The sequence below is a fragment of the Anabaena azotica SJ-1 genome, assembly GCF_047275885.1.
In the GTDB taxonomy this organism is placed as follows: Bacteria; Cyanobacteriota; Cyanobacteriia; order Cyanobacteriales; family Nostocaceae; genus Trichormus_B; species Trichormus_B azotica_A.
This window is the reverse complement of sequence record NZ_CP178454.1, coordinates 5,938,473-6,053,815: the sequence shown is the minus strand read 5'-3', so window position 1 is coordinate 6,053,815 and position 115,343 is coordinate 5,938,473. Positions and strand designations below refer to the sequence as shown.

105 protein-coding genes, 3 tRNA genes, 2 pseudogenes and 1 riboswitch (2 of these 111 cut by a window edge) are annotated in these 115,343 nt (G+C 36.1%); of the genes and pseudogenes, 47 read left to right on the top strand and 63 right to left on the bottom strand.

The window, feature by feature from the left end; translation table 11 throughout:
• Positions 1-1,984, top strand: partial view of a glycosyltransferase 61 family protein gene (locus ACLLO5_RS26215; RefSeq protein WP_413173397.1) — the 3' portion only. It extends 599 nt beyond the left edge of the window; 1,984 of the gene's 2,583 nt are visible here — the last part of the coding sequence; its start codon lies beyond the left edge, outside the window; its stop codon occupies positions 1,982-1,984.
• Positions 1,985-2,102: 118 nt separating this feature from the next.
• Here the strand turns inward: ACLLO5_RS26215 and ACLLO5_RS26210 are convergent, their stop codons facing one another.
• From ACLLO5_RS26210 to trxB, 5 genes are all read right to left on the bottom strand, one after another.
• Complete coding sequence (locus ACLLO5_RS26210) at positions 2,103-2,264, bottom strand: hypothetical protein (protein ID WP_413173396.1); 162 nt, start codon at positions 2,262-2,264, stop codon at positions 2,103-2,105.
• A 196-nt stretch (positions 2,265-2,460) separates the two neighbouring features.
• Positions 2,461-3,348: an ABC transporter permease gene (locus ACLLO5_RS26205; protein WP_413173395.1), complete on the bottom strand. Its 888-nt coding sequence runs from the start codon at positions 3,346-3,348 to the stop codon at positions 2,461-2,463.
• 76 nt (positions 3,349-3,424) lie between these two features.
• Positions 3,425-3,826: a type II toxin-antitoxin system VapC family toxin gene (locus ACLLO5_RS26200; protein ID WP_413173394.1), complete on the bottom strand. Its 402-nt coding sequence runs from the start codon at positions 3,824-3,826 to the stop codon at positions 3,425-3,427.
• 4 nt (positions 3,827-3,830) lie between these two features.
• Entirely contained in the window at positions 3,831-4,127 is a 297-nt protein-coding gene (locus ACLLO5_RS26195; RefSeq protein ID WP_413173393.1) for a hypothetical protein, read from the bottom strand.
• Positions 4,128-4,402: 275 nt separating this feature from the next.
• Positions 4,403-5,764 carry a thioredoxin-disulfide reductase gene (trxB, locus tag ACLLO5_RS26190; protein WP_413173392.1) on the bottom strand — a complete coding sequence of 454 codons (1,362 nt, stop codon included), beginning with the start codon at positions 5,762-5,764 and terminating at the stop codon, positions 4,403-4,405.
• A gap of 291 nt (positions 5,765-6,055) precedes the next feature.
• Between trxB and ACLLO5_RS26185 the strand changes: the two genes are divergently transcribed.
• Together ACLLO5_RS26185 and ACLLO5_RS26180 are read left to right on the top strand one after the other, a co-directional pair.
• Positions 6,056-6,583: a type IV pilin-like G/H family protein gene (locus ACLLO5_RS26185; protein ID WP_413173391.1), complete on the top strand. Its 528-nt coding sequence runs from the start codon at positions 6,056-6,058 to the stop codon at positions 6,581-6,583.
• A gap of 67 nt (positions 6,584-6,650) precedes the next feature.
• Positions 6,651-7,979: a class I SAM-dependent methyltransferase gene (locus tag ACLLO5_RS26180; RefSeq protein ID WP_413173390.1), complete on the top strand. Its 1,329-nt coding sequence runs from the start codon at positions 6,651-6,653 to the stop codon at positions 7,977-7,979.
• Positions 7,980-8,066: 87 nt separating this feature from the next.
• Here the strand turns inward: ACLLO5_RS26180 and ACLLO5_RS26175 are convergent, their stop codons facing one another.
• The gene (locus ACLLO5_RS26175) at positions 8,067-9,035 is read right to left on the bottom strand and encodes an FkbM family methyltransferase (RefSeq protein WP_413173389.1); all 969 of its coding nucleotides are present in this window, start codon (positions 9,033-9,035) and stop codon (positions 8,067-8,069) included.
• A gap of 610 nt (positions 9,036-9,645) precedes the next feature.
• On the opposite strand from ACLLO5_RS26175, the gene ACLLO5_RS26170 reads away from it, so the two are divergent.
• The 3 genes from ACLLO5_RS26170 (at position 9,646) to ACLLO5_RS26160 (ending at position 13,310) form a co-directional block, all read left to right on the top strand.
• Positions 9,646-10,188, top strand: coding sequence for a type IV pilin-like G/H family protein (locus ACLLO5_RS26170; protein ID WP_413173388.1), 543 nt, complete (start codon positions 9,646-9,648; stop codon positions 10,186-10,188).
• A 213-nt stretch (positions 10,189-10,401) separates the two neighbouring features.
• On the top strand, positions 10,402-12,624 hold the full coding sequence (locus ACLLO5_RS26165; RefSeq protein WP_413173387.1) for a tetratricopeptide repeat protein: 2,223 nt from the start codon (positions 10,402-10,404) through the stop codon (positions 12,622-12,624).
• 224 nt (positions 12,625-12,848) lie between these two features.
• A complete protein-coding gene (locus ACLLO5_RS26160) occupies positions 12,849-13,310 on the top strand; it encodes a DUF29 domain-containing protein (protein ID WP_413173386.1) in 462 nt (153 codons plus the stop codon).
• 25 nt (positions 13,311-13,335) lie between these two features.
• On the opposite strand, the gene ACLLO5_RS26155 is transcribed toward ACLLO5_RS26160, so the two are convergent.
• The 5 genes from ACLLO5_RS26155 to ACLLO5_RS26135 all read right to left on the bottom strand — a co-directional run bounded on the left by ACLLO5_RS26155 (position 13,336) and on the right by ACLLO5_RS26135 (position 23,428).
• On the bottom strand, positions 13,336-16,281 hold the full coding sequence (locus tag ACLLO5_RS26155) for a tetratricopeptide repeat protein (RefSeq protein ID WP_413173385.1): 2,946 nt from the start codon (positions 16,279-16,281) through the stop codon (positions 13,336-13,338).
• 92 nt (positions 16,282-16,373) lie between these two features.
• Positions 16,374-17,045 carry a hypothetical protein gene (locus ACLLO5_RS26150; RefSeq protein WP_413173384.1) on the bottom strand — a complete coding sequence of 224 codons (672 nt, stop codon included), beginning with the start codon at positions 17,043-17,045 and terminating at the stop codon, positions 16,374-16,376.
• 167 nt (positions 17,046-17,212) lie between these two features.
• Positions 17,213-17,578 (bottom strand): hypothetical protein, encoded by a 366-nt coding sequence (locus ACLLO5_RS26145; RefSeq protein ID WP_413173383.1) that lies wholly within the window; start codon positions 17,576-17,578, stop codon positions 17,213-17,215.
• A gap of 189 nt (positions 17,579-17,767) precedes the next feature.
• Positions 17,768-19,366: an FkbM family methyltransferase gene (locus ACLLO5_RS26140; protein ID WP_413173382.1), complete on the bottom strand. Its 1,599-nt coding sequence runs from the start codon at positions 19,364-19,366 to the stop codon at positions 17,768-17,770.
• A 27-nt stretch (positions 19,367-19,393) separates the two neighbouring features.
• Positions 19,394-23,428 (bottom strand): glycosyltransferase, encoded by a 4,035-nt coding sequence (locus ACLLO5_RS26135; protein ID WP_413173381.1) that lies wholly within the window; start codon positions 23,426-23,428, stop codon positions 19,394-19,396.
• 620 nt (positions 23,429-24,048) lie between these two features.
• On the opposite strand from ACLLO5_RS26135, the gene ACLLO5_RS26130 reads away from it, so the two are divergent.
• The gene (locus ACLLO5_RS26130; RefSeq protein ID WP_413173380.1) at positions 24,049-24,936 is read left to right on the top strand and encodes a class I SAM-dependent methyltransferase; all 888 of its coding nucleotides are present in this window, start codon (positions 24,049-24,051) and stop codon (positions 24,934-24,936) included.
• Here the strand turns inward: ACLLO5_RS26130 and pseI are convergent.
• From pseI to ACLLO5_RS26055, 15 genes and pseudogenes are all read right to left on the bottom strand, one after another.
• The gene (gene pseI, locus ACLLO5_RS26125; protein WP_413173379.1) at positions 24,933-25,976 is read right to left on the bottom strand and encodes a pseudaminic acid synthase; all 1,044 of its coding nucleotides are present in this window, start codon (positions 25,974-25,976) and stop codon (positions 24,933-24,935) included. The genes ACLLO5_RS26130 and pseI overlap by 4 nt on opposite strands.
• A gap of 41 nt (positions 25,977-26,017) precedes the next feature.
• Positions 26,018-27,310, bottom strand: a complete 1,293-nt coding sequence (locus ACLLO5_RS26120) for an MBL fold metallo-hydrolase (RefSeq protein ID WP_413173378.1) — start codon at positions 27,308-27,310, stop codon at positions 26,018-26,020.
• Between the two features lie 2 nt (positions 27,311-27,312).
• Positions 27,313-28,200, bottom strand: a complete 888-nt coding sequence (locus ACLLO5_RS26115; RefSeq protein ID WP_413173377.1) for a class I SAM-dependent methyltransferase — start codon at positions 28,198-28,200, stop codon at positions 27,313-27,315.
• A gap of 53 nt (positions 28,201-28,253) precedes the next feature.
• Positions 28,254-29,046 (bottom strand): annotated as a pseudogene (locus tag ACLLO5_RS26110) (IS5 family transposase).
• A gap of 109 nt (positions 29,047-29,155) precedes the next feature.
• A complete protein-coding gene (locus ACLLO5_RS26105; protein WP_413173376.1) occupies positions 29,156-29,833 on the bottom strand; it encodes a WbqC family protein in 678 nt (225 codons plus the stop codon).
• A 46-nt stretch (positions 29,834-29,879) separates the two neighbouring features.
• Positions 29,880-30,419: a GNAT family N-acetyltransferase gene (locus ACLLO5_RS26100; RefSeq protein ID WP_413173375.1), complete on the bottom strand. Its 540-nt coding sequence runs from the start codon at positions 30,417-30,419 to the stop codon at positions 29,880-29,882.
• A 1-nt stretch (position 30,420) separates the two neighbouring features.
• Positions 30,421-31,500, bottom strand: a complete 1,080-nt coding sequence (gene pseG, locus ACLLO5_RS26095; RefSeq protein ID WP_413173374.1) for a UDP-2,4-diacetamido-2,4,6-trideoxy-beta-L-altropyranose hydrolase — start codon at positions 31,498-31,500, stop codon at positions 30,421-30,423.
• A gap of 7 nt (positions 31,501-31,507) precedes the next feature.
• Positions 31,508-32,797, bottom strand: coding sequence for an aminotransferase class III-fold pyridoxal phosphate-dependent enzyme (locus ACLLO5_RS26090; protein ID WP_413173373.1), 1,290 nt, complete (start codon positions 32,795-32,797; stop codon positions 31,508-31,510).
• A gap of 36 nt (positions 32,798-32,833) precedes the next feature.
• Positions 32,834-33,595: a cytidylyltransferase domain-containing protein gene (locus ACLLO5_RS26085; RefSeq protein ID WP_413173372.1), complete on the bottom strand. Its 762-nt coding sequence runs from the start codon at positions 33,593-33,595 to the stop codon at positions 32,834-32,836.
• On the bottom strand, positions 33,592-34,278 hold the full coding sequence (locus tag ACLLO5_RS26080; RefSeq protein ID WP_413173371.1) for a class I SAM-dependent methyltransferase: 687 nt from the start codon (positions 34,276-34,278) through the stop codon (positions 33,592-33,594). The genes ACLLO5_RS26085 and ACLLO5_RS26080 overlap by 4 nt, the downstream gene beginning before the upstream one ends.
• Positions 34,279-34,280: 2 nt before the next feature.
• Positions 34,281-35,168, bottom strand: coding sequence for an aldo/keto reductase (locus ACLLO5_RS26075; RefSeq protein ID WP_413173370.1), 888 nt, complete (start codon positions 35,166-35,168; stop codon positions 34,281-34,283).
• A complete protein-coding gene (gene pseC, locus ACLLO5_RS26070; protein WP_413173369.1) occupies positions 35,165-36,331 on the bottom strand; it encodes a UDP-4-amino-4,6-dideoxy-N-acetyl-beta-L-altrosamine transaminase in 1,167 nt (388 codons plus the stop codon). Before pseC ends, ACLLO5_RS26075 begins: the two co-directional genes overlap by 4 nt.
• Positions 36,328-37,317, bottom strand: coding sequence for a UDP-N-acetylglucosamine 4,6-dehydratase (inverting) (gene pseB / locus ACLLO5_RS26065; protein WP_413173368.1), 990 nt, complete (start codon positions 37,315-37,317; stop codon positions 36,328-36,330). The genes pseC and pseB overlap by 4 nt, the downstream gene beginning before the upstream one ends.
• A gap of 358 nt (positions 37,318-37,675) precedes the next feature.
• Positions 37,676-38,434: pseudogene (locus ACLLO5_RS26060) on the bottom strand (Uma2 family endonuclease).
• 106 nt (positions 38,435-38,540) lie between these two features.
• Positions 38,541-38,933, bottom strand: coding sequence for a tetratricopeptide repeat protein (locus ACLLO5_RS26055; protein ID WP_413173367.1), 393 nt, complete (start codon positions 38,931-38,933; stop codon positions 38,541-38,543).
• 465 nt (positions 38,934-39,398) lie between these two features.
• On the opposite strand from ACLLO5_RS26055, the gene ACLLO5_RS26050 reads away from it, so the two are divergent.
• A complete protein-coding gene (locus tag ACLLO5_RS26050; protein ID WP_413173366.1) occupies positions 39,399-39,617 on the top strand; it encodes a DUF4327 family protein in 219 nt (72 codons plus the stop codon).
• 345 nt (positions 39,618-39,962) lie between these two features.
• On the opposite strand, the gene ACLLO5_RS26045 is transcribed toward ACLLO5_RS26050, so the two are convergent.
• The 3 genes from ACLLO5_RS26045 to ACLLO5_RS26035 form a co-directional block, all read right to left on the bottom strand.
• Entirely contained in the window at positions 39,963-41,207 is a 1,245-nt protein-coding gene (locus ACLLO5_RS26045) for a protein kinase domain-containing protein (protein ID WP_413173365.1), read from the bottom strand.
• 32 nt (positions 41,208-41,239) lie between these two features.
• A complete protein-coding gene (locus tag ACLLO5_RS26040) occupies positions 41,240-43,162 on the bottom strand; it encodes a serine/threonine phosphatase (protein ID WP_413173364.1) in 1,923 nt (640 codons plus the stop codon).
• A 520-nt stretch (positions 43,163-43,682) separates the two neighbouring features.
• Positions 43,683-44,270 carry an rRNA large subunit pseudouridine synthase E gene (locus tag ACLLO5_RS26035; RefSeq protein WP_413173363.1) on the bottom strand — a complete coding sequence of 196 codons (588 nt, stop codon included), beginning with the start codon at positions 44,268-44,270 and terminating at the stop codon, positions 43,683-43,685.
• A 268-nt stretch (positions 44,271-44,538) separates the two neighbouring features.
• On the opposite strand from ACLLO5_RS26035, the gene ACLLO5_RS26030 reads away from it, so the two are divergent.
• The 5 genes from ACLLO5_RS26030 (at position 44,539) to ACLLO5_RS26010 (ending at position 50,235) form a co-directional block, all read left to right on the top strand.
• Positions 44,539-46,176, top strand: coding sequence for an alpha/beta hydrolase (locus ACLLO5_RS26030; RefSeq protein ID WP_413173362.1), 1,638 nt, complete (start codon positions 44,539-44,541; stop codon positions 46,174-46,176).
• A gap of 202 nt (positions 46,177-46,378) precedes the next feature.
• Positions 46,379-46,475: riboswitch (TPP riboswitch) on the top strand.
• 6 nt (positions 46,476-46,481) lie between these two features.
• Positions 46,482-47,855 carry a phosphomethylpyrimidine synthase gene (gene thiC / locus ACLLO5_RS26025; protein ID WP_413173361.1) on the top strand — a complete coding sequence of 458 codons (1,374 nt, stop codon included), beginning with the start codon at positions 46,482-46,484 and terminating at the stop codon, positions 47,853-47,855.
• A gap of 181 nt (positions 47,856-48,036) precedes the next feature.
• Positions 48,037-48,477 carry a hypothetical protein gene (locus ACLLO5_RS26020; RefSeq protein ID WP_413173360.1) on the top strand — a complete coding sequence of 147 codons (441 nt, stop codon included), beginning with the start codon at positions 48,037-48,039 and terminating at the stop codon, positions 48,475-48,477.
• A gap of 187 nt (positions 48,478-48,664) precedes the next feature.
• A complete protein-coding gene (locus ACLLO5_RS26015) occupies positions 48,665-49,570 on the top strand; it encodes a hypothetical protein (RefSeq protein WP_413173359.1) in 906 nt (301 codons plus the stop codon).
• Positions 49,571-49,788: 218 nt separating this feature from the next.
• Positions 49,789-50,235 (top strand): hypothetical protein, encoded by a 447-nt coding sequence (locus ACLLO5_RS26010; RefSeq protein WP_413173358.1) that lies wholly within the window; start codon positions 49,789-49,791, stop codon positions 50,233-50,235.
• 73 nt (positions 50,236-50,308) lie between these two features.
• On the opposite strand, the gene ACLLO5_RS26005 is transcribed toward ACLLO5_RS26010, so the two are convergent.
• From ACLLO5_RS26005 to ACLLO5_RS25995, 3 genes are read right to left on the bottom strand one after another with little or no spacing between them, the layout of a single operon-like run.
• Positions 50,309-50,473 carry a hypothetical protein gene (locus ACLLO5_RS26005; RefSeq protein WP_413173357.1) on the bottom strand — a complete coding sequence of 55 codons (165 nt, stop codon included), beginning with the start codon at positions 50,471-50,473 and terminating at the stop codon, positions 50,309-50,311.
• Positions 50,474-50,504: 31 nt separating this feature from the next.
• Positions 50,505-50,846 (bottom strand): DUF5615 family PIN-like protein, encoded by a 342-nt coding sequence (locus tag ACLLO5_RS26000; RefSeq protein ID WP_413173356.1) that lies wholly within the window; start codon positions 50,844-50,846, stop codon positions 50,505-50,507.
• Positions 50,843-51,076 (bottom strand): DUF433 domain-containing protein, encoded by a 234-nt coding sequence (locus ACLLO5_RS25995; protein ID WP_271798201.1) that lies wholly within the window; start codon positions 51,074-51,076, stop codon positions 50,843-50,845. The genes ACLLO5_RS26000 and ACLLO5_RS25995 overlap by 4 nt, the downstream gene beginning before the upstream one ends.
• A gap of 71 nt (positions 51,077-51,147) precedes the next feature.
• Between ACLLO5_RS25995 and ACLLO5_RS25990 the strand changes: the two genes are divergently transcribed.
• The 3 genes from ACLLO5_RS25990 (at position 51,148) to ACLLO5_RS25980 (ending at position 52,094) form a co-directional block, all read left to right on the top strand.
• Positions 51,148-51,252 carry a hypothetical protein gene (locus tag ACLLO5_RS25990; RefSeq protein ID WP_413176197.1) on the top strand — a complete coding sequence of 35 codons (105 nt, stop codon included), beginning with the start codon at positions 51,148-51,150 and terminating at the stop codon, positions 51,250-51,252.
• A gap of 222 nt (positions 51,253-51,474) precedes the next feature.
• Positions 51,475-51,687 carry a hypothetical protein gene (locus ACLLO5_RS25985; protein ID WP_413173355.1) on the top strand — a complete coding sequence of 71 codons (213 nt, stop codon included), beginning with the start codon at positions 51,475-51,477 and terminating at the stop codon, positions 51,685-51,687.
• Between the two features lie 5 nt (positions 51,688-51,692).
• Positions 51,693-52,094, top strand: a complete 402-nt coding sequence (locus ACLLO5_RS25980) for a hypothetical protein (RefSeq protein WP_413173354.1) — start codon at positions 51,693-51,695, stop codon at positions 52,092-52,094.
• Between the two features lie 115 nt (positions 52,095-52,209).
• Here the strand turns inward: ACLLO5_RS25980 and ACLLO5_RS25975 are convergent, their stop codons facing one another.
• Positions 52,210-55,194, bottom strand: coding sequence for an Eco57I restriction-modification methylase domain-containing protein (locus tag ACLLO5_RS25975; protein WP_413173353.1), 2,985 nt, complete (start codon positions 55,192-55,194; stop codon positions 52,210-52,212).
• Between the two features lie 163 nt (positions 55,195-55,357).
• On the opposite strand from ACLLO5_RS25975, the gene ACLLO5_RS25970 reads away from it, so the two are divergent.
• Positions 55,358-55,765, top strand: coding sequence for a hypothetical protein (locus ACLLO5_RS25970; protein WP_413173352.1), 408 nt, complete (start codon positions 55,358-55,360; stop codon positions 55,763-55,765).
• A 346-nt stretch (positions 55,766-56,111) separates the two neighbouring features.
• Here the strand turns inward: ACLLO5_RS25970 and ACLLO5_RS25965 are convergent, their stop codons facing one another.
• Positions 56,112-57,290 (bottom strand): glycosyltransferase, encoded by a 1,179-nt coding sequence (locus tag ACLLO5_RS25965; RefSeq protein ID WP_413173351.1) that lies wholly within the window; start codon positions 57,288-57,290, stop codon positions 56,112-56,114.
• A 118-nt stretch (positions 57,291-57,408) separates the two neighbouring features.
• On the opposite strand from ACLLO5_RS25965, the gene shc reads away from it, so the two are divergent.
• Positions 57,409-59,355: a squalene--hopene cyclase gene (gene shc, locus ACLLO5_RS25960; protein ID WP_413173350.1), complete on the top strand. Its 1,947-nt coding sequence runs from the start codon at positions 57,409-57,411 to the stop codon at positions 59,353-59,355.
• Positions 59,356-59,630: 275 nt separating this feature from the next.
• Here the strand turns inward: shc and ACLLO5_RS25955 are convergent, their stop codons facing one another.
• Positions 59,631-59,897, bottom strand: a complete 267-nt coding sequence (locus ACLLO5_RS25955; RefSeq protein WP_413173349.1) for a hypothetical protein — start codon at positions 59,895-59,897, stop codon at positions 59,631-59,633.
• Positions 59,898-61,021: 1,124 nt separating this feature from the next.
• On the opposite strand from ACLLO5_RS25955, the gene gvpA (ACLLO5_RS25950) reads away from it, so the two are divergent.
• The 13 genes from gvpA (ACLLO5_RS25950) (at position 61,022) to ACLLO5_RS25890 (ending at position 67,785) form a co-directional block, all read left to right on the top strand.
• A complete protein-coding gene (gene gvpA / locus ACLLO5_RS25950; RefSeq protein WP_413173348.1) occupies positions 61,022-61,249 on the top strand; it encodes a gas vesicle structural protein GvpA in 228 nt (75 codons plus the stop codon).
• 101 nt (positions 61,250-61,350) lie between these two features.
• A complete protein-coding gene (gene gvpA / locus ACLLO5_RS25945) occupies positions 61,351-61,572 on the top strand; it encodes a gas vesicle structural protein GvpA (RefSeq protein WP_413173346.1) in 222 nt (73 codons plus the stop codon).
• A 110-nt stretch (positions 61,573-61,682) separates the two neighbouring features.
• Entirely contained in the window at positions 61,683-61,907 is a 225-nt protein-coding gene (gene gvpA / locus ACLLO5_RS25940) for a gas vesicle structural protein GvpA (protein WP_413173347.1), read from the top strand.
• Positions 61,908-62,012: 105 nt separating this feature from the next.
• On the top strand, positions 62,013-62,234 hold the full coding sequence (gene gvpA / locus ACLLO5_RS25935; protein ID WP_413173346.1) for a gas vesicle structural protein GvpA: 222 nt from the start codon (positions 62,013-62,015) through the stop codon (positions 62,232-62,234).
• 109 nt (positions 62,235-62,343) lie between these two features.
• A complete protein-coding gene (gene gvpA / locus ACLLO5_RS25930; RefSeq protein WP_413173345.1) occupies positions 62,344-62,571 on the top strand; it encodes a gas vesicle structural protein GvpA in 228 nt (75 codons plus the stop codon).
• A 105-nt stretch (positions 62,572-62,676) separates the two neighbouring features.
• Positions 62,677-62,907: a gas vesicle structural protein GvpA gene (gvpA, locus tag ACLLO5_RS25925; protein WP_413173344.1), complete on the top strand. Its 231-nt coding sequence runs from the start codon at positions 62,677-62,679 to the stop codon at positions 62,905-62,907.
• 105 nt (positions 62,908-63,012) lie between these two features.
• Entirely contained in the window at positions 63,013-63,228 is a 216-nt protein-coding gene (gvpA, locus tag ACLLO5_RS25920; protein ID WP_045871251.1) for a gas vesicle structural protein GvpA, read from the top strand.
• 64 nt (positions 63,229-63,292) lie between these two features.
• The gene (gvpC, locus tag ACLLO5_RS25915; protein ID WP_413173343.1) at positions 63,293-63,994 is read left to right on the top strand and encodes a gas vesicle protein GvpC; all 702 of its coding nucleotides are present in this window, start codon (positions 63,293-63,295) and stop codon (positions 63,992-63,994) included.
• A gap of 329 nt (positions 63,995-64,323) precedes the next feature.
• A complete protein-coding gene (gvpN, locus tag ACLLO5_RS25910) occupies positions 64,324-65,526 on the top strand; it encodes a gas vesicle protein GvpN (RefSeq protein WP_413173342.1) in 1,203 nt (400 codons plus the stop codon).
• A gap of 6 nt (positions 65,527-65,532) precedes the next feature.
• The gene (gvpJ, locus tag ACLLO5_RS25905) at positions 65,533-65,979 is read left to right on the top strand and encodes a gas vesicle protein GvpJ (RefSeq protein WP_413173341.1); all 447 of its coding nucleotides are present in this window, start codon (positions 65,533-65,535) and stop codon (positions 65,977-65,979) included.
• Between the two features lie 103 nt (positions 65,980-66,082).
• A complete protein-coding gene (locus ACLLO5_RS25900) occupies positions 66,083-66,556 on the top strand; it encodes a gas vesicle protein K (RefSeq protein ID WP_413173340.1) in 474 nt (157 codons plus the stop codon).
• A gap of 60 nt (positions 66,557-66,616) precedes the next feature.
• Positions 66,617-67,357 carry a GvpL/GvpF family gas vesicle protein gene (locus ACLLO5_RS25895; protein ID WP_413173339.1) on the top strand — a complete coding sequence of 247 codons (741 nt, stop codon included), beginning with the start codon at positions 66,617-66,619 and terminating at the stop codon, positions 67,355-67,357.
• A gap of 98 nt (positions 67,358-67,455) precedes the next feature.
• Entirely contained in the window at positions 67,456-67,785 is a 330-nt protein-coding gene (locus tag ACLLO5_RS25890; protein ID WP_413173338.1) for a gas vesicle protein GvpG, read from the top strand.
• A 159-nt stretch (positions 67,786-67,944) separates the two neighbouring features.
• On the opposite strand, the gene ACLLO5_RS25885 is transcribed toward ACLLO5_RS25890, so the two are convergent.
• Entirely contained in the window at positions 67,945-68,271 is a 327-nt protein-coding gene (locus ACLLO5_RS25885; RefSeq protein WP_413173337.1) for a gas vesicle protein, read from the bottom strand.
• 159 nt (positions 68,272-68,430) lie between these two features.
• On the opposite strand from ACLLO5_RS25885, the gene ACLLO5_RS25880 reads away from it, so the two are divergent.
• From ACLLO5_RS25880 to ACLLO5_RS25870, 3 genes are all read left to right on the top strand, one after another.
• Positions 68,431-69,117 carry a GvpL/GvpF family gas vesicle protein gene (locus tag ACLLO5_RS25880; protein WP_413173336.1) on the top strand — a complete coding sequence of 229 codons (687 nt, stop codon included), beginning with the start codon at positions 68,431-68,433 and terminating at the stop codon, positions 69,115-69,117.
• 76 nt (positions 69,118-69,193) lie between these two features.
• Complete coding sequence (locus ACLLO5_RS25875) at positions 69,194-71,068, top strand: ArsA family ATPase (RefSeq protein ID WP_413176195.1); 1,875 nt, start codon at positions 69,194-69,196, stop codon at positions 71,066-71,068.
• Positions 71,069-71,115: 47 nt separating this feature from the next.
• Positions 71,116-72,957 (top strand): AAA family ATPase, encoded by a 1,842-nt coding sequence (locus tag ACLLO5_RS25870; RefSeq protein ID WP_413173335.1) that lies wholly within the window; start codon positions 71,116-71,118, stop codon positions 72,955-72,957.
• Positions 72,958-73,217: 260 nt separating this feature from the next.
• Here the strand turns inward: ACLLO5_RS25870 and ACLLO5_RS25865 are convergent, their stop codons facing one another.
• Complete coding sequence (locus ACLLO5_RS25865) at positions 73,218-74,708, bottom strand: CAP domain-containing protein (RefSeq protein ID WP_413173334.1); 1,491 nt, start codon at positions 74,706-74,708, stop codon at positions 73,218-73,220.
• An 881-nt stretch (positions 74,709-75,589) separates the two neighbouring features.
• On the opposite strand from ACLLO5_RS25865, the gene ACLLO5_RS25860 reads away from it, so the two are divergent.
• Both ACLLO5_RS25860 and ACLLO5_RS25855 read left to right on the top strand, forming a co-directional pair.
• Entirely contained in the window at positions 75,590-77,824 is a 2,235-nt protein-coding gene (locus ACLLO5_RS25860; protein WP_413173333.1) for a GumC family protein, read from the top strand.
• Positions 77,825-77,929: 105 nt separating this feature from the next.
• A complete protein-coding gene (locus tag ACLLO5_RS25855) occupies positions 77,930-79,075 on the top strand; it encodes a SpoIID/LytB domain-containing protein (RefSeq protein ID WP_413173332.1) in 1,146 nt (381 codons plus the stop codon).
• 207 nt (positions 79,076-79,282) lie between these two features.
• On the opposite strand, the gene ACLLO5_RS25850 is transcribed toward ACLLO5_RS25855, so the two are convergent.
• Positions 79,283-80,554, bottom strand: a complete 1,272-nt coding sequence (locus ACLLO5_RS25850) for a hypothetical protein (protein ID WP_413173331.1) — start codon at positions 80,552-80,554, stop codon at positions 79,283-79,285.
• 167 nt (positions 80,555-80,721) lie between these two features.
• On the opposite strand from ACLLO5_RS25850, the gene ACLLO5_RS25845 reads away from it, so the two are divergent.
• Positions 80,722-81,201: a hypothetical protein gene (locus ACLLO5_RS25845; protein WP_413173330.1), complete on the top strand. Its 480-nt coding sequence runs from the start codon at positions 80,722-80,724 to the stop codon at positions 81,199-81,201.
• A gap of 84 nt (positions 81,202-81,285) precedes the next feature.
• On the opposite strand, the gene ACLLO5_RS25840 is transcribed toward ACLLO5_RS25845, so the two are convergent.
• The 4 genes from ACLLO5_RS25840 to ACLLO5_RS25825 all read right to left on the bottom strand — a co-directional run bounded on the left by ACLLO5_RS25840 (position 81,286) and on the right by ACLLO5_RS25825 (position 83,693).
• Positions 81,286-81,357 (bottom strand) — tRNA-Gln (locus tag ACLLO5_RS25840).
• Positions 81,358-81,824: 467 nt separating this feature from the next.
• Positions 81,825-82,754 (bottom strand): 5'-nucleotidase, lipoprotein e(P4) family, encoded by a 930-nt coding sequence (locus ACLLO5_RS25835; RefSeq protein ID WP_413173329.1) that lies wholly within the window; start codon positions 82,752-82,754, stop codon positions 81,825-81,827.
• A 174-nt stretch (positions 82,755-82,928) separates the two neighbouring features.
• Complete coding sequence (locus tag ACLLO5_RS25830; protein WP_413173328.1) at positions 82,929-83,390, bottom strand: DUF6636 domain-containing protein; 462 nt, start codon at positions 83,388-83,390, stop codon at positions 82,929-82,931.
• Positions 83,391-83,501: 111 nt separating this feature from the next.
• A complete protein-coding gene (locus ACLLO5_RS25825) occupies positions 83,502-83,693 on the bottom strand; it encodes a hypothetical protein (RefSeq protein WP_413173327.1) in 192 nt (63 codons plus the stop codon).
• Positions 83,694-83,851: 158 nt separating this feature from the next.
• Between ACLLO5_RS25825 and ACLLO5_RS25820 the strand changes: the two genes are divergently transcribed.
• Positions 83,852-84,571 carry a class I SAM-dependent methyltransferase gene (locus ACLLO5_RS25820; protein WP_413173326.1) on the top strand — a complete coding sequence of 240 codons (720 nt, stop codon included), beginning with the start codon at positions 83,852-83,854 and terminating at the stop codon, positions 84,569-84,571.
• 753 nt (positions 84,572-85,324) lie between these two features.
• Here the strand turns inward: ACLLO5_RS25820 and ACLLO5_RS25815 are convergent.
• The 4 genes from ACLLO5_RS25815 to ACLLO5_RS25800 form a co-directional block, all read right to left on the bottom strand.
• Positions 85,325-85,406: transfer RNA gene (locus ACLLO5_RS25815), tRNA-Leu, on the bottom strand.
• Positions 85,407-85,487: 81 nt separating this feature from the next.
• Complete coding sequence (locus ACLLO5_RS25810; protein WP_413173325.1) at positions 85,488-86,579, bottom strand: alpha-hydroxy acid oxidase; 1,092 nt, start codon at positions 86,577-86,579, stop codon at positions 85,488-85,490.
• Positions 86,580-86,640: 61 nt separating this feature from the next.
• Positions 86,641-87,516 carry a M48 family metallopeptidase gene (locus ACLLO5_RS25805; RefSeq protein ID WP_413173324.1) on the bottom strand — a complete coding sequence of 292 codons (876 nt, stop codon included), beginning with the start codon at positions 87,514-87,516 and terminating at the stop codon, positions 86,641-86,643.
• 74 nt (positions 87,517-87,590) lie between these two features.
• Complete coding sequence (locus ACLLO5_RS25800; RefSeq protein ID WP_413173323.1) at positions 87,591-88,787, bottom strand: leucine-rich repeat domain-containing protein; 1,197 nt, start codon at positions 88,785-88,787, stop codon at positions 87,591-87,593.
• Between the two features lie 119 nt (positions 88,788-88,906).
• On the opposite strand from ACLLO5_RS25800, the gene ACLLO5_RS25795 reads away from it, so the two are divergent.
• The gene (locus tag ACLLO5_RS25795; RefSeq protein ID WP_413173322.1) at positions 88,907-91,792 is read left to right on the top strand and encodes a CHAT domain-containing protein; all 2,886 of its coding nucleotides are present in this window, start codon (positions 88,907-88,909) and stop codon (positions 91,790-91,792) included.
• An 88-nt stretch (positions 91,793-91,880) separates the two neighbouring features.
• Here ACLLO5_RS25795 and ACLLO5_RS25790 read toward each other — a convergent pair whose 3' ends face one another.
• From ACLLO5_RS25790 to murA, 3 genes are all read right to left on the bottom strand, one after another.
• A complete protein-coding gene (locus tag ACLLO5_RS25790) occupies positions 91,881-92,366 on the bottom strand; it encodes a hypothetical protein (RefSeq protein WP_413173321.1) in 486 nt (161 codons plus the stop codon).
• Positions 92,363-93,529, bottom strand: coding sequence for an AAA family ATPase (locus ACLLO5_RS25785; protein WP_413173320.1), 1,167 nt, complete (start codon positions 93,527-93,529; stop codon positions 92,363-92,365). Before ACLLO5_RS25785 ends, ACLLO5_RS25790 begins: the two co-directional genes overlap by 4 nt.
• A gap of 240 nt (positions 93,530-93,769) precedes the next feature.
• Positions 93,770-95,116: a UDP-N-acetylglucosamine 1-carboxyvinyltransferase gene (gene murA / locus ACLLO5_RS25780; RefSeq protein ID WP_413173319.1), complete on the bottom strand. Its 1,347-nt coding sequence runs from the start codon at positions 95,114-95,116 to the stop codon at positions 93,770-93,772.
• A gap of 348 nt (positions 95,117-95,464) precedes the next feature.
• Between murA and ACLLO5_RS25775 the strand changes: the two genes are divergently transcribed.
• Positions 95,465-95,546 (top strand) — tRNA-Leu (locus ACLLO5_RS25775).
• Between the two features lie 208 nt (positions 95,547-95,754).
• Positions 95,755-96,558, top strand: a complete 804-nt coding sequence (locus ACLLO5_RS25770; protein ID WP_413173318.1) for a TrmH family RNA methyltransferase — start codon at positions 95,755-95,757, stop codon at positions 96,556-96,558.
• Here ACLLO5_RS25770 and ACLLO5_RS25765 read toward each other — a convergent pair.
• Positions 96,549-96,797, bottom strand: a complete 249-nt coding sequence (locus ACLLO5_RS25765; RefSeq protein WP_413173317.1) for a hypothetical protein — start codon at positions 96,795-96,797, stop codon at positions 96,549-96,551. The two genes, ACLLO5_RS25770 and ACLLO5_RS25765, sit on opposite strands and share 10 nt — an antisense overlap.
• 432 nt (positions 96,798-97,229) lie before the next feature.
• Here ACLLO5_RS25765 and ACLLO5_RS25760 point away from each other — a divergent pair, with 432 nt between their 5' ends.
• Positions 97,230-97,793 carry a thermonuclease family protein gene (locus ACLLO5_RS25760; protein WP_413173316.1) on the top strand — a complete coding sequence of 188 codons (564 nt, stop codon included), beginning with the start codon at positions 97,230-97,232 and terminating at the stop codon, positions 97,791-97,793.
• Positions 97,794-97,876: 83 nt separating this feature from the next.
• Complete coding sequence (locus ACLLO5_RS25755) at positions 97,877-98,827, top strand: class I SAM-dependent methyltransferase (protein WP_413173315.1); 951 nt, start codon at positions 97,877-97,879, stop codon at positions 98,825-98,827.
• Between the two features lie 139 nt (positions 98,828-98,966).
• On the opposite strand, the gene ACLLO5_RS25750 is transcribed toward ACLLO5_RS25755, so the two are convergent.
• The 13 genes from ACLLO5_RS25750 to cobU form a co-directional block, all read right to left on the bottom strand.
• Positions 98,967-99,695 carry a metallophosphatase gene (locus ACLLO5_RS25750; protein WP_413173314.1) on the bottom strand — a complete coding sequence of 243 codons (729 nt, stop codon included), beginning with the start codon at positions 99,693-99,695 and terminating at the stop codon, positions 98,967-98,969.
• A gap of 23 nt (positions 99,696-99,718) precedes the next feature.
• Positions 99,719-100,528, bottom strand: coding sequence for a metallophosphoesterase family protein (locus tag ACLLO5_RS25745; protein WP_413173313.1), 810 nt, complete (start codon positions 100,526-100,528; stop codon positions 99,719-99,721).
• Positions 100,525-101,298, bottom strand: a complete 774-nt coding sequence (locus ACLLO5_RS25740) for a GTP-binding protein (RefSeq protein WP_413173312.1) — start codon at positions 101,296-101,298, stop codon at positions 100,525-100,527. Before ACLLO5_RS25740 ends, ACLLO5_RS25745 begins: the two co-directional genes overlap by 4 nt.
• A 455-nt stretch (positions 101,299-101,753) precedes the next feature.
• Positions 101,754-102,698, bottom strand: coding sequence for a ribonuclease Z (locus ACLLO5_RS25735; RefSeq protein ID WP_413173311.1), 945 nt, complete (start codon positions 102,696-102,698; stop codon positions 101,754-101,756).
• A 125-nt stretch (positions 102,699-102,823) separates the two neighbouring features.
• Positions 102,824-103,735: a sensor histidine kinase gene (locus ACLLO5_RS25730; RefSeq protein WP_413173310.1), complete on the bottom strand. Its 912-nt coding sequence runs from the start codon at positions 103,733-103,735 to the stop codon at positions 102,824-102,826.
• A 45-nt stretch (positions 103,736-103,780) separates the two neighbouring features.
• The gene (locus ACLLO5_RS25725; RefSeq protein WP_413173309.1) at positions 103,781-104,458 is read right to left on the bottom strand and encodes a response regulator; all 678 of its coding nucleotides are present in this window, start codon (positions 104,456-104,458) and stop codon (positions 103,781-103,783) included.
• A gap of 193 nt (positions 104,459-104,651) precedes the next feature.
• Positions 104,652-105,293 carry a hypothetical protein gene (locus tag ACLLO5_RS25720; protein WP_413173308.1) on the bottom strand — a complete coding sequence of 214 codons (642 nt, stop codon included), beginning with the start codon at positions 105,291-105,293 and terminating at the stop codon, positions 104,652-104,654.
• Between the two features lie 260 nt (positions 105,294-105,553).
• Entirely contained in the window at positions 105,554-106,945 is a 1,392-nt protein-coding gene (locus ACLLO5_RS25715) for an HlyD family secretion protein (RefSeq protein WP_413173307.1), read from the bottom strand.
• A 23-nt stretch (positions 106,946-106,968) separates the two neighbouring features.
• Positions 106,969-109,119, bottom strand: a complete 2,151-nt coding sequence (locus ACLLO5_RS25710) for a peptidase domain-containing ABC transporter (protein ID WP_413173306.1) — start codon at positions 109,117-109,119, stop codon at positions 106,969-106,971.
• Between the two features lie 143 nt (positions 109,120-109,262).
• Positions 109,263-109,574, bottom strand: coding sequence for a CTB family bacteriocin (locus ACLLO5_RS25705; RefSeq protein ID WP_413173305.1), 312 nt, complete (start codon positions 109,572-109,574; stop codon positions 109,263-109,265).
• Positions 109,575-109,854: 280 nt separating this feature from the next.
• Entirely contained in the window at positions 109,855-110,109 is a 255-nt protein-coding gene (locus tag ACLLO5_RS25700; protein ID WP_413173304.1) for a hypothetical protein, read from the bottom strand.
• Positions 110,110-110,529: 420 nt separating this feature from the next.
• A complete protein-coding gene (locus tag ACLLO5_RS25695; RefSeq protein WP_413173303.1) occupies positions 110,530-110,979 on the bottom strand; it encodes a hypothetical protein in 450 nt (149 codons plus the stop codon).
• 56 nt (positions 110,980-111,035) lie between these two features.
• Positions 111,036-111,584: a bifunctional adenosylcobinamide kinase/adenosylcobinamide-phosphate guanylyltransferase gene (gene cobU, locus ACLLO5_RS25690; RefSeq protein WP_413173302.1), complete on the bottom strand. Its 549-nt coding sequence runs from the start codon at positions 111,582-111,584 to the stop codon at positions 111,036-111,038.
• 160 nt (positions 111,585-111,744) lie between these two features.
• Here cobU and ACLLO5_RS25685 point away from each other — a divergent pair, with 160 nt between their 5' ends.
• From ACLLO5_RS25685 to hpsU, 4 genes are all read left to right on the top strand, one after another.
• A complete protein-coding gene (locus tag ACLLO5_RS25685) occupies positions 111,745-112,551 on the top strand; it encodes a hypothetical protein (protein ID WP_413173301.1) in 807 nt (268 codons plus the stop codon).
• Positions 112,552-112,818: 267 nt separating this feature from the next.
• The gene (locus ACLLO5_RS25680) at positions 112,819-113,751 is read left to right on the top strand and encodes a glycosyltransferase (protein WP_413173300.1); all 933 of its coding nucleotides are present in this window, start codon (positions 112,819-112,821) and stop codon (positions 113,749-113,751) included.
• Between the two features lie 19 nt (positions 113,752-113,770).
• A complete protein-coding gene (locus ACLLO5_RS25675; RefSeq protein ID WP_413173299.1) occupies positions 113,771-114,712 on the top strand; it encodes a glycosyltransferase family 2 protein in 942 nt (313 codons plus the stop codon).
• A 97-nt stretch (positions 114,713-114,809) separates the two neighbouring features.
• Positions 114,810-115,343 carry the 5' portion of a hormogonium polysaccharide biosynthesis acetyltransferase HpsU gene (gene hpsU / locus ACLLO5_RS25670; protein WP_413173298.1) on the top strand. 36 nt of this gene lie beyond the right edge of the window, so only the first 534 of its 570 coding nucleotides appear in the window; the start codon lies at positions 114,810-114,812; its stop codon lies beyond the right edge, outside the window.

Genomic DNA, 115,343 nt, shown 5'->3' with positions numbered 1-115,343 from the left:
CAAAGATAGTTTTTTAAATACGATTCAAATACGATCTGATTATGCACCTGCTTATAGTGATTTAGCTTTTGTTCTTTTTCAGCAAGGTGATTTTGAGCAAGGTATTAGTTATTTACAAAAAGCTATTGAAATTAAGCCGGAATTATCGCAAGCTGTAATAAATATGTCTCAAGCGTTAATTTCATCTTCAAAAAATACTATGAATGATGGAATTAAATTTCTAAAATCTCTGAATGCTCTTAAATATGAACCTAGTAAATTATATTTATTTCTGCATAAAATTCTTTTTAATTCCTATCCTGAAATATCTTTAAATTTACTTCAAAAAATATTAGAAAGCGAACCTCAAAATATACAGGCTTATTTGGAATTAAGCACTTTATTTATAAAACAAAATCAATACCTAGAAGCAATTGCTATTTTAGAAAAAATAGTTGATATTTATAATCATGAACAAGTTTATTTTAATCTTGGTAAATGCTGGCTAAAGTTTGAAGATTATCAACAAGCAATTGTTTATTTACGAAGGTCTATTGATATTAATCCCGATTTAACAGAAGCATATTATTTATTAGGGATTGCATTATTTAAAATTGGTAATCTTAATGAAGCAATCGTGTTGTTTAAACAACTACTGAACCTAAAATTTAATTCTCCTTTTACTTCTGCTTATTTGGGGTTTACCTTAGCAAATAATTATCAATTTGAAGATGCTATTTTTTATTTTAAAAAAGCTATGGAAAGTAACTCTTATGTTACGCCATTTGTAGATGAACTATTATTTAATATTGTGCAAAAAGAAAAATTAAATCAAAAATTTGATTTTTCACAAATTCAACTTGTATCTCCTCCCAGAGATTTTTATGAATCTAGTCAAGAATGGGCAGAAAATAATTTATTATATACAGATAATTATGTACAGATTTATCCAGATAATGATGTTAAATTAACTTGTCCTAAATCTCTCCATAACGATTTACACTTTAGTTTTAGATTTGGTAATTTAGTTAAGTTACCAGCTTCTTATGTAGTCAAAATTCCCCAAGGTAGATTTTGGTTGAGTTCTGATCAAACTCAGTCTGCAATTCTGACAGATGAATCATGTTTTTTAGCTGATATTTCTCCACACTTTCCTATCTTAAGTCCTAATCATCCTGATAAACATCCTAGCCAACATCCTATTTTATCAATTAAAAAATTACCTCCTATTAACTTTGTTGAAGGAAAAGTTGCAGTTTTAGCGGGATTAACAAATCATATATATTTTCATTGGATGTTGGATGTTTTACCAAGATGGGAATTATTGAGAATCATAAATTATGATTTTTCTGAAATTGATTACTTTGTGGTAGATAATCGATTAGCATTTCAACAAGAAACTTTAAGAAAACTAGAAATACCAGCAAATAAACAAATTAATATTTGCCAAATTCAGCATTTACAAGCTACTGAGTTAATAGTTCCTTCTTTTCCTGGTTGTGTAGCATGGATGCCTGTTTGGACTTGCGAATTCTTAAAGCGAAAGTTTTTAAATAGAGAATATCTAAAAATTACTTCTTCTAAGAAAAGGATTTATATTACTCGTAGATTAGCTAAAAGTCGCAGACTTTTAAATGAAGAGGAAATATTAAATTTTCTTCAGCTTTATGGTTTTGAATCAGTAATTTTAGAATCAATGTCAGTAGAAGAACAAGCGGTATTATTTTCTCAAGCTGAAATGATTATTTCTCCTCATGGAAGTGGGTTAACAAATTTAGTTTTTTGTCAACCTGGGACTAAAGTTATTGAGTTATTTTCCCCCAATTATGTTTATCATTGCTATTGGTGGATTAGTAATTTAGTTGGTTTAGATTATTATTATTTAATTGGTGAAACTCTTCCTGGTTGGTATTTGCATCATCTGATTTATCCTCAAGAGTTTTCTGAAGATATTTTGATTAATATCAATGATATTTCTAAAATTATGCAATTAGCAAATATATAAATCCACGGTTTTCCCAGAATGTTGGGAATCAAATGATTATAAGTTACAGTGTTTTCGATGGAATTTTAGCCACTGAAAACACTATAAATATTAGGTTTTAGTGATAAATAGTTTTAGTTCATTTGTTGTTGCTAATAATTCGTACATTAGCCACAGGGTAGGAACTCATACGTGCTTGTTCCCAAGTTGTTACTGGTGTACCTTTGAGAATACCAGATAAAGCAACGGAAAGCATTAATCCACCAGTAGCAGCTGCAATTAAAGTAAATTTATCGTTCACAAGATTCTCTCAGTTTTGTTATTAGTTATTAATCATTAGTCATTAGTTATAGCATTTATCAAGCTAGTGAGGTACAGAGTTTTTTAGTCTTAGGGAACTCTTAACAGGGAACAGGGAACACTAAATAAATTAGGGTGTACCTCATGAGACTGAGAAAAGCTATATTAGTCATTAATTACCAACTATCAACTATCAACTATTGCCTATTTTCTCTTCTCAGACGGGGATTGACAAATTCATTTAGCCCTTCACCAAGTAGTGATAACCCTACTACCAAGGTTGTCATTGCTAAACCGGGGAAAAGAGTAGTCCACCAAATGCCTGTAGGTAGTGCTTCTAATGCCTGTTTTAAATCATAGCCCCATTCGGGTACGTCTTCTGGTAATCCTAGACCCAAAAAGCCTAAACCGCCTAAAACTAATATGGCATCTGCGGCGTTAAGGGTAAAGAGGACGGGGACACTTTGAATCACGTTGAAAAATAGATAGCGCGAAAGTACAATCCAGGTAGAAGCGCCCATTGCTTGTGCGGCTTCGATGTAGACTTCTGTTTTGACGCTGACGGTGTGGTTGCGAACTACGCGATAATATTGGGGGATGTAGGCTATACTAATGGCGATCGCAGCATTTAAGATTCCTCTCCCTACCACAAAAGCCAGTGTGACGGAAAGCAGTAACCCTGGTAAAGTATAAATACTATCCATGAGAAACAGCAATACTTTATCTAATTTTCCTCCCAAATAGCCACTCACCATCCCTAAAGGCACACCCACTATCATACTCAGTGCGGTAGCTAAAATCACTACTTGCAGTGCGGCTTGTGCGCCAAATATAGTCCGGGAGAAGACATCATAACCCAAGCGACTTGTACCAAACCAATGTTTAGCCGAAGGTGCATCATGAATAGGGTTAGAGAGAAATTCTTTGGGGTTTTGTAACCATCCCCAACTTTGAAAAACTGGTGCAAAAAAGGCTATAAAGATAAAAAATAGCGTCATACATAACCCTATCAGCATCAAACGCTGAGAGAGGGTAGATTTAGCAAAGTTTAAAAATCTGGGTATGCGGCTTTTTGTAATAGTCATAGTAATATAATTATGATGGTAATTTTTTTCTAACCCTTTGCATCTTGGCGTAAGACTTAAAGATATAAATTATATATTACAATAACCAATTTTCTAGTTTAAGTCCTTCAACTCTGGATAAATCGGAATCATTAGAAACAAGAATTAAATCTAAGATAATTGCTGTCGCTGCTATTAAAACATCTGCATCTTGAATAGGTGTACCTTTGTTTTTTAACTTAGCGTGAATTTCACAGGATTTTTCAATGATTTCTAAATCCTCTAAAAATAATGTTTGATATTTTTGAAAGAATATATGAAACTCACCTAATTGTTTGACAGCATTAATCGATAAAAGCCCTCTTTTTACTTCATAGTAAGTAATGCAACTAATAAATATCTTTCCTCCTTGACTATTGATTTGTCGGAGTTTATTATTTACAGTTGCATTCTTTTTTAAAATGTAACTAACGATATTTGAATCTAGTAAATAATTCACTGGTTTATTTTCCTTCTACTGCTGCATCAAAAATCGCTATTTCTTCGGGGGATAAGTCGTTCAATGTCCCTGCAACAGCTTCTAATACAAGGATTTTATCAATTCTTCTGGTTAAGTCATGTTCTTTAATTGCTCTCATTTCCTCCGGTGTAAATCTACCAAATAATTCTATCAGCATTTCGGTCATTTCATATTGGTCTAATTTGACTTTGTAGAAACTACTTCCTTGAAATAATTTATCTATCAAAGTAGAAATACGTTCGGTTAGTTCTTGTTGATATTCGGTTATTTTTTCTTGCATAGTTTTGACTCCTGATGACGGCTAAATGCTTACATTAAAATTATAATCTATCCTCTACAAACTTGCTTGAAAAATTTGATTGGCAGTTAAATTTAAGTCTGGGAAAGTTGCTAAAATGATTAAATCATTAGTGAATAATTTAGTTTGAGGTAAAGCTTGAAGCATAATTTAGATTATTTGGTTTGAATAGTTATCATATCTATAAGGACAGGCAAAAGGCAAAAGTTGATTGATTTTCTTACTGTCACCTGTCACCTGTCACCTGTCACCTGTTTTTACAGATTACTTTCAATTAACTGCCGATATTCACTTTTCTGTTTTACACCTCTAACTTCTTTTACTAGTTCCTTATCTTTAAAGAACTGTACCGTAGGTGTTCCAATCACTCCAGCGTTTTCGGCAATGTCTCTATCTTTGTCAATGTCGATTTCGACAAAGTGGATTGTACCATCGAATTCATCCACTACTTTATTTAATATGGGTTTCAAGGTATGACAAGGACCACAACCAGGGGAAACATATTTGACTAAGATCAAGCGATCGCTCTCATGGAATAATTTTCTTAAAGCATAACCACCTTCATGGCGTGTTGCTTGCAAACTAAACTCTGTTTCTGTTGTCTGTGCTACTGGTTGCGCTGCTAATTCATTATCAGCTGTTTGTGGTTGATGATGGAACTCATGAATCAAATTCTTTGATGATAACCATCTTTCCGCTAACATTGCTGCCATACAACCAGTACCCGCAGCAGTAATAGCTTGTCTAAATTCATGATCCTGCACATCACCGGCTGCAAATACACCATCTAAACTGGTTTCTACACCACCGTGTTTGGTGATAATGTATCCCACCTCATCCAGTTCTAATTGTCCCTGAAATAAACCTGTATTGGGTGTATGACCAACGGCGTAAAATAAACCTTTGGCATTAATTGTGTTTTCTTCACCAGTTTTATTATTACGGACTTGTACACCCGTCATATTACCCTTACCAACCACATCCACCGCTTCTGTGTGCCAATGTACTTTAATTTTCGGGTTACTCAAAACCCGATCTTGCATGGCTTTAGAAGCCCGCATTTTATCAGAACGCACCAGCAAATGTACCTGAGAACCATATTTAGTTAAATAAATTGCTTCCTCTGCGGCTGAGTCTCCCGCACCAATCACAGCTAACTCTGCACCGCGAAACAGGGGAGTAGCACCATCACAAATCGCACAAGCGGAAATTCCCCGACTCCAAAATTCATGTTCGCTGGGTAAACCTAAACGTTTGGCTGTTGCACCAGTAGCGATAATTAAACTATGTGTCTTCACTTCCCTGTCTTGGGAACGAATAGTAAAAGGACGTTGACTTAAATCAACTGATATCACATCTTCAGTATATAACTCAGCCCCCCACCGTTCTGCTTGCGCCTTCATGTTATCCATTAGTTCAGGGCCAGTTATCCCTTGGGGAAACCCTGGAAAGTTTTCAACTTCCGTGGTTGTCATTAGTTGTCCACCAGGTAAACCTCCTGCTTGGAATCCTTCAAAGACCACAGGCTTTAAATTAGCACGTCCTGCATAGATAGCTGCTGTATATCCAGCCGGACCAGAACCGATAATTACCAAGTTTTCTACTGTAGGATTAGTCATAATTTTATCCAAACTCATAACGACTACGTTTTATTTACTATAGCATAACAGAGGGGTAGTGATATAGAGTGTTCCCATAAAAGCAAAAAGCTGTTATTTGCTTCTGTGTAAAGACTTTCCATAGCAAGTTTATACATAATTTACAAAAGACAGCAAATTTACGATGCTCCTTAGTGATATAAATTTGAGTGTTATGGGGAATACTGATATCAGGGTGTATTTCTGGGTATTTTTTACATTTATGTTAAAGCTCATTTTTAAATATCTGCTAAGTTAACCCCTAAAAACACCATGAATACCAATCATCGAGCGCGATTTTTACGGCATTTTCTCGCCAAAAAGCCAGATAACACAGGGTTTACATTGACAGAATTAATTATAGTGACAGTAATGATTGGTATACTGTCTGCGATCGCTTTACCATCTTTATTGAGTCGGGCTAATAAAAGTAAGCAGACCGAGGCTAAACTATATACTGGCTCAATGAACCGCGCCCAACAAGCGTATTACCTAGAAAATACCGCTTTTACAAGTTCTATTGACGAATTAGGAGTTGGTATTCAACAACAAACAGATAATTACGACTACAACATTCAGATAAATAACTCAGTAGCTACAAATAACGGTGTCTCCAGGGAAGCTGCTTTAAAATCTTATGTGGGAGTTGCTTATGTGAATACATTTACAACACCAGCAGGGACTATTGAATCAGTGACGCTAACTATTTTATGTGAAAGTCCTGCTGCTGGAATAGGTACTACTCAGACCGCTTCATCAGGTGTTTGTCCCACTGGTGATTGGTTACTGTTGCCTAATTAAGTAATAATGTATAATTTAAGTTCAGCGCCATTAATTATCACAACTCTGAATTTCAATATTAATTACCATGAATAATTCCAATTCTGAACTCTGGGATAAAATCCGTCAACAATTTGATAGCGCACCTTATCCTAATCATCCCTTTGATAAATCTCCCAAAGATTCTCATAATCTGCTGTACATTCATAACTTAGTCACTGCTTACTATTTAAGAAATCAAAAAGTCATAGATAGCAAGGATAAAGTCATTTTAGATGCAGGTTGTGGTTCTGGATATAAATCATTAGTTTTAGCAGAAGCTAATCCTGGAGCAAAAATTGTCGGTGTTGATATTTCAGAAGAATCTGTTAAACTGGCGAAACAAAGATTAGAATATCATGGGTTTGATAACGCCGAATTTCATGCCATTTCCCTTGATGATATACCAAGTTTAGATTTACAATTTGACTATATAAATTGTGATGAACTATTGTATCTTTTTCCAGATATTGCCCTAGCATTAGCAGCCATGAAATCAGTTTTAAAAACTGATGGTATTATTCGTAGTAATTTACATAGTTATATCCAGAGATTTAATCTTTTTCGCGCCCAAAAAGTATTCAAAATTATGGGTTTGATGGATGGAAACCCAGAAGAATTAGAAGTAGAAATTGCTATTGATACAATAAAATCTTTTAAAGATAATGTATTACTTAAAACTCAAACTTGGAATTCTGGGTATGAGGGAGAAGATAAAAAAGAGCGAATTTTAATGAACTATTTATTTCAAGGAGATAAAGGTTACACTATTACTGATTTATTCACAGCATTAAGATCGGCTGATTTAGAATTTATCAGTATGGTAAATTGGCGAGAATGGGACGTGATGAGTTTATTTAGAGAACCAGATAATTTACCTGCTTTTCTATCCATGACTTTACCAGAAGCATCCCAAGAAGAAAAATTACAATTATTTGAACTTATACACCCTATTCATAGACTTTTAGATTTTTGGTGTGGACAACCCCAGCAAGGACAAAGATTTGTTAAACCTGAAGAATGGAATGATGCAGAATGGGAAAATGCTACTGTACATCTGCATCCACAATTAAAAACTTCTCAGTTTCAATCAGATATAATTGATTGTGTAAAAGATTGCAAAGTCTTACATATTGGTAAACACTTATGGCCTGTGAAAGAGTTTCAGGGTTTATCTGTAGATAGTGCTGTAGCCATTTCTTTACTACCTTTATTAGATGCACCTCAACCGATGATGTCCATTGTAGGACGTTGGCAAAAAGCCAGACCGATTAACCCTGTCACCCTTGAAGCTACAGAACAAAGCCACGCTTTTAATATGGTGAAAGAATTGCTATTAACCCTGGAAAATTGTGGTTATGTGATGTTGGAAGCTTAAAAAAAGTATTTAAACATGCGGACAAGATGCCCGCACTAAAAAATTGCAAAAGGGTATAGTCCCTGTCAATATTGAATTGTTTAATTATTAATGCAGATAAGGACGCATTTTAGCTACCAAAGGTAAAGAATCTAAGGCCGACTTATCTAATTCAAGAACTTTTGATAAAGTTTCTATAATAGTCTGGGCAAAGTTGTATTGGGGATTTTCTCCATAATTTACAGTTAAATACTCTAATAACTCTACTGTATAGTCAGTAAATCCTAAAACATCAGCTATACAAGCCAATTTCAGAATTTTACCTGGTTCTTTAATCTTAACATTAGCATTCTCCAGAAGTGGATCTTGGAGATAGTAAGCCTCTCCCCAAAGTAATTGTCCTCGGCGATCTTGTGATACTATTGGCGAACAGGCGCGAGTATGGTGGGCAACTCCTAAGTCAAACAGGGTAAAACCAAGATTTCTCAAATGGGTATCCACATCAGCAAACAGAGGTTGATTTGAGTACAAAGGTGAAAACTCAACTTCAATTTCTACCCCCAGCACACCACGGTTTAAAATCTTAGATGCTCCTTGTAAAACGTCTAAGTCTGCACCTTGAACATCAATTTGCAAGAAATCTATCGTCTCAATTCCTTCCTCATCGCAAACATTATCTAATGTAGTTGTCTCAATTTCTATCGTAAAATCTAAGCTGGCTGATTCTGGTAGATTAGCAAATCTTGATAGAAATGCTTCATTAGGTTCATACAATGAGCTACACATGGGATGTTTTGTTACAAACAGCGTAGCTTCACCTATAGACTTACCCAGTCCTAAAGGAATATGCTTTTCAGTCCAATTTATGCCCCGTGCTTCTAATTCCGTTTCAGATGCTTCACAAGCATCCGCATCCGCATCAAAGCCATAAATAGTTAAATTAGGCGCAAAAACATTCCAAGCGCCCGCACCATATTCATCTGCTGATGTTACTTTGCGAGAACCTACATTACATACTGTGATATGCACTTGGTCAAGATGACTTTGCTCTTTTAGGGTTTTGACAAAAATAGACATAGTAATTATCTGATGTGATAAATAGAATGAATTAAGTATAAACAGATAATTTTCTGGGCTCTTGAGTACATAATATGCAAAATCTGAACAAAGAAATCTCATAAAGCTTGCTGTGTAAAAGAAATAAGTCATATTTTCAAAAATTATGGCAAAATTTTTTCTCTTTGCCCTGTTCCCTGTTAAGAGTTCCCTATTACCGACTGGTAATTTAGCATAACAAGTACCGAAGAGCCATTTTCTGGAACTTAACCATAGTGTATTATGGATAGCAAAAAATTGCAGGTTGGGTGCAGCGGTCGGTTTTAAAATAAAAAGCTCTTCACTAACATACAGTTTATACTTACGTCAACCAAATAGACATAAATGTTAACTTTTAGCTCTGAACACAGGATAGCAGCTAGGAGAGAAAAGAATTTTACTGTTTTTGATGACAGTGGGAGGTTGCTAGAAAGTTTATATATAAAGGTTTGAGGTTATTTGGTGAGTCCTTTTTATGACTTCATATAGATGGTAAAAAAATTTTTTTCCCAGAGGTGATATGAAACTGATCAGAAGTGGGTAAGTTCTTCTCATAAGGAAACAAACAACACCTCAACCAAGAAAAACTACTATGAAAACCGAACTCAAAGCAAAATTCTTACAACACCTTCTCGGTAAAAAGAAAGATGATCAAGGTTTCACCCTGATTGAACTATTAGTTGTAATCATCATCATCGGTATTTTGTCTGCGATCGCTCTACCTTCCTTCTTGAACCAAGCTAAGAAAGCTAAACAATCTGAATCTAAAACCTATGTTGGTTCTATCAACCGTGGTCAACAAGCTTTCTACACAGAAAATGATGCTTTTGGTAGTAATGTAACTGTATTAGGTATTGGTATTGCTACTGCAACCACTAACTATGAGTATTATACTGATGAAAAATCCGCTGGTTCCTCCTCTACCTATGCTATGGGATATTCTAAAGTAGTAAGCAGTTCCAGTGGTTTGAAAAACTATGGTGGTAAAGTATATCTAGCCACAGTAAACACCAACAATGAATTGACAAGTTTAGCTTATCTCTGTGAATCTAACACTGTAGGAGTTGCTGCTGCTGCCGCTACTGATTTCGGCACTGCTACTAGTTGTCCAAGTGGCTGGAAAGCAATTAAATAATCAAAACAGAAGGAATATAATCTGTTGATATTTATTAATTAACCTCCCGAAACTTAGTTATTTGGGAGGCTTAATTATTTATATTCAAGTATTCACAACTTTACTTAGTAACCTAAAAATAAACTATAATCTCGAACAAGATATATTCAGGTTAGTATATAAAATACCCACAGAAATAACTTCAGACTTAATATGACTAGCAGCACAAATTTTATGAATAGTAATACTTGCGAAAAACAAGCTAAAGAATATTTAATATTAGGAAATTACAGTGATGCGGCTAAATTGTATGAACAAGCAATTGAAAGAGAACCAGAAACCAGGTCTAACTATTGGCTTTTAGGATTAATTTTGCTTTTGCAAGGACAGGAAACCGAGGCACAAATGACTTGGTTTATGGCCTTGGAAGAAACTGAAGAAACCGAACTATATACAGCAGAACTTGTAGAGGTTTTGCAAAACGAAGCAGAACGTCGAATTACTATTGAAGATGAAGATGTTGCGTGGGCTATTCGTCAGCATATACGAGAAATAGCTCCTGAGAACATAGATAATTTGCTACATCTGATACAACTATCCATCAAATTAGATTTTTTTGCTAAAGATGATGATTTATTGTTGGCGGTCATTGATTTATTGCCAAAATCAGAATCAGCTTATAACCTAGATTTATTGTTAGAAACATTGCCTTTAGTGTTGCCTTATGCGGTAGACAAAGACATCATATTTGATTTTCTCAGGACTTGTTTGGCTAATTTCCCCAACAAGACGAAAATTGTGAATATTTTAATGATAGAGAGTATCAAATTTTCTGCTTTTAGAAAAAGACCAGATTTAGCAGCTAGTTTTGCTGAACTTTGCTTAGAAATTCTCCCGGACTATCAAGAATTACTCATACATATATCACTGTTTTATCAAAATTCTGAGCAATACTCAAAAGGAATTGCATCTGCAAAACGTTGTTTTCAGGTAGCAGAACGTACTTTTGAAAAAGTTTATGCTAATTCTTTAATTACCAGAGGTTTGATGACTGCTGGTAGTTATTGGGAAGAATCTTGTGCAAGTATCAAAGATCAAGAATATATTTCCTATCAACTTATTGAAGAAAATCCTACAAATCTTGATAGACTTAGGAGTAGTCGTTTATTTCTTTCCACCTACTTTTTTCCATATTTTCATGATAATCCCACAAAAAATCGTTACATTCACAATCAATTAGCTCGTATTGCCCATGATAATATTAATGCGTCTAATCCACATTTAGTAGAACGTTATGCCCAGAATTTGTTAGAACGTAAGCAAAAGCATAAAATTCAGAATAATAAGCAAAAAGTTCTGAATATTGGTTATTTATCCCATTGTTTCAAAAAGCATTCTGTAGGATGGTTATGTAGATGGTTATTTCAACATCACAATCCAGACAAGTTTAGAATTCATACTTATTCTTTGTACAATACAGATCAAATAGAACCTTTTGCAAAGAGATATTTTGCTGATCCAGTATATAAATTTCAGCAAATTTCCTTAACTGAAACGGAAAAATGTTGGGAGCAAATTCAATCAGATGAAATTGATATTTTGGTAGATTTAGATAGTATTACTCTTGATTATGCCTGTGAATTAATGTCAGTTAAATCTGCTTCGATTCAAGTGACTTGGTTAGGTTGGGATGCTATTGGTTTACCTTCTATTGATTATTTTATTGCAGATCCTTATGTATTACCAGAGTCAGCACAGGAGTATTATCAAGAAACGATTTGGAGATTACCCCAAACCTATATTGCAGTTGATGGTTTTGAAGTAGATGTACCCAACTTACGACGAGATCAATTAGATATTCCCGATAATGCAGTAGTGTATTTGATGACACAGAAGGGATATAAAAGACATTTAGATCACCTGCGATTACAGATGAAAATTATTAAAGAAGTTCCCAATAGCTATCTACTGGTTAAAGGTGAAGCAGATCCAGAATCAACTCTGGACTTTTTTAAACGTATTGCGGAAGAAGAGGGTATAGATTTTTCTCAGTTAAGATTTTTACCGGCGGCACCTTCGGAAGCTATTCACCGTGCTATTTTAGGTCTTGCTGATGTGGTGTTAGATACTTTTCCCTACAATGGTGCAACCACAACCTTAGAAACTCTCTGGAGAGAAATTCCTTTAGTGACGAAGGTAGGACAACAATTTGCTGCTCGTAATAGTTATGGCATGATGGTTAATGCAGGAATTACAGAAGGTATCGCTTGGACTGATGAGGAATATGTGGAATGGGGTGTGAGGTTGGGTAAGGATGAAAATTTAAGAAAAGAGGTATCTTGGAAGTTACGACAAGGTAAAAAGAATGCTCCTTTATGGAATGCTGAAAAATTTACGAGGGAAATGGAAAAAGCCTATCAACAGATGTGGGAGAAATATCTTGATAGTCAAGAGTAGCTAATTTTTTTGAGAGCATCCACTTTTGGAAGAAACATAATTCTCGTACTGCAAAAACCCTACTATATGGTTCATCTAAAAAAGGCGATCCGCCAAAAGTGGATGCTCCCGTTTTTTTATGTTGGGTTGACGTAAGGAAACCCAACCTCATGTTAATAAATTATGTTAATATTTAAGTAAATGGCTGAATTTATCAGCGTAGATATTGTTCTAGGATTTTGATTATGATAAATATTACACAAAATCAACTACGACAACTGTATGAAATTGATGATTATCTATGGTTAGAAGAAACCATAAAACTGTTGAAAACAAAAGATTTAGATAATTTAGACTTAGATAATTTAATTGAGGAGTTAGAAAGTTTGGGGAGAAATGAGTTAAACAAAGTTAGAAGTCTTTTAAAACAGATTATCATTCATATTTTATTGTTAGAATACTGGCAAGACGAATATGATCGTAATTGTTCCCATTGGGAGGGAGAAATCATTGCTTTTAGATATGATTTAAACCATAGTTTAACTACAAGTTTAAAAAATAAATTAATTTTAGAGTTAGAAGAAATTTATCAACTTTCTCGAAAGTTAGTTAGCAAAAAGGCAAGGTTATCATCAAATCTATTTCCTGAGAACTGCCCCTATTCCTTAGAACAATTATTAGATGATAATTGGTACCCTGAAAAATAATTGAAAATGCCAGATATTTGAGTTATTAAATTAAATTTGATTTTTCGCTATTTTTACCTGCAACTTGTTTATAAAATGCTTCTAAACCCTCTACAGAGGTTTTATCATCAAAGACACGATGCTGGTTTTCTTTGGTTCTTTCAATAATGCTATTTCTCCAATCAATATCTAATCCTAATCTTACCGCTATTTCTATATATTCTGCTTCTGATTGAGCAATAGTATCAGTAATACCTAATATTTTCAGGAAAGCATAGGAATGACGACCTCTCATAAATTCACCTGGACAAGTTACAATAGGTAAATTACAGGATATGGCATTTAATGTGGTAAATCCTCCACTCCAAATAAAGGTATCTAAATAAATATCAGAAATTTGATTTAATTGCAAAAACTCATAAGAGATTTGTCTGGGCAAGATAATACAATAATCTTCACTATTTAATCCTAATTTAGCAAATGCTTTTTGCAAACGCTGTCTAAATATATTAGTTATGTGTTGACCTTCAATTGCAGCAATAAATACAAATTTAGCATTACTTATTTCTTTTGCAATTTCGGCAAAAATATAATCATGCTGTGGTAAATACTTAAAAGTAGATTGACAGGACAAATAAAGAACACAATCTTCAGGAATACCAAACTCAGAACGAGTTTTTTTCACTCCAGGTAAAACAGGTTTAACATAACATAGGCTGGTATTTGGTAAACGAATTAGTTTCTCTGAATAATGTTCTTGTGCATTTTCTGGTTCCATTAATTCACTGGATAAAAAATAATCAATTGTAGGTAAACCAGATGTTACAGGATGTCCCCAAGCCATACACTGAATAGGTGCTAATCTTAAAGCAGCAATGAGTCCATTCAGAGCAGTCATACCAATAGCTGGAAATACTAAAATGTGTATTTTATCAGCAGTAATTTGGGTACAAATTGCTTCTATATCGTTGGAAATATGCACAAAACTATAACTGTATGATTTATATTGTTCTGTGATTTCATCTCTTTTAACTCCAATATGATAACAGTAAATTTGGAAATCCTGACGATTGTGATTTTTTACCCATCCTAAACAACCATTTGCACCACTGTGATTATGTAAATGAGTGGAAATATAACCTACTCTAATTTTTTCTCCTGGACTTATTTGGGGAGATGGTAAATTTTGACACCATTGGGGATAGTTGGCCTTCATAACTTTATGGACTATTTCCCCATATTGTTTTTGAAAATCTACATCATTTTTACCTTGATATGCTAAATAAAAATTGGTTCTTACATTGATTGCTTGAACAACATTTTGAGATTTGATAGTCGTATTTAACGTATCTGAGGAGAAATATCTTGTTAATATATTTAATCTTCTATGAAAATATTCTCGATAAAATTCTATTTCTTCTATATCTTGATATATAACAGGTAAAACAAACAAATTAGCTATCTGAAGTGGTAAACTATCTCCTGATACTTCTAATGCTAATTTGAATTCCTCAATAGCTTCTTGAGTCTTTCCTAGTGCCTGTAAACTTTCCAATAGATGTATGTAGATGTTAATTGATTCAGAATGAATCCTAATTACTTGTTGATATAATTTTGCTGCTTTTTGATATTCTTTTTGTTGAAAATAATAACGTCCTTCGTAATATAAATGTTCTAATTGATTATCTTTAAGTTTATAGGCAAAGCTCAAATTTTTTAAAATTTCAGCATATTGTGGGTTAAGACTAAATGCTGTGTGATAATAATTAATAGCCTCATCAATTTTTTGATAAAAATTTAACAGTAGATTACCTATATTAAAATAACCACTAAAATGTAAGGGATTATTAGCTATAAGGGTTTTTAAAATTTCTTCTGCTTGATTTATTTCATTATATATTAAATATATATTTGCTAAATTGCTATAAGCATCAACCAATTCAGGATTCAGTGCAATTGCTTTTTTATAAGCTTCAATAGCTGCATTTGTATCTATTCTTTCTAAAATTAGACCTGCCGTATAATGATTTATAGCTTCACTAGGAGCAATTATTAATGATCGCTTTACACAATCTAATGCTTTGAAATATTCTCGTTGTTCATAATATATAGTCCCTAAATTTTGCCACAAATTATTGTTATTTTTATCTAATTTTATAAGATGTAAATATATTTTTTCTGCTTCTGAATATTTCTTGTTTTTAAATAACAAAGTAGCTTTAGATTCCATCAATGATAAATATCTATTTATTTCTCCTTGTGTAATATTATTAATAGATTCCTGAAATTGTACATCTACTGTTATATTTTTTTCTAAATATTTATCAGCTAATCGCTGAATATCCCAGGTTAATATTTGTATCCCATTCCATAATAAATAATCTGCATTGGCAAAGTCTATCATTAACCTAGCTTCAGGACTAATTTTTAAAAAATCTTTGATTGCTTGTTGGCATGATGTCCATTGACAATTAGTAATGATAATTAATGCTTGAGTACTAATAATTAGTTTTAAAGCTAGTAATCCTAATAAATATGAACGATAGTTTTGACTGCTATTATAAAAATATACTCCGATTTTCTCCGTTAGTTCTTGATTTTTAATTTCTGTGAAAAATTCTTCTGCATCTTGATAACAGAAAAGTACCTGGTCAGCAATATTAAATTCTTCTATATTATTTGATAATTTCTCAAAATGATCCTCCTTTGGATCTAATTCTGAAAAATCATCTACTGCATAGGCTATTTTATCGGGATTATTTACTAAAGCAGAGATTAAAGTTGCTCCTGGATATGTGCCAATTTCACAGTAAATTTCGTTTTCTTCTAAACAAGATACTGCCAAGTTTAATAGTTGCAAGACATTAGGGGATATTATGCTATTAACTTGTTTATTTATAGCTTGAAAAATATCTGATTTAGGATGACAAGATAGTTCTCCCCAGTTATTAAATAGGTTTGATAGTTGTTTTTTAAATTTATGATATTCCATAATTATTTACCTGAAATTTAAATTTTGTTCATCAAGTTTCTTGATCAAGTAATTGATGCTAATTGAAAGATAGTTTCTCTTGTGCTAGCTGTTTATATAAAGAATTCTACACCTCTAACACAAACTTGATCATCAAATAGACGATTTTTGCGGATTTTTTCCTGGTGTTGAAGTTTTTGCATAGATAAAGGTGCAAACCATTGCGGAAAATTGGCCGCCATAATTTGATGTAATAGTTGGCCATATTGACTTTGTAAATCTACATCATTGTTAGCTTGATAAGAGAGGTAAAAGTTAGTTAATCTACTGGTGGCAGCTAAGGTATTCTGACATTCTTTAGGAGTACTTAAAGATGTTTCTTTTATTAACTTTTCTAGTCCTTGAATATATCTTTGCCGATAGGGTAAAATTTCTGATTCATCTTCATAAATAGTAGGAACAGTTAAATATTTTAATATTTTAAAAGTGTAGTCATTCGGTATTAATTGACAAGCTTTTTCTGCACTAGCTATAGCTTCTTGATTACATCCACTATAACATAAGTTGATAATTAAATCAAAATGTAGTTGAGCATTAGTTGGATGATTTTTGATTCCTGTTTGCATAATTTGAAAACTCTTTTCTGAATTATTAATATTTCTATAACATTGACTTAACTGATAATAGATTATTGCACTTGCTAATTCAGTATGTATGATTTTCTCATACTGGTAAATAGCTTGTTGCCACTTATTTTCTAGAAATAATTTGTTTCCCAAATTCAAATTTAATGGTTCTTCGGTACTTGTTATGCTAAATTACCAGTCGGTAATAGGGAACTCTTAACAGGGAACAGGGCAAAGAGAAAAAATTTTGCCATAATTTTCAAAAATATGGCTTATTTCTTTTACACAGCAAGCTTTATGAGATTTCTTTGTTCATATTTTGCATATTATGTACTCAAGAGCCAATTTAATCGGGTTAGTTGTATATTAATAACATTTTCTATTTGATAACTTGGAATACTATTTGCATTCATAAATTCCAGTATTTTTATATTTTCATATTCTAATTCCCAAATTACAGAATCTTCTGTTTGTGACCAATCAGGAAAGATAATTATATGGATATTCCTTGGTTGAATAGCCAAAAACCCCATAATATATTCTTCTATTTCGTTAATTATTTTGTTTGTTGTCATACTCACAAATTTTTGTTGCAATTTTCGTGACCAATATTTAGGGTTTGCTGAAAAAGTCTTTCCGTGGAGGCAGGCAAAAGGCAAGAGGCAAGAGTTTGGGCTATCTTTAACAACCAATTTTTTCCTTTTATCAGACCCAAAATGCACGCTTTTGATGGTACATCCTTCAAAATCCTTGCACCTATTTTTCTGTTTATCAGCCTCAAACCTTTGATTTTTCTAGATTTCACATTTATTCAGCAAGCCCTATTTACATTATTTACATCTCATCCAGAACCTAACTACTGCTTTCATGACAGGTAAGATTTAGAAATTAAACATTGATATTTTTTCTGGAGGTAAAGCAATGAAATTTAACTGCTGATAATTTTCAGGAGAATTAACAGGTATTAATTTTTGTAGAAATGACTGATAGTAGAATAGTTGATAACCAATACTTTCTATATACTGTGCTACTGGGGTATTACTTCCTTGAAGACCTGCTATATTTTCATAAAGAATTATGGGTTTAAATTGATTGATTAATTGTTTACTCCCAGCTAAAACCGCCATTTCATGGCCTTCTGCATCCATTTTTATAAAATCAACTTGCTGAATGTTTTCCTGTTCTATTAAACTATCTAAAGTAAAACAGGAAACTTCTTCAAAATTCCCAGTAGGTACATCTACAGTATCATCGGTAATTACTTCGTTAAGTTCGTTAGAAGCGTGTAATAATAATTTGATGGTGCTGTTTTTATCACTTGCTGCACCTGCACAAACTTTTACCCAGGATAAATTATTTATTCTACAGGTTTCTTGTAAACAACGCACACAACCAGAAAATGGTTCAACTGCTAAAACTCGTCCTGTGTTTCCTACTTTCAAAGCTGCGCTAAAAGTATAAACACCCACATTTGCACCGACATCAATAACTGTCATTCCTGGTTTGATATAACTGCGCCAAAATTCCATTTCTTTTTCAAACCAATCTTGTTCAGTTAGGAGTACACTGGTGACAATACTTTTTAAACTGGGTTCAACTGCTATAATAAAGTCTTTTTCAAAAGGTACATAAGTAAATAAACTATCTAATGATAATTTTGTCCATTGCCATGCTGAAGAGGAAGAATGAGACTGATAAAACTCGCTTGCCACTTTTAGCCATTTATCTGCTAATTGAATATGGTTAAAATCTCGATATGTTAAGTATAAAGATTGCAGTGTGGGTGCGTAATTTGGTTGTAATTTTCTGGCTTGTTGTAAATATACAAGACCTTCTGCTTGTTTAGCCATTAAATTAGCTATTCCTATTTTGAGCTTTAAGTTCAGAGAATCACTAATTTGATGAGATAAATATAAAAATCTCTGAATTGCAGGATTATAAAAAACTATTTGTGAGCAAGAGATAATTTCACTTAATAAAAACATTGCTTGCTGATAGCAATTTTTTGTCTGTAATACGTTTTCTAGGATTTGTTGATCATATTCAGAAATTTGAGGGTTTTTGATAAATACATATACTAAATAAGGGTTATAATCCTCTGGGATAGTATCAGCAAAGTTATTACAGTTAAGCAGGGTAGAAAATGCCAATTGTAAGGCTTGTTCTTTTTCACCTAACCAGTTATGTATTAAGGCTAAATGGGCTGAACAAATTTGACTTTTATCTATTTTAAAACCGTTATTCAATGCTTCAATGGCCATTTCCAGATAGACAGAACGCATGGCTATGTCAGTACAATGTTGTGCGTCCATTAATGTTACTACTGCTATGTTATTCCAATCTGCGGAAGTTGTAGGATCATCCCAAGAGGTATTATCAAGGGTGAAAGATAGCTTTTCTAAAGTTTCGTGGTTAACGGATGGTAGTAGTTCTTTGATATCTTCTAAATAAGAATTATTATTAATTTCCATAGGATTCATAATTTAAACATCTCCCCTTACTCAGATTTAATTAACTAAACTATCTAGTTGATAACTATTTAACGCTCTGATTTGTGTTTGTACTATAGCTATTTTCTCCTCATGACCCAAAATTATTCTACCATTAAGGCGAGGTAATAGAGATTGCCATTGCATATTCCCTAGTGTATCTACTAAAGAAATCTCTATAGTATCACTAATATCTAAATCTTCCATTAAGAGATTCATAGCCACACTAGATAAAAATATTTCTGCATCTTCACTAGCGATATTAGCAGTGTAAATTATTAAGGTAATTTTTTCATTTTCTGGATGAGTTGCTAGTGTTTGAATTACTTGTTGTAACTCAAATCCTAATTCATCCTCTGGTTGTGTCCAATCTGGGAAGATTATGAAGTTAATATCTCTTAAACGTAGATTTTGCTCTAGTGTTTCTGCTAGATTATTTCTAAATAATTCCTTGAATACACTTTCCATTTTAGCTGAGTATGCACTACTATGCAGGAAGCTAGGATGATTATTCATAGCTGCTTGAATTTCATCTATTTTTTGTTGTCGCAGTTGTGGGTTATTACCAAGCGCAACTGCTAATTCTATATAAGATTCTTCACTATCTGCTACCAAACCAGGAATATTCAAAGTTTGAATCATTGCTGCTCCCATTGCAGAACGGAAATAATTTCCTTGTTTGGTGATAACTGGTAAGTTAACTTGCAGTGGTTCTACTAAAGAAGTTGTGCCAGCAAAGGGAAATGAATCTAAATAGACATCCGCTATTTTATAGTATTCTTTCATATCTTCCCGGTCTGGTACTGGTTGAGGATCTAAAACTATTAATCTTGCAGTGGCTAAGTTATTTTTTGTAAATGTTGTTTGCAGGTAGTTGATAAATTTTTGTTTGGGATAATTAGGAGACCAGTTAGGACCAAAGGGAAACAGCACTAATACAGAATTTGGTACTTGATCAATAATTTTTACCCAGGTTTCAATTAGTTCAGGAATAATTTTGAAATAGTTAGCACCAGAAATAAACACAACTGCATCTTCAGGAATACCTAAATTATCGCGCTCGACGGGGGTAGTGATTTTTCCTTCTTCAGAACCGTAACTAAAACAGTGTGCAGAACCTTCTAATTTAATCAGCTTTTCTTGATAATGCTCTTGTGCATTGGGAGATGGATCAGTTAATGTCCCGGAAATAAAATAATCCATATTTCTCATTCCGGTTGTCACTACAGAACCACCACTGGTAATGTGTATTCTTGCTAGTCTATGGGTGGCTAGGATAAAAATGTCATTGGTAACTGCGGTGACGTTACTGGCTATAAATAATATATCTAAGTCATCTTCACGAATTGTTTCAATTTGTGCTGATAGGTCTTCTGGTAAGAATTTAAAGGAATTTGCACAGAGTTGACAATATTGTTCAAGTCTGTGGCCTGTTGGTTTGGTGGAGTACAATATTACTTCAAAATCTCTACTGAGGTGTTCATAAACTGGAAGATAAGCATAGGTTTCCGAAACTGGTTTAAAATGTTGTGCCAGAATACCAACGCGAATTTTTTTTCTGTCTACTGGTCTATCTGTAAATTCATAATCAATTTTATAGCCTTTAGCTGTGAGGAGTAATTCTAGCAGTTCTGCACGTTTGATGTAAAAGTCTTTGAGGTTGTTTTCATGAAAATAAAGGGGAATACATTTAGTTTGTTTTAAAAATTCTTCAGTAATTTGTATTCCTAATGGTGAGTTAATAATTTGCAGTCTTTGTTGATAAAAGTTATTGATGATATTGTTGATATATTGATAGTATTTTTCTGCTTCTCCGGGGTTTTGGAAATATTCTTGAGAAGACAGTAAAACTTTAATGTAATCTGATAACAACCATTGGGGTATTTGAGTGAAATTAATGGGTACAAATTGCTGAAAGTTACGATACAGCATTGATATTAGTAAATGATTGATCGTTTTTGGTGGCTGTGGGTTTTGAGAATTGTTGTCTAATATTTCGTTAATAAAAGTCTGTTCTTCCAGGGTTAATTGTTGATTTTGAATCCCACTATGGAGTAATGTTTTGTAGATGTTACCTAATAAAGTTGCATATATTTCTGATATCTGGTGATCAGGAATTTCTAGTAGTTGGATGGTGATGGTTGTTCTGAGTTGTTGTAATTGTGGATAGTTGGCGGTTAAAATTGCATATCTACAAGCTGCTTTTTGTCTTGTCAATTGGGGATAATTGCTGTTATTAGCTATGCTATAGAAAAATTTATGATAGTCTAATAAAATTGCATCTTTTAAAGCAGTGTTACGGCGAGTTTGTTGTTGGGGATGAATGCGGAAGCGTGACAGAGATTGATTAACATATCCGATTTTATATTGACTCATGATTCTGAGCCACATTTCTAAATCTACAAGTTGACAAAGATCGGAATTAAATAAACCTACTTTGTCAAAAACTTCTTTCTTGATTAAAACTATACTTGGTTCACCGATTTTGTTGATAGGATTATCCAGTATATTTGCATCTTGTAATAGTTCTTGTCCTGATTGTATTGGTTGTAGTTTTGACCAATATTTATGAATGTCTTTAGCTTCATGATTTTCTAATAAGTTTGGACTAGATTTAGCATCTTCAGGATTTGTAAATAGTTGTCGTGGGGAGAAAACTAAACCTATTTCTTCATCCTGTTCAGCTAAATAGACCATTTCTTCTATACAGTTTGGTGCTAAGATATCATCTTGGAATAGAAATTTAATGTATTTACCTTTGGCTTGAGAAATACAGAAGTTCCAGTTTTGGGATAAACCGTATTGTTCATGTGTAATGATTCTAAAATTTATTTGATTCTTTTCTAAAATCAGTTTAGCTAGTTCTATGGTTCTATCTTGGGAATTATCATCAGAAATAATAATTTCTAAAGCTGGATAACTTTGGGCGAGGATACTACCAAGTGCTTCGATAATAAACTTTTCTCCATTAAATGTAGGGACACAAATACTCACTAATGGGTATTGCTGAGTATTGGTGGATGTTAATTCATTTCCTGTAAGAATGTTGTTAGGCTGATGTCTATTGATTCGTTTAATAATAGATTGTTGAACAGGATAAATATTGCTGGTTTTGCTGGAAATTGTATATCTAATTTCAGCTTCTAATAACTCTTGTTGGAGTTCTGACTTAGTTTTGAGATTTTTAGTACCTAAATAGTAATCAACCATCGCCATCTGTGCTGGTGTAGTCTCAGGTTGAGGTACACTGAAAAGTAATTTTAGAGCTAGTTCTCTATCGGGTGGTACATCTGCTACATCATGCTTTAAGAGAGCTTCATTAGGAGCAGTGTAAGTGGTCCTAACAGATGAATCCAGATGAAAATAAGAACAACCAGATTTTACAGAGTAAAATATGTGTGTTCCTATGTCATTACCAGCAGCATAGCGATGAGTAGAACAAAGGTGATAGAAACGGAATAAAAAATAAGGGTCAAAAACATGACCAGCAGAAACTACTTTTAATCCTCTTTTTTGAAATGGAAGATATCTACCCAAGTTAAAATCTTTCCAGTACAGACATACTGTCACAGGTTGGAATTGAGAATCAAGTTGCAGTAATTCTTCTGCTAATTTCTCAAAATCCATTTCAGCTGTCACGTAACCGCTAGAGTGGGTGGGAAAAAAAATTGTACCACTTCTCTTTGGTTTTGGTTCTTTTTTTAAAATTTCTAATGCGTATAAAAAAGGTGATGCTGCTGGGATAATTAATTTTTCGTATTTATTATTGCCGTGATTAATATATATATGTTCACGATGACTTGGATAACAATATATAGTGGGTAAATGGCTTTCTACTTCTACCTGCCAAATATAATTGTTACTTAAAATTGGTCCATGTACTAACAGGGCTTTTAGTGGATATTTTTCAGGGAAATCTACATATTTTTTTAATATAAAGTCCATGCCATAAAAAGTGTTACCAAAAAATATTTCATGGGTTTTTAATTGTCTCTCAGCACATAAATCTGGGAGGTTTTTTTGGCTACTCAGAACATTTTCTACCTTTAACATAATTAATCTCCTTAAAGTAAATAGTGCTTACATCTTCTGCTAAATAAACGGAAGATAGTTGGTTATTGGTTAGCCTAAACTTATAATTACGAGCAAGTAAGACAGGATATATTGTTTATTTCTTCATAAATTTGCGACTAAGGCTGATTGTATATACTCCCTAAGCAATATTATATTAAGTTAGTAACCTAATATACGGTTTTGAATAAATTTGTCACATTTGTCACAAGATATCCCGTATTAACAGGGTGAGATTCTAGAGATAATCTTTTAGCCCACATTCCGCACCCCCTAGTGTCACAATCGGTAATTTCGGATTTTTTAACCACTTTGAGGAGAACTTTGATACAAAATGGTCGAAATCTTAGGTGGCAGTCGCCAATCTCAAATCCCCAAACGACCAATTTTCGTTGTGTGACAGTTTAGGGTGCGGAAGGTGGGTTTTAGCCATTTGTATAACTACTAATTTACCTAAGTTCTATTCTAGTATAAACAGTCATCTGTCATTTTTGCTAATTATGTATATACTGAATTTATTATGATGTACTATTTCATTTAAAGTATTGATCATGGACAGTCAACACAACAAATATACCAATAGTTTGCCCCCAATTGAGGATATGGCATCAAAGTTTGCTTATGAAATGGGATGGGGAGACTTTACCCAGTCTAAGCAAGGGCAAAATATATTTGAATTTTTATATAGTTCTGCTCAACAATGCGCTCCAGAGTCCATTATTCTGGATGTATCTGCTGGTGAGTGTAGATACAAACCTTTTTTTCAGCATGGGCAGTATGTAGCTATTGATTCTATGATTGGAGATGTTAATTGGGATTTTACGAAACTTGACTTAATTGGTGATGCCATGAATCTACCAATTAAAACTGCTAGTATTGATGTGTGTTTAAATTTTACAAGTTTGGAGCATTATCCTGAACCTGGGAAAGCATTCCAAGAATTTGCTAGGGTTTTAAAGCCAGGAGGTAGATTATTTCTATATGTTCCATTTGTGCAACCAGAGCATCAAATACCTTATGATTTTTTCCGCTACACACGCTATGGTTTAGCGCATTTGTGTAATCAGAATGGTTTGGAAATTGAATTGCTTAAACCTTCAAATAGTATCCTGGAAACAGTATTGGACTTGCTAAAAATGACAATTGGATTTATATCTGAACAGGAAATTAAAGACCATTTAAAAGAAGTAGTTGATATAGAAATTAACCCTATTTTTCAGGCTCTCGATGATTTAAATGAAGGTTGTGTTGACTTTCCTGATCATCCTTTAATTCCACAAATGCCAATGGCATACTGCCTTTCTGCTATTAAACCAGGTGCTTCAGATAAGTCCAATATTTACAATTCTAAACCAGAGTTATTACAAGCAATAACAGCTTGTCCTAATTGCCATAATGAGAATGATTTAGACTGGAACTCTAGCAATATTCATTGTTCTCAATGTCATACTACCTATAGTTTTACAAAGGAAATTCCTAACTTTTGTTAAGTTACTAAATCCCAATTGATAGGAGTTCCTGTTTTTACGTCTTGTTTAACTGATTTACCTAGTAAAATATCATAGTATTTGGGTGGTAAACCTAATCCGGGACGTACTGCTTTTAAGTTTTCTGGTGTTAGTATATCTCCTGCTTTCATGTCTTGGAAAATATAGAGCGATCGCCTAAAATTCACAGATTCTTTTTCGGCTTCAGTTGCTCCATATTTTATACTACCCATTGCTTGCCATGCTCTTTTACTTTCAATCACTAATTGTTGCATTTCTTCAACTTCCATTGAAAAAGCCGAATCAACTCCACCATCAGCCCGACGTAGGGTAAAATGTTTTTCAATAAATGTCGCTCCTAAAGCTACACTGGCCACAGCTACACCAATACCCATCGTATGATCTGATAAACCTACCTCCACATTAAAAAGATCCCGCAGATGGGGAATTGTTAATAAGTTACTATTTTCTGGTGTGGCTGGGTAGGTACTGGTACATTTAAGTAATATTAAATCATTACAACCTTCTTCTCTTGCTGTTCTCACTGTTTCATCTAATTCTGCTACTGTAGCCATACCAGTAGAAATAATCATTGGTTTACCTGTGCGGGCAACTTTGCGAATTAGCGGTAAATCAATATTTTCAAAGGAAGCGATTTTATAACAAGGTACTTCTAAAGATTCTAAAAAATCTACAGCAGTAGCATCAAAAGGAGTGCTAAAACCAATTATTCCTAATTCCTTGCATTTATCAAATATGGGTTTGTGCCATTCCCAAGGGGTGTAAGCTAATTGATATAGTTGATATAGTGAATTTCCATGCCATAAACTATCAGGATTATTGATATAAAATTCTCCCTCATTGATATTTAAAGTCATGGTTTCTGCTGTGTAGGTTTGGATTTTCACAGCATTTACTCCAGCTTTAGCAGCCGCTTCTACAATTTCTAAAGCTCGCTCTAAAGAGTGGTTATGATTACCAGACATTTCCGCAACAATAAAAGGAGGATAGTTGTGACCAATTATTTGTTGATTGATTCTCATTGGATTTTGAATACTGCTCATTGTTAATCCTATGTAAATTTTTATAAAATTAAGTAATTAATAAAGGCTTGAATTTTAGGATCATAAACATTAGGGATTCTTTCATAGTCTAAAAATAATGCCGCATCAGCAATATTCCAAGAAATATGACCTATTAAAAGCATGATTAACAAAGTACGGGATAGAGTAATTCGCAAATATGGTTCACATAGTGATTTTTCCCAATCCACTTCTTCTATTGTTTCTAACAATAGTGAAATACAGAATCTACGTTTTATATCGAGAATATCAAGATAATAATAAAAATTGGGAAAATAGTTTTGTTTTTTCTGTATTTCCCAAAGTCTTGATCGAGCCTGTGTCAGTATACGTTCTAGAGGTACATTGAAATTCATGGTTAAAACTTCATGATCATATAATTTATTTTGCAGGTATTTTTTGATGTATTCATTTCTATCTATTTCTGAATGAGCTAAGTATGAATCATTAGGAATTTTCGTTTTTATCTCAAAATCAAAGAGTTGTCCAGAATTTAATAATAATAGTTTATCTTCTAAACCTACTTTTTTCAGCCCCTCCACAACTACAGAACCATCGGGTGGATGAGGCAAATACTGATTTAAACCAGAACGTGAACCAGCAATTATATACTGATCTGCAAAAGGCATAGCATAATTGGGTTGTAATATTTTCACTGTATTTACAAATAAATCTAAGCCTTGTTGAAAAATCCGTTCTTTCTCTTTGATTTTTTCTATATGAGAAAGGTTTGTATAGCAAGCAGGATAACCAGAACCACCAGCATAAGGAAGTAATGCTAGATCAACTTGAGCATATTTTTCTTGAATGTATTTTAAACCTTCATTATATGGTGGACAGTCATTAGCATTGTAAATAATAAAATTATCCCACTTAATAATTATTGCTGAATCAATTAGATAATTAAGTTCATGATTAGGATCAGCTTCTATCATATCTACCCATAAATTAGAAGCGATTTGAGTTGGTGTGTGTGGTTTAATCAGGTGAATTTTATTAAATTTAAAGCCGTGTGTATCCAAGAATTTAGCAACAAAATTTGGTTGTCTATCCATCAGGATAATTTCAGCATCCCTATTTAAATATTGGATAGTTCCTGCCGCACAATGATCTTCATGTATGTGTGATATATAAAGATAGTCAATTCTACCAATATCCTTCATGCTAACTTGCAGGGGAGGATAATGATACCAAGCTCCATGAAAGATACCATCATTCAGCCAAGGATCAAACATTATGCGTTTATTATTGTGTTCAATAATTGCAGTTGCACCACCTATATTTAACAGTTTCATGTTTACCCCCTTACTGCATAAGCTGTTATTTGACGACCCAAGTTAATATCTGCTAAAGATTGGTATAATTTATCTAAGGTTTCTTTGTGGCCAGTTTTTCTAAGATTCATTTCAAAAGCCATACGACGTTCATGGCATTTTCGCCCTAATTGGCTATCTTTAACATAATTATCACCAAATAATAAAAACATCTCTATTGGAAAAGAAGATTTAGTTAACTTAACTTCATATCCTAATCCCACAAGCAGTCTACATAGTGTATCCTTACTAAAATAATTTAAATGCCCTGGTGGTGCTATCCACCAATCTTCTAATTTATGTGTATTTCTACCTGCTAATTGAAAAGCGTTAAATTCATTAGGAACATCAATAATCAGCACACCTTTGGTTTTTAATAGCTTATCTCTTATTTCACGTAAAGTCGCCACTGGATCTGCTAAGTGTTCCAAAACATTTAAGAGAGTAACTACATCAAATTTATGTCCTTCAAAAACATCCATTTTTTCCATACCGGCGGTAATCACATTTAGTCCATTTTTACTGGCATAAGCTACAGCTTCTGGGGCTGGATCGAATCCATAACATAACATTCCCTGTTGTTGAAAATAAAACAGTGCTTGTCCCCATCCACAACCAATATCTAAGATTTTTTTACCAGTTAAACTTTCTCCTGTAATTTCAGTAAGAGTGATACACATATCATTTCTATTTGCATCTAACCACTCTTTATCTAAAAGTTGTACTTCCAAAGCCGAGTCATTAAATTTAGGGTAAGCATTATAAAATTCAGCAGCATAAAATTGAGTAATTTCTTCTGCACTAGGAGTTGGTTTGATTTGCAAAAATCCATATTCAGGATTAGGCTCAAGTTTGTATTTTGTATGATCCATTGTTGTTATTATGCTTATAAGAGGGTGTTTGAAAAGTTTTGAGGGGTAAAATTTTATGCTAATCGCCTCACCATGATCCGGATCATGGCAAGGTAAATAAAAGTCTCTGATGTTTCCGGTAATAATTCATAATCTCTGACCAATCGACGACACCCCATCAGCCAGCCGAAAGTGCGTTCTACGACGAGAGAGCTTTTTGAGTAAGACAAACCCCTTAGTTTGCTCTGGTCGCAGCACCACCTGCACAATCCAACGACAAATGTCCATGACCCACATCATGAAAGCTGGACCATCAAACCCACCATCAGTCCAAATAGTCGTCAAGCGAGAAACCTGAGATCCCATCCCTTTGACGCGCTTGATTACTTGTTTGCCGCCAGATCGCTCTGGCACATTGGCGGCGGTGACTAACACCCGCAGAATCAATCCCAATGTATCAACGGTCATAAACCGCTTCCGCCCTTTGATTTGTTTGCCCGCGTCATATCCTACTTCCTGACTCACCATCGCCGCACTTTTTACACTTTGACTATCGATTATGGCGAATGATGGACTGGGATAGCGTTCCGCTTCGATTCTCGTACATTCTCGCAAACTGTCATGAATTTTCACCCAAGTTCCGTCTCTGCGCCAGTTGCGAAAATAAGTATATACAGTTTGCCAGGCTGGAAAGTCCCCAGGCAACGCCCGCCATTGCACCCCTTCTAGCAAGACATAAAAAATCGCGTTCATGACTTTCCACATATCGACTTCACGCTTGCGACCACCTTTTTTGGCTTCTGGAATCATGTCACTCAACAATTCATATTGGGCGTGAGTCAAATTACTGGGGTATGCTTTACTCATGTTACTCTCTCAGTGCTGTGTTCTTTCTATTCACAGCTTACACTGGGAGAGCTTTTTTACTCACTCACCGACTTTTCAAACACCCTCTAAAACATTGAATTGCATGATATCAATTAGAATTTTGGATATATTGTAATGTTTTTTCCCAGCCTAAGTTAGCAATTATATCAATAATTGATAAATGACTAACAAACTCCTGTTGTTTAAGTTGTGGATAAGGTATGGGTTCAAACTTTTGAAATAAAAGACGTACTGAAGAATTATTAAAATTACCATCTTGTAATAAGTATTCAGATGCTCCTAACGGACTCAAATACTCATCACAACCAAAATGGTTACAAATTTTGATCAAGCGTTCAGAACGTTGTCCATGAATATTTAATTCACTTGAGAAAAAAATATGTGCTGATAATTCTAGTTTATTTACAACAGCTTGAATAATTTTTGTATTCAAACTTAACAAAGATTTGATTTTTGTATCTAAAATTATTTCTACTAATTTTAAAATTTCATTTCTATATATATGTTTATTGTAAGCGTGTCTAATTAATTCAAATTGTTTGTTTCTCCAATTTCGTTGATCGTTGATTTGAATATTGTTAATATATTCACCAAGATATAGTCTTTGTGTTGGTACTGTTATCCAATGAACTTGTCCATTAAGCAAAATTCTGTTACGATTTTGCCAAGAGCTTTTTTCAAACTGGACATCATCTAAAAAAACAAACACATCAGATTGAGAAATCAAGTTAAAATAACCAGCCCAAGGCATATATGTTGGTTGCATAATTACGCATTTCAATTTTTTATTTCCTCAATTTCAAAAATAAACATTACTGATACTCGCTGTTTAATATTCCCATTAGTATAACATTTTCATATTTACCATTGCACCAATATTGCTGTCTCAATATGCCTTCTTGAATAAATCCAATAGACTGATAACATCTAATAGCATTAACATTAGACTCTAAAACTTTTAAACATATTTTATGCAAATTTATCCCCATAAATCCATAATTTAAAATTAGTTTAATAACCTCTTTGCCAAAACCTTGACCTCTATATTCACTATCTCCAATATATATTCCTAAATCAGCAGTAGCACTGATCCAATCAATAAACATTAATCTAACGATGCCAATACAATCATCTGTATTTAGTATAAAAATTCCAAATAAAATTTGATTTTTATCACTTTGATTGTTTTTTAACCAATTTTCAACTTGAGTTTTATTTACAGGTAATGGATGAGCCATAACCAAGTTTCCTAATTGAAAATCGTTCTTCCAAATATATATTTTATCTAAATTTTCCAATTCTAAGTTTTTTAGATAAATTCGCGTGCCATTGATATTAGTTAGTTTATTCATTTTACACATTTTCCATATTGACAATTTCATTTTTTATTGATTCAAAAATTAGGTGAGAACTAGATGAGATATTAAGCATTTTACAGTTTGAACTCATTTGAGTAAGAAGATTTGGGTTGTTCAATAATTTGATAATTTCATCACTTAATTCTTGAATATTAACATTTTCGTGCCAACCTAAATTAATAATAACACCTTTTTTACCTAAATCTTGCAGTGATTCTATTTGATTAGTAGCAATTTCTATGGTTACTGTTGGCAATTCTAAAAAACAACGTTCCCATGTATTTGTACCACCTGAAGCTAATGCTAAGTCAGCTTTTGCGATTAAATCAGCCATATTATTAACTTGGCAATAAAAATTTGTATTCGGCATCTGATTGCAAAATGTTCTCACCAATTCTTTATGTTGATTAGACTCTCCAACTACAACATTAACAGTGATATTTGGTCTATTGATTAGCTGAATAGCCTTTAATGCTTTTAATGTTTGATTGTTTGGATCACTACCACCAAAAAATACTAAAATTTGCTGAATATTGCCATCGCGTGTACGCAATGTTTTTTTTACTTCTCTAAATTCCTCCCGTAATAAAACATACTTTAACCCCAGCATTTTTTTACAATTATTTTTTACTAAATTATCGTAACGTATTTCATAATTGTTATAAAAATTTTGGTCTAACAATAAATCACAATCATGATGACGATTGGCTAAATCATCTATGACCATCAAGTTTTGAATATATGGTCTAATTTTCAATTCCCACTGATAATCTAGTCCATAATGATCAACAATCAACCAAGATATTTCTTTTGGTTTTGCTTTCAGAAAAGCTGTGGTTTCCTCTGCATCAATTTTCCAATCTACATCTAAATTAATACTTGAAATATCATTATGAAGCTGATAGACATCAAAACCTTTTTGTTGAATTAAATTTTCTAAACTTCCAGGTAAACTACGGACAATGAAAGTAATATCATGGCTGATTTTGTGTAATTGTTCAGCCAACACTAGACACCGCATTAGATGTCCTGTCCCTATTTGACTAGATGAGTCCACGCGGAAAACAAAAGACATAATATGTTCACCTAACTTTAAATAATGGTTCTAAAGTCTGACATTGAAGATATTTTTCTAGAAGGCAATTATCTACAGCATCTTTTAAAATTGGAAATACTTCTCCATATACAGCTAATAATCTCTCCACTTCTACATCATTGTGAGCATAACTGATATTGTGGCTACCAAGAGTCAAAATACCACGTTTAAATACCTCTTGTAAAAACAGGGTTTTGATCTGTAATTGTGTGTAAACTTCGAGATTATTAATTAAGATAAATGACCAAGTTGGATGACCAGATATAGAGAAAATATGATCAACATCATAATAATTAATTAAGTTTTTCAAGCCAGTTACAACTTTATCTCCTTGTTCTTTAATTTTTTCTAAAACGGGCAATTTTTGTAATTTATTCATTGTTGCTAAAGCAGCCGCTAAAGAAAGTGTTTCACCTCCAAAAGTAAAAGAGAAAAAGATTTCTTCCATTAATTTCATAATATCTGCTTTACCAGCTACGGCAGAAATAGGATAACCATTGGCTAAACCTTTGCCAAAAGTAGCCAAATCAGGTATTACGCCAAAATATTCTTGCGCTCCCCCTTTAGCAACACGAAATCCAGTTACAGTTTCATCAAAAATTAAAATAGCATTATGTTGATGTGTTAAATCCTGAACTTTTTCTAAAAAATTATCTTTTGGAGGAAATACATTCATGGGTTCTAAAATCACAGCCGCTATCTGATCAGGATATTGTTGAAATATTTGATGTAATGACTCTATATCGTTATAAATAAAGGTGTGAGTTAATTTTTGAACTTCCACTGGTACACCTAAATTTCTGGCTGTTGAACCAATATACCAATCATGCCAACCATGATAACCACATACTGCTACATGATCTTTTTTTGTATAAGCTCTAGCTAAACGTATTGCTCCTGTTGTGGCATCTGATCCATTTTTACCAAATCGCACCATTTCCGCGCAGGGAACTATCTCAATTAATTTTTCTGCTACCTGCATTTCAATGGGATGAGGTAAAGAAAAAATTACGCCATCTTCTATTTGTTCTCTGACTGCTGCTGTTACATCTGGGTCATTATATCCTAATGTAATGGCTGCTAATCCATTAATAAAATCAATATATTCGTTATTATCTACATCCCAAACATGACTTCCCAATCCTTTTGTAATAAAATAGGGAGAAACACCAAAGGGATATTGAGTTTTACTTTTACTAAAAGTTTGGCTACCTAGAGGAATAGTCTCCAGCGCCCTAGCTAATAAATTTTCCGAATTTTGATAACGATGGTTCATATTTTTACCTATTTTTTATTACTATTTATTACTAAGTTACTTGGAAAATAATTGATCTTTAAGTAAAGATTTGGCAAATCCTTCATTACGTTGATAACAGGTATTATAACTTTTGAGTTCAGGATATTTACCGTATAAATCTAAAATATCTTGAGTGGTAAAGTTAGGATTTGTGGGATATAAATATTCATAAATTTGATTAACTAATTCAAAATCTAGGGGTTCATCCACTGTCCAACGTAATTCTGATATGTCAATATTATTTTTATAACTACCCAGTTTAAACTGTTCTGGTTGTTGATGAATAAATGATGTAACGTGTTCTCTTTGAGATGGTAAATATGCTTGTTTCCAGGCTAATTGTAAACATGGAAAACGGCATATTTCCACATCTAAACCATCGGGATAGGTAGGTTCAATGGCATTACTGGTATAGTCAAAATATCCTGCTAAATGAAATTTAATGACTTTATCTATTAAATAGGGATCAGTCAGAGGACAATCACCTGTTAATCTTACAATATGTTCTGGTTGTTTGGGTTTAGCACTTTGATAAAATCTATCTAAGACATCATCCAGATTTCCTCTGAAAATTTCTATGTTGATTTGTTGACATAATTCAACTAGGGGATTATCAGTTATATGATCACTGGTAGCTAGGATTAAATGATCAATTAATTTAGCTTTTTGTAATCTTTCAATTTGTCTGATAATCATTGGTAAACCCAGGATGGGTTTGAGAACTTTTCCCGGAAGTCTGGAGGAAGAAACACGAGCTTGTAAAATAGCTAATATCATGGAACTTCTGGATAAAAGTTTTGTAAGGACTTTTGTAAGACAGTAAATACCCATTGTGAAGATGAATCGAGTAAATTTATGGATATATCCTTCTGACCATAATTACAGGCGATTCTTGCAACTTCTCTATATATTCCCATTGATTTAAATATTTGGCTGTAGTCTTGTTTATAAGTGTAAATGTTTTCTTCCGGTAAGTGATGATATTTGCGACACTGTTGAAAGTCAGGCAAAAAATCTCCAATAATTAAAGTACCTCCATCACTCGTTACTCGGTCAATTTCCGCTATTGATTTTGCTAAAGATTGCCGATCTATACAACATAAGACACCGCATACAAGAACTAAATCAAAATTGTCTTGAATGGGAATATCTGCTAATAAACTATGATATAAACTCAGGTGTGGATAGCGATTTTTGCCATCTTGAATGGCATCTTTGCTTGCATCTACACCTACTAAATTTGTAATTTCTAACTTTTTACCGACTTTATTTAAGCGCCAACCATTTGCACATCCCAAATCAAGGATATTTTTGATGTCTTTTTTGATCCTGATTAAATCTATTAAATCAGATACCCAATCAGCATCAGTTGGATTATTATCATAATTTTCTAAAGCCTTGGTATTGCGATTAAACCAATTATCGCCTTCTCCCATAAAAAATATAGAATCTTGATTCATGATTAAACTCCTTTGTACCAATTAGTGGGATTTAATATCAATTCATTATCAAAAAAATATTTATCAAAATCTTTGAATTGAATTTGATTTATATTTGTACCATCAAGTATTTCTTGAAGATGATGGCAATTATTAACACCAACTATTGCATAATCTACCTCCTTTAATCCTAAAACAAATGCCAAAGATACTTGAAGAGATGAAAGACCTAAATTTGCTATATCATGATGATAATAACTCAAGTGGTCTTTGATTGGTTCAAAGAAGACTGATAATGTATTAAAATTCATCAATAATAAACCTTGTAAAAATATAGAACGTGCATGAATTTCTACACCTAAATGTTTAAGTTTTGATAAATGACCACTTTTTATTAACCGTTGGTCTAATACATTAAGCGGTAGTTGGATGATATCTATTGCATAATTAGCAATGATTTTATCTATTTGTTGACTATTATAAACAGAAACTCCAATCTTTTTGATTAATCCTTGTTTTTTCAAAGATTGCATTTTCTCTATCAATAAATGACCATTTGTAGTTAAAACATCATCAGCGCGATGAATTAATAAAGCATAAATTGATGATTTTTGTAGTTTTTCTAAAGATTGATGTAAGGTATTTTCTAGTAAATCAGTATCATTAATAGTAATATTTTCTTGAGAAAATTGAGGAGTTTTGCTAACAATAGTAAAATTATGTTTATGGTTAATTGTTTGCCCTAAAACTTCTTCACTTGTACTATAAAGATGGGCAGTATCTATCAGACTAACTCCGTTTTTATGTGCTAATTCTAATATTTTAGCTACTTCTTCTGGTGAGGTTTTTCCCTGTTGATTAGATATGCCATAATCTAAGCCAAATTGTGCTGTTCCTATTCCTAGTTTCATATTAAAATCTCTAGAATTTTTTTGGCTATCATATTTTGATTTGCTTCAGTTAAACCATAATATAAAGGTAGAGAAATTGCCTCCTGATAATACTTTTCTGAATTGATAAAATCTCCTTGTTTAAATCCTAATTGTTGATAATAAGGTTGAGTATGTACAGGAATATAATGTAAATTTACCCCTATTCCACTTTGACGTAACTCCTCAAAAATCTGTCTATGACTTTTATTAATTTTATCGACTTTTAACCGAATAACATATAGATGCCAACTAGAATTTGTATCTGGATGTTGCCAAGGTAATATTAAAGGTAAATCTTTTAATAATTCATGATATCTATTTGCTAAAAAACGACGATGTTTAACAAACTCATCTAAACGATTCATTTGACTAACACCTAACGCTGCTTGAATATCAGTTATCCGGTAGTTAAAGCCTAATTCCAATTGTTGATAATACCAAGCGCCGTGAGATTCACTTGGCATTAAATCAGGATTTCTGGTAATTCCATGACTTCGCAATCTAATTAACTTTTGATATAATTCTTCCTGATTTGTTAACACCATTCCACCTTCACCAGTGGTAATAATCTTCACGGGATGAAAGCTAAAAACTGTCAGATCAGAAAATTCACAACAACCAACAGGTTTTCCTTGATATTTTCCCCCAATAGCATGAGAAGCATCTTCAATAATTTTAAAATTATACTGTTTTGATAAAGTATAAATTTTATCCATCTCACAAGATTGTCCTGCAAAATGCACAGGTATAACTACTTTAGGTAAATAACCTTTTGTATCAGCCAAAACTAATTTATTTTCTAATTCTTCTATACTTAAATTATATGTGTTTGCATCAATATCCACAAAATCAACTTTTGCACCACAATATAACCCACAATTAGCGGAAGCAACAAAGGTATTTGGTGAAGTCCAAAGTATATCTCCTGTACCTAAATTAGCAACTAAACAAGCAATATGTAATGCTGCTGTTGCACTAGAAACAGCTACTGCATATTTTGTTCCACAATAATTAGCAACTGACTTCTCAAACCTTTCTATACTTGGTCCTTGGGTAATCCAATCTGAACGCAAAACTTCTACTACAGCGTCAATATCTGCTTGATTTATATCTTGTCTTCCATAGGGAATATAGTTACTCATAGTTTCAGAATATCTAACAATTGAAAGGGTGTCAGCCATTCTGTATTGGTTTCTGAACTATACTCAAAACCTTCAGGAACTGGCACTCCTTTTTCACCTAAAGTATTACAGGTATAATCAACACTGTGACTATATTCAATAGTAGGTTGAATCAAATAATGATCAGTAAATTCTAAAGCTAAATGAGCAGATTCTTTAGAAAACATTGCTTCATGTAATTTTTCCCCTGGTCTAATTCCAATAATTTTAGTTGGTATTCCTGGTGCTAAAGCTTCTGCTAAATCAGTCATTTTCATGGAAGGAATTTTAGGAACAAATATTTCTCCTCCCTGCATTCTTTGAAAACTATCCAATACTAAATCTACTGCTTGTTGAAGAGTAATCCAAAAGCGTGTCATGCGGGGGTCTGTAATCGGAATTTCTGTAGCTTTTTCTTGAATCAGCTTTTGGAAAAAGGGAACAACAGAACCTCTTGAACCAACTACATTTCCATAACGAACAACAGAAAACCGGGTTTTCATGTCCCCAGCAATATTATTAGCAGCTACAAAAAGTTTATCAGCCGCTAACTTTGTTGCGCCGTAAAGATTAATAGGATTAACTGCTTTATCTGTGGAAAGAGCAATTACTTTTTTTACTCCTTGTTCCAGGGCAACATTAATAACATTATTAGCCCCATTAATATTAGTTTTAATACATTCCATTGGGTTATATTCAGCCGCTGGAATTTGTTTTAAAGCCGCAGCATGAACTACATAGTCAACTCCTCGGAAAGCTAACTTTAAGCGATCGCTATCTCGCACATCTCCAATAAAATAGCGCATGGATGGTGAGTTAAACTCTTGGAACATCTCATATTGCTTTAATTCATCCCGTGAATAGACTATAATTTTATGCGGCTGATATTTACTCAAGATTGTCTTGACAAATTGCTTGCCAAACGAGCCTGTACCACCAGTTATGAGAATAGATTTATCATTAAACATTTATTCGCCTGTGCCAAAAACTGCTTAGAGAAAATTAACTTTTTCTCCTGTGTGACTAAGAAATACTAATTAGTCTATTTTTGACTATTTGGTAATTGCTCCCCCACTCTACTTCTTCACATCCCCCAACACAGTCTTATAATCTTGTCTGTCAGGATGTAACTTAACCAACCTTTCCCTTTCCATGAGTGCGATCGCTTCGCTCACTGTAGGTATCCATCCTTAAATTACCCCCCATATCCGTAGAATACCCACAATCCCCAAAAATGTATCATTTCCTATATATGTTAATTATTATTTAAATAAATCTTTACAATTAAAATTAGGACTCCTTTTTCTTAAAAAAATACAACATCATTTACTTATCCAGTTTTACTCCCAATTCTCGCAATTTCGCCGCCAATTTATCAGCCCGTTGTTTTTCCTGTTCTGCCCGTTGTTTTTCCTATTCTGCTTGCTCTTCTCCTGTTAACAATAAATTACCATCTAAATCCCACCAACGTAACCACGGCAATTCTACATTTTTATATGTTCCTTGCCAAATTCCCAACTCCACACCCATTTTCTCAATTACATAATGACCTCTTTCATTAGGTGGCATTAGGTAATATTGTCCCTCAACTAAATGATATAATTCTAAAGAGGATTTCTTTTCCTCATAAATTCCATAAAAAGGAACTCTAATGGCTTTTTCATACACCCAAAATTTACCTTGATATGGAGTTGTATCCCTTTCTTCTTTGCCATTACCGGAGACAAATTCAATGACAATTAAAGGAGCAACTAATTCCTGCCACATTACATAAGAACGGCGCATTTGACCATTTAAAGTTGGTGGCACATCAGGAACATAAAACCAATCTGGCGCTTCTGCTCCTTTTTCTGGTGGATCAGTAATCCGCCAATAAATACCGCTATCTTGACCTATGCAAAACTGCTTATCTGGGTGAATTTCCTGTAATTTTGACCAAATTGATTCTGTTAATAAAATACTTTGAGGATGTTCTTGGAAATTCTGACCTACGGTACGCTTCGCTAACACTATCGTTCCATCTTCACAGGGCAATTGAGTATGATCTGGTAACTTTGTTGAAATATCAAGTTTGAGAGTATCCATAATTTCCCATTTTGGAAGAATAGGACTGTGTTCGCTAGGCTATGGCATTACATCCATCTGAACTATATTCTAAGAGCGATACCTACGGTAAGCTACGCTAACGCACTTACTGTGCCATTCTTTTCTTCACATCCGTCAACACAGTCTTATAATCCTGTCTATCAGGATACAGCTTCACCAACTTCTCCATTAGTGCGATCGCACCCTTGATATCCCCCGACTTTAACCGAATAATAGACAACTTCTCCAAAGCTAACTGGTTATTCGGTTCTCTTTGTAAAACCAACTCATATCCCTTGGTCTGTTTCTGCAATTCAGTCTCAGCCGATTGCACTACCACTGGTTGTTTGGGTTTTTCCCAAGCCTGTTTTACAGTATTGAACCCCCCGATCAGTATAGAACCACCGAAGCCGAATAACAAAATATATGTAAAAATTCTTTGCTTTCTTGCAATTTGTTGACGACGTTTCTCTAGGTAATCGTTTTCTGCACTTGCCATAGCTTATATCTGCTGCGGTCAACACTTAGATAACAGCAATATTTCTCTCCTGTTTATGAGATTACCCACAAAATAGCAGAAACGATCATCTTGCTTACCCCCAATCATCAAGACGAGTTGAGTTATATGATTTTGGGTTTGGGATTGAGAATACCTTTCTGTGTCCGGGTTGAAGTGGAACAATCAATAACAATCATTTTTCAAATTGGATTAGCTGCTTACTATATGAAGATTCGCTGACATTTAGCCAATTTTGGTCTATTCCTCATAATTTATAAGTTTGTGGTCGTGATTACCGTACAAAAACCAATTTTTAGTAATAGACCAAAAAGAGTTATGGTATACTGTAGAAGTTAAGACTAGCTTTACCAAACTATAGCGCCCTACGCACCATTAAAAATTCTTAACCGGAAAGCTGTTTTAATCAAGCATTTACCCAAATAAAATCTGAAATACATCGAGGTTATGACTCAGCAAGTAATTCACCCTATGGTGAAATTGCAGCGTAACGTGCAATCACTCGTAGAATCCAATATTATCAAGCCTACCGATAGCATCTGGAAAATTGCCTTACTCTATGGCAATGACTGGCAGCATTGGAAACAGGAACTGCTAGACTTTGGTTTTAGTATGCAAGACCCAATTGCTGACCTCCTAGCTGTGGAAAATTGGGACGAAAATTAAGGGTTGTGGGTTTGGTAACTGAGGACTGGGAAAAGATGGTGGCCAATTACTAATCATCCAGTTAACTACCATATTCTTCTTGATCCTTGTTTTTGTGAATAAATAAAGGACAGTAGCCATTAAGACTTGTTTCTCTCCGGTCTTTTAAAGCTCTGTTCTATTTTAATTTTTTGGCGTTGCAGTCGTTTAAACTATGAGCGATGATCAGGATGCTTTTGGCTTCAGTGTCAGCTGCGCTTCTGAGTTGGTCGCTTCAATTTTAGCGATCGCCAAACATCGCCATCTAAATAAACTGTATCCTAGTCTATAGGTTGCTTTTAGCAATTTAATGCCCACTAGATTCTTCTAGCTAGTGACTGACATTAACGCTTTGGCTAAATCTTGAGCAGTTTGATAACGATCACGTGGTAGAGGTTCAGTTACACACTCAATAACTTCTCGGAGTTGATGTGTAATAGTAGGAACATTTTTAAGTTCAAAGCAAAAACCTCGTCCTCTTTGGCGGAAAAACTTTAAAGGATTTTCCCCTGTAAGTAGAAAAATCAACGTAGGTCCGATCGCATATAAATCCGATTGTATCAAAGGTTGTCCTCTTTCCTGTTCAGGAGCGCAATAACCTTCAGCGCCGATTCTTGTACCTGGTGCGGTTCCTGTTTCCTTAACAGCCCCAAAATCCAATACCACGATCCGATTATTAGCACTCCTGACCATCAAATTAGCAGGTTTAATATCACGGTGAATCAGTGGTGGTTCTTGGCCATGGAGATATTCTAAAATATCACAGGTTTGAATCATCCAAGCGATCGCTTGATTAGGTGTAACAGGGCCAGTGTTATATATCCGTTTTTCTAAATCCTGTCCATGAATTAATTCCATTCCCAAATATTTTTTACCACCTTCGACAAAAAAGTCGTAATACTTAGGAATTCCCGGATAATTCAGACATTTAAGAGTATTCGCTTCCCGTTCAAATAACTCTTGTGCTTTGGCGATTTTAGCCATATCCGCGTTCATCTGCTTTAACACCAACAACTGCGGCACTCCCGTACTCAAGCCTGTATCATCCCAAGCTAGGTAAGTAGTACCCATTCCTCCCTGTCCCAGAATTCTCAAAATCTGATAATGACGAATTCGCTGGAGAACAGTCAGCGGTTGACCACAATGAACACAAAATATATTATTTGGCGAGTTTCCTTCATGAGTACAACGAGAAACAGAGAGATTTTCCGTTTCCTGGTGTATGGGCTGCCAAGGCGCAACAGTCGGTTCTGGTATATCCTGAAGTTGGAATTTGAGTATGGGTCCACCCTGTGCTAATTGCAGGAGGGAATTATCTGGTAATGTACTTTTTGTTACCAGAACACCATTAAGAAAAGTACCATTTGTCCCTTGACTAATCACCTGCCAAGCATCACCCTTTCTACCAGTACCGAATTGTTTAAGTTCGAGATGATAGCGAGAGACTAAACTATCATTTAAAACAACGTGATTATCCACCGCTCTACCAATACGAATCATGGTAGAACCCTCAAAGCGCCACTGGTTAAGGGGCGTTTTATGTTGCGTGTCTAACAGGGTCAGAGTAACCACAAGAAAGCCTAAGAGTTAAGAAATGGAAATTGTTAATGCCAACTTTGCTGATTTGGAGAAACCTTTACCCGTATCAGTATACCTGTAATGTTGTCGTGGCCATTATGTTCGTTTGCTAAATCAATCAAGTCGCTAAGACCTGATTCCAGATTAGTGCCAGAACTTAGCAGAGGTTCTAGATGAGTCTGCCAATAATTTTCTACTAAATCATTATCTGATAAACCGTCCGAAGCTAACAGCAGCAAAGTATCTTCACAGATTTCAAAAAAATCTACCTCTGGATGGACGAAATTTGCATCTCGTGGACCAAGAGCTTGGGTGAGTTGATAGGCATCTGGACGAGCATAAGCAATAGTAAATTCTACACCTTTGGCTATTTCCCGCTGGCCAACTTCGTGATCTACAGTTATTTGTTCTAGTCCACGTTTGTGTGTGTAACGATAAAGACGACTATCACCGACATGAGCGACTGCGGCTTTGGTATTATGCATTAATAACATCACCAAGGTAGTACCCATGCGTCCCACACCAGAACGTAGTCCTTGTTGATTGAGATTGTAGATCGTCTCATTAGCTAAGAAAACTGCTTTTTGGATAGTTTCTGCGGTGGGGAGTTCTGCTGTTACCCAGTTTTCTTGAAAGTATTGTCGCAGAGTATTGACAGCTAACTCACTGGCTACTTCACCACCAGCGTGTCCTCCCATACCATCACACAAAATATACAAACCTCGTGCTTGCAAATTCCGATTTCTGGGCAATTCCAGTTTTTGCTGTTTGCTGTCAATACCAAAATAGTCTTCATTGTGATTGCGTTGACGACCAACGTCAGTGCGTCCTGTATTTTCCACACTCCTTAACTGCATTGACAATATAATTGTTGGTGCATCTTCGTTTTTGTCGGTTTCATCACCATCATCATCATCTTGCAATATGGTGGATGCAGAGGGATATTTTGCTTCTGTAGAACTAAAATCACGATGGGCAGATAGTTCTAGTTCTGTGGCTATTTCTTCCAATCGCGATCGCAATTCTTCCAAGTTTTCAATCTTACCAATTTCTAAATCCTCCAACATCTGTACAACTGAACCAATTTGAGTGCGTTGGGACTGTTTACATAAAGTCTGCCAAACCCGTCCTAAAGCCTTAATAGTTAAGGGTTGCTCCCCATCTTCTGATAAATTACTCCCTGGTGTTTCCAGATACAACCGTTGTAGTCCTAGTGTTTGATCCTCATCCAGTCGCAAATTAGATAATTCCAACAAACTTTGGCGACAATTCACCCGTTCCAGCACCCCCCAAAGGTGAATCATCTGATAACACCAGTGCAAAATTTGTAAAGGATGGGTTGTCTGATCTTGCCATGCATCCAATAACAACTGCCAATGAGAACGGTCTTCCAGCAAAATTACCTGTATATTATCTTGCTGCCATGCGTCGTGAATTAGTGGTATTCCCGGTATAGTCTCTGGTTGTAATAATACATAAGCTTTAGCTAAATTAGGAATTCCAATCACACTTAGGGATGGAACAATCAATCCATTTGGTTGATTTTCTAGCATCGCCTCAATAGGTGATATTTGATAGGGTTGGCAATCTAAAACCCTAACTTTAACTTCAGTATTAGTCGCCATCACCTCTGGATTTGGTAATGGTGCCAGCAACTGATAGCGTTGTTCTCGATCTAAAAATAAGCCTACCGCAAATTGTGGCTGAGAGTTGATATTTCCCTGTGTTATTGCATCCCCAAATTCTGAAACGATAACAGGTGTTTCTTGGGCAATAATTGCCCACCAAATTGTGCCGCATTCTGCACCACAGCTTTGACAGTATTGTGTATCTAAAGAAACTTCGCAGCCACATTCATGACAAGTCCTATGAGTTAAAGACGTGCCACAATTTTGACAAAACTTGTTGTCATTGGGGTTTTCAAATTGACAGTGAGGGCAAATCAGCATAGTAGAAATTCCTTGATTTTCCTTCTAAGATGCTTATAGCCACTAGGATTCAAAGTGCCATAATTAGCTAACCCTGATTACAGTGGATATACAAGAGAATATGGATTCACCACGGAAGATCGGTGACAGTATTAATTGTAAATGCCAATAGATATTCTTACGAATCATTAAGAATAACCATAGTCCGTGGATCAAAAATTTGTCGGTGGAAATAGGTTCTGGGGAAGATATTTTGGTATTTTTTGGTATTTTCAAAGCATATTTTAGATAAATACTACCTTGTAGATGGTATATTCTTCACTTTCCTAGCTCTAAATAACTTTATAATTCATTCATCCTGGTCTTTTCCCACAATCTACAACCAGCTTGAGGAGCTAGTACCGCTTCGCGGAAGTCAAAAGTCAAAAGTCAAGAGTCAAAATTAAGACAGCATAGAATCCTCGGAGATTTAGATTGGTTAGTTTATTTACACCGTGCTGTACTAGATAAATTTGTGATTTACTGATAGTCGCTAGACGACTTAAGTCCGAGACTTTTGCAAAACTTGGATTTCTGGGGGTGTGAGGTAGCGCCATTCACCTGGTTGCAGACCATTTAATTGTAGGTTAGCGATACTGACCCGAATTAATCGCAAAGTCGGAAACCCTACCGCAGCAGTCATACGCCGCACCTGACGGTTTTTTCCTTCTGTGAGAGTCATTTCCAGCCAAGCTGTAGGAATATTTTTTCTAAATCTAATTGGGGGATTGCGATCGCTAACCGTAGGTGCTTCTAAAAATAGCTTAACTTGAGCAGGACGAGTTTGGTAATTTTGAATTTCTACCCCTGTGCATAACTTATTGATAGTCTCTGGATCAGGAATACGTTCTACCTGTACCCAGTAGGTGCGTTTATGCCCAAACTGCGGGTTAGCGAGACGGTGCTGTAATTGTCCATTGTTTGTTAATAACATTAACCCTTCACTATCCCAATCTAAACGCCCCACTGGATAGATTTCAGGAATATCAATATAGTCTTTAAGGGTAATGTGTTTAGGAGATTCTTGAGTAAATTGACTCAGAACTCCATAGGGTTTATGAAAGATAATATACTTAAAGATATTAGTCATTGGATTTTGGATTTTGGATTTTGGATTGACCCCACGGATAAAACCGGGAGCTTGTACCATCAAGGAATTATGGATCAATAATGATATTTTTTGCCCAAAATGCCTAAAAAACAGCTAACAGTCAAATTTTAGTCCCTGTGGGGAGAAAGTTGACAAATGTGATTTTAGTTTATGATGCTAATAACCCAGTGCCAACTCATCCCAAACAGGCGTGGGAAAGATTTCAAAAAAGTATCCGTCCGACATTATCCGGTTAAGAGGGTGTTTAATGGCTGATCTCATAACTAAACGGGTAGTTTGGACTAAATTAGCTTGCAGGGTTTTGAGTATAGGTTTATTACCTGCATTCACAGCTTATCCTGTTTTAAGTGCAGAGCGATTAACCCTTTCTTACGGTATTTTAGAGCAATCTATACCAATTAATTCTCTGGAAAAATATGCTAAAACAGGCAAAATAGATGATGATTTAGCGGTATATACTAAATATGCCAACAAAAAACAACTAACTCAACTGCGGAAAGTTTTACTAACTACTATTCCCCTCAATATTGTCAATGTTTCCCAATTTCTTTATACACCAATTGGTGAGGAATTATTGAAAAAATTGGGAGAAATTATTCAAACAGAATCTCGTTTATCCGGGTTCTATGCAATTCGAGCCGCAGTCATTTTAGCAGCCGCTGAACAAAAGAATTTTACGCTTTTAAATGTTTTACGCCAATTTCCCACAAGCTCAATTGCAATTGATTTAGATCGGGGTTTAGAAATTGCAGATAAATTGCAGAATTTAGTAAATCAAACCCAAAATGCAGTAGCACTTATTAACCAAAAATCCCAACTAAAAGCAACCACATCTAATCTGACTTCTGTGCTTTTAGCAGATATCAAAAAACCGGGAAATTTTACTTGGCAAAAACAAACTATTGTTCTTAATGACCAATCTCGCCACCGCACTTTTCCCGCTGATATTTATCTACCCAATGTCTCAAATCCGCGTTCAGTCATTGTCATCTCCCACGGACTTGGTTCTGATAGAAGCAGTTTTGCTTATCTGGCTGAACATCTTGCCCAATCAGGCTTTGTAGTTGCTGTTCCAGAGCATCCTGGTAGTAATGCAGAACAACTAAAAGCTCTATTGTCAGGAACAGCACAGACAATAACAAGCCCCAGAGAATTGATTGATAGACCATTGGATGTGAAGTATTTGTTAGATGAACTAACTCGTTTATCTAAAAATAATCCAGTATTTCAAGGGCGATTAAATTTACAACAAATAGGAGTTATAGGACAATCATTTGGTGGCTACACAGCTTTAGCATTAGCAGGTGCAAAGATTAATTTTGAGCAATTAAAAAAAGATTGCCCAGATATAAAAAAAACACTAAATATTTCGCTCTTACTTCAATGCTTGGCGATAAATTTACCAAATGTAGAATACAATTTATCCGATCCAAGAGTTAAAGCAATAATCGCAATTAACCCTGTTAATAGCAGTATTATGGGGGAAGCTAGTCTCAGCCAAATTAAAATTCCAGTGATGATTATATCTGGCAGTGGTGACACTATTGCTCCAGCTTTGCCAGAACAAATTATACCATTTACCTGGTTAACCACACCAAATAAGTATTTAGTGCTAATCAATGGTGGTACACACTTTTCTACTATTGCAGAATCACCGGATGCAGTTTTACCTGTTCCTACACAGGTAATCGGTTCAAGCCCCGCATTGGCAAGCAGTTACGTTAAAGATTTAAGTGTGCCTTTTTTGCAAACCTATGTCGCTGAACAGCAGAGTTACCTGCCTTACTTGAGTGCAGATTACGTTAATACTATTAGTAAGCGATCGCTACCATTGAGTTTAGTTCAATCTCTGACTCTAGAGCAACTGCAAGAAGCATTTAAATAATTCGTAATTCGTAAAGAGCGATGCCTGTGGAACGCCTGGCGATCGCACTTACCATAATATTCAACTAGAATAGATGCGATCGAGTCTCTAACCTCAATCCCCAGTTTTATGACTCTTGCTAAATTCCGAAACTACAGCTTAACCCAGAATCCTCACGATTTATAACGCTCCGCCCCCATCCAAAACCAAAATGCTACAATCTACACCATGCTAGGGGTGCCTGCACAACAAGGCTGAGAACAAACCCTTAACACCTGAGTCTGGGTAATACCAGCGGAGGGAAGCTGTATATTGAGGATTGTAATATGCGTACAGAATGGGTAGCCAAGCGACGTGGACAAAGCAACGTATCGCAAATGCACTACGCCCGTCAGGGTGTGATCACCGAAGAAATGCACTACGTAGCCAAGCGGGAAAGTCTTCCTGCTGAACTTATCCGCGAAGAAGTGGCACGGGGAAGGATGATTATCCCTGCTAATATTAATCACACTAACTTAGAACCGATGGCGATCGGTATCGCTTCTAAATGTAAAGTAAATGCCAATATCGGCGCTTCTCCCAACTCTTCCAACCTGCAAGAAGAAGTCGATAAACTAAACTTAGCAGTAAAATATGGTGCAGATACCGTCATGGACTTGTCCACAGGTGGCGGTAATTTAGACGAAATTCGCACCGCAATTATCAACGCCTCACCTGTTCCCATTGGCACAGTTCCAGTTTACCAAGCTTTAGAAAGCGTTCACGGCACAATTGAAAATCTCACCGCTGACGACTTTCTCCACATCATCGAAAAACACGCCCAGCAAGGGGTAGACTATCAAACCATCCATGCAGGAATTTTGATAGAACATTTACCTTTAGTCAGAAACCGGATTACAGGGATTGTCTCTCGCGGTGGCGGAATTTTGGCGCGGTGGATGTTGCATCACCACAAACAAAACCCCCTGTATACCCATTTCAACGACATCATTGAGATTTTTAAAAGATATGATGTTTCCTTCAGTTTAGGCGACTCCCTGCGCCCAGGATGTACCCATGATGCTTCAGATGAAGCCCAGTTAGCGGAACTGAAAACTCTGGGAAATCTCACCCGCAAAGCTTGGGAACATGATGTCCAGGTAATGGTAGAAGGTCCGGGTCACGTACCCATGGATCAAATTGAGTTCAACGTCCGCAAGCAAATGGAAGAGTGTTCAGAAGCACCATTCTATGTTCTCGGTCCTTTAGTAACAGATATTGCTCCTGGTTACGACCATATTACCTCAGCTATTGGCGCAGCAATGGCGGGATGGTATGGGACAGCGATGTTGTGTTATGTGACACCTAAAGAACATTTAGGTTTACCTGATGCTGAAGATGTGCGAAATGGCTTAATTGCTTATAAAATTGCCGCTCATGCAGCGGATATTGCTAGACATCGTCCTGGTGCTAGAGATAGAGATGATGAACTTTCAAAAGCTCGATATAATTTCGATTGGAATCGTCAATTTGAGTTATCTTTAGACCCAGAAAGAGCGAAGGAATATCACGACGAAACTTTACCAGCAGATATCTATAAAACCGCTGAATTCTGTTCAATGTGTGGACCAAAATTCTGTCCAATGCAGACTAAAGTTGATGCTGATGCATTGACTGAGTTGGAGAAGTTTTTAGCAAAAGAACCTGTAGCACAAGTTTAAACACTGAACAACACAATCCCCGATTTCTTCAAGAAGCCGGGGATTTCAAATATAAAATCATATAAAAATATTTTCTTACTTTAATAACTTGTCAATTTAATGACCAATTTGCAAAAAATATTTACCTGATATATTATTAGAACTGGGTAATTTCAAGCATAATAACTGTAACAATAGAATCATGCAACTAACAAAATACGTGGCAGCAATCACAATTTCGGCACTGTCTATATTTTCAACACCCGTCATTGCTCAAACAGACAAAGAAGACTGGACAAATTTTGGTAAAGTTCATAGCGGTGAAATACTAAAACTCAACGAAAAAAGTGTTAAGTTTGAGACTATCCTGGTTGATGATACTCTCAACAATCAAGATGGATTCTACAACGATAATGATAAGTTTCCCAAAATCAGAGTTGTTGTATTTGAATACAGTATTAATAATAAAAAAAGAATTGCATACACCAAATCTTGTAACTCTGGAAACTTGACCGCTAATCCATACTGGAAGACCTATACTTCTTTGATAGACAATTGGCCTCAATATTTTCGGGTTGATGTTGACAACGTTGCCAACCAAAAAATGTTACAACGAGTTTGTACTTTAAGTCTGGAAAAGTAAAAATTAATGGCTCTACCGTACTTGTTATACTAAATTAACAGTCTGTAAGAGGGAACGGGGAACAGGGAAAAGAGGCAATATTTTACAATAATTTTAAAAAATATGCCTCATTTCTGATAGAGATTGTTTTTGCTAGATTTTTCATATTAAACACTGAATAACCAAATCAATTAGAAGATGCGAAGTAATGACTCGTCAATCTCATGACCAATTCGCAAAAGAATATTTAGAGGAATTATTAACACCTCTAGGAACAATCAAAAAAAGCGAAAAGGTTAAAAGCGAAGTTCAAGAAATTGATGTTTGGTTTGAACCATTTCCTTCTCAACCTCAAGATAATCTACCTTTAGGTTTATTAGGGAAGATGGCAAAAACTCAATGTTTAATTGAGCCTTTTCGCAACCCACCATCAGAAATCGAAATTCGCAGTTGTTTACTCAAATTATATGCTGTTCATGGCGATGTAGTCAGGAAAGCAAAACGAGAAAACAAAAATATTGCAGAATCAGAATTACCGATTTTATGGATTTTAACACCAACTTTTTCATCTCGGATGATTGCGGGTTTAGGTGCAACTGAAATTGTAGAAGATTGGGTTCAAGGTGTTTATTTTCTGCCGAATATTTTGAAAACAGCAATAGTGGTGATTCATCAATTACCAGAAAATGAAGACACTTTATGGTTGAGAGTTTTGGGGAAAGGAGGAACGCAGAAAAGAGCAGTAGAGGAGTTAACTGAGTTACCAGACAATAACCCTTTCCGAGAAAATTTGTTAGAAATTTTAGCGGACTGGCGCAAGAATTTAGAATTGAGAGATAATTTAAGTAGGGAAGAAGAGGAAGTAATTATGAACTTATCACCGGCTTATTTACAACAAATAGAAGAATGGAAGCAAGAAGGTAAGTTAGAAGCAGAACTTTATTTGATAACTTCTCTTCTGGAAGGGCGTTTTGGTAGTTTAGATGCTGAGTTATCTGGTGTTGTGGAAAAGATTGCTAAATTTCCCATTTCTGAACGCACTCAGTTACTGCTTTCTTTGGGTAATTTATCCCGTGAGGAGTTGTTGCAAAGATTGAGTAATGAGGAAGTTTAGGGTAGAATATTTTTTGGCAGTTTGAGGAGATTTCCCAAACTGCTAATTTTTGTTTGATGCTGATGCTTTGACTGAGTTGGAAAAGTTTTTAGCGAAAGAACCTGTAGCACAAGGTTAAGATCATTCTTGTTAAATATCGTTACTGGTTTGAATCTGCTAACGATGTTCCATTACTAGTATCGGAGCAATAATATTTACTAATCAAAGTAGGAACAAAAATGTCATCTGAAATAAATAATATTAAGCCCAGGGAGTTGAAAGAAAAAATAGAACAGTATAAAAATTCATACGAAGCTCGTTTTAAGCGGAATCAGTATACGAATAATTTCATAATAGGCGCTTCAATTGTATTAACTATTTTGATTGCTATTACTGGTACTAGTCCCACATTTAAAGACTCACAAAATCCTTGGGCAAATCCTTTAGGTGTAAGTGCTGCGGCATGGTTAGGTCTAATATCTACAGCACTACTTAGCATTCAAAAACTTTATAATGTTCAGGAGAAAATAGCTTTTTATCCAGCCTATATTGTCCAAGCTGAGGAGTTACTCGAAGATTTTGATGAAGTTAAAACTGATGAGGATTTGCAAAAAATTAGAGACAGATTCAGAAAAATGCGCGCTGACGAAGCAACTAAACGTCCTATAGAAAATTATCCGAGTTAATGAGACTGTCAGTGTGTTCGTTTGTTTTTTTGAGGGGTGATTTCGTACTTGAGATTCTGTATTCTCTCATTATTTAGAAAATATAGTGAGATTTTGAGGAGTGCGATCGCTTATAGTGTGACTTTGGGGAGTGCGATCGCTTGTGGGATGATTTTGGGAAGTGCGATCGCTTGAAGTGAGATGTAGGGAGTGCGATCGCTTGTAGTGTGGTTTTGGAGAGAGCGATAGCGAAGCGCACCGAAGGTATCGCTTTGAAATAAAGTAATTATTTACCTACTATTACTGATTTCCACAATCATTTCTCCCTGGCGTAATTGTTCCAGCGCATCAGTTAGGGTAATACTCAAAAGTTGACGCAAATTACGATTAGTAACATTCCCACAAGTCAGCCACAGAATTTGAGGAGGTGTACCCAACCGACAAACTAAGTCAACGAAATCACTGTCTTTCGTCATGATGATGACATTGGCGATTCTTGCCGCTTCAAAAATTTCTATATCTTTAGCATCACGCAACCCAATATCTTTTAATGAAAAGGCTTCTATAGCAAAAGTATTTGTTACCCAACTTGCCAATGTCGGGGGTAACTGTGCATCAATCCAAATCTTCATGCTGTTAACCGTACAAAATCAGTCCGTCTTGCAGCAAACACCAAACAAGCTTGGATATCTTCTGGTTCTAAATCAGGAAAATCTTCTAAAATTTCGCTAACCGTGACATTTTCCGCTAACATTTCTAAAATATCACTGACTCTAATTCTCATACCTCGAATGCAAGGACGACCCCCACATTGACCAGGAATTTGTGTAATGCGAGTCAATAATTCATTCATTGAGTTAATTCATTATTGGACTATAAAACAATAGTTTACCATAATGGCGATCGCAACGCGTGACCTAGTATGATCTTTGGATAGCAGCAACAGCTATTCAACACAATCTCACTCTCGTTTCTGCTGATAGCGATTTTAGGCGTATTCATCAAGTACAGCCTTTTTCTCTGGAATCATGGGTATAGGTTGACTCTACTTTAAGAAACAGCTTGGAGAAAATGAGCGATTCCTTCTTGTAAGACGGGTAATTTTGGGGAGTGCGATCGCGAAGCTGACCGAAGGTATCGCTTATATAGTGAGATTTTAGGAAGTGCGATCGCGAAGCGCACTGAAGGTATCGCTATTAGATAAAATAGAATAAGGTAGTTTTGACTCTGATATCTCTTAGAAACATCGAGCAGCAAAATATGACACTAACAGATTTACTCCCATCAATTCGACAACTTTCAGCGCCAGAAAAACTCAAATTAATTCGCATCCTTGCAGAAGAGTTAGATTCTGATGAAGATATTTCTCCATTAGAACCCTTCAAAACATATCACCTACCAACGCCTTATAACAGCTTCGGTGCTGGAGAAATTCTCATGGAAGCACTAAATCAATCAGTTGCTAATGATTAAAGTTTATGCGGTTTAAGTATTCAACAAGCCACCCCAGCCAAAATGAATTTGATAGTTTACCAAGAGTTCCATTAATTTTACGTCGAGGAGATCAAATAGTAGAAGCACTTGGTTTAGTAGATAGTGGTGCGACTATCAATGTTTTACCTTATGAAATGGGGCTTCAATTAGGTGGGGTGTGGGATGAAAGCAAAGCCATTATCCAATTAGCAGGTAATATCAGTCAAGCAGCAATCCCATTTTTCGCAAATGCTGAAATAGGTGAATTTCCCTCAGTTAGATTGGCTTTTGCATGGGTGAGTAAACCAAATGCACCCTTAATTTTGGGACAAACTAACTTTTTTATGGAATTTGATGTTTCTTTCTATCGTTCCCAACTGGAATTTGAGATTAAACCTAAATCGTAGTAAAATAACCTCTATGTCCTGCAAGAGCTTAAAGAGCAAGCCTTTCAACTACCTGAGAGCGATCGCTTGTGGTTTAATTTTGGGAAGTGCGATAAAATTTAAATATATTGGTTATTTAATTTGTTGTACTTTCTACAATTTTAATCTCCCTTGCTGTTAATCCATAAAGTTGATAAACTAGTTGATCTATTTCTTGTTCTACAACTGTCGTATCTGTATTGGATTTATTTTGTTTTATAGCCAGGATTTGCATAACTTTTTCAACTACATCATTAAAAATAGCCTCTTGTTTAGGAAAAATAATTGGTAAATTATCCACTTCATAACCATTAACATTACTACTTGTACTCCTGGCTTTAAATATCCAATTCATTAAACGAGAGTTGAGCAAACCTAATAAAAATATTCTTTGGTTATCATTATTGCATATAATATAATTACAAGAATTAGCAAGGTACATTTCACCTGCTACAATTGTACACTTCAATCTTCTGCGTTCATTGATACCCGTCAGACCTTGAAGAATAATTCTGGGTTGTTGAGCATGAATTAATTTTTCTCCATTATATAATTGTTTAAAAGTGACAATGTTTAAATATTGAATAATTCCTTGACTGATTTCTGCATTCTTATTTTTGAGGATGTATCTATCAATTTGAACTCCTTTGACCAAAGTTTGATCATCTGGATTGTTTGTAATTGCTGTTTTACCGAATGTCATATCAACTTCACCTGTAAGACAAGGTGATATATTTTTTAACTTAATTACTTGGGGGTTTTCATAACATTTACACAATAATTCGAAAGAAATAGAATCTAATAAGGGTATTTGTAGTAATTCCTCGTCTAGTTGATTTAGTTGGTTAAAAGTTAATTTGGTTCTATTATTTAATTGAATATTTTTTTCATACGATATTCCCAGACTGAATTTTTTAGTAATTAATCCTTTCTGAGTGAGAATAATTGTTGTTGACATTTTCACATCTTCAAAAATTCTCTTTTTGATGTTGTCTCTTTCTGGAAAAGCATCAATTAATATAATTGAATTTTCAGCCAATAAATATCTTCTGGTATTGTAAGAAGTTATATCAGTCAGTATTCCCATAGGAATAATCATAGAGATAAAACCTTTTGGTTTCGATATTTTTATACCTAAACAGTAAAATACTTTATAAGCATTAATGACACCTCCTTTTGTTTGCGGATATTCTCTTTTTATTAATTCTATGGCTTGATTTTCAGTAGTCAGAGCAATTTTTTGATTTTGCTGTTTATTAAATAATCCATAAGGTGGATTTCCAATTACTACATCAAATCCAATAAAATCTCCTTCATTATTTAGCACTTCAGGAAATTCAAAACGCCATTCAAAAGCATTTTGATAAATCTGTCCACTTTCTATTTCTTCAATTTCAGCAGAAAGTTGATGAATTTCTTTTTCTAACCGTTGGTGCTTTTTTTGATAAAGCTGTTTTTCAGCATCACTTTCTACAAAAAGAGATATTTGATTATCTAAATCTTCCATTTCTCCCTTTTTTTGTTTCAGCTTAATTTGTGTAGGTGCAAAATTACTCATCTCTGTGCGAATATTCTCTTTAATATCATTTATTAATTTTGCCATTGTGTGCTTTTGTTCTTTAGTTTCAGCACAGCGATATCTTTTTACAGCATTTCGGTAGTTTTCAATAATCCATTGATTTTTTTTCAAAATCGGACGAAAATCCCAATCTAAAGGAAACCGACTTATTAACGAGTTTCCGCACCTGATATTAATATCAATATTATGTAAGATTCCTAATTGAGTATAATGACTTTGTTCTGTATAGTAGGCATTTTTTAAAATCTCCATCCACAACCGCAATTGACAAATATTGACAGAGTTAAAATTTATATCTACACCAAATAAACAATTTTCAATAATTGTCTGCTTTTCATGAAAAAGCGTTTTCTGTATATGTTGACTTTCTGGATTTTGGGGTTGATATTCAAATAATTGACCATTATAATCAAGAATAATTAATTCATCATTTTTTATTTCTATATGATAATTTTTTAATGTCTTATATTTGGTGTTGAATAAAATTTTAAGCTCACTTTTGATCACAATAATTTCATTCAAAGCTGAAACTAAAAAATGTCCTGTTCCTACGGCTGGGTCACAAATTTTTAAACTATTAATAATGTCATTAGCCTCTTTTTTATTTTCGATTTTTTCATATAATTGTTGAATATCTTGACAATTCCAACCTTTAATTTGATTAAATTTTTGTATAATTGCTCTACGAATAGTTTCACGACACATATACATGGTAATAAAACTAGGAGTAAAGAAAGAAGCATCTTTATAATTATTGAGTTTTTCAAAAATTAATCCCAGAACAGAAGCATTAATCAATGTTTGATTTTCTGTTTGTATTTCTTCTGTACCTCGATTGTTAAAATCATAAGCATTGAGAAATTCAAAAATATACTCTAGTGGGTTTATTTCTTCAGTGCGTTTATTACCATTGTTATCTTTAAGAACAGTTGTAGGAGATATAGATAGCTTTTTATCAATATTTAAGCTGCTGATTGTAATAGTTAATTTTTCAAGATGTGTGATTTCAAAAAATGAACTATTTAAGTAAGGGATGTGATCAAAAATACTTTTAAAATTTTCGTTACCCTTGGTTGATTGAGAATTTAAAGTTTTCAAAAAAAGGTGGTTTAATTCGTGAAAGTTTCGTATTTTTTGCCAGCTTAGAATCTTTAAGTCTGTGCTATTTTTGTGATATTTTAAAAGTTGACATTCGATAAATTTTAAAAAAAGAATTCTATTAATCCAAGTAATTATTAATTCTAAAGCAATCTGAAATATTTGTTCTTGGTAGGTATCACCAAACTGGTAAAGGTTTTCTAATCTGCTAATTTTTTCTAAAAATTCTGGTTGAGTAAGGGTATTTTCAATCAATGAACCTGAATAACGTTCGCTTTCTTTTTTACGCCTAATTATTTTTTTACCACTTTCCTGAATTTCGGTTAAACCAATTATGTGTAGTAATTCACTGTAAAATTTTTTATTCAGGCTGTTATTATCATTTTCTGTAAAAATTCCATACACATGATTTCCCCTTATTTTTCTATCGCTAGGCTACAGGAATCAATATATCTATGCTACTGTAGCCATGACAATCCTAACTCATTTGTAAAAAAATCTTGAAACAAGTTGATACTTTTGATCAAATACTCGTAAAATTATCTCTGAAGATGAATATATAAAAAACATGATCCGGTTTGTTTTGACAGGGATTTTGCTGTTATTAGTTACAGCTTGTACTAGTTTAGCATTGCTACCAACTTATGATTTAGTGCAGAAAGGAATTGCGCTGCAATTAGAACAAACCCAACAGGAACTTCAGCAAAAGGTGGATTTAGATTTTCAAAAATTTGCTATTCAGGGAATATCAATTACTCAACAGCAGCCTTTGACTATTGGTAATTTACCTGCTTATCATGTCCAAGGAACTTATAATTTAATTGTTAAATTACCAAACCGAGAAATATCTCAGCCGCAAAAACCTTTTGATATTTATTTGCAAATTCAACGAGAAGGGAAAAGTTGGCGTTTGCTACTACCGAAAAAAACGGATAATAATACCCCATCAATTTGGCATAGTTATCTGATTCTTTAGTAGAACAAATTCCCTTTAAGGTAAAATCGATAACCCGACTGGGAATGAATTCTGAATTCTGAATTCCCAGTCTAATAGCAAAAGTCATCTAAAGATGACTAAAAATACCAAGAAATTGATAGTTTACTTTAGTAAACTTTAGCTATTAGCCATGAAATGAATTTCATGACGGGTGTGGAAGCTAACAGATAAGGCATTTTTCGGTTAAATTGACACTATTACATACTGTCATATTCCCCAAGAATTAGTATTTCTGATTTCACTAATTTTCAGCGATAAAAAGAGTTTGAGGTGTTGACTTTTGATTAAATATTTGCTATCATGGAGTCGATAAGAAAGAACTATCTTAATTTTGATAAACTCTGCCCTTCCAAGCACCTCCTCTTCCTTGCCAATGACGATTAGCAGAGTCTAAAGTCATCAAGGTATACAGGAAGGCAATTATGGGTAAACAAAATGCTAACCAAGGGCTGCATTTGTAAAAACGGATGATAGGAAAATATGCGAATGTCATTAATAGCCAGGTTAATAAACCTGTGAGAGTAATTAGCAAATTTCCTAATATCAAACCTAAGATAATTCCCATGACTGGAAGTATATAAACTAAGGTCATTCCTAACAAGCTGCCTGCTAATAACAAGGGTGAATAATTTAGTTGTGTGTAGGCGGTACGGGCTACCATATTCCAGATAGGATCTAGGGAATTATAAGGACGTAAACTATAAGTTAATGCACTTAATCCTAACCAAATTTTTCCTTGATTAGATTTAACGGCTTTTGCTAAAGAACAATCATCAATTAAAGCTTGGCGAATAACTTGGAGTCCTCCAATGTTGTTGAGAGTTTCGCGCCGAATTAAAATACAACCACCAGCCGCTGCGGCAGTAGTTTTTTTAGAGTTATTTACCCAACGAAAAGGGTAGAGTTTTTGGAAAAAAAATACAAAAGCAGGTATTAATAATTGTTCCCAAAAATTTTGACACCGCAGTCGAACCATGATCGATACTAAATCTAAATTCTCTGCTTCAGCTTTGGCAATTAATCGGCGCAGATTACTAAGATCATGTTCTATATCTGCATCGGTAAGCAAAAAATAATCGGGTTGAAATTGACTGGCTTTTTGTAAACCTTGTTCCATTGCCCAGAGTTTACCAGTCCAACCAGTAGGCAAATCTACACTGGAGACTATATGCAATTGAGGGAGTTTGTCTACTGCGTAAGCTACTCCCTGGGCGAAATTTGCTGTACCATCTGTACTTTGATCATCGACCAAAAAGACTTGGAAATTACCAGGATAGTCTTGAAGAAGAAGCGATCGCAAACTAATAGGGATAACATCAGCTTCATTCCGCGCTGGAACTACCACACACACAGTAGGTAGTGATTGTTTTGTAGAGGGTTTGGATACAACCTCTGTACTCGTTTCTAACTGCTGATCAACCTGCCAAAACTGTCCCCAAAACAAAATTAAAAATAACCATATTGCTAAAGATAAAATCATCAACCCCAACAAAACTTCTACCATGACCCTTGCAAATTCTCACTAACTCAGACAAAATACATTGTCTGTTAATTTTGGGAAAGAATGTCTTCTACCCACGGTTATGTTCTTAATTATTATTTGGTGCTGAGGTAAATAATTTATGCAAACACAAGACAGGGGCAAAGTCAAGCAAATTACAGAAGCGATCGCAGCTAGTCAACAACATCTGTTGTCAATTCAAAAACCAGATGGTTACTGGTGGGCGGAATTAGAATCCAATGTCACCATCACCTCTGAAGCTGTACTGCTGCATAAAATTTGGGGAACAGACAAAACTCGACCTTTGCATAAAGTAGAAACCTATCTGCGATCGCAACAACGAGAACATGGCGGCTGGGAACTAGCCTATGGAGATGGTGGAGAACTCAGCACAACCGTAGAAGCCTACATGGCCTTGCGGTTATTAGGTGTACCCATCACAGATCCCGCCCTAATTCGCGCTAAAACTTTGATACTTGAAAAAGGTGGAATTAGCAAAACCCGCATTTTCACCAAATTACATCTGGCCTTAATAGGTTGCTACAATTGGCGCGGACTTCCATCATTACCACCTTGGGTAATGCTACTACCCAATAATTTCCCCTTCAATATTTATGAACTTTCTAGCTGGGCGCGTTCTAGCACAGTTCCATTATTAATCGTCTTTGACAAAAAACCAGTTTTTGAAATTGATAACCCTATCAATTTAGATGAATTATATGCAGAAGGTGTAAATAATGTCAGATGGAAACTACCCACAAATGGTGATTGGTCAGATATATTCAACATCCTGGATGATGGGTTTAAATTAGCAGAAAATTTAAACTTTTTACCTTTTAGACAAGAAGGCATCAAAGCCGCAGAAAAATGGATTTTAGAACGTCAAGAAGCCACCGGTGATTGGGGGGGAATAATTCCCGCCATGTTAAATTCTCTGTTAGCTTTAAAGTGTTTAGATTATGATGCTAACGACCCAATTATATATCGTGGTTTAAAAGCAGTAGATAATTTTGCCATTGAAACAGAAAATAGTTACTGTGTTCAACCTTGTGTTTCTCCCGTATGGGATACAGCTTGGGCAATTCGCGCCCTCATTGATTCAGGTTTAGCACCAGATCATCCCGAAATAATCAAAGCTGGAGAATGGTTAATAGAAAAACAAATTCTTGATTATGGTGATTGGTCAGTAAAAAATCCTCAAGGAAAACCCGGCGCTTGGGCATTTGAATTTGACAACCGCTTTTATCCCGATGTTGATGATTCTGCTGTAGTTGTCATGGCTTTGCATCAAGCCAAATTACCCAATGAAGCACTGAAAAAACAAGCTATGAATCGTGCTTTAAATTGGATAGCATCAATGCAGTGTCAACCAGGAGGATGGGCAGCTTTTGATATTGATAATGATCAAGAATGGCTCAATTCCATACCCTATGGCGATTTGAAAGCCATGATTGACCCCAATACAGCCGATGTCACCGCTAGAGTATTAGAAATGTTGGGGGCTTGTAACTTATCAATTCAACCACATAAATTAGAAAAATCATTAGCATATCTTCTTAATGAACAAGAAACAGAAGGTTGTTGGTTTGGACGTTGGGGCGTAAATTACATCTATGGAACTAGCGGCGTTTTATCAGCTTTAGCTTTAATCAATCCCCAAAAATATCGCACCAACATAGAACAAGGTGCCACCTGGTTAATCAAAGTTCAAAACCCTGATGGTGGTTGGGGAGAAACTTGTTTTAGTTACAACGATCCCAATCTCAAAGGCAAAGGAGACAGCACCCCATCCCAAACCGCTTGGGCATTAATCGGACTCATAGCAGCAAATGAAGCACTCGGTAAAATACCTATTGATAGCATTGAAAAAGGGATTAATTACCTCTTAGAAACCCAAAGATCAGATGGTACTTGGGATGAATCTTACTTTACAGGAACTGGTTTTCCTTGTCACTTCTATCTCAAGTATCATCTCTATCAACAATACTTTCCTTTAATTGCTTTGGGGCGGTATAAAGCAACTAAAGTAAGAATTCAGGAATCAGGAGTCAGGAGTCACAATGTTTGAGAAATTGGTTAATTATCTAATACCTGAATACTTACCAAGTAAAAAATGAAATTGCATCCAAAAATTATCAGAAAATAGGCTGAAAACCCCGGAATAAAACCTAAAAACTCTAAAAAATTTTAGGGTTTCATGTTTTTAAACCGGGGATATCCATAAAGCATTGTGGGGATTTTCCCCGTTGTAACAACTGCCGTCAAAAATTCCATTTTGTCAGCAAAATCTTTTTTGTAACCCAACCAAATTGAGTTAATCAACAGCTTTGAAACTTTTGCAACTCAACCTTCTTTAACTCGATTTTCAAATTCTTTGCACATCTTTTCGACTACATCAAGAGCAGACTGATAAATATCATTATGCTCCTCTTTTATCCAAGCTAAAAGCCCTGCTATTTGAGCATTCCGTAAATCTAAGTCTGTCTGAAAAATGATTGATGTTGCCATCGCTTGAGCGTATTGGGGTGGATGTCCTTGCTTAATTAAAGCATCCATGAGGGCAGCTAATGCTTGCTGTGGCACTGAAGCAGGAGAACCTTCTATCAACATAATTTTTGGCAAAAATAATTAGATAAATCATCCTAAGTTATTTAACTAAATAGTTGTATTCGTATTATTGCTTAATTTCACAGCACACACTCAACTAATCTTTGGTATATCAACCTTGTGGCAGACATAGAGACACTTTATAGAGATCGGCTGTTTAGATTTTTATGCTTCTCCATCACAATTTAGCTGAAAACCGGAGCTTCATCACATAAGTATCATGATGGCGATCGCAGATAAGTGGTGAAAAAATGTTAAGATTAAGAACCCAATATTTACGTAAGTATCCTCAACAAAATCTCCGTGTAAATTGGGTAATGCAATTCCTCATCAGAAGACAATTCAACTAACTTAATCATCTTGGATCACCAAATCCACTCAAACCCATGCAGGGCAAAGAAAAGCTGCCATATACCTAAAAAACCGTTAACCAAAGATAAATGCTATCAAAGTCTTTTAAAATAAGGGTTTTATCCTATTTATAAATATGTGTATTTTTTTATTATTTGTATCTAGTTGTAAATTATTTGTTTACTATTGTAAAGTATTGTATATTATTTGTATAATGATTACAAGTTATATATATTTTAGGCAACAAATAGAAAAGGTTTGCTGATTTAGGAAAAATCTCATCCTGGTATTCACGCAAAGTTATTAAGTGGTATTGTCAGTATACATTGGGTGAAGAAATCAGTAATGCAGAGGCAATTAAACGGAGACAAAAAAAAATTAATTTCCGCATAAATTCAAGTCTATATTTCCCTGTTTACTGTATTACTGAACTTTAATTTTTTGCCATTAAAACTATTTACAAGCCTGAAAATCAATGTTATTTGTAGAGAAGGTTAAGCCAAGTGCATAACCTCAACTATCTTGCATCTGGTTCATACCTCCAGCAAGCTACGCTAACAGAATAAAATTCTGGGACTACACAAATTTAAACTCAACCTAATTAAAGAGAAATCTTGATTGAGTGGAACCAACTAAAACTAATAGTTTGAAATCCACATAGATTAGTTTTTTTGTGCAGCCGAAAATTGCTAAAGTTTGCGAGATGTATATTATCAATTGCCTAGTGCAAGATATAAGTCAATCGTCAAATCAACAATGAGTTCAGGTATAAAATCATGGCAGTCGAAAAAACTAATTCTTCCTCCAGCTTGGCAGAAGTTATTGATAGAATCCTAGACAAAGGTATCGTAGTAGATGCTTGGGTTCGTGTTTCTTTAGTGGGTATCGAATTACTAGCAATTGAAGCTCGAATCGTGATTGCGTCCGTAGAAACCTACCTGAAATATGCAGAAGCTGTAGGTCTGACTCAATCCGCTGCGATATTTAAATTTTTAAGTAGATAACCAAATAGCAGAATAACTATACAAATATTAATTGGGAAGATTATTCTGCTCTCGCTTCCAGTGCAAAAATAATCAACAACAACGAGTTAAGGTGTAATCCAATGGCAGTCGAAAAAACTAATTCTTCCTCCAGCTTGGCAGAAGTTATTGATAGAATCCTAGACAAAGGTATCGTAGTAGATGCTTGGGTTCGTGTTTCTTTAGTGGGTATCGAATTACTAGCAATTGAAGCTCGAATCGTGATTGCGTCCGTAGAAACCTACCTGAAATATGCAGAAGCTGTAGGTCTGACTCAATCCGCTGCGATATTGCTTAATTTTTAAGTAGATAACCAAATAGCAGAATAACTAGACAAATGCTAATTGTGAAGATTATTCTGCTCTCACTTCCAGTCCAAAAACAATCAACAACAACGAGTTAAAGGTGTAATCCAATGGCAGTCGAAAAAACTAATTCTTCCTCCAGCTTGGCAGAAGTTATTGATAGAATCCTAGACAAAGGTATCGTAGTAGATGCTTGGGTTCGTGTTTCTTTAGTGGGTATCGAATTACTAGCAATTGAAGCTCGAATCGTGATTGCGTCTGTAGAAACCTACCTGAAATATGCAGAAGCTGTAGGTCTGACTCAATCCGCTGCGATCTGCTTAATTTTTAAGTAGATAAACACATAGCAGAATAACTAGACAAATGCTAATTGTGAAGATTATTCTGCTCTCACTTCCAGTTCAAAAACAATCAACAACAACGAGTTAAGGTGTAATCCAATGGCAGTCGAAAAAACTAATTCCTCCTCCAGCTTGGCAGAAGTTATTGATAGAATCCTAGACAAAGGTATCGTAGTAGATGCTTGGGTTCGTGTTTCTTTAGTGGGTATCGAATTACTAGCAATTGAAGCTCGAATCGTGATTGCGTCTGTAGAAACCTACCTGAAATATGCAGAAGCTGTAGGTCTGACTCAATCCGCTGCGATACTGCTTAATTTTTAAGTAGATAACCAAATAGCAGAATAACTAGACAAATGCTAATTGTGAAGATTATTCTGCTCTCACTTCCAGTTCAAAAATAATCAACAACAACGAGTTAAGGTGTAATCCAATGGCAGTCGAAAAAACTAATTCCTCCTCCAGCTTGGCAGAAGTTATTGATAGAATCCTAGACAAAGGTATCGTAGTAGATGCTTGGGTTCGTGTTTCTTTAGTGGGTATCGAATTACTAGCAATTGAAGCTCGAATCGTGATTGCGTCTGTAGAAACCTACCTGAAATATGCAGAAGCTGTAGGTCTGACTCAATCCGCTGCGATGCTTCGCTTAATTTTTAAGTAGATAACCAAATAGCAGAATAACTAGACAAATGCTAATTGTGAAGATTATTCTGCTCTCACTTCCAGTTCAAAAACAATCAACAACAACGAGTTAAGGTGTAATCCAATGGCAGTCGAAAAAACTAATTCCTCCTCCAGCTTGGCAGAAGTTATTGATAGAATCCTAGACAAAGGTATCGTAGTAGATGCTTGGGTTCGTGTTTCTTTAGTGGGTATCGAATTACTAGCAATTGAAGCTCGAATCGTGATTGCGTCTGTAGAAACCTACCTGAAATATGCAGAAGCTGTAGGTCTGACTCAATCCGCTGCGATGCCTATGCTTAATTTTTTTAAGTAGATAAACACATAGCAGAATAACTAGACAAATGCTAATTGTGAAGATTATTCTGCTCTCACTTCCAGTTCAAAAACAATCAACAACAACGAGTTAAGGTGTAATCCAATGGCAGTCGAAAAAACTAATTCCTCCTCCAGCTTGGCAGAAGTTATTGATAGAATCCTAGACAAAGGTATCGTAGTAGATGCTTGGGTTCGTGTTTCTTTAGTGGGTATCGAATTACTAGCAATTGAAGCTCGAATCGTGATTGCATCTGTAGAAACCTACCTGAAATATGCAGAAGCTGTAGGTCTGACTCAATCCGCTGCGGTACCTGCTTAATTCCTAAGTAGATTGATTCCAGAAATTCTTTCAACTACATTCACTGAGTAAAAAATTCCAGTGAATGTTGTTAATACCAGCTTATTATTTTCAGGAGAACTTCATGACGGCTTTAATGGTAAGAATCCGGCAGGAGAATCACTCAATATTTGAGGAAGTAAATAAATTCCTGTCTGCGACAAAAAGCAATAGACTTGTTCAATCCAAAGAACAAACACAACAACTGCATCAATTCCAGCAACAACTTGAGCAACAAGTTAGTAACTTCTTAGCAGATGCTGCCAAAGAACGTATTTCTCACACTAAAGAACAAGCAAAAAAATTGCATCAGTTTCAGCAGCAACTTGAGCAACAAGTTAGTAACTTCTTAGCAGATGCTGCCAAAGAACGCATTGCTCACACTAACGAACAAGCAAAAAAATTACATCAGTTTCAGCAACAACTTAAGCAACAGACTGATGAGTTTTTAGCAAATACTGCCAAAGAACGCATTGCTCACACTAACGAACAAGCACGACAACTGCATGAGTTCCACCAGCAACTTGAGCAAAACAGTGATGATTTCTTAGCCAATACTAGCAAGGAAAGGATTGCTCAAGCTAAAGAGCAAGCAAGACAATTGTTTGAGTTCCATCAGCAACTTGAGCAGCAAGGTGATGATTTCTTAGCAAATACTGCCAAAGAACGCATTGCACAAGCTAAAGGACAGAAGCAATATCTGCGTCAATTCCGTCAGGATTTATTTGTGAGTGTTTTTGGTGTATAGAGCCTTGAATTAATACTTGCAATCAACAGAGTTCATCTGTTGGAGTATTAGTCTGTATAGTAAAGCCCCCTTATCTAATAGTTGCAAAACTATGAAGATCAGGGGGTGAATAATAAATTCAACAATGAGTTGTGGCGTGAAACATTGGTAGTCAACGTTCAGACTGTAGCAAAGCTAAGACCAATAGCTATTTTAGAATTAACTGGACTACAGTCTATCTAACGAGGCTCTCCGCTTCATGCACTAATAGGTTTATTATACCACATTGAATCACAAAAAACAGCATTTTCTAGTTTTTTTCCAATTTATTTTCTAACCATCTTGAAATTATGACTGTTATCAATATGAATCAGAAAAGAGCAGTTCTTCGTGTTCGTCCAGGGCAGTTTGTGGTGACACCTGCTATTGAAAAAGTAGCTTTTCGGGCGCTACGTTATCTCCAATCAGGATTTCCTATTCACTTACGTGGGCCAGCTGGAACGGGGAAAACAACTTTAGCTCTGCACTTAGCCCACTGTCTCAATAGACCTGTGATGTTACTGTTTGGAGATGATGAATTTAAGAGTTCGGATTTGATTGGTAGTGAGTCTGGTTACACTCACAAAAAATTGATGGACAATTACATTCACAATGTTGTGAAAGTTGAAGACGAATTCAGACAGAATTGGGTTGATTCTCGATTAACTTTAGCTTGTCGGGAAGGTTTTACTTTAGTATATGATGAATTTAACCGTTCACGACCTGAAGTTAATAATGTTTTGCTTTCGGCCTTAGAAGAAAAAATTCTCAGTCTTCCTCCTAGTAGTAATCAGCCAGAATATCTGAATGTCAATCCCCAGTTTCGGGCTATTTTTACCTCCAATCCAGAAGAATATTGCGGAGTTCACTCCACACAAGATGCTTTGATGGATCGATTGGTAACTATTAATATGCCAGAACCCGATGAGTTAACTCAAACGGAGATATTAATTCAGAAAACCAATATAGATCGAGAATCTGCTCACTTTATTGTGCATTTAGTTAAATCATTTCGTATGGCTACAGGGGCTGAGAAAACTTCTGGCTTGCGGTCTTGTTTGATGATTTCTAAAGTTTGTGCAGATAATGATATTCTCGCAACACCAGAAAATTCAGTGTTTCAGGATATCGCTATGGATATTCTGTTCAATCGCACTCATTTATCTATCAGCGAATGTACAACTATCTTGCTAGATTTGCTGCAACAAACTGCTTCAAAAACATCCCAGTTATTAAGTGATATTGTTAAATTGGATGAAGTTTATTTGAGCGACGATTTCCAATTCAGTGATTCCCCAACAGAAGTATCTCAAACCAACTCAGAGTTAGACAATATAGTTCCTTTTGAGAAGGAAGTTTATAATTACTTACTTCAGGAAAAAAGTGAAGGTCTAGCTGGTCTTCAAAAAGCCTTGCATCTAGAACGTAACATAATATCAAATGCTCTTCGTTCTTTAGAGCAAAAATGTTTGATCAACAAAATTAATCGACTTTATACTATTCAAGAGGTCTAATCGTTCGTGACTTCTACCCCAATACTACCAACACGTCCTCAGACAAACTCAAGTCGAACTATTAACACATCTACCCAAGGTTCGACTTTAGCAGATATTCTCGAAAGAGTTTTAGATAAAGGTATTGTTATTGCTGGTGACATTTCTGTATCTATCGCCTCTACCGAACTTCTACATATTCGGATTCGCTTGTTAATTTCTTCCGTTGATAAAGCTAAAGAGATGGGTATTAATTGGTGGGAAAATGATCCTTATCTCAGCAGCAAGGCACAACTTTTAATTGAAGAAAATCAACAACTCCAACATCGTTTAGAAAGTTTAGAGGCGCAGATAAATTTCCTGAAATCTGCTATAGAAGAAGAAAAAATTCCCGTAGACAATACGGAAGATAGTTTTGATCAAATTGATCAAAAAAGTATTCCATTATCCATAGATTCGCCTCTTGATGTCTAAGTTAATTACAATTTAGGAGTTATCCACATTTTAAGAAAAACTGGAACTCCTGAAATTTACACTATTGCATGGCATTAGAAAAATTAAAATTTTAGGTGAAATCATGGAAATGGTTCGCAGTCCAGTTGATCACTCCAAAAATTTACTACCCACTGCTTCTAAATCTAACAGTGAAGCGGGTTTAGCTCCTTTACTTTTGACTGTACTGGAATTGGTACGTCAGTTAATGGAAGCTCAAGTAATTCGGCGGATGGAACAGGAATGCCTCGATGAGTTTGAGTTAGATCGAGCAGCTGATAGTTTACAAAAATTGGAAGAACAAATTTTACATTTATGTCAGATATTTGATATTAACCCAACTGACTTAAATGTAAATTTAGGAGATTTTGGTACTCTTTTACCACCTCCTGGTTCTTATTACCCTGGGGAAACTAGTAATAGTCCTTCGATTTTAGAATTACTTGATCGGCTTTTAAATACGGGAATTGTTGTAGACGGTGAAATAGATATAGGTATAGCTCAATTGGATCTTATTCACGCTAAATTACATTTAGTTTTGACTTCAAGACCCATTTAATCCTCTTCGGTCAAGGTTTATCAGTCGTTAAATTCAATTAATTTAATGTGTTTGCAGCTTATGAATACTGGTCTTTATTTGTACGGCATTTTTCCTGAATCAATTTCTGCTCCTATTGAACTTAAAGGATTGGATGGACAATCTGTTCAGAGTCAACTAGTTGATGGATTTACTTTCTTATATTCAGATGCGTGTCAAGAAAAATATTTAGCTTCCCGCCGCAATTTATTAACTCATGAAAAAGTTTTAGAACAAACAATGCATCTGGGATTTCATACTCTTCTTCCTTTGCAGTTTGGATTAGTTGTCAAGGATTGGGAAGCAATTAATACACAATTGATCCAACCATATAAGGAGCAATTGCGAGATTTATTCCAAAAATTGGCAGGACAAAGAGAGGTAAGTATTAAGATTCTTTGGGATACTAAGTCTGAGTTGCAAGCGATGATGGAATCTAATCCAGATTTGAAACAGCAGCGCGACAACATGGAAGGTAAAAAGTTAAGTATGGAAGAGGTGATTGGAATAGGGCAATTAATTGAAAGTAATTTGCTGACTCGCAAAGAAAATGTAATTCAAGTTTTTTGTAATGAGTTAAATCCTTTAGCGAAAGAGGTTGTAGAAAGTGAACCAATGATGGAAGAAATGATATATAATGCTGCATTTCTAATTCCTTGGGAAAGCGAATCTGCATTTAGCGATCGCGTGGAAGCCATTGACCAAAAATTTGGCGATCGCTTACGTATTCGTTATAACAATTTTACCGCTCCCTACACATTTGCACAGCTTGCTGCATCATAGCCAACCAAATTTTTTTTAGAAGGAAACCTGTTGATAGAGAGCAAGTTTCCTTCCCTTGCAAAATCATTTCACCAATAAATTCAATAGGAATTATTACTATGTTGATGAAAGCTTTACTCTTACCAATCATGGGACCAATTAGCGGAGTCGTATGGATTGCCGAGCAAATTCAAGAGCGTACCAATACTGAATTTGATGCTCAAGAAAATTTGCATAAAAGATTATTAAGTTTGCAACTTGCTTTCGATATTGGCGAACTTAGTGAAGAAGAATTCGAGATTCAAGAAGAAGAAATTCTTTTAAAAATTCAAGCTTTGGAAGAACAAGCCCGCATAGAAGCTGAAGCCGAAGAAGATGAATACTATGAACAAGAACCTCAATTTACATCAGAAGTTGAAAAAGATAAACATCTAGTCCTATTACCTTAAGGTTGCCCAGGTGCATGGATTTTGATTTATTTACCAAACTCCTGATGTTTAATAACTATTTCCTCAATTGGATAGTGTTTTTCCGCAAAAACTCAGCTTTAAATAACCTTGAAAAAGATAATAAAAACCCGCTTTTGCGGGTTAAGAGTAAAACAAGAGTTAATATTCAATTTCAAAAGTGTTGTAAGTATGCGGTTCACTAGAGCTATTTGAGCGAACTATATTTTGAGAAATTGTTGAGTGAGTTGAATGAGGGTTACGTAATTTATGAATGGTTTTCTCTGTATCTTCTATCTGATTATTGAGAACATCCAACCGTTGTTGAAGTACAAACATTCTTTCTTTAATACCATACAACTCTCGTTGGATACGTTGCTTTTCAGTCACCATTTTATAAAGTTCTAATTGGCTGGAAGCATCAGTTTTATTTCGAGGCATTGTACTAACTTTAGCTCTAATCATACCGCGATTACGAATGTTATTCATGAAAATATACCTGAATAGTTTTTATTATTATAGCCGACTTTTTGTGATTGTAAACTACTAAATAATATGGAAATTCATTTCTTCATTATTTTGGCAAATATAAATTTTTACTAATTAATGAACGTCAAAAAAATTTTCTGTTGTATCTAGGTCAAATATATGGAATTAGAAAACTTATACACCTATGCTTTTTTAGAATCTCCTAGCTTGCCCCTGATTTTGCCCCAAGGTGCTAATAGTCAAGTAGTGCTGATTAATGGTACTCGACTGTCCGCTATTGTCGAGCCAGGGATATATTTAGAGTCATTCCAAAATAATGATGAAAAAATTATCCAGATGGCTTTATGTCATGATCGAGTTATTTGTGAACTTTTTGAGCAACTTACAGTTTTACCTGTGCGGTTCGGCACATATTTTAATTCTCAAACAAATCTACTTACTTATCTAGAATCTCATAACGAAGAACATCAAAGCAAGTTAGAAAAAATCAACGGTAAAATTGAATTTGCTTTAAAATTAATTCCCCGATCCTTAGAAGAAACAGCACTCTTAGAGGGAGATGGAGGAGGTAGAAATTACTTTTTAGCTAAAAAGCAACAATATCAAAACCAAAAAAACTTTTCTATTGCTCAATCTACAGAAAAACACAATTTGATTGATTTAATCACCAAAATTAATCAATTACCTGTAGTAATTCAAGAACAAAAGGAAGAAGTACGGATTTATCTTTTGGTTAGTTTTAAAGAAAAGATTTTACTTTTAGAGCAGTTTTTGACATGGCAAAAAGCTTGCCCCAGATGGGATTTATTTCTAGGAGATTGTCTTCCTCCTTATCACTTTATCTGATGCTTATTTATTAGTCTTTTCGTGATTTTTAATGTTTGTTAAAATTATGAACCAGTACGACTTACTTAATTTAGTTATGTTTAGTGGCAAGGGTGGAGTTGGTAAAACCACCATTTCCTGCTATTTTGCTCGTTATTGGGCAAGACGGTTTCCAGAAGAAAGAATTTTGTTACTGTCTACAGATCCAGCCCATTCTTTAGGTGATGTATTACTTTCACCAGTCACAGATGATGCTTTACCATTAGCAGATTTGCCAAATTTAAGTATTCAGGCTTTAGATGCTCAAAAACTGTTAGTAGAATTTAAAGCAAAATATAGTCGATTTTTAGAAATACTAGTTGAACGAGGAAGTTTAGCTGACGGAGAAGATTTAGCCCCAGTTTGGGATTTCAACTGGCCTGGTTTAAATGAACTGATGGGATTGTTAGAAATTCAAAGATTGCTATCAGAGAAAAGTGTCGATCGCATAGTAGTTGATATGGCTCCTTCTGGGCATACATTAAATCTGTTGCGATTGAAAGATTTCTTAGATGTAATTTTAAATTCCTTAGAATTATTTCAAAAAAAACATCAGGTAATTACAGAAACTTTTACAGGCTTTTATACCCCAGATGAAGTTGATAAATTTTTAGCTGACCTCAAATTTCAATTATCAGAAGGGAGAAAACTACTACAAGATAATCAATTTACTGGTTGTTTAGTTGTGGCTGTTTCTGAACCTATGTGTTTGGCGGAAACTGAGCGTTTTTTAGCAGATTTAAAAACCTTAAATGTTCCTTATGCAGGAATATTAATTAATCGAATTTTGACAGATGTTAATATAGAACTAGACCGCTATGCAGAACAGCAAAATTATCTCCAAAAATTCTTAGAACTTTCCCCAAATCAACCTGTTTTTATTGTTCCAGAACAGCCATTAGCCCCATTAGGAACTTTAGCATTAGATAAACTAGCTGCACAAATTAAAAAAATTGATCATGTTGAACTTGCATCTCCTCCAGCAGTTAAATGGCCAACTAAAATACTGCCTAGCTTTGGTGATTTTTTAGCTGAAGGATGTCAACTAATTATTGTAGGAGGTAAGGGAGGAGTCGGTAAAACAACTGTATCAGCAGCAATGGGTTGGGCTTTTGCTAATCATTATCCTCATCAAAAAATCCGCGTTATTTCCATAGATCCTGCCCATTCTTTGGGAGATGCTTTTGGACAAAAATTAGGACATGAGCCAAAATTATTAACAACTAATTTAAGTGGGCAAGAAATTGATGCTGACAAAATGTTAGATCAATTTCGTGCTGATTATCTTTGGGAATTAGCAGATATGATTAGTGGAGAAATAACAGCCACAGAAACATCTGTAAATATTGCTTATCTTCCAGATGCTTGGAAACAGATTATGTCTCAAGCTTTACCAGGAATTGATGAAATGTTATCCTTAATTACCATTATAAATTTATTGGAAACTAATGAGCAGGATTTAATTATTTTAGATACTGCTCCTACAGGTCATTTGCTACAATTCTTAGCAATGCCTTCAGCTTTAGGAGATTGGTTATCTTGGATATTTAAGCTGTGGATGAAATATCAAGATGTTTTGGGTCGAGTTGATTTCATCGGGCGTTTACGGCATCTGCGCCAACAAGTTATTCAAGCTCAAAAGAAATTAAAAGACCCCAATCATACCCAATTTGTAGGTGTAATTCAGGCAGAATCAGCGATTATAGCTGAACATATCCGCTTAACAGAATCTCTCAAAAATATGGGAATTCAACAACGTTATGTGGTGCAAAATCGCTACAGTCAAGAGTTAGAAGTCAATCACAGCTTATTTCCCGAACAAAAAATTATTCACCTACCTCAATTACCCAGGTCGGTAGAACCAATTGACAGGATTAAATGTGCCTCTGACCTTTTATTTGCATTTGAAAAAATAACGTCAATTTGCAGATAAAGATGTCCGTAAAAATATTTTTGTAAATTCATGTTGGGAGGATTATTATGAGTGATTTATTCAAGGGGTTTGAGCAGTTCCTAGAATTGGTCAAAACGTTAGAAGAAAAAATTGAAAGTGGTGAAGTTAAGACTGATGTGCAGTTTAACTCACGCTCGGTAAGCAGTATTCCTAGAACAGGGAATATTCCCCGTTCCAGTCAGAAAACTAGTGATGTTGGTACTAGTCGTATCCGCACTCCTGCCTCTCCTACTTCTCCTACTTCTCCTGCTGCTGGTTCATCCGAACCGATCGCACCACCTGATCCTTCAGGGATGACTCTCAAAGATATCGGCGGAATGAGTGAAGTTCTTAAAGAACTTAAAGAACTGATTGCTATTCCCTTAAAACGCCCTGACCTCCTGCTTAAATTGGGGCTAGAACCCACACATGGCGTGCTGTTGGTGGGTCCTCCGGGAACTGGTAAAACCCTTACTGCCCGCGCCCTAGCAGAAGAATTGGGGGTTAACTACATTGCCCTAGTTGGACCAGAAGTAATTAGCAAATATTATGGTGAAGCGGAACAAAAACTGCGAGGTATCTTTGAAAAAGCTGCCAAAAATGCGCCCTGTATTATCTTTATTGATGAAATTGATAGCCTCGCACCAGACCGTAGTGCTGTGGAAGGAGAAGTTGAAAAGCGTCTAGTTGCCCAATTATTGGGTCTGATGGATGGTTTTTCCCATGACCAAGGTGTGATTGTTCTAGCAGCTACTAACCGTCCTGACCATCTTGATCCTGCCTTACGTCGTCCTGGACGATTTGACCGGGAAGTTCAGTTTCGGGTTCCAGACAGCAATGGCCGCAAAGAAATTCTGCAAGTGCTAACCCGTGCTATGCCTTTGGATGATACGGTAAATTTGGAGTTTATTAGCGATCGCACTGTCGGATTTGTGGGGGCTGACTTAAAAGCCGTATGTCAAAAAGCCGCTTACGCAGCCTTGCGTCGTCAGGTTAGTTCTGTAGAAGCGCAAATTCCCGAAACCATGACGATCAATCAATCGGATTTTTTGCAAGCACTCAAAGAAATCAAACCTGCGGTACTTCGTAGCATGGAAGTTGAAGTCCCCCATGTCGCATGGGAAGATATTGGTGGCTTAGAAACGATTAAGCGAACCTTGCGGGAATCAGTAGAAGGAGCGTTACTTTATCCAGAACTTTACCTCCAAACTAAAGCCGTAGCGCCCAGAGGTATCTTACTTTGGGGTCCTCCCGGAACTGGCAAAACATTATTAGCAAAGGCTGTGGCTTCCCAAGCTAGAGCTAATTTTGTTGGTGTTAACGGACCAGAGTTACTTACCCGTTGGGTAGGATCTAGCGAACAAGCGGTACGAGAATTATTTGCTAAAGCCCGGCAAGCAGATCCCTGTGTAATCTTTATTGATGAAATTGATACATTAGCCCCAGCACGGGGGACTTACAGTGGTGATTCTGGAGTCAGTAACCGGGTAGTAGGGCAATTACTCACCGAGTTGGATGGTTTAGAATCTGGCACAAATATTTTAGTGATTGGGGCTACAAATCGTCCTGATGCACTTGACCCAGCTTTATTACGCGCAGGACGCTTAGACTTACAACTGAAGGTAGATTTACCAAACCTAGCTAGTCGGCTAGAAATTTTACAAGTCTACACTGAAGGCAGACCACTATTGGATGTAAATTTAGAATATTGGGCTGAAGCAACAGAAGGCTGGAACGGCGCGGATTTGGTGCTACTTTGCAATCAAGCCGCTGTAGAAGCAATTCGCCGTTTTAGAGCGCAAGGGGAAACAGACCCGGCTGCTATCAGGATTACTCTTAATGATTTCCAATATTCTTATCAAATTTTGATGCAGCAACGAACGGTTTAGGATTGGGGAGATGGGGGAGCAGGGGAGATGGGGAGCAGGGGGAAATATTTTCTTCTTATCCTCCTGCCTTCTGCCTCCTGCCTCCTGCCTTCTGCCTTCTGCCTCCTGACAACTATTTTGCCACTAAAGCTATATAATAATGATTATCATTTTATATATGCACTATGTCACCTGGGAATTCAAATACTTTAATGCTGATGTAGAGACATTTCACGAAACATCTATGCAATCTGGTGTCTCAAAATTCCCAGAAACTACACTCAGGTGGTTGTAAAGTTACCAATTCCCAAAGTGCCGGTTAATCCTGTTACCTCAATAATGGCATCCGTATTGGCATTAAACCCGGATGTAGCGTCATTAATAGCGACAAAGGTACGGCTACCAAAGGTAAATCGAGCAGCAAAGTTAGCAGCAAAATTAGCGGTGGTTAATTTGGCGGTAATGCTGTTTGTATCAAGTGTTGCTATAGTTCCTACGTTATTGAATCCAGTGCGGGCTGTAGAAACTAGGAATAAGTCATTACCAGTATTAGCGTTGAAGTCAGTAATAATATCAAATTGACTGAAGACTGAATCAGCTAACTTGCGGTAGTCAAAACGATCTACTCCTAGTCCACCAGTGAGGGTATCTTTTCCTGTTCCCCCAGTTAATCTGTCATTACCACTTCCACCATTGAGTATGTTGTTAGCTGTGTTACCAATGATGACGTTATTGCCAGTGTTACCAGTACCGTTAATTGTGGCTGTTCCTGTCAGGGTGAGGTTTTCGATGTTAGCTAGGGCTGCAATACTAAATGTGACACTGGATTGAATTGTATCTGTTCCTTGCCCGGAAAGTTCGGTAATAGTGTCGGTGGTGGTATCGACAATATAGATATCATTGCCTAAGCCACCAATTAAGGTATCAATACCTGCACTACCATTGAGGGTGTCATTACCACCTCCACCATTGAGTATGTTGTTGCTAGTGTTACCAATGATGACGTTATTGCCAGTGTTACCAGTACCGTTAATTGCGGCTGTTCCTGTCAGGGTGAGGTTTTCGATGTTAGCTAGGGCTGCAATACTAAATGTGACACTGGATTGAATTGTATCTGTGCCTTGTCCGGAAAGTTCGGTAATAGTGTCGGTGGTGGTATCGACAATATAGATATCATTGCCTAAGCCACCAATTAAGGTATCAATACCTGCACCACCATTGAGGGTGTCATTACCATCGTTACCATTCAGAGTTTCATTATTTGCTGTGCCATTGAGGATGTCATTGCCAGCAGTACCGTTGATGATCAAGTTGACTGAATCTGTTTGAGCTATATAGGTTCCTGGGCTTGGATCTCCAGCACCAAACTTTTGAACCCAATAGTGATTATAATTTGTTGTTCCCGTGTCATTGGCTAGATATGTGTATCCCAGCCCCATGTGAGTAAAATTGGCATTTAAAATATTGGCGCGATGGCCTGCACTGTTCATCCAACCTTGAACTACTAGTTCTGGTGTTGCGTACCCAGCGGCTATATTCTCCCCTGCCCAGGTATAGTTATAGCCTTCTGCTTTCATTCTTGTAAAAGGGGTTGAGCCATTTGGATCGTTATGACTAAAAAAGTCTCCAGTGGCCATGCGATCGCTATATTTATCGGCTGCCTGATCTAATTCTTGAGATAAGGTAAGAGCTAAGAGACCATTTTGCGATCGCTGTTGATTAACAAGTTCAAGAACTCTCTGATCAAACTGGTCTTGCTGTAATATGCCCATTATATCTCTCTTTTGGTTAATATACTTATATATCCTTGTCTATTTTAAAACATAAAAATATTTTTTACCAACTGTGCTGTTGTCATATTTTTTTTAAGTATAACAGCAGGAAAAAATCTCCCATATACTTCTTCGTAATATGCTCTACGAAAGTTCCTCAACAGCATTTAACAGAGCAATTTAGGCACTGACTAGTAATGCAATGCAAAAGTCAGAAATATTATATAGTAGGCTTTTAGCCTATTTTTAATAGTATATCTATTTACGCCATACTGTTCTAGTACATTCATGCTCTAATCAAAGAGACTCTATCCAACATTGTACTTACGAAAGTAATTAATAATACTTCGCAATTTTAAATTTTTACTTAATCATACCAATTTATCATCTATATTAAATCAGTAAATATACTATAAATTTGCTGTAATGTGGATTTGATTACCAGCATCCATCAGTTAATCAAGAAAATAAATACAGATTTGATAATTAACTAATTTCTCAAACATTCTAACTCCTGAATTCTCGCCATCTGATTTTAATTATGGGATTCCCCACACCCTACACCCCCTTCATTCGTGCGTAAGTCCTAACAGGTAACAAAATTGATTCCTAACTGAACCTTAATATATTCCTTTTTTATCCTTCATTAAATATTTAAAATTCTAATGAATAAATTTATTATCATAGTGCTGACCGAGCATATATCTGGATGAATTAATTATGGAATAGCTGCTTCAAGATACATTCTATCCAGTAGTTATATCATCCTGGCAAGAATAATTATTGGTGATGAAAGAGATAAATGTGCGTATAAATTATCTCCTAATTTGTCTTGTCATCATCTTCCAGATATATTGTTTTGATAGTAGAGGATTTTTATAGTGGCTACAACTGGTCTAAATCGGAAACAACTGGTTACTACCTCTCAACAAAGGGTGTTTAATATTAGACAAATATCTACAATTTTGTTTTATCGACGCTTTTTAATTTTGGGTGTTTCCTGTGTAGTAATGACAGCAACAAGTCTTTTAGCTGTTATCACTAAACCCATGTACCAAAGTTCTATGCAAATCATGGTCAGTGGGGATATGGATCAAGAGTTAATCCCCAAGAATCTCCAGACAAATGTTAAAGGCGAGTTAATCAAGCCTCATTTATCGTCTGGAGAATATGCTCATCAGATGAAAATTATGATGAGTTCTAAACTCATGCAAAAGACTGTTGATTTATTACGTTCTGATTATCCCAATTTAAAAATAGAAGATATAAAAGGTAGAATTGATGCTAGTGAAACGGCATCTTTGCAAATAATTCCAGATGAAAAGATATCAAATTCTGATCAAGTTTATAATCAAGTATTTGTAATTTCTTTTAAAGATCCTAATCCATTAAAAACTAAAAGAGTATTACAAGCCTTACAGAAAGTTTATCAAGACTACAATTTTGAGCAAAAAAATCAGCGTGTCAATCAAGGTTTATCTTTCGTTAATAATAGATTACCTAAATTGCAACAAGAGGCACTAGCTGGAGAACAGAAATTAGAATTATTTCGCAAGAAACACAATTTAATTGATCCTTTAGTTCAAAGTAAAATATTATTACAATCTCTAGCTGATATCCAAAAAGAACGACAAACTATTCGCACACAGATTGCAGATGTGCAGAGTCGCTATAGGAGTTTAGAGGAAAGTTTAGCATCTTCTAATCAGGATGCAAATTTGGCTGCTAGTTTGAGTCGTTCCAGTAGCTATCAAGCCTTGGTTGATGAGATTAGAAAAACAGAAATAACTTTAGCCGAAGAACGTCTGCGTTATACTGAAGATTCGCCAATCATAGTTAGACTGAAGCAAAAACGCCAAGTACAAATGGCATTGTTACAGACAGAATTGAAAACACAAGATATTAATACTAACACTATAAACAAAAAAGTTTCAGAAGTCGATACTAAGTTAAGTAATGAGTTAAAGCAGTTAGAAAAAATTACGAATGGGCTAATTGCTAATGAAAATAATTTGGCTAAATCTGAGCAACAAATTCGCACCCAGTTAAATACTTATCCTCAAATAATATCTGAGTATAATCGGTTGTTATCAGATGTAACAGTTCAACGAAAGACACTTGAGCAACTGCTTCAGTTACAACAATCATTAGGATTAAAAATTGCTCAGGGAGGATTTGATTGGCAAATCTTAGAAGAACCAGACCTGGGAATTTATATTGGTAATAAAAAATGGTTGTTGATCATGGGAGGATTTTTAACTGGCCCTATTTTAGGTGTGATTTTTGCCTTGATTTGGGAAATGTTTAATAAGGCAATTTTTTCACCGTTGGATTTACAGAAGCTGACGAATCTGAGATTACTGGGTTCTGTACCAAAACTGGGTAAACCTAGTTTAAAAACTAGATTGAAGAAAATCTTAAGATATAAACAACAAAGCTCAGTACCTTCAATATCAGAAACGAAAACTAAATTATCCAGTCATGAAACTCTGGATATGATTTATCAAAATCTGCAAATCTTCAAGAATTCCTTACCTTTTAAGTCTTTGATGTTGACCTCTGCATTACCAGGGGAGGGAAAAACCACTTTAGCCTTGGGTTTGGGAGCTAGTGCAGCGCAGATGCACCAACGGGTTTTAGTTATTGATGCTAATTTGCGATCGCCTAGTTTACACAAAATCCTGGAAATCTCCAACGATTGGGGTTTATCGCTGTTATTACTGGACGACATCAAGACACAATTTCACAATTATATCCAACCTATTCACCCGTCAATTGATATTTTGACCGCCGGACCAACACCAGATGATGTAGTCAATCTGCTGACTTCCGGACGGATGAAAGAATTAATTGAGTCCTTTGAAAAAATCTATGACCTGGTTTTGATCGATGCTTCTTCGGTTTTAGATAACGTTGATGCGAGAATTATCGCCTCTGTGTGTAATGGCATTGTCATAGTAGGACGTATTGGGCAGTTAACACCACAGGAACTCATGGAAGCAACAGAAATTTTGAGCCAGTTGAATTTAATTGGTATTGTTGCCAACGAAGTCAATAATTCGCCAAAAGTTACCAAAACTTCAAAACGTTCTGAAAAAGTTAAATTGGCTGATTAAAATACCATAAGTCTAATCAAACTGCATAATAAATAGAAGTGGCAATCTCCTCAGTAGGAGAAATGCCTGATTAAACTTGTAGAGGCTTGTGATTGAACTATCAGCATGAAAATCCAACTTTATTTAGGCGCTTTATTTTCCCGAATTCAAGGAAGACATTGGTGGATAGGTATCCTCTTGTGGTTTGCTTTAGTTGCTCCTGCTCAAGCATCTGTCATCCTGCGCGTGGCAATTGAAAGGGGAGTAAATCAGGTCAAAGTTGGTGCTTCCACGACTGCAATAGTCAAAGATAGTGCTGGCCGTTCTCTTGGACAACTACCGGGAATGAGTGCCTATGCTGCTCAAGCTGTTCCTGGGGGAGTTGCATTAGATAAATGGCAATCTGGTTTATTTTGGATTGAACCAACCGGCAAAGGATTTGTTTATATAGGCGATCGCTGGTTTCGTGGTAGAACTTTAGTTATCCCCACCGAAAAAGGCTTAACTGCAGTCAACTGGGTAGATTTAGAAGAATATCTCTACAGTGTCATCGGTGGAGAAATGAACTCTAGCTGGCCACAAGAAGCCTTAAAAGCCCAAGCTATAGCTGCCCGTACCTATGCCCTCTATGAGCGAGAAAAACAGCGCAACAATCCCGTCTATGACTTAGGAGATAGCCCCGACCGTTGGCAAATTTACAAAGGTGTCAGCAGCGAATCACGCAACACCTACGCAGCAGTAGACAACACTGCGGGGAAAGTCCTCACCTATAACAACAAAATTATTCTCTCAGTCTTTCATGCCTGTTCTGGTGGTCACACAGAAAACGTAGAAGACGTTTGGGGAAATACCCTCCCTTATCTACGTGCAGTCCAAGACTTTGATCAAAACGTCAAAGAATGTAACTGGGTAAAAACCTTCTCCCCAGGAGAAATCAGCAGCAGAATTTCCGGTATAGGCAATATTAAAGATATGATTGCCGAATCCTTCTCACCCTTCCGCAGCGTTAAAACCTTAAAAATAGTCGGTGATCAAGGTACAAAAGTTCTCCAAGGAGAAGAAGTACGTACTGCACTCAAGCTCAAAAGCACCCGTTTTAGCGTTAGTAAAGACGCAAACGGCAATTTTATCCTCCAAGGATTAGGCTTTGGACATGGTTTAGGAATGAGCCAGTGGGGAGCATATAACTTAGCTCAACGCGGAGTCAGCTACCTACAAATTTTAGGACACTATTACAAAGGTGTCGCCTTAACTCCAATTCAAGCTAAGTAGTCAGGAGTTCAGGAGTTCAGGAGTCAGGAGTCAGGAGTCAGGAGTTCAGGAGTTCAGGAGTTCAGGAGTTCAGGAGTTCAGGAGTTCAGGAGTTCAGGAGTCAGGAGTCAGGAGTCAGGAGTTCAGAAGAATAAGAAGAAATTTTCCCTCTGCCCCTCTGCTCCCCTGCCCCTCTGCCCCTCTGCCCCCCTGCTCCCCATCTCCCTATCACTTCCCTTCATCTAACCGATTTTGCTTTTTCACTTGCTTAAATTCCTGTTCCAGTAAATCTGTGTCACTAGAATAAATTAAATCTTCTTTCCCAATCACTTTCTCCGTTGCAAACTGACTAGCAAAAACCATCTTCTGTTGTAAAGAATCATCCGCATTTGCTAAAAATCTGGCTCTTTCCAAACGTTCACGATTACGACTAGCAAGTTTACCATTACGCCATTGAATCCAAAAATAACGTACTAAAGGTATACCCAAAAAACCAATACCATAAGCTAACAGCAACCAATAAATGCCTTGCACAAAACCAACCAGTCCCCCTATTTTTGCTGCGGCTGTACCACCACTCAATAAACTACCTAATATTAAAGCTGCCACCAAATTCACAGCACCCAAACCAGCACTGAGCATAATTTGTCCAGAACTAGCCTCACTAAAACGCCAGGGCAGTTCCTCCAAATATGGCGCTATAGACTGACGTTGCTTTTTACTAGCTTTCACCTGCAATTCAGGAAAATAATAAACAATTTGCCCATCAGGACTTACCTGGGGTATACCATTAAATCGCACCAGCACAGGCAACATATAATCTTCATATTCTTGCTGATATTTTTCACCCAAATTATCTAAATAGGGCGCAATTTGTTCTGCTACCACTGCTCCTTGATTATTTCTAATTACAGTCCCAATTTCTTGCCAGCGCCGTTCTTCTAAGTTAGCGTTAGGATTACCATCACCAAACAAAAACGAAAACACCGCCTCAAAAAAATTGAATTTGCTATCTTCCCTTCTTTCTCTTCGGCGTTCCTGATTACCATAATCAGGGCTAAAATACCAAAATAAATCGGGGAAAAAGAAGAAATTGAAGCCACTAGAACTACTGCTTCTATTATCTCCATCTCGGTCTGAGTTAGCAGCAGTAATAATAATGATGATAGTAACAGTAATCAGCGCAATAGAAGCAACTAACAAAACACCAAAGGAAATGCGTATTAGGTAAAATAGCACTCCCCAAATCTTCTTCCACCATTCCTGCAACCGCAATTGCAAGTATTTATTACGCAAAATATTTCTAAAATTTTGCGGAAATTGATAAACAATATCACCGGATTCTGCTACCTGCAAATGTCCACCAGCATCAGACGCTAGAGCTAATAAACCTTGATTAGCTTCACCTACATTTAAGCCAGCTTGGGTTGCCACATCACCAACAGTAACACGGTAGCCCAATTGTTCCACAGATCGCATAATGGCGGGATTGGGAGTCATAGCTCTCCTCTCCTGTTGTATTTTAAAGTCCTTTTATTAGTATAAAGTTTGAGATTAGCCAAAGACGGATAACACAAACTCTTGAGTAAATGATATGGTCATTAATGAAACAAAACACTTGATGTGTTTAGCCCAGGCTTGGTAAACCAGCAAATTTTTCTCCCACTATGGTTCAATATACTCTCGCTCAAAGCCCAGAAATTATCTTGACAGTTTCTGGTAAAGACTCCGCTAAAGCCCGTGAAAAAGCAATGGATCAGTTGATGGAACTGATGGAAACTGGTAAGCTACCCACAGAACTAGAGGAAGGATTTGGACCCCAACAGTTAATTGAGGTTAAGGAACAAACTATTGATAATACTAGCGGTGAGGATGCCATTACTCAAGCCGTTCAGGTTCTCAGCAATTTGGCCACACTAAAATTGAAAGTGCAGGAAACACGGACTGAAGCTTTGGAAATTCGCAAAGCCGTTGATGTTCTATTCTCAGATAATTCTGTGACTGAAGAAGAAATTACCCGACTCAAGGAAGGTTTTAAGGTTCTGAAGAACTTTGCTCAAGCTAATCTCCGTTATCAAGAAGCAAAAATGAAAGCGGAACAAGCTAGACAGGTCTTAGACCAGGCTCTCAAATCACCAGAAAAGTAACAAGAAAGAAATCTTCAACTCTGACCACACAGACGAAATTAAAAAACTAAAAAGGGCAGACTTAAAAATCTACCCTTCATAATGCTGGGGCGCTAGGATTCGAACCTAGGGATGGCGGGACCAAAACCCGCTGCCTTACCACTTGGCTACGCCCCAATGACTAAGCTTTAAATAATATAGCAGTTAACCTATGGTTTTTGTCAAGTGTTTTTTCAAAAAATATTTTGATTTGTAAAGAGGTTGGTATAAATCCCCGAATTTTCTGAAAAGTTGGAGATTTGGCACAAAAAAAAGAGGGAAGGTTTCTATTCCTTCCCTCGGCTTGTTGTTCTTGCTTTTTTGATTGTTTTCTGGCTTTTGTGCTTCTTTGAGTTTGTTTCTCAACATCTGCCTTTGTTTCTTCAGTTGTCTTTTTCTGGCTGAACCGCCCCGACCTTTGTTGTTTCTCCCTTCTTTGCGGGGAGATTCCCATCTTTTTAAGCGCATGGTATTTTTAGGTATAAAATACTGTCTGACTTTAAATATAGCTGATGATTATGTGAATGTCAACCAGCCGTAAGAATCTGGTGGGTATGGGTGCGATCGCTCTTTTTTCCTCAAGAATTTGGTGAAAGCATAATTAATTACTGAGACAACCAACGAGTTAAAGATTCATTGCGTTGTTGATTTCTTTCTGCTGGAGTCATATTAAAAGCACTTTGTTTATTAAATGCCTTGGGGTTATACATTCCTATTTCCCAGTTTCCATACATAGGATTAGGTATAGCAATATAAGCAGGTTGAATTACCCCTTTATTGGTGGCATTCAATATACCGTACAAATTACGATTCTTGTCTACAAAGTCACGCCGTTGTTGGTTATTATTACCTGCTGTTTCATCAAAGTCATTGAGGTTATCCCCAATCAATGCGACTATTGTATATTTGGTTTTATCAGCAATGCCATTTTGAATAGCGTCTATTCGCCATTGTTTAGAATTATCTTCTTTACCATTAATTGTTTTGGTAAACTCCCCTTTGAGTAATACTGTATTTTCATTAGCTTCTGTAAACCCCACTGCTTTTAAGTTATTGATAGTCGATGTTTCCAAATCATTGAGTTTAGAAGTTTTAACGCTCTTGGCATTACGATTAGAAATAAAGAATACTTGACCCCCATTTTTATTAACATAATTTACAAACTCAACTGCTCCTGGTACGGCTTTGGCTTTTTCGGCTTTAATCCATTGGTTCCAAGTAGTAGTTTCATAACCTTTATTACTATCTAATAACCCAGCTTGATAGGGGCTATTATCAAGAACTGTCTCGTCAATATCAACAATAATAGCTGGCCGGGCTATTTTTTTGGATTTGGCTGTATCAAAAGTGAGTTTAGCTAGATTGAATGCCTGATAAGTTAAAGCCCTGTATTCTCCAGATTGTTGCACCCAATTAACTGCTAACATCCCCTGTTGATTTAGTTGTTTAGTGGTAATTTCTGCTGTATCTTGCTGTAATTGTGATACAAGTAATGCTGGCACTAATGCAGTAACGGTAAATGGTAATTTATACATTGGTGGCTACGGTGTTTTTAAGTTATATTTGGTTTGAGGATTTTTTCTGCGATCGCTCGATTTCCCCTGAACTTTATTTCCCCTAAGCATTGGCTGCTAATTCTTCAATTCATGAACTGATGATGCTAGGTATATCATGGGGTGGTGTGGAATTAGCATAATGAAACAGCTACACTAAGGTTGTGATAATCCAAATACCCGCCATTTTTCTCGATTAAGGAAGAAACCAATACCAATAGTATTAGTACAAGTTAGTCCAGTTTTTTGAGAAACACATTTAAACCCGCCATAATTCCAGGTTTGACCATAACCAAGGACAGATTTATTAGGGTCAGCAATGGTATCACTGATACAAAGAATTTCTGGTTTACTCTGACCAGGTAACATCAAACCACGTCCCCAATCAAATTCACAATATCCAGGGTAAGGTTGAGGCGGTTGGGGTTTGAGTGAACTAGCAATTTCACAGCGTAAAGTGTTGGTATTAACATCTTCACCTTCCATTAACTCACAGAAAATATTACCACTGGGGGTCTTAAATCCTTTCGGTGCAGCAATACTTACCTGTGGTATTGATAAACTTATTATTGTAACTATAACCGCTGAAACACTTATTTTATTAAGTTGTTTATACATATTCACCACTTAGTCATTAATCTTATATTTTACTGGTTAATAAATAAAATTGTCAGGCGATAGCTTCGCTCGCCGTAGGCATCGCACCCATTACTCCCCATCGCCTAAGAATCAATGACCCTGATCAATCCATTCTCTTCCTGCCTTCTCTGCGGCTTCTGGGGTGTAGTAAATTTTGCGCTTACCAAATACCTCACCACCAGGACTAATTAAACGGAACTGCCAGCAATCGGATTCAAAGTAGAATACCAATAGGATAAGATCATTTATACTAATAAGTAAATGCACTTTGGTAGTAGACATATTGCATGGTTTTAGCTGTCTACTTTAATCAAAGCATACTTATATAAAAATTCTAAAAATTGATATTATGAATAAACTCCCAGAGTGCGATCGCCTATTGGGAGTACAGATGGAATACCGCTATAATTTTGTATATCATCAGGTATGTGAATGTTTCTATGAATACTCTCAAAACTCAATCAGATGATTACTTTAAGAAGAATTGGGAAACTTATCAAAAAGCCTTAGCTAATAATTACATGGAACACCAGGAAATTTATGGTGTTTTGCATAAATTACTAACTGATTACTTGCAAACACCATTTTCCTTACTTGAACTTGGATGTGGTGATGCTAGTTTAACAGTTCAAGCTTTATTAAATACTACTGTTGCTTCCTATACCGGAATTGACTTGTCTGCGGCTGCTTTGGAAATTGCCCAACACAATATGGCACAAATTAAGTGTGAACAAACTTTTATTGAAGACGACATATCTAAAGTTGTTGAGGAACTAACTCAAAACCGAAAGCAAAGCTTTGATGTAGTTATGACTTCCTTTGTTTTACATCATCTAAATCTTTCACAAAAAGATAAAGTTATTGAGCAAGTATCTCATCTTCTTAAGCCCAAAGGTGTATTTGTTTTGATTGACATAGTTTGCAAAGAAGAGGAAGATCGAGAACACTTTGTTAATCGCTACTTAGAAAATATGCGTCAAAATTGGACTGCACTCTCGTCTCAAGATATGTCAATCATGGAAAATCATATATCTACTTTTGATTTCCCCGAAACTCAAACTACTTTGTACCAACTTGCACAAAAGCACAATTTTGTTCATTGTGAATGCTTGTACCAAGATACTCCTGAAGCCGCACAATTTTTGTGCATATACAAATGATTTGACACTCTCAGAGTGAACAGGAATTTACTAGCTGGTCTAGGAATCTTGACCCCAGTGGTTTTGGGTGGAAATTTCAGACCAACGATGAGCTATATTATCCAGTAAAACAGTAGGGAGCTTATTAGTTATTGACTTAAATAAACCCTAAATATTTCGAGAGACGGTATCCAATCCATATTCCCAGTATACCCCCAATCACGCTGAACAAAATTGAAACAAAAGATAACAAACTTCCACCCCATAAAAGCGGAATGTAGCTACCAATGGTAGAACCGACGAACATTCCAATGCCGATAAGTAATTTATTCAAATTTATATAACTAACCAGTGATTACAAATTCAGATTACAGGATTACAACTATTTCCGTCTAGGAACACTAATAGACTGTACAGTCCGTTGTTTAACTTCCTCACCCCAGTGGTCATATCTTGACCGAAAAATTTTAGATTTTAGATTTTGGATTTTAGATTGAATTCAAAGTCTAAAATCTAAAAATAAGGTTTCAAGCCTCTCCATTTATAGAGAAAAATACAAATGTTTTTCGCCTTCAAGCCTGTTCTGTAAAGGAGAGGATAATCCAAAATACTCGCTGCGCTGCGTACACTTCGTTAACGTCAATCTAAAATCCAAAATTGATTGAAGTGAATTTTGGTGAAGCATGACCGGCTAATTTCTAAACAGTGACGATATCAGTAGAATCTAACAAACAACTCAGACCGTCATTTGTGCGCTGAAAAACTTTTTTAAAGTGGGCGGGAGGAGAATCGAACTCCTATACCTTTCGGTGCCGCATTTTGAGTGCGGTGCGTCTACCAATTCCGCCACCCGCCCTTGGGTGTCACTTTTCTAAACATAGCCTATTTTTTTTATTTTGGCAACAGGTATTTAGATTTATTTAGGGATTGGGAAGAATTATTGACTCTGAATGACCAAGGTTGAATCAATATCTTGCAAATTAGCACAGCCGCTGAGTGCCATAGCGGTGGTTAATTCATCTTTGAGTAGGGAAATAATGTCAGCTACTCCGGCTTGTCCAGATACCGCTAATCCCCATAATACCGGACGACCGATGAGGACGGCTTTTGCGCCTAATGCTAAGGCTTTGAGGATATCTGTACCGCGACGAATACCGCCATCTAACAAGACTTCTGCTCTACCGTCTACTGCTGCTACTATTTCCGGTAAGGCATCTAAAGAAGCGATCGCACCATCTAATTGTCTACCACCATGATTAGAAACCACAATCCCTTGAGCGCCATATTCTACAGCCCGCACCGCATCATCACCCCGCAAAATCCCTTTCAATACCAAAGGTAGGGGACTCAGAGATTGCAACCATTCTAAATCTTTCCAAGTCAGTGCTGGGTTAATTTGTTGGGCAAAATAGGTCAATAAACCAGATTCGCCTTTTTCTTGGGGAATATCTAGCCCCGATATCTTCCTTAAATTAGCAGGATGCAAACCAGAAGGTAAGGTAAATTCATTGCGTTGATCTCGTTCTCGTTTTCCCAACACCGGCGCATCTACAGTTAAACACAGTGCTTTATAACCTGCGGTGTATGCTCTTTCCACCAAAGCACGAGTTAAACCCCGATCTTTGTGGATGTAAAGTTGAAACCATTGCCAACCATTGTCAACCGTTGCCACTTCTTCCAAACTCTTGGTAGACAATGTACTCAAAACCATGCCTACACCTGCTGAAGCGGCTGCTGAAGCTGTGACAATTTCCCCCGCTGGATGTGCGAGACATTGAAAAGCCATGGGTGCAATGAGTAGGGGTAATTGCAAAGGTTCACCTAAAAGTTTGGTAGTCAGGTTGATTTCGCTGACATCCACCAACATTTTAGGGCGAAGTTTCACCCGTGAAAAAGCAGTGCGATTATCTTGCAAGGTGATTTCATCCCACGCACCACTGCTGTAATAATCAAAAGCCATCTGTGAAAGATGTGCTTTTGCTAATTGTTCGTATTCAAACAAGTTGATGGGTGATACACACTCTTGCACTGACTTTCACTCCTCCTGCTTTCTTTTCTGTCACCTGCCACCTGTCACCTGTCACCTAATTTTACCAATTCCGCCATCCGCCCTTGGATGCTGTTTCAATCTGATCTTTAAAACCGTGATTTTGCAGTAACTTTTGGTACTCTAGACTACTACTCCAGCGGTCAATTTCCCTAGCTCGTAATACTGGTACGGGATGGCTTAATTGGGCAGTGCGGGCTTCTTTCACCATTACCCCAAGTTCGGTTTTACTGATGTCATCATAAGCACGGGCTTGGGCAACAAAAGCATCAAGATTTAGCTTAGGTGCTAAGGTGGGAGAACCGCCGGCTAACTTCATTAATACTGACATGACAACTTTGGGGTTTTGGGTAGCTAACAAAGCGGCGCGATCGCAGGTAAACTCAGCACAACGTACCCATTCTAATAATTGTGCCTGTAATGCTTGAGCTACAACAGCACCAACATTCGGTAAAATTGCCGCTGCTAAGACCAATAAATTCACAGGTGTTAAATAAACGCTGTGGTCACATTTGAGATGTCCCAACTCATGGGCAATTACAGCTTGAATTTCCTCTGGTGTGAGAATATCAATCAAGGAAGTGTGCAGAACCACAAACGGCTGCTTACCCCGCATCGCAAAAGTGTAAGCATTAGGTGCAGGATGTTGACGGACATACAACTGGGGTGGCTCAATATCTAAAATATTGCAAGCGTCTAATAATAACTTGTGTAAATCAGGTAATTGTTTTTCACCTACCAAAATACTAGAAGCAATATTTTCTACATAAAAAACCTGTTCAGCCATTGGCCCTAGCCAATTTCGCACCATCATATCTATCCCAGGAATTTGCTTAAGAGTTTTCGTTGCTTCCAAGTCCAGAGGATGACGGAATGAGTCAGCTTTTAAACCAATTAAGGGCGTTTTAACTAATGACATAATTATGGTAATCAATAAAAAATACAACTCCCACAGCTAGTATAACGATTGAACAACATAATAGGGGACAAAGATTAGTTAACACCGGGATTACCTTGAAAACTCATCTCTTGAAGATTAGTCAGTTTTGATAGAGGAGTTACATCTGTGATTTTGTTATAGTCAAGTTTCAGCCGAGTTAGGTTAATCAGGTTTGATAAAGGACTAATATCTGTGATTTCGTTATCTTCAAGCACAAGCTCAGTTAAATTTGTCAGTTTTGCTAAAGGACTGATATCTTTGATTTTATTAAAACGCAATACCAGCAAATTCAAATTATTCAGTTTTGCTAAAGGGCTAATATCCGTGATTTGGTTGTAAGTAAGAATCAAACGAGTTAGATTTTTCAGGTTTGCCAAAGGACTAACATCTTTAATTTTATTATCGTCTAAAAACAAAAAATCTAAGTTTGTCATGTTTGCCAAAGCACTTATATCTTCAATTTGATTACCTTCCAAATTCAGCCTCTTTAAGTTTGTCAGTTTTGCTAAAAGACTTATATCTTTAACTTGATTGTAAATTATCTCCAACTGAGTGAGTTTTGTCAATTTCGCCAAAGAACTAATATCTTGAATTTGGTTATCTTCCAAAAAAATCCCAGTCAAGTTAATCAGTCCATTGAGAGGACTAATATCTGTAATTGAATTTTTACTAAGAATCAGCCAATTAAGATTAATAAGTTTGGCTAGAGGTCTAATATCAACAATTTCATTATCATTTACAAGTAGAGATTCCAGATTTGTCAGTCCAGATATGGTGCTAATATCTTTGATTTGGTTTCTACCCATAACCACAGACTTGAGGTTTTTAAGTCCTGCCAAGGGACTAATATCAATAATTTTGTTATTGTCTATATTCAGGGATTTGAGATTTTTTAATCCTGCCAAGGGGCTGAGGTCAACAATTTCATTACCACTGAGATTGAGAGATTCTAAATTTGTGAATCCTGCTAAAGGACTCAAATCAACAATTTGCTGATTTATCAAATCAAGTTGAGTCAGATTGAACAACTTTTTAGCAGCAATTTCACAATCATTAGTTGCTGCTTTTGCTAATAATAATTCTACTGTAATTCTGCCATCAGCTGATAAACTAGCTTGTTGACGGCACAACTCAGTAAAAGAACTCCCCCCGTGAGGTTCAGCAGCTTCAATAACTCCCCATCCACTGCATACCCACATACTCATCATCAGAGCAACTGTACTGCTTAATTTCATAGTTGATGTACTCATCTTTTGTATAGATTGTTTTCAAGATTTACACAGTAGCTTAGATCACCTGTTATGGTACTTATTATAGAACTATTAACTATGGATATAGTTGATTTTTTAACATTCATTAATTTATTCTCATGCGTATAAATCTAGTCAGCCTCAGTTTTGTGACTCTGCTGTTTTCGGCAACTACTGCTGTTGTAACACATGCCTGGAATGTTTCTCCTGTATTTGCCCAGGAACTTAACAAACAAGATGAAAAAGCTCAAGCTGATAGGCTGTTTAGAGAAGCTTTTTATCTGTTTATTAATGGCAATAGATATAGAAATAATCATCAGAGAATTATCAGCAGTTTTGAAAAGGCTTTGTTGGCTTATCAAAAAATAAATAATCAAGCGGGTATTGGTAAAACTCTTGATTATATAGCCTTGATTTACTATAACAAAAAAAACTATGCAAAAGGTTTGAATTATTATCAGCAAGTTTTACAAATTCAAAGAGAGTTAAATAATCGTGAGGGAGAAAAACAAACCCTCACAAGAATTATGAATATCTATAGTGAACAAAGTCGCCAACTTTACGAACAAGGACAATATCAAAAAGCATTAGAAAAATTACAAAAAGTTTTAAAATTAAGGGAACAACTGGATTTACAAGATTTAAAGGGACAACTGGATTTACAAGATGTAAAAATTGAAACAGGTTTCATCATTAACAAAATCGGTATGATTCATCATACTTTAGGAGAATATGAAACAGCTTTAAAATTTTATCAACAATCTTTATCAGTTTTTCGAGAAGTTACTACAAAACCAGTAGAAAAAATTCCTTGGGTATGGACTGTGTTTTTTAACATGGGAGAAATTTATCAATCTTTAGGAGAAAATGAACGAGCGTTAAATAGTTATCAGCAAGCGTTACAGTTAGCTCAGAAAAATAAAATTGGCTCAGAAGTGAGAAATATTAACGCCATTGGTAATAGTTATTATCGCTTAAAAAAATATGATTTAGCCTTACACTTTTATCAACAATCTTTAGCAAAACTTCCAGGAGTAAAAAACAAAAAAGAAAAGAAATTATTAGAAGCATTGACTTTTAATAATATTGGACTGGTTCACCTTGATCAAGGAAAGTATGAATTAGCTTTAAAGTTTTTCCAGCAAGGTTTAACTATTGTTAAATCACTGCGAGATAAACTTTCCCAAGGGGTGATTTTAGATAGTATTGGGAGAGCTTATTTTCAACAAGGTAAATATGAATCCGCGTGGAATTTTTATCAACAATCTTTGGTAATTATCCAGGAAATCGGCTATAAAGCAGGTGAAGCTAAGGTACTAAATAATATTGGCTATTTACTAGAGAAACAAAACCAGCCAGAATTAGCTATTGTTTTCTTGAAACAATCTGTTAATGTGAGAGAAGCCATTAGAAATAATATCAAAGGACTGACCCAAGAACAGCAAAAATCCTACACAGAAACTATTGCAGAAGATTATCGGAATTTAGCTGATTTATTATTACAGCAAAATCGAGTTTTAGAAGCGCAAAGGGTATTAGATTTACTTAAAGTTCAAGAATTAGAAGATTATCTAAAAACTGTGCGGGGAAGTAATAATACTCTTCCAGGTATAACAGAACGTCCCCAAGAACAGCAAATTAGAAAAGGTATTGCAGAACAGATAGATAAAGCAATTTCTCAAGGAAAAGAACTCGCTTTATTAGAAAAAATTGCTATTGATAAAAGAACAGAAAAACAAAGACAGCGAATCATCGAATTAAGAAAAAATGAACAGCAAATTACTAAACGGTTTGAAACATTTTTAGAAAGCCCGCAAGTTCGAGAATGGGTAGCTCAACTTCAGCAAACTACCCAAGGACAAAGTTTTGATTTAAATTCTGATGCGACCACTTTGCAAGACAATCTCAAAAAACTTCAGCAAGATGCTGTAATTATCTATCCATTAGTGCTGGGCGATCGCTTGGAACTCATTTTAATTTCTCCCTACACTCCTCCACTGCGTCGCACTGTTCCTGTCAAACGCGAAGAACTTAACCGAGTTATTGCTGAATTTCGTTCGACTGTCACAACGCCAATCCGTAATCCTAAAATTCCTGCTCAAAAGCTCTATAATTGGCTGATAAAGCCCTTGGAAAATGATTTAGCTCAAGCCAAGACCAAAACCATTATTTACGCCCCTGATGGACAATTGCGTTATATTCCCTTAGCCGCACTGCATGATGGTAAGCAATGGCTAATCGAACGATTTCGCATCAATAATATCACTGCTGTTAGTCTGACTGATTTGAACACCAAACCGCAAAGTCAGTTAAATATTTTAGCTGCTGCTTTTAGTGAAGGTGAGTACACTTTTAAAGTGGGAGATAAGGATTTATATTATTCTGGTTTACCATTTGCTGGAAAGGAAGTAGAAACTCTTGCTCAAACTATTCCTAACACTAGAAAAGTTTTAAATAAACAATTTAATCAAGATATTATTTTGGAAATGAATGATTATTCTGTGGTTCATTTAGCGACTCATGCTTTATTTACCCCTGGACAGCCGGAAGCATCATTTATTTTGTTTGGTAATGGCGATCGCATCACCCTACGAGATATCAAAAATTGGCGGTTGTCGAATGTTGATTTAGTCGTACTTTCAGCTTGTGCAACCGGATTAGGTGAACTATTAGGAGACGGTAGGGAAATTCTCGGTTTTGGCTACCAGATGCAACAAACAGGTGCAAGAGCGGCTATAGCATCTTTATGGTCGGTAGATGATGGTGGCACGCAAGCTTTGATGAATACTTTTTATACAATTCTCCAACAAGGGAATATTACTAAAGCCGAAGCCCTGCGTCAAGCTCAAATATCTATGATTACTGGCAGCTATACAATTACAGGTCAGCAACGACGTATTTCTATTCAACCACCCATTAATAGTAATTTACCGTCACAGGTGAGCGATCGCTTGAGTCATCCTTTTTACTGGTCTCCGTTTATTCTGATTGGAAATGGATTGTGAAGCGGGAGAATTTCAATTTTGCCCAAACATCCGAGATAGATCACAAAAACTTACACATTGGGGATATTTCCTCTCAGGAGGATTCCGTTTAATTAAACAGAAATGGTTTAACCAATTTAATCATCCGTTCTAACTCAGGTTTATTGTGAATGAGAAGATGATGTCCCCATAATTCATTTTTGTTTTCAGAGCAATCTGTAGCAAGAGTTTCTCCAATAGCCTCCAAACTCTGTTTGATATCTCTTTGCAGACTCTCTGGATTAGATTGTACACCAAGAACGAATACTCTATTTCTCAAATCCTCTGGAATGTGACTTTGTACATAACTTAATCTATCTTCACGCTCATCAAAATCAATAAGTAAAACAATCATTCTTTTTGGAAACTGTCGCATTCCAGAGGCATAATCGTTCGTTAATTGATCCACTGCTTTTTTCCAACCGTTGGCAATTGGTCGAACTTGAATAGCACGTTGATTGAGGTTTAAATTCTGAATAAATCCATTGGCAATCTGGCGATTAGCATCATCTTCTGGCAATACAAAAATGTGCTGATCATACTTATTTCTGCTCATAATTCTATATCGCCACCAATCAAGGCATTGATCAGATCGCCCGTAACAGGTATATCACTAAGCAGTCTAATCAAAGTTGGTTCTAAATGACTTTTTCTATCCAGCACTAAAGTATTCTCATTTGAGAATTTTCTGATCGCTTCAGGATTATGAGAAGTTACTAAAATTTGTCCCTTATTCTTAAATGAGCGTCGCAAAGATGTAATAAAATGCCCTACTTCTGATATAGAGAGATAGTTGTCAGGCTCATCCCAAAAACAAAAAAGTGGTCCATAAAATTTATTAGCAGCTAAAACAACAGCGCAAAGAAAAAAGCATTTTTCACCATCAGATAAATCTTGAAAATTGACACTCAGATTTGCATAATTTTCTTCAAACCGAACGATCATACTTTTGAAATCTTTGCCGATAAGTTCGTTTTGAACATCTGTAATGTCGGGCATAATTTCCCGGAGATATTTGTCAAACTGTGTGTATGACGCAGGGTAGCGACCAAGTAACCCAGAAAACCACTCTCCGAAATTTGAAGCATCTCGTTTTGGCTCTAAAGTTTCACCGTTGGAGTCTCCAGTCATTAAACTGGGAATCGGTGCTAAAATGATCATGCGAGCCAGCCAAGTTTTGAAAATACGCAGTGGATCAGTTTCTGATTGCTCCTGAATTACTGGCAGGGCGACAAGATACCAATCTACCAAAAACTGAGCTTCACGATTTTGTAAACTAGTATAAAGAGTGACTTGGGCTTCTTTTCGAGAGTAGATAGGTTCGCCCGAAACTAGCAGTTGTTCTTCAGAAACTCGAAGTTCTTTAAATTTTTCTGGCAACTCTAAAGCCAAGACATACTTATATAATTTATCTTTAAGTAATACTTCTATTTCAAATCGAATGGGAACATCAGACCTGCCACGAGTAAAATCTTTAGAATGAACAAGTTGCCCAACTCTATTGATCCCTCTACCAATAGATTGAAGCACCTCTAATGCAGTAGCAATAGTTGATTTACCTGAACCATTTTTTCCAATCAAAAGAGCAGATGGTATATCCTTTATGGACAGTTCAAAGTTTTCTAGGCATCTGAAGTTATGTACATATAGTCTTTGGAGCATAAGAAAACTATTCCCAATGTGGGGAAATAAAAGAACTTTATGATGAGATAAACCCATTGTATAACTATAGCAGTCCTACCCTAAACAGGAGAAAATACGTAGATAAAAATCCTTATTTTATAAGCATTTGAGGCTTCTTGAACTCTCACGTATCATTTAGGATTGCTATATATTAATTAGCTTTCTTAAGTTGTAGTTTAGGTAGTCCGTAGCATTTTAGAAAATTCAATAAATTAATGGCGAAATTTACCAAAGTAAAATCCGCCATCAAGTAACCAAATACCAAATTCCCTAACTCTAGATAGAAACTGAAGCCGGAGGATTACTATTATTCTTATGTAATTCTGCATCTGTTGATGCTTCGTTCACACGGATAATCTTGGCTCCTAGTTGTTGTAACTTCATATCCAGGCGATCATAACCACGATCTAGGTGGTTTAAGCCTTGAATAGTGGTTTGTCCTTCTGCTGCTAGTCCTGCTATCACCAAGGCTGCGGATGCTCGTAAATCCGTGCCTATGACTGGTGCGCCCGATAACATTGGCACACCGCGAACAAAGGCAGTATTACCTTTGACGCGAATATCTGCTCCCAAGCGATTTAACTCAGAAGCATGACGCAGACGATTTTCAAACACAGATTCATTAATGATGCTGTCACCTTCTGCCAAAGTCAGCAATGACATAAATGGCGCTTGCATATCTGTGGGAAAACCCGGATGAGGCAAGGTATCAATATCTGTGGCTTTGAGTTTATCTACTGGTAAAACGCGCAAACAGTCTGATGCTTCTTCAATTATGGGTACGCCAATATCTCGCAATTTGGCAATGACGGGAATTAAATGATCCGGTGCTACTGGAGACAGCAACAGTTCGGAACGAGTAATGGCTGCGGCGAGTAAAAAGGTTCCTGTTTCAATGCGATCGGGAATAATTGAATAGTCGGTAGAATGTAATTTATCAACACCAACGATGGTAATGGTACTTGTTCCTGCACCTTGAATGTTTGCTCCCATTGATTTACAGAAGTTAGCTAAATCAACAACTTCTGGTTCTCTGGCTGCATTTTCAAGGATAGTTTCCCCGTCTGCTAGGGTCGCTGCCATCATCAGGGTTTCAGTTGCGCCAACGCTGGGAGTGTCTAAGTAAATTTTCGCTCCCTTTAATCTGCCATTACTACCAGGCACGTAGGCATTACAAATACCATGCTCAATTTGTACTTCTGCGCCCATTGCTTGCAGTCCCCTGACGTGCAAATCAACTGGTCTAGCACCAATGGCACAACCCCCCGGTAATGGCATCTGTGCTATTCCCATTCGTGCCAATATTGGACCAATGGCAAAAAAACTGGCACGCAGTTGGGTAACTAGTTCATAAGGTGCTTTGGATGTGCTTATTTCTCTGGCATTGACATCTAAAATGTCGCTGTTTCTGGTTAAGCGCAAACCTAAAGCTGATAAAACTTGCCCCATGCGCTCTACATCCGCTAATAAGGGGACGTTGCGAATACGACAATCTCCTGAACAAAGCAAAGCCCCAGCCATGATTACCAGTGCTGAATTTTTTGCCCCGCTAATTCTTACATGACCCCGCAGAGGATGCCCGCCCCAAATTTGCAAGACTGAGGAGTCTGCTTCAGGTGACAACTTGGCATCTGGTAAGCTGCTAGAAGAATTAATAAGCCTACCTCCAAAAAATAAATAATAATAAAGGTTTGAAGTTGGTTTTGATTTTACGCCAATGCTCCCACCTCTCAAGGATACAACACACTGAAATTTGCACAATTTGAGGGTGTTGTTGGTAGGGTCTTCACGCTTATCACACTATTCTGTAAAAAGTTGATTTGTGCAACATTATTTTAGTGCTAAAATTATTACTCGGTGATAAGCTGTTTGTTTTTTCTCTCTTTTCTTAAAGATTATAGTGATAGTTTGGTTGACAAAATCAAATATTTAAGTAACAATAAGAAATTGTGGATAAGACTACAAATGCCAGCGGAACTGGCGGAATTGGCAGACGCGCTAGATTCAGGTTCTAGTGCCGCAAGGCTTCCGGGTTCAAGTCCCGGGTTCCGCATATTGATATATTTTGGGTTTAGATTCAGTCGAAACTCTGAGGATATCAAAATTTAACTGAATTTATAGGTTTTTGAGCAAGTCTCAGCCGCTTGTGGAATGGGCAAGCATTTTGGTGTGGTCATAAATTTCTGTTACAAAACTTAAGATTACTCTTAACGTAATCCTTTACGGGATTCGTAGGTTCTATTACGAATTATTCTAAAATCGTGCTGACAAGTTTACAAAATTCCCTGGTTAAGCAAATCCGTAAGCTGCACTCTACCAAGGAGAGGCATAAGCAGCAGTTATTTTTATTGGAAGGGACGCATTTACTAGAAGAAGCTTGTGCGGTTAATTACCCTTTAGAGGTGGTATGTTGCACACCTCAATGGCAACAAGCACATCCGCAATTGTGGTCTGAGGTTTGTCGTCGCTTTGATGCTTCCGGTGGGCGAAGCCATCGCGCAGAAGTTGTCAGTGAAGAAATTTTAGCAGCGATCGCCACAACAGTACAACCGGATGGGGTAGTAGCGACTGCAAAACGCAGTGAACAGCAAACTCAAGTTCCCTTAACTGGTTTGGTGCTGGCGGTGGAAACTCTCCAAGACCCTGGTAATTTGGGGACTATGATTCGGACTGCGGCGGCGGCTGGTGCGTCGGGTTTATGGTTGAGTGCTGATAGTGTGGATTTAGATAACCCCAAGGTTCTACGTGCATCTGCGGGGCAGTGGTTTCGCTTAGATAAGGCAGTAAGTACAGATTTACAAGCCACTGTTCAACAATGTCAGCAAGCAGGAATGCAGGTAATTGCTACTTTACCGACGGCTAGTTTAACTTATTGGGAAGTGGATTGGCGCAAACCTAGTTTGATTTTACTAGGCAATGAAGGTGCTGGTTTATCGGATGATTTAGCAGCAATGGCGGATACCCAAGTCAAAATTCCCCTCAATCCTGGAGTAGAATCCTTGAATGTGGCGATCGCAGCCGCTTTAATGTTATATGAAGCCCAGCGACAAAAAATTTATGGATGATGTTTCTGATTTTTTTGTGCCAAATATTGTTCAATATCGGCAACAGCATCCTCTAATGCCGCTAGATCAATACTTACTGTATTTTTACTAGTTTGTACGTTAGTAGCTTTACTAGTTGTAATTTCTGTGATATCTTGATTATCAGTGGAATTAACCTGTAAGATATCTTCTAACTGGATAAGAGATTGTAGAAAATCCTGAGATGCAGCGCATCGTTGACGTTGCTGAATAGGTTTCATAATCTTGATATAAAAATGATTGTTTAGTGGTTGAATTTTTGGATTACATTTAATAATCCAATGAAATTGAGCTTCCTAAAATCATTATGAGATTTATTTGCTCACTTTTATTTAATCGTTAGTATCAATTTTACACATTAACAGGCTGGATTGCCAAATTAGTGGTATTGCCAGAGGTAGCAGGTTATTATTCTCTTACAAGACCAGTGGAGTTAATAACTGAGGTTCTCCGGTATTTGTTATGCCAAATATGAGTTTATTTACTCCATAACCCTCATAAATAAAGGGCTTGATTGTTTTTGATGCCAAATTTATGTCGAATTAACCAATGAATTAACCTACAATCGTTATATGGCAAGGGGTTTAAAATTCGATGGGCTAATTTAGCATAGTAAGTACCGGAGAGCCATAACTGATAGAGCTGATAAAGGAATGAATAAATTAACTAAACAAATAATAATTTGGCTGGGTACAGGTATTATTGTTCTCAGTTTGATGGGGTGCAATCGCTTATTTCCCCCCGCTGGTGATATTGTAGAACGGGTAAGCGATGGTGATACATTGGTGTTGAAAGGGGCTGATGGTAAAAAGTTTACAGTCCGCTTTGCTTGTGTAGATACACCCGAAGTACCTCACTCGAAGAAAGAGAAGAGTAGTAAACGGGTTAGGGATGTAAATCAATTCAGTTGGGGTGTGAAAGCACAAACAAGGGTAGAGGAACTGGTCAAACAGTCAGGCGATCGCGTAAAGTTGAATATTATAGAGAGCGATCGTTATGGTAGAAAAGTTGCAGAAGTACGATTAAAAGATGGTGCTTTTGTCCAACAAGTTTTGTTACAGGAAGGATTAGCTAAAGTATATCGTCCTTATTTAAGCAAGTGTCCCAGTAAAGATATAGTCCAACAAGCGGAAGCGCAAGCGCAACAGCAAAAGATTGGTATTTGGAGTGATGCTAAATTTGTTGATCCTTGGAATTATAGAAAAGTAAATAAGTAAATAAAAAAGGCTCTCCTGATTCAGACAAAATCCAAATTAGATACAATATAAATAACAAAATTGCCTCTACACTTATCTTACCAATGACTGCAAAAATTAAACCAGACTGGGCTGGAGAAACCTTGCTTTCCCAATTTATCAACCTGCTAATTAATACCAAACCCATCTACAGCTTGATGAAACAACAAGCAAGACAGGTACTAATTAAAACAGCCGAAAAAAACGGTGTTGCTTGGCGCAAAAATTACCAAAAATTGGAATCTTCAGGAGTAAAAAACAAGCTGCAAGAAAATACAAATCCCAAAGTAACCTATCCTGATTATTACCAAGTTCCATTCCATGCTTATGATGAAGGTAATTTGTGCTGGAAAGCAGCTTTTGAAGCCCCCAGTGCAACCTATTCTATGGCCTTGCGGGTATGGCCAAAAGAAAATATCACCTGGGAAACAGCACACCGCAGATTAAGATCCAGTTTTCACGAAGTTCTCGCTAAATACGTCACTCAAGATGTACAAGATATCCTGGATATTGGTTGTTCTGTTGGTATTTCTACTTTAACTTTGCATCGCTATTACCAGCACAAACAAAATCATCCCGTGCGGACAGTGGGTTTAGATTTATCTCCCTATATGCTAAGTGTCGCGAAGGAATTAGATACCTATAATGAGATATACCAATGGCTGCACACTCAAGCAGAAAATACAGAATTACCAGACCAGTCCTTTGACTTAGTAACTCTTCAGTTTGTCACTCATGAACTTCCTGGTTTTGCTAGTAAAGCTATTTTTCAAGAAGCATTACGGTTGCTGCGTCCTGGTGGTTACTTGGCCATAGTAGATAATAACCCAAAATCATCTGTAATTCAGAACTTACCTCCTGTACTATTCACACTGATGAAAAGTACAGAACCTTGGAGTGATGATTACTATATGTTTGATATTGAAGGAGGTTTAAAATCTGTAGGTTTTGAAGTTTTAACTACTGTTGCTAGTGATCCAAGACACCGGACTATTGTAGCTCAAAAAAATAAATAAGTAGGGTGTGTTAGAACGGAGTTCGTAATGCACCAAACCTTTAACAATGGTGCGTTACGCTATTGCTAATGCACCCTACATATCTTTTCACAAATCAAATCGGATTCCTATATATAGATTTCAATTTTTGATTTTGACCTTAATTTTGAAAACCTTTACTATTTCCGTAATAAACAGTTTTAAATTCCACTTGATTTGTACCAGGATTGTAGAGAGTATATGTTGCTTTACCTGGTGTACCTCCCACACTTCCTACACCAATTACTTGACGGGGGGTAACGGTAACAGTTTGTGGAGAAATTTGTTGATCAAGAGTCATGATTTCACTGGTAATAGAACCAGTATGTAAATGATACTGAAAAGTTAAACCAGAACGACCACAAAATAAATTATTTGCTGACATTCGTGAAAGTCGATCTAGCATTTGAATAGGAGGAGTTTCCGGGGAAAGTTCTTCACTCACATCCACTGTTGAACCATGAATTAACAAACAGTCTAATTCAAAAAAACCAAAATCTAAACTTCTCAACCATTGTACAGTTGCAGGAGAAACAGAGTCCCATAATTTTTTAACTGTATCACCCCCATATTTAGCAATTAATTCCGGTGTGTCCCCAGTTAGACCCAACCCGTGCAAAATTAAACATTGCTCTTCCCACCATCCCTTACAAATCATAGGCTTTAATTCACCTATGCGCGGTGATTTAACCCTTTTTATCAACTGTTCACATTCCTTAGTTGGTCCTACTAAATCACCCAGAATATACAATTCTTGTATATTATTTTTTTGATATTTAATATCAGCTATGACAGCTTCATAAGCTAATAAATTTCCTACAATTCCACTCAAAATAGCCCACATAGTCAATTTTGGATTTTAGATTCGTAATTTTATCTAGTACATACATGAGTAGGATCATCTGCTCGTTCTGCAAATTCCAACCCTTGGGATAAACGCCAAGCGAAGATTTTTGGTAATCCTTTTTCTATAATTGCTGCACAAGTTTTTTGATAGTCATATTCGACTTCTCTTAATACCACATTTTGAGTATCAACATCATAAATTACATAAGTTGCATTTGGTCTACCATGTCGTGGTTCTCCTACCGAACCTACGTTAATGATTCGTTTTAAAGAGGCTGTAAAACTGATGTCTTGGGTGATTTTTTCTCTATTAACTCGTACCTGTAATTTCCCCTCATCAAGAACGCGACTATAAGGAACATGAGTATGACCACAAAATAGTACATCAGCACCTGTGGAAAGCACCCTTTCTAGGGCAACAAAGCTATCAATTTCTGGTAATAAATATTCATGGTTGCTATGGGGACTACCATGAACAAAGGCTAAATTTCCTAATTGTAAACTATAGGGTAATTGGGCTAAAAATTCACGATTTTCCGAATTAATTTCCTGATTTGTCCATTGGTGGGCTTGGATTCCTCTTTTTTCTGCTAAAAGTGAAGGATAACTACAATCACAAGCGTTCAAACCTTCCACAATATCTTCATCCCAACAACCTAAGCAGGTGGGAATATCTAAAGAACGAATTTGACTAACTACAGCGTTAGGCTGTGGTCCATATCCAACTAAATCACCTAAACAAAATATTTTTTCGGCTTTTTGCTGGTCGATGTCTAATAATACCGCATCTAAGGCTTCATAATTACTATGAATACATGATATGACTGCTATTTTCATACTTCTTGTCCTTGTAATAAAATTTGTTTGACTTGTTGTTGATATTGAAAAATCAGCGATTCAGATAAACAGCAAGCTGATAATGTTTCTTTTAAAGCTGTTTCATCTAAATTGCTTCCTATAATTTCCAGTCCACTAAAACGTTGTGGTCTACCTTCTAAATAACGGGGTAAATCCAGTTCTAAAAATTCAGTTGACGGAACTCCATCGACAAAATCACAATAAAGAGAACGCCCATCATTAACATCAAAAATTCCCTTGGCACGGGTAACAATACCATAAGCATTATGAGTTATTTCATACCAATATTCTTCTAAACTATTTTCATCAATAACTTGACCAGTCATTCCTATTCTCCAGAGTTGTTTTAATGTTAAAGTTGTGACTGGTGCGCCATAGATAATTTCATCAGCCCAAGCATTATATTCAGAGTTTTTGCAGTTTGGTGGTAGAACTGCGATGGCTTTATAGGTGAGATGATCTAATACTTGTGATATGGCTTCTAATTCTAGGTAAGAACCTAATTCAATGTAGACTTCCTTTGCTTGAGGTATTTGATGAAAAAATTCAATTGCTTGTCCATCACCAAAAACTTGAATTCCAGGAAATTCCGTAGCTATGCGAGTTTGGTCAATAATAACATTTCCCGTTCCTGGACTGAAATAAATTACTTTTTCAGGCGATTTAATATCTCGGATTTGTTGACAAATCCAGTTAGTTTTTCCAGACCCAGATAATCCAGCTACAATGGTAATACTTGGTATAGTCATAATTTAGATAATGAAGATGTCAGAAGTTAACCCGTTCGGGGAATTAAAAATTTAAAATGTTTCTTGCTTCCTGCGGAAGGTGGGTTTCAATGTTTGGGTTTGATTTTGATGCTGTTACAGTGTTCATATTTAAACTATTGGGACTGGGTTAATGAACTGACTATATCGTATACAATGAGAATCGTTATCATTGTAGCGTAAAATATGGTCGAGTGTTACTGATGTTGCAGTTTATTTTTGGAAAAATATTCTGAAGTGCTGTTAGTTGATTTTGCTTGACTATTTTTATGAATTATGGTTTTGAAAAAAGGCTTTTTTCGTGATTGGGTAGCGATCGCTCTCCCAGTTGCGTAAGTCCTGAATACTTAATCAATAATGATAAGGTTTATTTATGACTATAGAAATTGAAAATGACACCGCTGTGAGAAACTAGGAACAAGATAAAACATTATGGATTATGACTTACTTTCCCGTCTTCTCGGTATGTCATAAACCATAAAATCACTAGCCATCATAGTTTTAGGAAAAATAGCGCGAGCTTCCCGAAGTAAATCTTTTAACTCGATCGCATTACCCGGAGTATAGCGGGGACTAAAATGAGTCATAATCAGTTGATTCACCCCGGCTGCATAAGCTGTTTGTGCCGCCATTGTGCTTGTAGAATGCAATCTTTGAAAAGCCATATCAGCATCCTGATGAGCAAATGTAGCCTCATGAATCAATACATCAGCATCCTGTGCTAACTGCACTGCACCATCACAATAAACAGTATCTGTACAATAGGCAAACTTGCGACCAATTTCCGTAGGACCACATAATTCACTACCATCAATCACTCTTCCATCTTCCAGAGTGACCGTTTCACCACGTTTGAGTTGACCATAAACTGGACCTGAAGGAATTTGCAAAGCTTTTGCTTGTTCCACATCAAAGCGTCCAGTGCGATCTTTTTCTTCTACACGATAACCGAAAGCTGTAATGCGGTGATGTAATAGACCACAGCTAACAATAAACTCATCATCTTCGTAAATTACCCCTGGATGGACAGTATGCACCTTAATTGGGTAAGAAAAGTGAGTGTGGGAGTAACGTGATGCAGCTTGCAGATATTCATTTAACCCAGATGGCCCATAAATATCAATTCGATCTACATTACCAGCTAAACCGCAACTGGCCAAAAGCCCCATCAAACCAAAAATGTGATCCCCATGGAGGTGGGTGATAAAAATTCGGGAGAGTTGGCTAATTTTCAGGTCACTCCGCAAAATTTGATGCTGTGTACCTTCACCACAGTCAAACAACCACAGTTCTGCCCGTTGTGGTAATCTCAGTGCGACACTGGAAACATTACGCGATCTTGTAGGTACACCGGAACTCGTCCCTAAAAATGTTATCTGCACAGCGTTTTTTGGCCTTCTTCTAGCTCAGTATAAAGATTTATTTTTTATAGCGACACTGTTATTGAACACAATGCTTTCTAGCAATCAGCCACTAAAGAAGGAGCAAAATGCCAAAATTCAATGATTTATCTATGATAACTCACAAGGCATCCAGGCCAAGATAACTCACAAATAGTTCCTTTAGGAGAAAGGGGAAGCCGTTGAAATTTGCCTTTAATTTGTGTTGCTAAATTTTTAAACTGTTTTGTGCCTCTACCTTCTCTTGATGAGTTAATGCCCAAACCATTATCTATAATACTCAGGGTGTACCAGTCAGCAGATGATGAGCAAGTAACTTCCAGACAGGTTACTCCTGTGGCATATTTACCAACATTACACAAAGCTTCCTCTAGAAATCTGCAAATTCCTCGCTTGTCGTCAATAGTTAAATTTTGTTCATCTATAGGTTCAAAATTCCGAATTTTTACTTTAATGGTTTTAAAACAGGGAAAATCTCGATTTAAAGTATGGCTATAAACTTGATAGAGAATTTCATGTAGGGGTTCTTGTAAATTTACAACTATATTATTTCCTAAATACAGACTTGCTTCTTGAGTGATTGTTTCTTGTAGCCAAAATTCATAAATTCCCTGTAACTCTTGGTTTAATTTTTCCAATTCCGGTTCTAATTCAGGTATTAATTTATTAATTGATGCGTCTTGTTCTCTTACCAATCGCAAAACCCTATCCAGGCTTTGTAATGGTCCATTATGAATTGTTTCAAATATAATTTCTAGCATAACTTGTCTAGCTTTAATCCCTGATTTTACAGCTTGATCATATTGATATAAAGCTGTGATGGCGAGAGCATTTAAAGCTAAAACAAAAATTGCTGAAAATATGGGATTCAAACCACTCCAAGTTAAAAAGATATAACCAGCACTCACTAGGTTAGAAATAGCGATACCAATAACTACTATATTTTTGAGTGAATAGTTATTCAACATCCAGATAGTTTTCCGTCTTTCGGCAATTGCTTGGCAAAATTTAGACTGCATAAGCTATAGCTCCAGTCTGGATAATTAGTTATTTTATATTTATTATTAATCAATCAAGCCTTCTTCTCTAGCTCGCATTTCTGTTTGAATGCGGATATTTTTACCTTCTTCGGGATAAACGTTTAAGGCATCTTGTAGCTTACTCCAATAATGACGTACCATGCGTTCAGATACACACATCTCTTCAGCAATGGTCTTATCTTGTAATCCTTTTTCAAATGCTAGATTTAATACCTTTATCCATTCTGGCTTTACTTCTAATCCTGAGTGAATTCCTTTAATATCTTTTGTATGAGTTAATCCTTTTAATGCCCAATCAACTCTTGCCAACATTTCTTGGCTAGAAAGACTTTTATCAGCAATAGTAAAGCCTCCTTTATGATTATCAATGTCTAAACGAATACGTACCAATGTTCTCACATGGGCGCTTTGGACAACAATATTTAAATTGGGGTATTTTTTCATCAAATTTTTTAACAATTGAATACCGTTGTCAGGTCTTGCTGTGAGTCCATTTTGTTCGGGAATGGAAAGATCCATTACTATCAAATCATGCTGTAAAATACTAATTTCATTAAGAACATTGTCAGCATTTACAGCAGTCAAAACTTCAGCATTAGGATAGTTTTTTTGGAGGATATCAACTGTTCCACTTAAGACTGATTCGTGGTCATCAATTACTAGAATTTTCAGCAATTTTTGGGCTGATAAAACTTGTTTCATATTTAACACTGAATGATGACACAACTAGAAAAATCTTATTTTTATCTAATGTAATTACTTGGCTTATACTCAATTGTATTTATGATAATTTATTCGCGATGAGGTATGTCACCCTTCCTCCGTATTTTTTAATTAATCAATCCTCACTAAGATACTTTATTTTTATGGACAAATATCTGCTCACTAAGAATACTTACCAAGAAAAGTACCAAGCTATTCTCAAATTTCTAATCTTGTAAAAGCATTTACCAGAAATTAAAAACTGAACACTATCACTCAGGTATTTTAATTCGGGGAGATTGGAGTAAAACATCATAGTAGATATATCAGGATAGGTAATATGCACGCTTAATTCTCCTGTTTGTTCTTTTTCTTTTAAACTGATATGAATTGAAATAGCTGTAGAAAATTTTGGCAAAGTAATTGTCAGTAATTCTTCTAAAGCCCTTAAAATAATGAAACTACATTCGACAGGTTCATTGCGCCATGAGACTGGCATATCAATGTGGAAATATACATGGGGATTAGATACTAACCAAGGGTCTAATAAGGACTGAATTGAAAGTGGTAAGCTATCTTGAATATACACTGGACACAAGCGATCACTCAATTGAACTAAAGAGTGATGAAAATGGTCGATTTTTTGGATGTATTCTAAAATTTTATTAATTGATAAATTCAGCTTATCTATTTTTAATACATCTAAGCTGCGACGGATTGTAAAAGACTCTTGTAATAAACTATCCCGGATTTTTTCAGCTTCCAGGAAAAGTTTTATTGATTGTCTATAAGACCACCACTGTAATGCTTGTTGAATTCTTTGTTCGTAGGTCATAAACTTAAGAATTTTTATGACTTGAATTTAAGTAATGAGTATTTAGGTGAATCTGCTATAGCAGAGAATAGTAAACAGAGTTGAAAATCTTTTGGTGTATAGCTTTGTAGGTAAATTTTGTACTATATTTAAGTACATACTGCTATAGTAATAAGAGAGATCACAAAACACTTGTTCTTCTCACCTTCTGGAGAAAATTACTGAAGTGCAAACCAAATTACATCCATTTGCATTTTTAATTTTAACTGAACTCAAGGGACTTATAAATCAGTAATCAACCTTGCTTTTCTGAGCATAAATTTCAGTGCGGTTTCTTCTCTAGAAATAATATCAGCTTTTACTTGCATTCCTGATTGGATATAACATTGATGATTACTATTACCAAATAGAAGATTTTCTGGTTGAATAGTTGCTTCAAAATAACTACTATATGTTGCTATAGCCGTATTACTTTGGTTTGTAATTACATCAGGAGAAATAGTTTTAACAACTCCTTTAAGTGTACCATAATCAGGATATGGACAGGCATTAATACGCAAATTCACTTTTTGACCAATTGCAATTTTATTAACTTCATCTGTAGGAATTATAGCTTTAATAACCAGAGAAGCATTATTAGGAACAATCTCTGCAATAGATTCACTAGCACGTACTACTTGACCAGGATTACGTAAATTGAGTTTCAATATAATACCGTTACTAGTGGCAAGAATAGTGCTTTTTCTAAGCTGATTTTCTATTTGCTTTAGTTCTTTTTGAGACTGTTGTATCTGTGTTTGTAATTGCAATCTGCGCTCGATCAATGCTTGTTTTTCCTTGTTTAAACTAGCAATATTGGCTTGTCCTTTAGCTCTTTCTTGAGCAATACGTTCTTTTGCTATCATTACCATTGCTGTAGTTGGATTTACAGCAGATTTAGCCGATTCTACTTTAATTTTAGCGATTTCAAAAGATTTTTGTTCTGCTTCTAGTCTTAATTGTGACTGCTTGACAACCAATTGTTTCTGCTCAAATTCTCGTCTACCAATTGCACCAATTTGTGATAATTGCTCATATCGATCTCGATCCATTTTGGCAAATTCTAAATCAGTTTGGGCTTTTTGTAAATCCGTCTTGGCTTTTTGCAAATTTGCTGTAGCTGTCTGAAATTCTCCTTGGGTATTAATTTGCAATTCTTGATATTCTCTTTGGTTACGTAATAAATCCGCTTTTGCAGAAGCAATTAATTTTTCTATAACTTCTTTTTCTGCCAAGGTCTGACTATTTAAAATTCGGATTTGGGCATCAATTTGAATTACTTGCAAGTTACCTTTGTGGATATTATCTTGGATCTGGCTTTTTTTAATCATCAATTGCTCAGTATCAAGACTAGCAATGGCATCTCCCATTTTTACAACTTGATTTTCTTTTACCAAGATATCTTTAATTGTTCCTTCCATTTCCGGTTGTACCACTCGAATTTCTCCTGTAGGACGCACAGTAGCTTCAGCTTTGACGATGACATTATATTTAGCCCATGAAGACAGGGTAATCCCAACAGCAACAGTTCCGACCAGAAACATTCCTGCTAATGATGTCCAACGACTAATAGGAGGAAGAAATTCATCATTTTCTACTGAAGAGATTATTTTTTGATTATGAGTGTAGAGCATACTTACCTGATAATTCTTAATAATTAGGGAATTAAAAAATCTAAATGTTCTCCTGATTTGGTTTTTAAATCCTCTAATGTGCCTTGGATTTTTAATCTTCCTTGCTCTAGCAAAACAATCCAATCAGCACGATTAATGACCTTGGGACGATGAGAAATCAAAATTGTTGTTTGACCCCGACGATGTTTAAATAATTGCTCCAAAACTTGCGCTTCACTGACAGGATCAAGTCCACCTGTAGATTCATCTAAAATCAAAATTGGTGGCTCTGTAACAATCGCTCTGGCTATTGCTAATCTTTGACGTTGACCACCGGAAAGATTTGCACCAAATTCACCTAAAATAGTTTGATATTTTTCTGGCAGTTTACTGATAAATTCATCAGCACCAGAAATTTGACAAGCTCTCACAATTTGCTCAAATGTAACGTAAGGCGCTCCTAAACGGAAATTTTCCACAATAGAACGACTCCAAAAATGAGCGTCTTGAGGAACAAGCACTACCTGTTGACGTAGACATTCTAAAGACAGGTCTTGGTGGTTATAAAGTCCAATTTGAATATTTCCAGATTGGAGTTGATATAACCCTGCTATTAATTTAGCAAGGGTACTTTTACCACATCCAGATTTACCAATTAAGGCAACAACTTGACCACCAGGAATTGTTAGTGAAAAATCTTCTAATAGGTCAATTCTACCTGCATAGTGAAAGTTAATGTTTGTACAAATTATGTCAGCATTATCAAGAATTTTTACAAAAGGCTTTTTTCCATCTCCTTCATTTTCTGGAGTAGTATCAATAACTTCTGTTAATCTTTGTGTCGCAGTTTTGGCACGAGTAAATTCTTCAACAAAACTGATAACTGTACCAATTAAACCCAAGAAGTTACCGTTCATGGAGTTAAAGGCCATTAGTTTACCAATGCTGAGGTTTTCTGTTGGATTAATCACTAAATAGCCACCAAACCACAGTAAAACAACGCCTCCAATACCAGCAACAAACCCAGAAAATGTATTATTAATGATGCCAATTTGGATTGTGCGAAATGTGAGAGTAGCAAGACGACCAAAACGGCTTTCTAATTCATCCCAAAACTGTGGTGCTGCTGTGGTTGTTTTCAGGGTTAATGCACCTTTAAAGGTTTCAACTAAAACGCCTTGTGTTTCGGCTTCTTGAACTAAAAGTTCACGAGTTTTTTGTTGTAAAGTTGGCTGGAAGACAATAGTGGATAAAGTCATTAGTACCGAAATTGATAAAGCAACTGCGGTCAGTTTCCAGCTATAGAAAATCATGAATCCCAGAGAAATCAGCGCAATAAAAAATCGGCTAGGTAAACTGACTACTAATTGAGCAACTAGTTGATTAATCTGCTCAATATCTTGCAATCTGCTAACGATTTCACCACTGCGTCTAGCTTCGTAATAACTAAGAGGTAAGCGTAAAACTTGCCGACCAAAATCCAAAACTAACCCTAATTGTAAGCGTTGAGCAAAGTGAGCAATTAAGTTAGATTGTACAAATGAAAGGCTATTAGAAACAAAATTCATGACTACTACAGAAATTGCTACAGTAGTGAGTAATTTTGTGTCACCTCTCACCAGCACATCATCTGTGAGAATTTGTAGCAAGAAGGGAGAAGCTAAAGATAGCAAACCCAAGACTAAATTTAGGGGTAACGCTTGGGCTAAAATAGCGCGATAAATCCAAACTCGTTTGAAGAAACGCCAAAATCCTCCAATTTTATCACTTTCTTGTTCAAAAAAGCGGATGGGGTCTGGTTCTAGTAAGAGGATTAACCAATCTTTCCAACCATCAATTAAATCTTTTTTAGAAAGATGACGAACCCCGACTGCGGGATCTGCAATCAGATAATTTTTGCCTTTTTTACCGTATAAAACAACCCAATGATTACCCTTCCAATGAATAATTGCTGGTAAGGGTGCTTCGTTCATGCGGTCTAGAACTTCTGGTGAGGTTTTGACTGGATTTGCTTTAAAACCAAGTGTTTCTGCTCCTCTTCTTAGTCCTAATAATGTGGTTCCATTTTGTCCTGTTCCGACGGCTTCACGAATGCGGTTGAGGGTAAATGTATGACCGTAATATTTAGCAATTGCAGCTAAACAAGCTGCACCACAGTCTTCTTCACTGTGCTGTTTAACAAATTGGAGTTTCATAAGTTAAGCACCCTAGATAGTTGCAAATATAAGTTGAAGGTGCTAGTAGGTTATTTATTGTGAGAATGAATAATTACTTTTAAATCAAACCACATTGACTATGATCTCCTGAGTGATTATCTGGCTTGATAACTTAATTTTTTTTAATAGAATAGCCTATATAATAAATTGAATAAGCTATTTAAACTTCTATTTCTTCTTCGTCTGCGATTTCCACCGAAAAAAGATGAATCCATACCGATGATTAGTTCTGTAGATGTATATGCGCTTTCTTGGCTGATAGAAGTATTGTCACTAGTTCCTAAAAAAGATATTTGATTTCTAGATAGAGATGTGATTTTTGTTAGTTGTAATAAAAAAGGATATTGTGAATATCCTCCTGATACAATTTCTTGTTGTTGATCTGATAATTCAACGAAGAGGTTAGGATTTTTAAAATCGATATAGTCTGACATACTAATTGATTTTGATTCGCTTTCGGTGATTTAAAATTGACTGCTGATTGTCAGATATTAACAATCAACAGTCCTGATTGAAATTAATAAATGATGCCTGATTTTTAATTTACTCCTATGATGTCAACAAAAGGTATATAGGAGATGTTTTTCGGTTTTTCTTCCTATAGATTAAGCTAACCATCAATTCGAGTTAGAGAAAATCTATGGCATCAAATATTAGTTAATTCAAATTACTCGATTCATGGTATACCAAAGCGTGTAATTTTATTTTTGGCTTTTAAATAAACCACGCTGCAACCTTAGAGTATTGTGAGCTTTTTCTCAATTTCAGGAGAGAACCAATCTTTAATGTTGAGCCATGACGACCATTGGAAGCAGACAAATCTTCTATTTTGAGTAACTTGGTGGAATCATTTTCATATTTAGAATTGTATCCTGCACCACCAAAGCCATCATCATCATCATCATGACCAAAACCACCAGCTACGATTTCTTGCTGTTCAATGGATACTGCGGTAAATAAGTTAGACATGATAGAAATCTCCTTGATCTTGATTTGAGTTATTGCTTGGAGTTGATTTGTTTTTGCGTGCTGCTCAACCCCTCGCTTGTTAATAGAATATCTAGGACTAATGCTTGAAGTCATGCTCTATTTCTGTAAACTTAATTTCCAGATTTAGAAATCCTTATTTCCGAAAAATACACGCGCTAATTACAAGTATTGGAGAGAGGTATTTACAGCAGAATTCAGGAGTCAGGAGTTGGGAATGAACGCCGCTTGATGTTCGATAGCGCAGTGTACTGTAAACAACAATATCCCCAACCTCAGAGAGAAATCGGGGATATGAGAGTGAATGATTTTTATAAATCCAATAGGATTGGTATATTAATATATAAAGAAACATTAAAAGTAAGGATTTAACAACTTATTTTTTATATAACTAAAAAGTTGTTAAACCTCTGAGGGAATATTTTCTATTAAACGATCGCTCCGTTCACCGCAGGCATTACAAATTTCTGTCAATTGTTCTAGACTATTAACTGGGCTACGTGGTGCTGGTAGTTCTGTATTCGGCCATGTTGGTAAGCTATTACAAGGACAAAACAAAGCTGGCATTCCCACACTACGTATAGGTACTGGCATAGCACAACGTCCACAAGGAAGCATCTCCCAAGCTGGTGTTAGCAGTTCGGCTATGGTTTCGTGAGTACCTTCTAGATAACAGTCACGAATTTCTAAGGAGATAATTTGCTCCCAGCACTCTTCAAATTCTGGGCTATAGCGATCGCCATTGAGGACTGAGCTAGGTAAGAAGCTTTGGTCACTATGACCTACTATCACTTTTTTCCCTAACTGAAACCAATGAGCGAGATATTTTTTAACTTCTTGTTTGTTTGCCATATCATGATTTTACTAGCTAATTCAGAAATTTTATCTAATAAATCTTTAATTTTGAATTAAGACTTGGCAGGTGGTAAGGGAAAACCCAGAATACTGAGGTTGAGAACATGACCACCAGTAACCAAGTAAACCGTTTCACAGATTGCACCTAACTGACGGACTAAAGTACCAAGGCGATCGCGAAATGTTCTACCCATAGGATAAGCTGGAACTACACCCCAACCAGTTTCTTCGGCAACGAATAGCAAATCTGCCTCAACTAACGGTATTACCTCTAACAACTCTCTCAAGGTGGTTTCCCAACTTAAATCATCTTGCTCTATAAAATTAGCTACCCAAGTTCCCAAAGAATCAATCAAAATACAGGTGTTAGGCTTGACATCTGTTAAGGCAGCAGTAAGTTTTACAGGTATATTCAGAGTTACCCAATCTTGAGGACGGCGTTCTTTGTGTTTTTGAATGCGTTGTTGCCACTCTTGATCACGTAAATTTTCAGTAGCTGTTGCTATATAAATAACTGGTTTTTCCGATTCAATAGCTAGATTTTCAGCCCATTCGCTTTTACCTGAACGTGCTGGGCCTGTTATTAATATAACTCTACTCATAATTCTATCAGACTCCTCGTTTCTTTTAGGGTGCGTCAGACTGGATATACAATAATAAAGAGAAGTTTCCGTTTCTTAATTCTGTCAATAATTTGCACTTTTAAACACACTTCCAATACAAATTATTCAATACCACCAACACAAGCTTCAGGATCTCTCTATGAAACCAGGCTTAAAACGCATTGAGGCAACTCTACATGATTTGGGGATACGCACTACTGACTTGTCATCCGAAACAGGTGATGGGACAAAACGCCCCTTCTCCTTTAGGATTAGCGTTGGATCTAACAAGTCTAGAGAAAGTAAAGCAACTTCAGATGATGAAGGCATAAATACAGATTATAACAGTATAAATGCGGAAATTCCCTTAGATTCACAGCCAGATTTATTTCCCAAACATAATTCCGTACAAACTTTTCCTACTGAGGAGAATGGAGGGAAAACGCCCAGCTTGCCTAAGTTTAAAACCCCAAGCTTTAGTAATCATCGGCACGGAGCAAATCCAGCATTTGCCATGAATTTATTGCAAGACATTCAAGAAACTGTGGGAGGTTGGCAAGCAGAATTACAAGTAATTATCCAGCAAATTCAGGATATTTATTTAGAAGGTCCAGTTATTAATGGTTGGTTAGAATCCAATCCGCAAGAATCCGAACCAGGGGGAACAGCTACACTACGTCACGCGGAAGTTGAACGGCTGATGGATTACGTAGAAGAAATTTGTGAACCTGGGGATAAAGTATCTTATCATTCCTCTCGTACTGACTACCGCCTGTGTGGAATTGATGCTGCTGGCAAAGTCTGGTCACGTCAATGTCCAGTCGAACAAGTGCCAAATGTGAGTATGGCTATTGCCCGTTACCAAAAATTACGTCAACTGTTTGGGCGCAAACAATATCTGGAAACTCGTTTAAGCCAACTAGCGGAAACACTTGTAGCTTTGCATAGTCATATACAACAAGTATGAAGTTGTAGTAAAGTGTGCAATAATTTTTCGTAAAAATTGTCAGTACCACACTGTATATGTAAAAATTTGGTTCATATATCAGTAATTATAGGGTAAATTGACAGGCAAAGAGCAACCAAAAAATTCCATATTTTAAACTAGAACTCAAAAGTTCTGATAGCGGTATGCACTTGAATGAGGTACAAAATTTATCTAACAAGCCTGACATCAAAAAGCTTTTAACCCTGTTCTCTATTCCCTGTTCCCTGCTATATACCAATCAAGACAATGCCAGATATCCAAATCTCTGCCATCATTTGTACTCACAATCGAGATACCTACTTAGGTGCAGCAATTGATAGTCTATTAGCACAGGAGTTTACAGATAACTTTGAAATTGTGGTAGTGGATAATGGATCTGGCGATCGCACTCGTGAAGTTGTAGAACAAAGATCCAGCCATCCCCACCTCAAGTATATATTTGAACCCACCCTTGGCTTATCCGTAGCTCGCAACACAGGGGCTAAAAATGCCAATGCGGAAATTCTGGCTTATTTAGATGATGATGCCGTAGCTAGTCCCCAATGGTTACAAGTATTGTATTCTGCATATCAAGATCATTCTAAATTAGCGATCGCCGGAGGCAAAGTTACCCTGATATGGCCTCCAGACATCAAACCACCAAAATGGCTATCTCCCGGACTAGCTGCCAACTTGGGAGCCTACGACTTAGGAGACAACATCCTCTACATTCAACAGCCAGGTTCAACCCCAAGAGGCTTAAATTACTCCATCAGACGCAGTTTTCTAGAAGAAATAGGAGGTTTTGATCCGCAGTTAGGACGAGTCGGCAAAAACCTATTATCCAACGAAGAATTGCAAATGACCGAATTTGCCCTTCAGCGTGGCTGGCAAGTCGCTTATCTTCCCCAAGCCTTAGTAGGTCACAACGTCGCCCCAGAACGCCTAAAACCCTCCTGGTTCTTAAATCGGGGTTGGTGGCAAGGTATCAGTGAATGCTATCGAGAACAACTCGCTGGTAAAGCCGGTATTAGCCAACTACAACGAGGTAGCGAAAAATTTGTACGTGGCTTATATAAATCGTTACAATATATTACTGATCCAGCCGAAAGATTTGATAAACTAGTCTATGCTTATGGTCAGATTGGTTATTTAAACGCAGCAATTCACGGACTACTGTTTAAAGAAAACAAAAAATAACTTAAATTAACAGCTTATTATGACATCTAAAATACCAGTTTCCGTACTTATTCCTGCCAAAAACGAACAAGCAAACCTACCTGCTTGTTTAACAAGTTTACAACCAGCCGACGAAATTTTTATCGTCGATTCCCAAAGCACTGATAAAAGCATAGAAATTGCTGAAAGTTACGGTGCTAAAGTCGTACAATTTAAATTTAATGGCAGTTGGCCAAAAAAGAAAAATTGGTCATTAGAAAATCTACCTTTTCGTAATGAATGGGTACTAATAGTTGATTGTGATGAACGCATTACACCTGAATCTTGGACTGAAATTGCCGAAGTAATTCAAAACGGAGAATGCAACGGTTATTATATTAATCGCCGTGTATTTTTCTTAGGGAAATGGATTCGTCATGGAGGTAAATATCCTGATTGGAATCTGCGGTTATTTAAACATCAAAAAGGCCGTTACGAAAACCTCAGCACCGAAGACATTCCCAACACAGGCGATAACGAAGTTCACGAACACGTTATCTTGGAAGGAAAAGTTGGGTATCTCAAACATGATATGCTCCACGAAGACTTTCGGGATTTATATCATTGGTTAGAAAGACATAACCGCTATTCTAATTGGGAAGCCCGTGTTTATTTAAATTTGCTCACAGGTAAAGATAACAGTGCCACTATTGGCGCAAATTTATTTGGTGATGCAGTACAACGCAAACGCTTCTTAAAAACCCTGTGGGTACGCTTACCATTTAAACCATTTTTAAGATTTATTTTGTTCTACATTATTCAGCGTGGTTTTTTAGATGGCAAAGCCGGATATATTTACGGTCGCTTATTAAGTCAATATGAATATCAAATAGGAGTCAAACTATATGAATTACGGAATTTAGGTGGAACTTTAAACGTTGAAAAAATCCCTGCTTCCACACCCAAAATTGTAAATCAAGAAGTTGAAAAAACAGCAATATAACAGGAGTCAGGAGGAGGCAGTGCGGTCTTGGGGTTTCCCCAAGTGGAGCAACTGCCGTTCAGGAGTCAGAAAAAAGATAAATATTTACCAATTACCAATGATAGATGAAAAACCTTATGTAGATTTACGAAAATATGACCAATCCCGTTTTGATCGCGGTCGTCCAGGTTGGTATACTTTGTTATGGTGGTTAGTGCAGGCGATCGCATTCCCCCTCACTCTCCACCCGCTAAATAATCTCCGTTGTGCCTTACTGAGGCTGTTTGGAGCTAAAATTGGCAAAGGCGTAGTAATTCGACCCACAGCCCGTTTTACCTATCCTTGGAAAGTTACCATCGGTAACTACAGTTGGATTGGTGATGACGTAGTATTTTACAGCTTGGATCAGATTCACATTGGCGAACAGTGTATAGTTTCCCAAAAAAGTTACCTGTGTACAGGTAGTCATGACATCCAAGATCCAGCCTTTGGTTTGAAAACAGCAAGTATTACCATCGGTAACGGTGCATGGGTAGCAACAGATTGTTTTATCGCTCCAGGAGTGGAAATTGGCGCTAATGCCGTCATAGGTGCGCGTAGCAGCGTATTTACCAATATGCCACCAGGTCAAGTTTGCTGGGGGAGTCCCTGT

Coding starts and splice junctions, on each gene's coding strand:
- ACLLO5_RS26205 (WP_413173395.1), bottom strand. CDS start 3,348: ATGACTATTACAAAAAGCCGCATACCCAGATTTTTAAACTTTGCTAAA.
- ACLLO5_RS26195 (WP_413173393.1), bottom strand. CDS start 4,127: ATGCAAGAAAAAATAACCGAATATCAACAAGAACTAACCGAACGTATT.
- trxB (WP_413173392.1), bottom strand. CDS start 5,764: ATGACTAATCCTACAGTAGAAAACTTGGTAATTATCGGTTCTGGTCCG.
- ACLLO5_RS26185 (WP_413173391.1), top strand. CDS start 6,056: ATGAATACCAATCATCGAGCGCGATTTTTACGGCATTTTCTCGCCAAA.
- ACLLO5_RS26180 (WP_413173390.1), top strand. CDS start 6,651: ATGAATAATTCCAATTCTGAACTCTGGGATAAAATCCGTCAACAATTT.
- ACLLO5_RS26175 (WP_413173389.1), bottom strand. CDS start 9,035: ATGTCTATTTTTGTCAAAACCCTAAAAGAGCAAAGTCATCTTGACCAA.
- ACLLO5_RS26170 (WP_413173388.1), top strand. CDS start 9,646: ATGAAAACCGAACTCAAAGCAAAATTCTTACAACACCTTCTCGGTAAA.
- ACLLO5_RS26165 (WP_413173387.1), top strand. CDS start 10,402: ATGAATAGTAATACTTGCGAAAAACAAGCTAAAGAATATTTAATATTA.
- ACLLO5_RS26160 (WP_413173386.1), top strand. CDS start 12,849: ATGATAAATATTACACAAAATCAACTACGACAACTGTATGAAATTGAT.
- ACLLO5_RS26155 (WP_413173385.1), bottom strand. CDS start 16,281: ATGGAATATCATAAATTTAAAAAACAACTATCAAACCTATTTAATAAC.
- ACLLO5_RS26140 (WP_413173382.1), bottom strand. CDS start 19,366: ATGAATCCTATGGAAATTAATAATAATTCTTATTTAGAAGATATCAAA.
- ACLLO5_RS26135 (WP_413173381.1), bottom strand. CDS start 23,428: ATGTTAAAGGTAGAAAATGTTCTGAGTAGCCAAAAAAACCTCCCAGAT.
- ACLLO5_RS26130 (WP_413173380.1), top strand. CDS start 24,049: ATGGCATCAAAGTTTGCTTATGAAATGGGATGGGGAGACTTTACCCAG.
- pseI (WP_413173379.1), bottom strand. CDS start 25,976: ATGAGAATCAATCAACAAATAATTGGTCACAACTATCCTCCTTTTATT.
- ACLLO5_RS26120 (WP_413173378.1), bottom strand. CDS start 27,310: ATGAAACTGTTAAATATAGGTGGTGCAACTGCAATTATTGAACACAAT.
- ACLLO5_RS26115 (WP_413173377.1), bottom strand. CDS start 28,200: ATGGATCATACAAAATACAAACTTGAGCCTAATCCTGAATATGGATTT.
- ACLLO5_RS26105 (WP_413173376.1), bottom strand. CDS start 29,833: ATGCAACCAACATATATGCCTTGGGCTGGTTATTTTAACTTGATTTCT.
- ACLLO5_RS26100 (WP_413173375.1), bottom strand. CDS start 30,419: ATGAATAAACTAACTAATATCAATGGCACGCGAATTTATCTAAAAAAC.
- pseG (WP_413173374.1), bottom strand. CDS start 31,500: ATGTCTTTTGTTTTCCGCGTGGACTCATCTAGTCAAATAGGGACAGGA.
- ACLLO5_RS26090 (WP_413173373.1), bottom strand. CDS start 32,797: ATGAACCATCGTTATCAAAATTCGGAAAATTTATTAGCTAGGGCGCTG.
- ACLLO5_RS26085 (WP_413173372.1), bottom strand. CDS start 33,595: ATGATATTAGCTATTTTACAAGCTCGTGTTTCTTCCTCCAGACTTCCG.
- ACLLO5_RS26080 (WP_413173371.1), bottom strand. CDS start 34,278: ATGAATCAAGATTCTATATTTTTTATGGGAGAAGGCGATAATTGGTTT.
- ACLLO5_RS26075 (WP_413173370.1), bottom strand. CDS start 35,168: ATGAAACTAGGAATAGGAACAGCACAATTTGGCTTAGATTATGGCATA.
- pseC (WP_413173369.1), bottom strand. CDS start 36,331: ATGAGTAACTATATTCCCTATGGAAGACAAGATATAAATCAAGCAGAT.
- pseB (WP_413173368.1), bottom strand. CDS start 37,317: ATGTTTAATGATAAATCTATTCTCATAACTGGTGGTACAGGCTCGTTT.
- ACLLO5_RS26055 (WP_413173367.1), bottom strand. CDS start 38,933: ATGGCAAGTGCAGAAAACGATTACCTAGAGAAACGTCGTCAACAAATT.
- ACLLO5_RS26050 (WP_413173366.1), top strand. CDS start 39,399: ATGACTCAGCAAGTAATTCACCCTATGGTGAAATTGCAGCGTAACGTG.
- ACLLO5_RS26040 (WP_413173364.1), bottom strand. CDS start 43,162: ATGCTGATTTGCCCTCACTGTCAATTTGAAAACCCCAATGACAACAAG.
- ACLLO5_RS26035 (WP_413173363.1), bottom strand. CDS start 44,270: ATGACTAATATCTTTAAGTATATTATCTTTCATAAACCCTATGGAGTT.
- ACLLO5_RS26030 (WP_413173362.1), top strand. CDS start 44,539: ATGGCTGATCTCATAACTAAACGGGTAGTTTGGACTAAATTAGCTTGC.
- thiC (WP_413173361.1), top strand. CDS start 46,482: ATGCGTACAGAATGGGTAGCCAAGCGACGTGGACAAAGCAACGTATCG.
- ACLLO5_RS26020 (WP_413173360.1), top strand. CDS start 48,037: ATGCAACTAACAAAATACGTGGCAGCAATCACAATTTCGGCACTGTCT.
- ACLLO5_RS26015 (WP_413173359.1), top strand. CDS start 48,665: ATGACTCGTCAATCTCATGACCAATTCGCAAAAGAATATTTAGAGGAA.
- ACLLO5_RS26010 (WP_413173358.1), top strand. CDS start 49,789: ATGTCATCTGAAATAAATAATATTAAGCCCAGGGAGTTGAAAGAAAAA.
- ACLLO5_RS26000 (WP_413173356.1), bottom strand. CDS start 50,846: ATGAAGATTTGGATTGATGCACAGTTACCCCCGACATTGGCAAGTTGG.
- ACLLO5_RS25985 (WP_413173355.1), top strand. CDS start 51,475: ATGACACTAACAGATTTACTCCCATCAATTCGACAACTTTCAGCGCCA.
- ACLLO5_RS25980 (WP_413173354.1), top strand. CDS start 51,693: ATGCGGTTTAAGTATTCAACAAGCCACCCCAGCCAAAATGAATTTGAT.
- ACLLO5_RS25970 (WP_413173352.1), top strand. CDS start 55,358: ATGATCCGGTTTGTTTTGACAGGGATTTTGCTGTTATTAGTTACAGCT.
- ACLLO5_RS25965 (WP_413173351.1), bottom strand. CDS start 57,290: ATGGTAGAAGTTTTGTTGGGGTTGATGATTTTATCTTTAGCAATATGG.
- shc (WP_413173350.1), top strand. CDS start 57,409: ATGCAAACACAAGACAGGGGCAAAGTCAAGCAAATTACAGAAGCGATC.
- ACLLO5_RS25955 (WP_413173349.1), bottom strand. CDS start 59,897: ATGTTGATAGAAGGTTCTCCTGCTTCAGTGCCACAGCAAGCATTAGCT.
- gvpA (WP_413173348.1), top strand. CDS start 61,022: ATGGCAGTCGAAAAAACTAATTCTTCCTCCAGCTTGGCAGAAGTTATT.
- gvpA (WP_413173346.1), top strand. CDS start 61,351: ATGGCAGTCGAAAAAACTAATTCTTCCTCCAGCTTGGCAGAAGTTATT.
- gvpA (WP_413173347.1), top strand. CDS start 61,683: ATGGCAGTCGAAAAAACTAATTCTTCCTCCAGCTTGGCAGAAGTTATT.
- gvpA (WP_413173346.1), top strand. CDS start 62,013: ATGGCAGTCGAAAAAACTAATTCCTCCTCCAGCTTGGCAGAAGTTATT.
- gvpA (WP_413173345.1), top strand. CDS start 62,344: ATGGCAGTCGAAAAAACTAATTCCTCCTCCAGCTTGGCAGAAGTTATT.
- gvpA (WP_413173344.1), top strand. CDS start 62,677: ATGGCAGTCGAAAAAACTAATTCCTCCTCCAGCTTGGCAGAAGTTATT.
- gvpA (WP_045871251.1), top strand. CDS start 63,013: ATGGCAGTCGAAAAAACTAATTCCTCCTCCAGCTTGGCAGAAGTTATT.
- gvpC (WP_413173343.1), top strand. CDS start 63,293: ATGTTGTTAATACCAGCTTATTATTTTCAGGAGAACTTCATGACGGCT.
- gvpN (WP_413173342.1), top strand. CDS start 64,324: ATGACTGTTATCAATATGAATCAGAAAAGAGCAGTTCTTCGTGTTCGT.
- ACLLO5_RS25900 (WP_413173340.1), top strand. CDS start 66,083: ATGGAAATGGTTCGCAGTCCAGTTGATCACTCCAAAAATTTACTACCC.
- ACLLO5_RS25895 (WP_413173339.1), top strand. CDS start 66,617: ATGAATACTGGTCTTTATTTGTACGGCATTTTTCCTGAATCAATTTCT.
- ACLLO5_RS25890 (WP_413173338.1), top strand. CDS start 67,456: ATGTTGATGAAAGCTTTACTCTTACCAATCATGGGACCAATTAGCGGA.
- ACLLO5_RS25885 (WP_413173337.1), bottom strand. CDS start 68,271: ATGAATAACATTCGTAATCGCGGTATGATTAGAGCTAAAGTTAGTACA.
- ACLLO5_RS25880 (WP_413173336.1), top strand. CDS start 68,431: ATGGAATTAGAAAACTTATACACCTATGCTTTTTTAGAATCTCCTAGC.
- ACLLO5_RS25875 (WP_413176195.1), top strand. CDS start 69,194: ATGTTTAGTGGCAAGGGTGGAGTTGGTAAAACCACCATTTCCTGCTAT.
- ACLLO5_RS25870 (WP_413173335.1), top strand. CDS start 71,116: ATGAGTGATTTATTCAAGGGGTTTGAGCAGTTCCTAGAATTGGTCAAA.
- ACLLO5_RS25865 (WP_413173334.1), bottom strand. CDS start 74,708: ATGGGCATATTACAGCAAGACCAGTTTGATCAGAGAGTTCTTGAACTT.
- ACLLO5_RS25855 (WP_413173332.1), top strand. CDS start 77,930: ATGAAAATCCAACTTTATTTAGGCGCTTTATTTTCCCGAATTCAAGGA.
- ACLLO5_RS25850 (WP_413173331.1), bottom strand. CDS start 80,554: ATGACTCCCAATCCCGCCATTATGCGATCTGTGGAACAATTGGGCTAC.
- ACLLO5_RS25845 (WP_413173330.1), top strand. CDS start 80,722: ATGGTTCAATATACTCTCGCTCAAAGCCCAGAAATTATCTTGACAGTT.
- ACLLO5_RS25835 (WP_413173329.1), bottom strand. CDS start 82,754: ATGTATAAATTACCATTTACCGTTACTGCATTAGTGCCAGCATTACTT.
- ACLLO5_RS25830 (WP_413173328.1), bottom strand. CDS start 83,390: ATGTATAAACAACTTAATAAAATAAGTGTTTCAGCGGTTATAGTTACA.
- ACLLO5_RS25825 (WP_413173327.1), bottom strand. CDS start 83,693: ATGTCTACTACCAAAGTGCATTTACTTATTAGTATAAATGATCTTATC.
- ACLLO5_RS25820 (WP_413173326.1), top strand. CDS start 83,852: ATGAATACTCTCAAAACTCAATCAGATGATTACTTTAAGAAGAATTGG.
- ACLLO5_RS25805 (WP_413173324.1), bottom strand. CDS start 87,516: ATGTCATTAGTTAAAACGCCCTTAATTGGTTTAAAAGCTGACTCATTC.
- ACLLO5_RS25800 (WP_413173323.1), bottom strand. CDS start 88,787: ATGAGTACATCAACTATGAAATTAAGCAGTACAGTTGCTCTGATGATG.
- ACLLO5_RS25795 (WP_413173322.1), top strand. CDS start 88,907: ATGCGTATAAATCTAGTCAGCCTCAGTTTTGTGACTCTGCTGTTTTCG.
- ACLLO5_RS25790 (WP_413173321.1), bottom strand. CDS start 92,366: ATGAGCAGAAATAAGTATGATCAGCACATTTTTGTATTGCCAGAAGAT.
- ACLLO5_RS25785 (WP_413173320.1), bottom strand. CDS start 93,529: ATGGGTTTATCTCATCATAAAGTTCTTTTATTTCCCCACATTGGGAAT.
- ACLLO5_RS25765 (WP_413173317.1), bottom strand. CDS start 96,797: ATGAAACCTATTCAGCAACGTCAACGATGCGCTGCATCTCAGGATTTT.
- ACLLO5_RS25760 (WP_413173316.1), top strand. CDS start 97,230: ATGAATAAATTAACTAAACAAATAATAATTTGGCTGGGTACAGGTATT.
- ACLLO5_RS25755 (WP_413173315.1), top strand. CDS start 97,877: ATGACTGCAAAAATTAAACCAGACTGGGCTGGAGAAACCTTGCTTTCC.
- ACLLO5_RS25745 (WP_413173313.1), bottom strand. CDS start 100,528: ATGAAAATAGCAGTCATATCATGTATTCATAGTAATTATGAAGCCTTA.
- ACLLO5_RS25740 (WP_413173312.1), bottom strand. CDS start 101,298: ATGACTATACCAAGTATTACCATTGTAGCTGGATTATCTGGGTCTGGA.
- ACLLO5_RS25730 (WP_413173310.1), bottom strand. CDS start 103,735: ATGCAGTCTAAATTTTGCCAAGCAATTGCCGAAAGACGGAAAACTATC.
- ACLLO5_RS25725 (WP_413173309.1), bottom strand. CDS start 104,458: ATGAAACAAGTTTTATCAGCCCAAAAATTGCTGAAAATTCTAGTAATT.
- ACLLO5_RS25720 (WP_413173308.1), bottom strand. CDS start 105,293: ATGACCTACGAACAAAGAATTCAACAAGCATTACAGTGGTGGTCTTAT.
- ACLLO5_RS25715 (WP_413173307.1), bottom strand. CDS start 106,945: ATGCTCTACACTCATAATCAAAAAATAATCTCTTCAGTAGAAAATGAT.
- ACLLO5_RS25710 (WP_413173306.1), bottom strand. CDS start 109,119: ATGAAACTCCAATTTGTTAAACAGCACAGTGAAGAAGACTGTGGTGCA.
- ACLLO5_RS25705 (WP_413173305.1), bottom strand. CDS start 109,574: ATGTCAGACTATATCGATTTTAAAAATCCTAACCTCTTCGTTGAATTA.
- ACLLO5_RS25700 (WP_413173304.1), bottom strand. CDS start 110,109: ATGTCTAACTTATTTACCGCAGTATCCATTGAACAGCAAGAAATCGTA.
- ACLLO5_RS25695 (WP_413173303.1), bottom strand. CDS start 110,979: ATGGCAAACAAACAAGAAGTTAAAAAATATCTCGCTCATTGGTTTCAG.
- cobU (WP_413173302.1), bottom strand. CDS start 111,584: ATGAGTAGAGTTATATTAATAACAGGCCCAGCACGTTCAGGTAAAAGC.
- ACLLO5_RS25685 (WP_413173301.1), top strand. CDS start 111,745: ATGAAACCAGGCTTAAAACGCATTGAGGCAACTCTACATGATTTGGGG.
- ACLLO5_RS25680 (WP_413173300.1), top strand. CDS start 112,819: ATGCCAGATATCCAAATCTCTGCCATCATTTGTACTCACAATCGAGAT.
- ACLLO5_RS25675 (WP_413173299.1), top strand. CDS start 113,771: ATGACATCTAAAATACCAGTTTCCGTACTTATTCCTGCCAAAAACGAA.